Source organism: Acetivibrio cellulolyticus CD2 (assembly GCF_000179595.2).
GTDB classification, from domain to species: domain Bacteria; phylum Bacillota; class Clostridia; order Acetivibrionales; family Acetivibrionaceae; genus Acetivibrio; species Acetivibrio cellulolyticus.
This window is the reverse complement of sequence record NZ_JH556653.1, coordinates 628,495-732,431: the sequence shown is the minus strand read 5'-3', so window position 1 is coordinate 732,431 and position 103,937 is coordinate 628,495. Positions and strand designations below refer to the sequence as shown.

Annotated in this window: 87 protein-coding genes, 4 pseudogenes and 1 riboswitch; of the genes and pseudogenes, 56 read left to right on the top strand and 35 right to left on the bottom strand. The window is 36.0% G+C overall.

Features of this window, described 5'->3' with window-relative positions; all coding sequences use genetic code 11:
- The coding region (tnpB, locus tag ACECE_RS26695; RefSeq protein WP_026073830.1) for an IS66 family insertion sequence element accessory protein TnpB at positions 1-356 on the bottom strand (356 nt) is incomplete at its 3' end.
- On the bottom strand, positions 350-652 hold the full coding sequence (gene tnpA / locus ACECE_RS0205530; protein WP_010245199.1) for an IS66 family insertion sequence element accessory protein TnpA: 303 nt from the start codon (positions 650-652) through the stop codon (positions 350-352). The genes tnpB (ACECE_RS26695) and tnpA (ACECE_RS0205530), both read right to left, overlap by 7 nt.
- A 43-nt stretch (positions 653-695) precedes the next feature.
- Between tnpA (ACECE_RS0205530) and ACECE_RS0205525 the strand changes: the two genes are divergently transcribed.
- On the top strand, positions 696-1,808 hold the full coding sequence (locus ACECE_RS0205525) for a pre-peptidase C-terminal domain-containing protein (protein ID WP_162862490.1): 1,113 nt from the start codon (positions 696-698) through the stop codon (positions 1,806-1,808).
- Positions 1,809-2,019: 211 nt separating this feature from the next.
- Here the strand turns inward: ACECE_RS0205525 and ACECE_RS32070 are convergent, their stop codons facing one another.
- Genes ACECE_RS32070 through ACECE_RS0205505 form a run of 3 tightly spaced genes read right to left on the bottom strand, consistent with a single transcriptional unit; the run spans position 2,020 to position 4,725 of the window.
- Positions 2,020-2,151, bottom strand: a complete 132-nt coding sequence (locus ACECE_RS32070) for a hypothetical protein (protein ID WP_268871008.1) — start codon at positions 2,149-2,151, stop codon at positions 2,020-2,022.
- A 22-nt stretch (positions 2,152-2,173) separates the two neighbouring features.
- Complete coding sequence (locus ACECE_RS0205510) at positions 2,174-2,377, bottom strand: hypothetical protein (protein ID WP_010245191.1); 204 nt, start codon at positions 2,375-2,377, stop codon at positions 2,174-2,176.
- A 23-nt stretch (positions 2,378-2,400) separates the two neighbouring features.
- Positions 2,401-4,725: a PEP/pyruvate-binding domain-containing protein gene (locus ACECE_RS0205505; protein ID WP_010245188.1), complete on the bottom strand. Its 2,325-nt coding sequence runs from the start codon at positions 4,723-4,725 to the stop codon at positions 2,401-2,403.
- A 692-nt stretch (positions 4,726-5,417) separates the two neighbouring features.
- On the opposite strand from ACECE_RS0205505, the gene ACECE_RS26690 reads away from it, so the two are divergent.
- Positions 5,418-7,106, top strand: coding sequence for a copper amine oxidase N-terminal domain-containing protein (locus ACECE_RS26690; RefSeq protein ID WP_010245185.1), 1,689 nt, complete (start codon positions 5,418-5,420; stop codon positions 7,104-7,106).
- Between the two features lie 169 nt (positions 7,107-7,275).
- Here the strand turns inward: ACECE_RS26690 and ACECE_RS30460 are convergent, their stop codons facing one another.
- On the bottom strand, positions 7,276-8,865 hold the full coding sequence (locus ACECE_RS30460; RefSeq protein ID WP_162862489.1) for a copper amine oxidase N-terminal domain-containing protein: 1,590 nt from the start codon (positions 8,863-8,865) through the stop codon (positions 7,276-7,278).
- 278 nt (positions 8,866-9,143) lie between these two features.
- On the opposite strand from ACECE_RS30460, the gene ACECE_RS29080 reads away from it, so the two are divergent.
- From ACECE_RS29080 to ACECE_RS26675, 3 genes are all read left to right on the top strand, one after another.
- Positions 9,144-10,238 (top strand): helix-turn-helix domain-containing protein, encoded by a 1,095-nt coding sequence (locus ACECE_RS29080; RefSeq protein WP_010245178.1) that lies wholly within the window; start codon positions 9,144-9,146, stop codon positions 10,236-10,238.
- A gap of 358 nt (positions 10,239-10,596) precedes the next feature.
- Positions 10,597-12,933: a pectate lyase family protein gene (locus tag ACECE_RS0205480; protein WP_010245176.1), complete on the top strand. Its 2,337-nt coding sequence runs from the start codon at positions 10,597-10,599 to the stop codon at positions 12,931-12,933.
- A 248-nt stretch (positions 12,934-13,181) separates the two neighbouring features.
- Positions 13,182-13,682: a hypothetical protein gene (locus ACECE_RS26675; RefSeq protein WP_010245173.1), complete on the top strand. Its 501-nt coding sequence runs from the start codon at positions 13,182-13,184 to the stop codon at positions 13,680-13,682.
- On the opposite strand, the gene ACECE_RS0205470 is transcribed toward ACECE_RS26675, so the two are convergent.
- From ACECE_RS0205470 to ACECE_RS0205460, 3 genes are read right to left on the bottom strand one after another with little or no spacing between them, the layout of a single operon-like run.
- A complete protein-coding gene (locus ACECE_RS0205470; RefSeq protein ID WP_010245170.1) occupies positions 13,669-14,508 on the bottom strand; it encodes a MerR family transcriptional regulator in 840 nt (279 codons plus the stop codon). The genes ACECE_RS26675 and ACECE_RS0205470 overlap by 14 nt on opposite strands.
- 58 nt (positions 14,509-14,566) lie before the next feature.
- Entirely contained in the window at positions 14,567-15,178 is a 612-nt protein-coding gene (locus tag ACECE_RS0205465; RefSeq protein ID WP_010245166.1) for a response regulator transcription factor, read from the bottom strand.
- A 3-nt stretch (positions 15,179-15,181) separates the two neighbouring features.
- A complete protein-coding gene (locus ACECE_RS0205460) occupies positions 15,182-16,591 on the bottom strand; it encodes a sensor histidine kinase (RefSeq protein WP_010245163.1) in 1,410 nt (469 codons plus the stop codon).
- A 311-nt stretch (positions 16,592-16,902) separates the two neighbouring features.
- Here ACECE_RS0205460 and ACECE_RS0205455 point away from each other — a divergent pair, with 311 nt between their 5' ends.
- The 6 genes from ACECE_RS0205455 to ACECE_RS0205430 all read left to right on the top strand — a co-directional run bounded on the left by ACECE_RS0205455 (position 16,903) and on the right by ACECE_RS0205430 (position 29,147).
- Entirely contained in the window at positions 16,903-19,812 is a 2,910-nt protein-coding gene (locus ACECE_RS0205455; protein ID WP_010245160.1) for a LamG-like jellyroll fold domain-containing protein, read from the top strand.
- A gap of 12 nt (positions 19,813-19,824) precedes the next feature.
- Positions 19,825-23,691, top strand: a complete 3,867-nt coding sequence (locus ACECE_RS0205450; RefSeq protein ID WP_010245157.1) for a LamG-like jellyroll fold domain-containing protein — start codon at positions 19,825-19,827, stop codon at positions 23,689-23,691.
- A gap of 253 nt (positions 23,692-23,944) precedes the next feature.
- Entirely contained in the window at positions 23,945-27,097 is a 3,153-nt protein-coding gene (locus tag ACECE_RS0205445) for a family 16 glycoside hydrolase (RefSeq protein ID WP_010245154.1), read from the top strand.
- 251 nt (positions 27,098-27,348) lie between these two features.
- Positions 27,349-27,831: a transposase gene (locus ACECE_RS0205440; protein WP_010245151.1), complete on the top strand. Its 483-nt coding sequence runs from the start codon at positions 27,349-27,351 to the stop codon at positions 27,829-27,831.
- Positions 27,832-27,838: 7 nt separating this feature from the next.
- The gene (locus ACECE_RS26670; RefSeq protein WP_010245149.1) at positions 27,839-28,066 is read left to right on the top strand and encodes a sigma-70 RNA polymerase sigma factor region 4 domain-containing protein; all 228 of its coding nucleotides are present in this window, start codon (positions 27,839-27,841) and stop codon (positions 28,064-28,066) included.
- The gene (locus ACECE_RS0205430; protein WP_162862488.1) at positions 28,029-29,147 is read left to right on the top strand and encodes a DUF4179 domain-containing protein; all 1,119 of its coding nucleotides are present in this window, start codon (positions 28,029-28,031) and stop codon (positions 29,145-29,147) included. Before ACECE_RS26670 ends, ACECE_RS0205430 begins: the two co-directional genes overlap by 38 nt.
- Before the next feature lie 122 nt (positions 29,148-29,269).
- Here ACECE_RS0205430 and ACECE_RS32300 read toward each other — a convergent pair.
- The 3 genes and pseudogenes from ACECE_RS32300 to ACECE_RS0205420 form a co-directional block, all read right to left on the bottom strand.
- Positions 29,270-29,539 (bottom strand): annotated as a pseudogene (locus ACECE_RS32300) (hypothetical protein); the annotation flags it as partial.
- Between the two features lie 15 nt (positions 29,540-29,554).
- Complete coding sequence (locus tag ACECE_RS0205425) at positions 29,555-29,743, bottom strand: hypothetical protein (protein WP_162862487.1); 189 nt, start codon at positions 29,741-29,743, stop codon at positions 29,555-29,557.
- A 64-nt stretch (positions 29,744-29,807) separates the two neighbouring features.
- Entirely contained in the window at positions 29,808-31,178 is a 1,371-nt protein-coding gene (locus tag ACECE_RS0205420; protein ID WP_010245144.1) for an ABC transporter substrate-binding protein, read from the bottom strand.
- 528 nt (positions 31,179-31,706) lie between these two features.
- On the opposite strand from ACECE_RS0205420, the gene ACECE_RS0205415 reads away from it, so the two are divergent.
- Positions 31,707-33,854: a methyl-accepting chemotaxis protein gene (locus ACECE_RS0205415; protein WP_162862486.1), complete on the top strand. Its 2,148-nt coding sequence runs from the start codon at positions 31,707-31,709 to the stop codon at positions 33,852-33,854.
- A 161-nt stretch (positions 33,855-34,015) separates the two neighbouring features.
- Positions 34,016-34,198: an RCC1 domain-containing protein gene (locus ACECE_RS32295; RefSeq protein WP_162862485.1), complete on the top strand. Its 183-nt coding sequence runs from the start codon at positions 34,016-34,018 to the stop codon at positions 34,196-34,198.
- Between the two features lie 70 nt (positions 34,199-34,268).
- Here the strand turns inward: ACECE_RS32295 and ACECE_RS0205410 are convergent, their stop codons facing one another.
- The gene (locus tag ACECE_RS0205410; protein WP_010245137.1) at positions 34,269-35,063 is read right to left on the bottom strand and encodes a cysteine--tRNA ligase; all 795 of its coding nucleotides are present in this window, start codon (positions 35,061-35,063) and stop codon (positions 34,269-34,271) included.
- Between the two features lie 345 nt (positions 35,064-35,408).
- Here ACECE_RS0205410 and ACECE_RS0205405 point away from each other — a divergent pair, with 345 nt between their 5' ends.
- Both ACECE_RS0205405 and ACECE_RS0205400 read left to right on the top strand, forming a co-directional pair.
- The gene (locus tag ACECE_RS0205405) at positions 35,409-36,134 is read left to right on the top strand and encodes an AzlC family ABC transporter permease (RefSeq protein ID WP_010245134.1); all 726 of its coding nucleotides are present in this window, start codon (positions 35,409-35,411) and stop codon (positions 36,132-36,134) included.
- Positions 36,131-36,433, top strand: coding sequence for an AzlD domain-containing protein (locus ACECE_RS0205400; RefSeq protein ID WP_010245131.1), 303 nt, complete (start codon positions 36,131-36,133; stop codon positions 36,431-36,433). Before ACECE_RS0205405 ends, ACECE_RS0205400 begins: the two co-directional genes overlap by 4 nt.
- A 145-nt stretch (positions 36,434-36,578) precedes the next feature.
- Here the strand turns inward: ACECE_RS0205400 and ACECE_RS32290 are convergent.
- Positions 36,579-36,671: pseudogene (locus ACECE_RS32290) on the bottom strand (ABC transporter ATP-binding protein); the annotation flags it as partial.
- Between ACECE_RS32290 and ACECE_RS32540 the strand changes: the two are divergent.
- Positions 36,648-36,737: pseudogene (locus ACECE_RS32540) on the top strand (hypothetical protein); the annotation flags it as partial. The pseudogenes ACECE_RS32290 and ACECE_RS32540 overlap by 24 nt on opposite strands.
- 3 nt (positions 36,738-36,740) lie before the next feature.
- Complete coding sequence (locus tag ACECE_RS32535; protein WP_456048992.1) at positions 36,741-36,887, top strand: hypothetical protein; 147 nt, start codon at positions 36,741-36,743, stop codon at positions 36,885-36,887.
- 69 nt (positions 36,888-36,956) lie between these two features.
- Here ACECE_RS32535 and ACECE_RS0205385 read toward each other — a convergent pair whose 3' ends face one another.
- Positions 36,957-38,915: a glycoside hydrolase family 9 protein gene (locus tag ACECE_RS0205385; protein ID WP_010245125.1), complete on the bottom strand. Its 1,959-nt coding sequence runs from the start codon at positions 38,913-38,915 to the stop codon at positions 36,957-36,959.
- 282 nt (positions 38,916-39,197) lie between these two features.
- Between ACECE_RS0205385 and ACECE_RS0205380 the strand changes: the two genes are divergently transcribed.
- On the top strand, positions 39,198-39,452 hold the full coding sequence (locus ACECE_RS0205380) for an arginine decarboxylase (protein WP_010245122.1): 255 nt from the start codon (positions 39,198-39,200) through the stop codon (positions 39,450-39,452).
- A 276-nt stretch (positions 39,453-39,728) separates the two neighbouring features.
- On the opposite strand, the gene ACECE_RS0205375 is transcribed toward ACECE_RS0205380, so the two are convergent.
- From ACECE_RS0205375 to ACECE_RS0205360, 4 genes are read right to left on the bottom strand one after another with little or no spacing between them, the layout of a single operon-like run.
- A complete protein-coding gene (locus ACECE_RS0205375; protein WP_010245119.1) occupies positions 39,729-40,481 on the bottom strand; it encodes an ABC transporter ATP-binding protein in 753 nt (250 codons plus the stop codon).
- Positions 40,482-40,505: 24 nt separating this feature from the next.
- Positions 40,506-41,549, bottom strand: coding sequence for an ABC transporter substrate-binding protein (locus ACECE_RS0205370; RefSeq protein ID WP_117385776.1), 1,044 nt, complete (start codon positions 41,547-41,549; stop codon positions 40,506-40,508).
- Entirely contained in the window at positions 41,546-42,307 is a 762-nt protein-coding gene (locus ACECE_RS0205365) for an ABC transporter permease (protein ID WP_010245113.1), read from the bottom strand. Before ACECE_RS0205365 ends, ACECE_RS0205370 begins: the two co-directional genes overlap by 4 nt.
- A complete protein-coding gene (locus ACECE_RS0205360; RefSeq protein WP_010245110.1) occupies positions 42,282-42,569 on the bottom strand; it encodes a thiamine-binding protein in 288 nt (95 codons plus the stop codon). Before ACECE_RS0205360 ends, ACECE_RS0205365 begins: the two co-directional genes overlap by 26 nt.
- Before the next feature lie 59 nt (positions 42,570-42,628).
- Positions 42,629-42,736: riboswitch (TPP riboswitch) on the bottom strand.
- 297 nt (positions 42,737-43,033) lie between these two features.
- On the opposite strand from ACECE_RS0205360, the gene ACECE_RS0205355 reads away from it, so the two are divergent.
- From ACECE_RS0205355 to ACECE_RS0205310, 11 genes are all read left to right on the top strand, one after another.
- The gene (locus ACECE_RS0205355; protein ID WP_010245107.1) at positions 43,034-44,323 is read left to right on the top strand and encodes an extracellular solute-binding protein; all 1,290 of its coding nucleotides are present in this window, start codon (positions 43,034-43,036) and stop codon (positions 44,321-44,323) included.
- A gap of 234 nt (positions 44,324-44,557) precedes the next feature.
- Positions 44,558-44,842, top strand: coding sequence for a hypothetical protein (locus ACECE_RS32285; protein ID WP_456048991.1), 285 nt, complete (start codon positions 44,558-44,560; stop codon positions 44,840-44,842).
- 25 nt (positions 44,843-44,867) lie between these two features.
- Entirely contained in the window at positions 44,868-45,347 is a 480-nt protein-coding gene (locus tag ACECE_RS32280) for a carbohydrate ABC transporter permease (protein WP_407636644.1), read from the top strand.
- A gap of 34 nt (positions 45,348-45,381) precedes the next feature.
- Positions 45,382-46,239, top strand: coding sequence for a carbohydrate ABC transporter permease (locus ACECE_RS0205345; RefSeq protein WP_026073706.1), 858 nt, complete (start codon positions 45,382-45,384; stop codon positions 46,237-46,239).
- Positions 46,240-46,252: 13 nt separating this feature from the next.
- A complete protein-coding gene (locus ACECE_RS0205340; RefSeq protein WP_010245101.1) occupies positions 46,253-48,370 on the top strand; it encodes a glycoside hydrolase family 3 C-terminal domain-containing protein in 2,118 nt (705 codons plus the stop codon).
- The gene (locus tag ACECE_RS29075; protein ID WP_010245098.1) at positions 48,351-50,171 is read left to right on the top strand and encodes a histidine kinase; all 1,821 of its coding nucleotides are present in this window, start codon (positions 48,351-48,353) and stop codon (positions 50,169-50,171) included. The genes ACECE_RS0205340 and ACECE_RS29075 overlap by 20 nt, the downstream gene beginning before the upstream one ends.
- A gap of 15 nt (positions 50,172-50,186) precedes the next feature.
- Entirely contained in the window at positions 50,187-50,924 is a 738-nt protein-coding gene (locus tag ACECE_RS0205330; RefSeq protein ID WP_010245095.1) for a response regulator transcription factor, read from the top strand.
- A gap of 23 nt (positions 50,925-50,947) precedes the next feature.
- Positions 50,948-52,474 (top strand): xylulokinase, encoded by a 1,527-nt coding sequence (gene xylB, locus ACECE_RS0205325; protein ID WP_010245092.1) that lies wholly within the window; start codon positions 50,948-50,950, stop codon positions 52,472-52,474.
- Between the two features lie 107 nt (positions 52,475-52,581).
- Complete coding sequence (gene xylA, locus ACECE_RS0205320; protein WP_010245089.1) at positions 52,582-53,901, top strand: xylose isomerase; 1,320 nt, start codon at positions 52,582-52,584, stop codon at positions 53,899-53,901.
- Between the two features lie 177 nt (positions 53,902-54,078).
- The gene (locus ACECE_RS0205315; RefSeq protein WP_010245086.1) at positions 54,079-55,137 is read left to right on the top strand and encodes an aldose epimerase family protein; all 1,059 of its coding nucleotides are present in this window, start codon (positions 54,079-54,081) and stop codon (positions 55,135-55,137) included.
- 685 nt (positions 55,138-55,822) lie between these two features.
- Positions 55,823-57,193 (top strand): TrpB-like pyridoxal phosphate-dependent enzyme, encoded by a 1,371-nt coding sequence (locus ACECE_RS0205310; protein WP_010245084.1) that lies wholly within the window; start codon positions 55,823-55,825, stop codon positions 57,191-57,193.
- A gap of 250 nt (positions 57,194-57,443) precedes the next feature.
- Here ACECE_RS0205310 and ACECE_RS31640 read toward each other — a convergent pair.
- Positions 57,444-57,680, bottom strand: a pseudogene (locus ACECE_RS31640) (hypothetical protein); the annotation flags it as partial.
- 118 nt (positions 57,681-57,798) lie between these two features.
- Here ACECE_RS31640 and ACECE_RS0205305 point away from each other — a divergent pair.
- From ACECE_RS0205305 to ACECE_RS0205265, 9 genes are all read left to right on the top strand, one after another.
- A complete protein-coding gene (locus ACECE_RS0205305; protein WP_010245081.1) occupies positions 57,799-59,835 on the top strand; it encodes a chemotaxis protein CheA in 2,037 nt (678 codons plus the stop codon).
- A 12-nt stretch (positions 59,836-59,847) separates the two neighbouring features.
- A complete protein-coding gene (locus ACECE_RS0205300; RefSeq protein ID WP_010245079.1) occupies positions 59,848-60,450 on the top strand; it encodes a CheR family methyltransferase in 603 nt (200 codons plus the stop codon).
- Positions 60,451-60,468: 18 nt separating this feature from the next.
- Positions 60,469-60,804 (top strand): MBL fold metallo-hydrolase, encoded by a 336-nt coding sequence (locus ACECE_RS26655; RefSeq protein WP_010245076.1) that lies wholly within the window; start codon positions 60,469-60,471, stop codon positions 60,802-60,804.
- 138 nt (positions 60,805-60,942) lie between these two features.
- Positions 60,943-63,750, top strand: coding sequence for a methyl-accepting chemotaxis protein (locus ACECE_RS29070; protein WP_010245075.1), 2,808 nt, complete (start codon positions 60,943-60,945; stop codon positions 63,748-63,750).
- Between the two features lie 216 nt (positions 63,751-63,966).
- Positions 63,967-64,164 carry a PAS domain-containing protein gene (locus ACECE_RS0205285; RefSeq protein WP_010245073.1) on the top strand — a complete coding sequence of 66 codons (198 nt, stop codon included), beginning with the start codon at positions 63,967-63,969 and terminating at the stop codon, positions 64,162-64,164.
- 20 nt (positions 64,165-64,184) lie between these two features.
- Positions 64,185-66,653: a PAS domain-containing hybrid sensor histidine kinase/response regulator gene (locus ACECE_RS29065; protein ID WP_010245071.1), complete on the top strand. Its 2,469-nt coding sequence runs from the start codon at positions 64,185-64,187 to the stop codon at positions 66,651-66,653.
- A gap of 69 nt (positions 66,654-66,722) precedes the next feature.
- Positions 66,723-67,115 carry a response regulator gene (locus ACECE_RS0205275; RefSeq protein ID WP_010245068.1) on the top strand — a complete coding sequence of 131 codons (393 nt, stop codon included), beginning with the start codon at positions 66,723-66,725 and terminating at the stop codon, positions 67,113-67,115.
- 162 nt (positions 67,116-67,277) lie between these two features.
- A complete protein-coding gene (gene dcd / locus ACECE_RS0205270) occupies positions 67,278-67,805 on the top strand; it encodes a dCTP deaminase (protein ID WP_010245066.1) in 528 nt (175 codons plus the stop codon).
- A 2-nt stretch (positions 67,806-67,807) separates the two neighbouring features.
- Positions 67,808-68,458, top strand: coding sequence for an HAD family hydrolase (locus ACECE_RS0205265; RefSeq protein ID WP_010245064.1), 651 nt, complete (start codon positions 67,808-67,810; stop codon positions 68,456-68,458).
- A gap of 22 nt (positions 68,459-68,480) precedes the next feature.
- On the opposite strand, the gene ACECE_RS0205260 is transcribed toward ACECE_RS0205265, so the two are convergent.
- The 3 genes from ACECE_RS0205260 to ACECE_RS0205250 all read right to left on the bottom strand — a co-directional run bounded on the left by ACECE_RS0205260 (position 68,481) and on the right by ACECE_RS0205250 (position 70,320).
- Positions 68,481-69,380, bottom strand: coding sequence for a hydrogenase small subunit (locus tag ACECE_RS0205260; protein WP_010245061.1), 900 nt, complete (start codon positions 69,378-69,380; stop codon positions 68,481-68,483).
- Positions 69,377-69,943 (bottom strand): cytochrome b5 domain-containing protein, encoded by a 567-nt coding sequence (locus tag ACECE_RS31635; protein ID WP_010245059.1) that lies wholly within the window; start codon positions 69,941-69,943, stop codon positions 69,377-69,379. Before ACECE_RS31635 ends, ACECE_RS0205260 begins: the two co-directional genes overlap by 4 nt.
- A gap of 83 nt (positions 69,944-70,026) precedes the next feature.
- A complete protein-coding gene (locus ACECE_RS0205250; protein ID WP_162862484.1) occupies positions 70,027-70,320 on the bottom strand; it encodes a hypothetical protein in 294 nt (97 codons plus the stop codon).
- Between the two features lie 626 nt (positions 70,321-70,946).
- Between ACECE_RS0205250 and ACECE_RS0205240 the strand changes: the two genes are divergently transcribed.
- From ACECE_RS0205240 to ACECE_RS0205225, 4 genes are all read left to right on the top strand, one after another.
- On the top strand, positions 70,947-71,426 hold the full coding sequence (locus ACECE_RS0205240; protein ID WP_010245054.1) for an NADAR family protein: 480 nt from the start codon (positions 70,947-70,949) through the stop codon (positions 71,424-71,426).
- Between the two features lie 22 nt (positions 71,427-71,448).
- Positions 71,449-72,309, top strand: coding sequence for a TIGR02452 family protein (locus ACECE_RS0205235; protein ID WP_010245052.1), 861 nt, complete (start codon positions 71,449-71,451; stop codon positions 72,307-72,309).
- A gap of 109 nt (positions 72,310-72,418) precedes the next feature.
- Entirely contained in the window at positions 72,419-72,958 is a 540-nt protein-coding gene (locus ACECE_RS0205230; protein WP_010245051.1) for an RNA 2'-phosphotransferase, read from the top strand.
- 155 nt (positions 72,959-73,113) lie between these two features.
- On the top strand, positions 73,114-73,344 hold the full coding sequence (locus tag ACECE_RS0205225; RefSeq protein ID WP_010245050.1) for a glutaredoxin family protein: 231 nt from the start codon (positions 73,114-73,116) through the stop codon (positions 73,342-73,344).
- Between the two features lie 52 nt (positions 73,345-73,396).
- Here the strand turns inward: ACECE_RS0205225 and ACECE_RS0205220 are convergent, their stop codons facing one another.
- Both ACECE_RS0205220 and ACECE_RS0205215 read right to left on the bottom strand, forming a co-directional pair.
- On the bottom strand, positions 73,397-74,863 hold the full coding sequence (locus tag ACECE_RS0205220; protein WP_010245048.1) for a sensor histidine kinase: 1,467 nt from the start codon (positions 74,861-74,863) through the stop codon (positions 73,397-73,399).
- A complete protein-coding gene (locus tag ACECE_RS0205215) occupies positions 74,856-75,590 on the bottom strand; it encodes a response regulator transcription factor (RefSeq protein WP_026073704.1) in 735 nt (244 codons plus the stop codon). The genes ACECE_RS0205220 and ACECE_RS0205215 overlap by 8 nt, the downstream gene beginning before the upstream one ends.
- A 199-nt stretch (positions 75,591-75,789) precedes the next feature.
- On the opposite strand from ACECE_RS0205215, the gene ACECE_RS0205210 reads away from it, so the two are divergent.
- Entirely contained in the window at positions 75,790-76,263 is a 474-nt protein-coding gene (locus ACECE_RS0205210) for a DUF2680 domain-containing protein (RefSeq protein WP_010245044.1), read from the top strand.
- 125 nt (positions 76,264-76,388) lie between these two features.
- Positions 76,389-77,756 (top strand): 4Fe-4S binding protein, encoded by a 1,368-nt coding sequence (locus ACECE_RS0205205; RefSeq protein ID WP_010245042.1) that lies wholly within the window; start codon positions 76,389-76,391, stop codon positions 77,754-77,756.
- Positions 77,757-78,158: 402 nt separating this feature from the next.
- On the opposite strand, the gene ACECE_RS0205200 is transcribed toward ACECE_RS0205205, so the two are convergent.
- Positions 78,159-79,343 (bottom strand): putative glycoside hydrolase, encoded by a 1,185-nt coding sequence (locus ACECE_RS0205200; protein WP_010245040.1) that lies wholly within the window; start codon positions 79,341-79,343, stop codon positions 78,159-78,161.
- A 455-nt stretch (positions 79,344-79,798) separates the two neighbouring features.
- Positions 79,799-81,247: a glycosyl hydrolase family 8 gene (locus tag ACECE_RS0205195; RefSeq protein WP_010245038.1), complete on the bottom strand. Its 1,449-nt coding sequence runs from the start codon at positions 81,245-81,247 to the stop codon at positions 79,799-79,801.
- A gap of 294 nt (positions 81,248-81,541) precedes the next feature.
- Between ACECE_RS0205195 and ACECE_RS0205190 the strand changes: the two genes are divergently transcribed.
- The 3 genes from ACECE_RS0205190 to ACECE_RS0205180 all read left to right on the top strand — a co-directional run bounded on the left by ACECE_RS0205190 (position 81,542) and on the right by ACECE_RS0205180 (position 83,718).
- Positions 81,542-81,910 carry a DUF134 domain-containing protein gene (locus ACECE_RS0205190; RefSeq protein ID WP_010245036.1) on the top strand — a complete coding sequence of 123 codons (369 nt, stop codon included), beginning with the start codon at positions 81,542-81,544 and terminating at the stop codon, positions 81,908-81,910.
- A 21-nt stretch (positions 81,911-81,931) separates the two neighbouring features.
- On the top strand, positions 81,932-83,185 hold the full coding sequence (locus ACECE_RS0205185) for an iron-sulfur cluster carrier protein MrpORP (protein WP_010245034.1): 1,254 nt from the start codon (positions 81,932-81,934) through the stop codon (positions 83,183-83,185).
- Positions 83,186-83,253: 68 nt separating this feature from the next.
- A complete protein-coding gene (locus ACECE_RS0205180) occupies positions 83,254-83,718 on the top strand; it encodes a C-GCAxxG-C-C family protein (protein ID WP_010245032.1) in 465 nt (154 codons plus the stop codon).
- 112 nt (positions 83,719-83,830) lie between these two features.
- On the opposite strand, the gene ACECE_RS30970 is transcribed toward ACECE_RS0205180, so the two are convergent.
- Positions 83,831-83,977, bottom strand: a complete 147-nt coding sequence (locus tag ACECE_RS30970; RefSeq protein WP_162862483.1) for a hypothetical protein — start codon at positions 83,975-83,977, stop codon at positions 83,831-83,833.
- A 139-nt stretch (positions 83,978-84,116) separates the two neighbouring features.
- Between ACECE_RS30970 and ACECE_RS0205170 the strand changes: the two genes are divergently transcribed.
- The gene (locus tag ACECE_RS0205170; protein ID WP_010245031.1) at positions 84,117-85,127 is read left to right on the top strand and encodes a YeiH family protein; all 1,011 of its coding nucleotides are present in this window, start codon (positions 84,117-84,119) and stop codon (positions 85,125-85,127) included.
- Between the two features lie 227 nt (positions 85,128-85,354).
- Here ACECE_RS0205170 and trxB read toward each other — a convergent pair whose 3' ends face one another.
- The 3 genes from trxB to ACECE_RS0205155 all read right to left on the bottom strand — a co-directional run bounded on the left by trxB (position 85,355) and on the right by ACECE_RS0205155 (position 89,070).
- Complete coding sequence (gene trxB, locus ACECE_RS26640; RefSeq protein ID WP_010245029.1) at positions 85,355-86,641, bottom strand: thioredoxin-disulfide reductase; 1,287 nt, start codon at positions 86,639-86,641, stop codon at positions 85,355-85,357.
- Between the two features lie 330 nt (positions 86,642-86,971).
- Complete coding sequence (locus ACECE_RS0205160; protein ID WP_010245026.1) at positions 86,972-87,622, bottom strand: methyltransferase domain-containing protein; 651 nt, start codon at positions 87,620-87,622, stop codon at positions 86,972-86,974.
- Positions 87,622-89,070 (bottom strand): radical SAM/SPASM domain-containing protein, encoded by a 1,449-nt coding sequence (locus ACECE_RS0205155; protein WP_010245023.1) that lies wholly within the window; start codon positions 89,068-89,070, stop codon positions 87,622-87,624. The genes ACECE_RS0205160 and ACECE_RS0205155 overlap by 1 nt, the downstream gene beginning before the upstream one ends.
- 459 nt (positions 89,071-89,529) lie before the next feature.
- On the opposite strand from ACECE_RS0205155, the gene ACECE_RS0205150 reads away from it, so the two are divergent.
- The gene (locus ACECE_RS0205150) at positions 89,530-90,186 is read left to right on the top strand and encodes a 4Fe-4S binding protein (protein WP_010245021.1); all 657 of its coding nucleotides are present in this window, start codon (positions 89,530-89,532) and stop codon (positions 90,184-90,186) included.
- A gap of 71 nt (positions 90,187-90,257) precedes the next feature.
- The gene (locus ACECE_RS0205145) at positions 90,258-90,440 is read left to right on the top strand and encodes a 4Fe-4S binding protein (protein ID WP_010245018.1); all 183 of its coding nucleotides are present in this window, start codon (positions 90,258-90,260) and stop codon (positions 90,438-90,440) included.
- A gap of 87 nt (positions 90,441-90,527) precedes the next feature.
- Here the strand turns inward: ACECE_RS0205145 and ACECE_RS0205140 are convergent, their stop codons facing one another.
- Positions 90,528-92,507, bottom strand: coding sequence for a cohesin domain-containing protein (locus ACECE_RS0205140; RefSeq protein WP_010245015.1), 1,980 nt, complete (start codon positions 92,505-92,507; stop codon positions 90,528-90,530).
- Positions 92,508-93,010: 503 nt separating this feature from the next.
- Here ACECE_RS0205140 and ACECE_RS0205135 point away from each other — a divergent pair.
- On the top strand, positions 93,011-95,518 hold the full coding sequence (locus tag ACECE_RS0205135) for a stalk domain-containing protein (RefSeq protein ID WP_010245013.1): 2,508 nt from the start codon (positions 93,011-93,013) through the stop codon (positions 95,516-95,518).
- A 208-nt stretch (positions 95,519-95,726) separates the two neighbouring features.
- On the opposite strand, the gene ACECE_RS0205130 is transcribed toward ACECE_RS0205135, so the two are convergent.
- The 3 genes from ACECE_RS0205130 to ACECE_RS0205120 are packed head-to-tail and all read right to left on the bottom strand — an operon-like array spanning position 95,727 to position 99,072.
- On the bottom strand, positions 95,727-97,007 hold the full coding sequence (locus ACECE_RS0205130) for a hypothetical protein (protein WP_010245011.1): 1,281 nt from the start codon (positions 97,005-97,007) through the stop codon (positions 95,727-95,729).
- Positions 96,988-98,106, bottom strand: coding sequence for a DUF58 domain-containing protein (locus ACECE_RS26635; RefSeq protein ID WP_010245007.1), 1,119 nt, complete (start codon positions 98,104-98,106; stop codon positions 96,988-96,990). The genes ACECE_RS0205130 and ACECE_RS26635 overlap by 20 nt, the downstream gene beginning before the upstream one ends.
- 15 nt (positions 98,107-98,121) lie before the next feature.
- Positions 98,122-99,072, bottom strand: coding sequence for an AAA family ATPase (locus ACECE_RS0205120; RefSeq protein WP_010245004.1), 951 nt, complete (start codon positions 99,070-99,072; stop codon positions 98,122-98,124).
- A gap of 271 nt (positions 99,073-99,343) precedes the next feature.
- Between ACECE_RS0205120 and ACECE_RS0205115 the strand changes: the two genes are divergently transcribed.
- The 5 genes from ACECE_RS0205115 to tnpB (ACECE_RS32275) all read left to right on the top strand — a co-directional run.
- Complete coding sequence (locus ACECE_RS0205115) at positions 99,344-100,036, top strand: response regulator transcription factor (RefSeq protein ID WP_010245001.1); 693 nt, start codon at positions 99,344-99,346, stop codon at positions 100,034-100,036.
- Positions 100,033-101,430, top strand: a complete 1,398-nt coding sequence (locus tag ACECE_RS0205110) for a HAMP domain-containing sensor histidine kinase (RefSeq protein WP_010244998.1) — start codon at positions 100,033-100,035, stop codon at positions 101,428-101,430. Before ACECE_RS0205115 ends, ACECE_RS0205110 begins: the two co-directional genes overlap by 4 nt.
- Position 101,431: 1 nt before the next feature.
- Positions 101,432-103,186, top strand: a complete 1,755-nt coding sequence (locus ACECE_RS0205105) for an NADase-type glycan-binding domain-containing protein (protein ID WP_010244995.1) — start codon at positions 101,432-101,434, stop codon at positions 103,184-103,186.
- A 177-nt stretch (positions 103,187-103,363) separates the two neighbouring features.
- The gene (gene tnpA / locus ACECE_RS26630; RefSeq protein ID WP_010243263.1) at positions 103,364-103,684 is read left to right on the top strand and encodes an IS66 family insertion sequence element accessory protein TnpA; all 321 of its coding nucleotides are present in this window, start codon (positions 103,364-103,366) and stop codon (positions 103,682-103,684) included.
- Positions 103,678-103,937, top strand: a 260-nt coding sequence (gene tnpB / locus ACECE_RS32275) for an IS66 family insertion sequence element accessory protein TnpB (RefSeq protein WP_010244991.1), incomplete at its 3' end; no start/stop codon positions are given. The genes tnpA (ACECE_RS26630) and tnpB (ACECE_RS32275), both read left to right, overlap by 7 nt.

The window sequence follows — 103,937 nt, the reverse complement described above, 5'->3', positions numbered from 1 at the left end:
TATATCACCACGTTTGAAGCTGCTTTCCGGTGTGCTTGTTTTTGCTCAATTGAAAGTCCAGTTAATAACCAATAGAGTTCCCTAGTACCCACCTGAATTGTCTCTTTAGAGTTATCTGAAGGCCATTTAAACGTTCCCTTTTCAAGTCGTCGGAAGTATAGCCAAAATCCGTTATGATCCCAATGTAATATTTTTATCATTGTCCTGTTTTTATTGCAAAACACAAAAAGATTCGATGAAAATGGGTCGAGAGAAAAACATTGCTGAACTATTGCTGCCAAACCGTCGATAGAGCGTCTCATATCAGTACTTCCAATAGCAAGATATACTTTTTCTGTTCCACTTATGCTCAACATATTGCCTCCAAGGATTTAACTATAGTTTGCAAAAGTCTTTCGTCATATCCGTTCTCAATTTCAATTATAGCTTTACCTATTCTTATGTTGAGTTTTGATGTCATCATTGGTTCAAACTGAATTGGCATCCAGTTTGTTTTGTTAATTTCTTCCTTGTTTTGATTATCTCTTCTATATTTTCTATATTGGAAATTGAATGCTTTGATTTTCAACCCCTTTTCCCTACACCACTGAGCCTGGGTTTTTCCGCTTTTTTCGAATTCTCTAATTAACTTTTCCCATTCTTTATATAACATAAGACGCCTCCTGGTTTTTGGTGTATTATCTCATGCTAACAAATTGATTAACAGATGGGTTGTATTGTACGCTTACACATATATAACCCAGGGGTGGCTCAGGGATTATTACAATAATACAGGTGGAAGTAAAGACAATAAAGTTTCCAATTTAGGTTTTGCCTTTTGTACTGATGAGTTACGGGTTGACGCCAAGTGTTTCTGTTCGGCAGAAAACACTACACATCCTCCGCGCCTTGAAATAACATATTCTACATCCTTCCCAATCAATAATATGAGTTTTACTTACGATCCAAGCAGGTTTAACGATGAAAACGGCTTAAGATTCCGCACGAATTGCTACGCTTATGCCATGAGGATAATAGCAGAGAATACCGGCAGCGAGAACTCCTATGGCTTACAACCAGGTGAGCTTTCAAACACTCCACTGAGTACACCTTACACATTAAATGGAATCTACCAGGCAGTGTCTGCCGATCTTGCAGCATTAGGATTTCAAATCCAGCAGACCACAGCTTCTGCCTCTGTGCCAAGCGGATGGAGGAAAATCGCTATTGCTATTGATGCAGATTCGGATTTCCATTTTTATGTACGTCACAGTGATGGCACATGGTCCCATAAAATGGGCAGCGATGTAGCAAGAAATCTTGATGCAAACGGAGTTATCATATACGATTCAAACATTGAAACCATCAGCAATAATTATTCCAAATATGAAAACTATTCAGATGGCACCATGTATGTTTTGATTAATAAAGGTGCGATTTTGGACTTTGTCAATACTACATCTTCCAGTCCTTCAATAAAGACAAGCGAGAGGGCCGGCGACACATTTATACATTCCAAACCAGTCAGTGTTGGAAGTACAACCAGTGCAAAGTTTGACTATGGAATTGAAAACTTCCAGGACGTGGATTTCTATAAAATCGTAATCTCAACCGCCGGTAATTACTCTTTCTATACTACCGGCGATACCGATACAGTAGGACAGCTTTTCAGCAGCACCGGCACAAGACTGGCCTATAATGACGATAACTATGATGTGAATTGCAGAATTGATTATAACAATCTTGCTGCAGGGACATATTTTGTAAAAATTCACCCATATCATCTGTCAAATTACGGCTCCTACAGCTTTGTTGTGACTAAAAATTAAGTTGTAAAATAAGGAATCAATATAAAAGAACCCATGTTGAGGCTATTGCCATTCATGGGTTCTTTACATAACGAACTAAATGTATCCTGTTTTATAAATTTCAAACGAATTTGGTTTTTCATAGCTTAACCTCAAAATAATCTGTATTTTTTAATTGTGATTGTAGCATAAAACTTTTTTCAGGGATAGATTAAGTAGTATCAAAAAATAGCTATAAAGTATCAATGAATTTAAAATACCTAATGTCTGCTTCAATCAAAGCATCAACTTTAATGCAACCGATATCAACAATTTTTCCACTATCAGGCTTAATTTCTGTGTCAATAAAAGTTCTAGTTCTCATGATCATTCCCCGTTTACTCAGACTAAAAAAACCTCTTAATAATAAATGGACATATAGCAAAAATTATTCCAAGTACCAGCGATAAAACTGTATCTCTTACTAGATATGGATAAATCATCAGAACAACGCCAAAAATTAAAAAGCTAAATTCAGTACTTTTCTTGCCATAAACAAAATACCCTAAACCAATAATACCCATAAACAAGCCTACAAGAATAGATCCCATAACCTTCACCCCTTAATGCTTTATTAAACCTTTTTTACAATTCCTCTTCCACCGTCAACGCGCACCCGGTCGCCAGTCTTGAGCCTTAATGTAGCATCACGGCATCCAACAACCGCAGGAATACCAAATTCTCTTGCCACAATAACTGCATGGGACAATGGTGCACCGATGTCGGTTATAATAGCGGAAGCCCTCGGAAAAAGTGGAGTCCAGCCTATATTTGTAGCAACTGTTACAAGAATTTCTCCATTCATAAATTCACTTGACTTCGAAAAATCATTGAGCACACGAACAGTGCCTTCCACTATTCCAGCAGCCCCGGCATAACCTGTAATGATTTCGCTTTCGGAATTTTCGGCATAACTATTCTCTTCGCCAAAGCCATAGTAATCAATCCTTCTATTCTCACATTTTGCCAATTCAAAAGGATCAAAACGTCCTCTGATTGTCGTAGGAAGTGTCGGCAAAGTCTTGTATCGCTCATAATTTCTTCGTCTTTCAGTAATATGAGGCAAAGCCGATCTATCTCCTTGCAAAAGGTTTACAGCTTCATTAAAATACAAGAAGAAAACACCATCTCCAATTCCATTTATGCTTCCGCATTTGAGCAAAAACTCACGGAATATGCAAAACAACCTGACACCTTTACTGCGAAGCTCCTCACGGGTATGCATAGAATTTGCCAAATTGCTAAGCTTGTTTTCCAGCCATTTTTTCCGTTTTGGAAACATACGGAGGAACTCTTCCTTTGCCTTGATAAACTTTTCCTGCTGCTTCTTCCGAAGCATAGACGCACTAATCCCACTTTTGCAGTATTCCTCAATCAATTTATCTATATAAGCTTCATCCTCGTAAGGATATGGCATTGAAAGCTCCATTTCATTGGGTGAACGATGACCATACCGCCTGGCATATTCTGCCTTTGTCATCTCACCTTTTACCACTTTTTCAAGACAAACAAGGGGCTGCATACTTTCTAAAACTCTATCCCCACCGCAATTGGAACATAAAGCATTGGCAATTTCCTCACCTGCCATTTTAACAAGCTTTTCCCTCGTGTCAAACAAACCATTAAGTGTCACAACTCCAAAGAACGCAGACAGAGCTTTGGCAACGTACGGATTAGCCTCTTCATTCCAAAGCTTCAAAAGACTTTCATTATTATCTGTGCTACGGATTAAATCAATCAATTTAAAAGCATAACGATCTCCATTTTCAATAAAATCCTTCATTCCCATTTTAGAGTATTTATTTTTTGGTCTTTTAAACATTTTGAGAACTGCTTTTATAAATGACCGCCTGCTAATTGGGAAAACCGGGATTTCAACATCCTTAGGTATGTTGCCTGTAACATCACCCAAAATGCTAACAGCTTTCCGCTTTTTTATTCCAAAAGACACCAACAATGAATAGATTACACTAAGATTTGCATAAGGGTGACCACAGATATTATCAATAAATACAGGAAGTCCAAAAGCCTCGCCAACGAATTCTGCAATAGAAAATGTCACAGGAGTGATTACTTTTGGAAATGCTTCTCCCACATTTGTGTTTGAAAATAAAAATTCACCACTCATTGAGCCGTTGACTTCATAGGTTTCATAATTTATACGCCGTATTGTAGTAATAGGCCTTGCCTGCAAAATATGTACTTTTCCGCCTTCAATTGCCCATTCAATATCCTGGGCACATCCATACAACTTACGAATTTTTCTGGCAATATGAAACAGATCTTTGGCATAAGGTTTAAGAAGGTCACTTCCGCAATAAGCATATTTAATCGAGGAAAAAGTAAATTCCTCCGCGTTCCCATCTCCTGAAACTAATAGTTCTCCAACTCCGCGCACAAAATTGCCTACCATTTTTGTACTGCTTCCCGATATAGGGTCAGCAGTAAATAGGACACCTGCAAAATCAGGTTTAACAAATTCCTGAATGACCACTGCAATCTGATTTTGAAATTCCATACCCATGTTTTCGCTGTAGGTTTTTACACGTTCAGCCTTTGAAGACGCTATAACCTTTTCGACTGCTTTAGGAATATTGTTTTTCGCTACATCCAATACTGTTTCAAAACCTCCTGCAAAGGAAGCCTTTTCCCCATCCTCACTCAGACCGGAAGACCTTACGGCATAAGTCTTCTGCTCACATAATCCTGTAATGAGCACAGATAATTCTTCACTTGCCTCCTGCCTCAATACACCATTTTCAAATGCACAAGCTAATATTATAAAACCCTCAGGGATATTCAAATCAGCCTTAGCCATTTTTGAAAGAGACGCACCCTTACCGCCTGCAAAGGCAATCTGTTCTGATGTGATTTGCGAAAAGGAACAAATATACTTCATTTATGAAACTCCTCCTGAACGTGAATATGTTTCTTTAAATATCACACATACACTATTTTCTTTTGCAGATGTATAAACAATTTTCACAATTCTGACTTGCATTTTATATTTCGATTCTATCACATATAATTATAGATTTATATTGAAAATTACAAAATTATCAAATGTTTTACAAATACATAACCCGTTTTAGTGTCAAATGATGTAATTGCTTGACTTGAGCATTAAAATCAGTGGCCGAAAGATTGATAATTTGAAGCAAAAATGCCACGGATGGCATTTTTAGCGTCTCGGGACAGGATGTCCCATAGACGCGGCGAAAAATTATCAAGCCAAGGCCTACTGATTTTTTGCGAAGGTCACGCAATGGAGTCGTTTGACACTAAAACAATAGGCACTACCTTCAAATCAGCTCCACAATATCACGCTTTCCTAATTATAAAACCATAACCCGAAAAACACTATTTTCGCTATATCTAATACTGTTTCAAAGCCTCCCGCAAAGATGAGAAAAAAATTATTATTGTTAAAGACAAATTGATAGTTTATCTATACAGCGGGATATCCAATTATAGGTGCTTTTGGAATTTTACACGAAGGCAAATTACTGTTATAATAGTGCTTAACTGTTAAGCTATATCTTTTACTTACATAATTATCAAGATAAAGTGGAAATGAGAGGTTGAAAAGAAATGTCAGGTTTAATTGCGAAAAATGGACAAAAGATCTTAATAAAAAGTAAATGCAGGACTATGTTTGTGTGGATGTATTTGATTGCTTTTATCTTTACGATATTATTTTCAGTTCAGGTTCATGCTCTAAATGGAGGGGACAAAGCTGCCGGAACTATTCCAGGAGCATTACCTTCAAAATTGATGGTTGGGCTTTTTGAAGGTAATGATAGTTCATGGATGAAAAACAGTGGTGTACCTTGGAATTCAAGATACATTTACTTAACAAAGGGTTGGGCTAATAACTGGGGTTGGGGAGATCGTGATGGAACTTACGCACTCAATTTCATGAAAAGCTGTGATCAGATGAATGCCGTGCCATATATACAATATTATTGTATGAATGAAATGCCCGGAGGTGGCGAGGCACAATTCTATACAAAAACAAAAAATAGTGCAACAATGAAAGAGTATTTCTCTGATTTCATTTTATTAATGAAAAAAGTTAAAGAGTTTGGGAAACCGGTAGTAATTCTAGTAGAAGCTGATGGGTTTGGATTTATGCAGAAGCAGACTAAATCTACCAGTGATTATTGTGCAATAAAGGATACAGGACTATCGGAACTTAAGGACCTTCCTAATAGTGTTTCCGGTTGGGGGATGGCATTTTTGGAAATACGCAGGAAAGTTGTTGCGAAAAATGCGTTGCTGGGCATTCATGTATCAGGATGGGCCAGCGGGAAAGATATAGTCTACTTCTCAACATCAGATAAACTTCAACCTGAAGTTGACAAAGTGTATTCGTTTTTATCCCCAATGGGACTGGGCTCCAATCAAACCGGTGAAATGTATGATTTGCTGGTTGGTGATCCTTTGGACAGAGATCCTGAGTTTTATAAAATAAACAATAACCAGGATAGATGGCTTGATACAAATGATAATGCCTCTACAAACTCCAAGAGTTTTAATCGTTATGCGGAATGGCTTAGACTGTGGAATGTAAAAAGTCAAAAACGCTGGATATTATGGCAAATTCCTCTGGGAAATTCAAATCACAAGAATGTATACAATAATGGTGGAGATAGAGAAGGTTATAAAGGTAATTTTCCTGAATACTTTTTTGGGAACGGAATGGAAAATCACCTGGCTAAATATGCAAACTCAGGGGTTATAGCATTGCTGTTTGGTGCAGGTACTAAAGGACAGGCCTCCTTTCAAAATGACATTTATACTGATGGACAGCCCTTTATGAAAAAACATGTAGGAGATTTCTTCAAGTCAGGTGGAATGACTCTTGGAAAAAACATTACTCTTCCTAAAAATGTATCGCAGATTTCAATGAAAATTGGAGATGCATATATGCTGGCAGATGGGATATCTGCAGAAATAGATCCTGGAAGAGGTACAAAGCCCTTGATCATAAACAATAGAACTATGTTACCTATACGAGCAACTATTGAAGCATTAGGAGGAAGCGTAACCTGGGAAGGTTCGTCAAAAAAAGTTTCAATCCAATTAAACGGTAAGAACGTCAATCTATGGATTGGTAGTAGTTCTATACAAGTAAACGGACAGAATATAAATAGCGATTGTGCTCCTGCCATAATAAATGATAGGACATATGTTCCTTTAAGAGCTGTATTAGAAAACCTGGGGTGTAATGTACAATGGGTTGAATCTACCAAATCAATTATTATAAGGAAAGGTTAATACTTAATTTCTTAGAATATTATTATTTGGAAAAAGGTGTATTAAGATATTCGGGGGCTATTATACAAGCAGTACAAATTTATTTAACTGCTTGTGTGATAGCCAGTATTTTCAAAGAATTTGAATTGATCTTATTTGCAGGAATACTTATGACTTAAGCTCTCACAACTCATTTCATAATTATATTTATAATATTGGTGTTAGATTTATCCCATTGAACATCAAATCCCATAGTTTCAGAAAGAAACCTGAGTGGAATAAACGATCTTTGATTTATTACTTGAGCTGTAACATCCATATAAATTTTATTATTATTGATAGTAACCTCATTGCTTCCTAGTGTAAATACTATATTTTTATCCTTATACGTTATTTTAACTTGTTGCTTTGTAGCATCCCACAAAACGGTTCCTCCAAGTTCTTCAACAAAAGCCCTTACCGGAAGCAGCGTCCTTGAATCTTTTATTATCGGCACTATTTTACTATCTTGATCTATGTTCTTTCGTACTCTGTTGTTAATGGTCATTTTAGGGTTGCCAATTTCAAAAATAATATTGCTAATGTCTGTTACTTTGCTATTATCCAATTTAAATGGTTTTGTTGATGTATAATATGTATTGTCCTTCTTTCCTAGAATTATTATATTCTTTTTATCACATCCAACTGAACTTATCGAAAATTCGCCGGTGCTTGATATATAGCTTGCATACTGTTCAGTGTGGAGCTGAATTATATTTTCTGGAGTTTTTTCATCAGGATACATGTAGAGCTCGTAATTATCAACAGCAGAATCTTTGTTACATTTAATAGTGAATTGGTGTTCATCAGCGTCATAATATGTCTTTCTAATTAGAGGAATAGCCTCAGGTATACTGCTCAATAGAGGATTATAAATTAGCTCTTCCCTTTCATAATTTGTGCCATCAGCAGATAGAATGACTTTTACCTTGTATTTTGTTCCAGGCTCAAAATTATAGTCAAAAGCATAATTTTTAATATATTTATATGGAATATTTCCGACATTGCCATTGTATTCCATTTTGTCAAATTTGGTCATGTATTCCCTAGTTACATAGTTGCCTTCAGAAACAAACCCATAGTCATGCACAGACTGTAAAGAGTTTTCAGAAACTTTAAAATCTTCAATTTTCTTTAACTCATTTCCATTACTATCACAAATATTTATAGAAAGATTTGGATTTGCTTTCTGAAAAAAATCATTATCTTTGAAGGCAATCTTAATATTATTACATCCCATGGATATAGCTGATGAATCAATATAAAAGTCCTTCTCAAATTCTGAATTAGAACTGTCTTCAGGGATAGTTAGTTGAAAGGTTCTATTAAGTTTGCTAAATTCCCATGTAAAGTCAGATAAGAATACAGTTGATGCCGATAATTCGTATTTTCCGGGCAAAAGCTCACCAAGTCTTAATCTAAAACCTGAATAAGCACTACATGTAGCACCACCCGCTTCTCCTACAAAGCCGGAAAGGGCAAAATTTAATTTTTTGCTGTTTTTATTATAATATAAATCCAAATTTTCAGAATAAGATACAGAAGAATGTTCCGGTCCCGCTGGATGGTTATAACCAACATAAACATCATAGCCTTCATTTGAATGATGAATAAAGATCCCCATGTCCTCATTTTCTACAGGAGAAACCGCCCACCCCTGAGCATTTGATGTCACCTGAAATAAGCATAAAGATAATAGAGTAAACACCAGTACTACGCATAATTTTGAGCGTAAATTCATTGGTTGTAAACTGCTTTTTTTTATCACAAAACTCACTCCCCAAAATATTATTATCTGAATTAGTTCTCCAAATTCAATTATAATAAGGAATGCAATAAATATCCAATTAAGTTTTTGTAAACTTAAAGGAAGTACAGAATTGCGTTTGAATAGGACAATTTTTTATGCTCGCTTAAGACCTTGGGTCTGTACTAGTATTATAAAATTTGATATACTATAACCATTAAAATTTTAAAATCAAGTTAGATTCACTATGATTTTTGGGGAAGGTAATTATTGTGAGAAAGAAACAAATCATTACAATTATCTCTGTTGAGTTACTCGTGCTTGCTGTAATCTCTTTACTACTACTTCCAAAAACCTCTTTGAACACAAAAATCGATGCTGTAAATATGGCTCTTACAAATTACAAATTTGACTATTATGTAGGTACGAATGTGGTTAAAACTGGAGACGTTGGAACAGCAAAGTATACTTTTGACGGTATACCAGCTTTCTACGATCTTATAATAGCATATGTTGATGAAGATGACGGCAACTGCACTTATTCTGTTAATCTTGACGGCACAGAGATCGCTGGCTGGACGGCAGACAAAAATCCCAAAAAGGATTGTCTTTTTACTAAAAAGATTGAGAACATAAAGTTATCTGACAAAACAGAAATAGAAATTCTGGGGACTAGAAACAAAGGAGAGTCAGCAAGGCTTGCACACATCGAAATAGTATACAGCCATGGAATGAATCCTCTTTTTCTCATTAAATATGGTTATGAGCATTTTGCTCAAAACATTTATACCGCAAACGTTTTCTTACTCATAGCAACATTGCTTGCCTTTTTGGTGCTAAATATTACAGCTTTTACTTTACTAAAGCCAAGAAAACGTTTCCAACTTTCAAAAGATCCTATTGAAAATTTGACAGATACCTTGAAGAACGATGCTAAAAACAGTTTTATGCCAGATGTTGTTCCAAATTCTATACAGCAAAATGTGATTTTAGAAACTATACAGAATATTGATATAAATACTAATGAAACCCAAAGTGTTATACCACTAATTGAGAAAATGATGGAATACATAGAAATCAGTTATTCTGACAGCAATTTTTCGGTTCAACAAATGGCAGACCATTTCAATTTGTCTTTGAATTATCTGAGCAGCTTTTTCAAAGAGCAAACCGGTCAAAATATTGTTTATTACCTCACAAATTTGAGGATTGAGAAAGCTAAAGAGCTTCTTAGCACAAGCGACATGCAGATTAAAAATATTGCAGAAAATTCGGGGTATTACAATGCCTCTAGTTTTATTCGAAGGTTTAAACAAGTAACTGGGTTTACTCCGGGTGAGTACAGGCTAAATAAAAATATAGAATAAGATTGTATGAAAAATATCAAAGTGCTCTGCTTAAGAATTCTCACTTAAGTAGAGCACTTTATTATATAGTATGGGATTTTGTATTAAGATTAGCTCGCCCCAAAGTGCTGAAATAAGCACTCTAAAAATTGCACATTAAAAAATGTATATGTAAAACAGAATAGTGTAAATTGACTTTATAAGCTATATGGAAATAAGATTATATTAAATTATATGGAATATTTCATAAATAGATTTTCTACAAAAACTTATATTTAGGAGGTGAATGGCTGTAAAGTATAGTTGTTTATCGGTATGACAATTTAAGCTACAATGAAAGAAGCGCAGGGAGATCTAAAATTAATTGGGAGGATGTTTTATGACAAAGAGAGTTTCAGTACATATGTCGTTTTTGATTATACTGTCAATGATTTTGACTACGTTTGCTGCTACATCAACAACTGCTAAAGCAGAAGATATGTTTGCGATGGTGGGATTTGCAACATTAAATGGAGGAACTACCGGTGGTACCGGAGGTACGGAAGTAATAGCAACCAGTTTATCTCAGGTTAATACTCTTTTGAGTACAAGGAAAAAAAATAGTGATACTTCTCCGCTAATAATAAAGTTTACCGGCAAGATTACGGGATCAGAAGTAATCGCTGTAAAAGAAGTTAAGAATATCACATTCCTTGGTGTTGGAACAAGTGGGGAATTGGAAGGTGTAGGAATTAATATTGTTAAATCAAGCAATATTATCGTACGAAACATGAAAATTCATCATACCAGAGCTCCAATGGATGGTATTGGTATTGAAAATTCGACCAATGTTTGGGTAGACCACTGTGAAATATACAATATGATTGGTGACTGTAACGGAGATGGAAAAATAGATACTAAAGGAGATATAAGCGGCGGAGACGTTGACTGGTATGACGGGCTTTTAGATGCCAAGGGATCAAGTGCATATATCACAGTCTCCTGGACTTATTTCCATGATGCTTTTAAAACGAGCCTTGTTGGTTCGTCTGATAGTGATACCTCTGATAGAAAAATAACTTTCCACCACAATATATATTCACACACAAAATCCCGTTTGCCAAGCTACAGAGGCGGAACAGGACATATGTTCAACAACTACTATGTAGATGCTGAGGGTTCGGCGATTAATTCAAGAATGGGAGCAAAATTAAGAATAGAGAATAATGTTTTCGAGAATGTTGGAAGTGGATCTTTGGATGATGCTTTAGGATTTGCAGAGGGACCGATTGGTGCATACTATAGTGACGAACCTGGATTTTGGGATGTAAGTAATAACGTTTTTACAAATTGTAAAGGTAATCAGCCTACAACATCAACATGCAGTTTTACTCCTCCTTATACTTATTCAAGTGTATTGACTTCTGTTGATCAGGTAAAATCTATTGTTACACAATATGCAGGGGTAGGAAAAATTAATGGTTCATCAACACCAATAGTAATACCAACATCATCAACAACTCCAACACAAACTCAAGCGCAAACGCCAACACCAACTCATGCTTCGGGGATAGTATATGGTGATTTGAATGGAGATTACAGTGCAAATTCAATTGACTTTGCAACATTAAGAATGTACATACTTGGATCTGTACAATTGTCAGGCAACCAATACAGTGCTGCAGATTTGAATCTTGATGGCAGTGTAAATTCACTTGACTTTGGTTTCTTTAGACAATATTTATTGGGTATGATTACTAAACTTCCAGTTGGTTCTAACCAAAATACAACTGCAACACCAACTAAAACTACAACAGCAACACCAACTAAAACTACAACATCAACTCCTGCACAGACAAGTCAGCCAGTAGATGGTGACATTATACTTGAGCCAAATGGATCAATGACTTTGCAGCAAGCAATAAATTCAATAAAACCAGGAAACACTATTTATTTGAAATCAGGATCTTATAAATATTCTACAACGATCACTGTAGCTGAAGGTAATAACGGTAATTCAGGTGCAATGAAGAAGATAGCAGCTTATGGCACGGACAAACCTATTATTGATTTCTCAGCAATGGATGAAAAATCATCCAACAGAGGAGTAGTTCTTGCCGCTAATTATTGGCACTTTAAAAATGTTGCAATAAATGGTGCAGGAGATAATGGAATGTTGCTTGCAGGAAGCAATAACATAATTGAAGGTTGTATATTTAAGTATAATCACGATAGTGGGCTTCAGTTGTCAAGATATAACACATCGTATAGTTCAATTGACAAATGGCCTAGCAACAACCTTGTTTTGGACTGTTATTCTTCAGAGAACATGGATTCAACTATTGAAAATGCAGACGGATTTGCAGCTAAACTTACATGTGGAAAAGGCAATATATTTAGGAATTGCAAAGCGGAGTTCAACTGCGATGACGGTTGGGATCTATATACCAAATCAGAAACAGGTCCTATAGGTGAAGTTACATTGGAAAACTGTGAAGCGAGCAGCAATGGTAAATTACCTTCAGGTAAGGTGACAGGCGGAGACGGTAACGGATTCAAATTAGGTGACGATACTGCATCAGTTGCTCATATTCTAAAAAGCTGTGTTGCTAACAATAATGCTAAACATGGATTCACAGGCAATGGTAATCCAGCAGCGATTATTATGGAGAATTGTACAGGTACAGGTAATGCGGAAAAGCTTTTTGACAGGCTTACCAATGCTATATTTAAGTAATTGCTGAGGTAATCAAAATCTGCTTGGTGGGTTGATAAAATTATTGTTTAATCAAATATTTAAGCTATCATACTTATCAATTTAATACTAAAAAATATTTTACAAGAAGAGAAGGGGATTGTTCTATAAATGGAGCAATTGCCTTCTTTTAAATGTGCTTGTTTTATTGTGATTAAAAAATTCTTGACTCTCCTGTTGCTGGAGACATTATAGTCTATATACAAACAAATAATATGGAGGTGTCTGTAATGAAAAAGATTGGAATTATTTTGGCAAGTATACTTTTGGTTCTTACAATTAATAGCATGTACTTCTTTTTTGGAATGACAAAAGTGAGTTTTATTGAGTGGTTGGTTTTTAATGCCTGTGGACCGACAAATATAGCTTATATTGTAGGTTTTGTAGTGTATATGGTTACAAAAAACAGAACTGCTCTTCATGTATCCATACTTCCGCTATTTTTCTTCGGAGGTCTTGGTATATACTTTTTTCCCTGGAGTGGAAATAACATAATAGCCCAGATATGTCATATATTTATGGTTCTGAATATGCTATGGGTTTTAGTTGAAACCTTCTCAAAAGCTGATTTCAAAGCTGCTACAATAGGATTACTTATTGGAGTATTTGTATTTTCACCATTCATAACATTTCAACAGACATATACAATTTCTCACCCGGAAGCTTTTAAAAGAATACAAGGGTTTAGTATAGAGGATTTTCAAAATAAGTTGAATATTAATATTGAATAGAATGCTGGAATTCATCGTTTATATACATTTGAACTTCTGTAATGAACTTACTTGAATTACGGGGAAGAATAACACCAGGTCCTTTTAAATAAACTTCTCTGGTTGGAAGTAATAAATGTATATTACGTTGGTTTACATGGTCAATAAGCGTCTTGTATACTCTTCCTATAGACTCATATGGTCCTTTGTGTAGAATTGTAAGAGCTTTGCCACCATTAATAACTCTGCTTTTTATTCCTTCTGCTTCAACAGCAACCTTGACAGGAACACAAGTTTCAATATCTGCATCATCTTCTTTGAAATCATAATCATAGTATAAGGAAAAGGGGCTTCCAATACAATGCTTTCCACAATGTTTGTACAATTTTTCCAGATAATATTCAATTTCCTGATACTTACCTTTAAATCTAATACTTGCTACTAATGTATTTTCGATAACTTTTTCAGTAATTTCGTTGTTTAAACTTGTCATAAAAACCTCTTCTCCCTGTCGAGTTTGCCTTATTAGTAATTCAAGATTTTTGTACATATTTTCATATTCTACAATTTTATTGTAAATTTCTTCTTGTTTATTTATCAAAGATTCCAATAATTCTGTATCGTCGTTGTAATTATGGAGTATTTTTTTTATTTCCTTTAGAGGAAAACCCAGTTCTTTCAGTTTATTAATAATATTAACCTTTTGAAGGCTTACTTCATTATAATATCTGTATCCTGAGTCATCATCTATATAAGTTGGGTGGAGTAAATCACATTCATGGTAATAACGAAGAGTTTTTATGCTTAGTCGGGAGATTCTGGAAAAATCCCCAATTTGATATTGCACTTTTATTCACCTCTTATTTCTTTTTTTATATAATAGTCATCAACGCACTCGTGAAAGCCTATGGCTTCATTTTCTCCAGTGCTTCCTTCAAACTTTTTACATTAAGTTTTTTTAAGATCATTCCCACTTGATTTTTTAATGTTCTCTCAGATTTATTCAGTTTAATCATGATATCTTTTAGGGTGTAACCCTGACTTTTTAGCTCAAAAATTTCTCTTTCGGCTCTTGACAACTCTTTAATAATCGTATTTTCCCGCTTTAGTTTTGCATGCTCTTTTTGTAGAACTTCCACGGGTGTTCTATTTCTATTGACTGATCTAATTATATGAGGCAAAGCCTGGTAATCCATTTTCCTTAGATACTCCACTGCTCCTGCAGAAAAGGATTTAATAATGAGTTCATCCTCGTCAAAAGATGTCAGCATGATAATTTTTGCGTTTTTTGTTTTTAGAATTTCAGATGCAGCATCAATTCCATCATAATCGGTTTCATTTAAGTTAATATCCATGATAATTACATTAAAATCATGGATTGCAGCTTTTTCGACAGCCTCCTGCTTGTTTGCAGCAGTCAGTGCAATCCTTATATCTGGCTCGAATTCCAAAAAGTCTACCAATAGGCTTACCCAATCAGGATCATCTTCCACAAGAAATACTTTTATAGTGTCCATACATCAACCTACTCTTCCCATGTTTTTACGATATCTGTCCTTTCCAGCAAGAGGGACTTTTATAGTCACAGAAGTTCCGCAACCCTCTTTGCTGGAGATTTCTATATCACCACCGTGACTTTTCACAACATTGTAGCTATAAGAGAGGCCAAGTCCAAAATTACCATCCTTTCTTTTGGTAGAAAAGAAAGGATCAAATACTTTTGACGCAATATCTGAAGGCATTCCGATTCCGTTATCATTAATTGTAATAAAAACATTTCTTTTTACTACAGTGACGGAAATAGCAATAAGTCCATCCTCAATTATGGACTCTGCAGCATTCCTTAAAATATTGATGAAAGTCTCTTTTATATGAATAGCATCGCATACCAGGATGATATCATGATTACAATCTTTTCGAATAATTAGTTTTTTTGACCCGTAGGAAGGTCTTATGATTTCTATCGCATGATCCAAAAGGCTGTTTAGGTTTTCTTGTTTAGTGTTCAGTTGTATATCCCGCATGTTTTCCTGTATTTTTGTGACAAGATCTTTCAGGTAATTTACTGAGGATTGGATAATAGCTAGATTTTTATCGGCTGAAGTAGAATTTTTATCCGGACTTTTCCTTATGTTATCCGTACAAAGTGCAATCTTGGAAATCTCATTTTTAAAAGCATGGTTTATAATGGATGTACCGGAAGAGGTGGCTTTCATTGTGCTGTCCAACCTTATTTTTTCAAACTTTAGCTTGAATCCCATGATTCCATACCTGTAAGCAACATATGAATATGTAACAAATAAGCTAATAACTGCCCATCTATTGTATTTCCATGCACTTCTTAAGTTAAAAGCAGGAAGAACATAGCTTGTCGTTATTCCCAATATGGTGAGTGGTATAAAAACCAAACAAGCCATCAACCGCTGCTCTCTAACTGTTTTGCTTATTTCAACCCAATATGAATATAGTAGAAAAGCACATCCTAAGAAAGCATACGGCACCGCGAAAACACAAAGAATCTTATAATCGATATACAAAGGATATTGGTAAATATTTAAAGGAAAAATTATAAACATTGCAACTACAGGGAGCAGCAAAAGATGAACAATTAACTTCACGTAAGACTTTTTCACTTTTTCAAAAATTCCCGAATAGCTCATGGTGAAATTGATAATAAAGTAGGGTGCAGAAAAAAGTGCAAGGCATGACATACCCACTCCTATGGTTTTGATAAAAATCAATAGTCTGGGGAAGCCAATCAGATCATCTCCCAAATAGTATAAGACCACTTCATCAACCAAAGGTTTACTGCAGCTGCAACCTAAAATAAAAAAAATTAACGCAAACCAGCGGATCGTTTTATTTTCGTAATTGCATAAAAGAGATATTCCTCCGATCATCCATAGGAGAATAACTACCAATAATATCATAAACAACTCCTGCGTTATAAAGAATGACAATATATACCTATCTGCCCTTTAGAAACTCCCTATGAAAATTATACAGTAATTTAAACGTAGATTCAATGCTAGGGGTACCAATAAGTTGGTACTTATATATTTTAATTAAAGTGCTATTATTATTTATTACTGATGATCTTTATAACTGATGATCTTTATAAAAGAATATTTAAAGTTGGAAGGATATAAATGCATGTTATCTCTTTTTAAAAAGTATTATAACAGCTTATTCTATGCTGTGAGAATTCAACAAAAATAATTCTTAAGGAGGAAATTTTCAAATGATTGAGGGAAAAAAAGAGCAGCACAAAAACAAGCGAAGAAATTATGCAAAGTACAACTTAATGGCACTGGTGATTATTATGGTGTCGATGTTTCTCGCTTCTACGGTACAAGCGAGGGAAAATAACTGGATTCTGCAGGGAGAGTTAAAAAACAGCCCGGTTATAAAAGTGGCAAGTGGTTCAGCGACGCCCCAGTTATGTTATTATTTCAACACTGGAGGGAATTTGGTTGCCTATGCATATATACCTGTCAACAACGCACCTTCTGTACCTTTTACCGAGATAATCAGCTGGGGTTCAGCATTCGAGGGAGGAGCCGAATACAAGCTTGTATGGAAGGCAAGGTCGGTAACCGGCACAGCATCCATAGACGGGCATGCTTTACCGTTGGGTACATGGAGCGATGAGTATGAAACAAAAGGAAGAACTCTTGTCTGGACAGGAGCTACAAGCAATACGATTGAATTTGAATATGTAAAGCTTTATGCGCGGGATAGTTTTTTCAGTGAATATGAAGTTACCGCCCAATGGGATTTTAAGGGCGGACTGGCCAATGATACAACGGGAAACGGTAATAACGGAACTTATGTTGGAAATGTACAACCAAATATTCCGGGTAAAACAGGTCAGGGATTGGGTCTTGAAGCAAACAGTTATATGACTGTTCCGGCCAGCAGTAGTCTATATTTTGGTGATCAGGACTTTTCCATAAGCTTTTGGTACAAGATGGCCACATCTTCCACTGGAATGTATACTTTGATTAATAATACAAATACAGTAGATGGAAAAACTTCTGGATATGAGATGGTAGCAAATGGGAGTACGCTCATTGCCTGCTTGTATGTAGATGGAAAAGCAGGAACTGTATATGGTTCGGATGTCATGAAATATGATGGTAATTGGCACCATCTCACTCTTGTTTACGATAAAGCCGTAACGTATAATTTGATTATTTACAGCGATGGGAAAATTATTGAATACGCAAAGTTAAATGCTAATGCAAATTCAACTTCATTAAATCCTGGACCTTTATGTTTGGGTAACAATGGCTTTACAGGCGTTGTAGATGATGTAACAATATACAAAAAAGCACTTTCTTACAGTGATATTATAAGTATTTCGGAGGCAAGCCCAGATGTAACTGCCAATGAACTTAAAAAAGTTAATGTACTGGACATTAACGCCAACGGAAACCTCCTTGATTACAGTGACAACTATAATCATGCCATACAAATGGATGGTATCGTGCCTGCATTTGTAACGTCAAAAACCGAGCCTCAAGGTAAAGCAATCCAGTTTAACGGTCAGAACTATCTGCAGGTAGCTAATTCTCCATCAATCAACTTGGGCGCTGGAGATTTTTCAATTTCCTGCTGGTTTAAAACCACAAATACAGCAAATATAAACACAATTCTGGATAAACGAATTAACGTAGGTTCGGGATGGCAAGGTTATCATTTGTGTGTGTATGGCGGAACCGATATTTTATTGCAAATGGCAGATGATGTAAGAGGCTGGTGCAATTACCGCGGACCCTCTGGGACTAAACTTAACGACGGTAACTGGCATTTTGCAACAGTTACAGTTGACCGGGACAATACCCAAGGCGTTAAATTTTATATTGATGGTCAGTTAAAATACAGTGACAATGCTACATACAGAACGGGAAGTCTGGATACATCAGCAAATCTTCTAATAGGCAAACACATTGATGATCCAGCCAATAATTTCATTGGTGCAATAGACGGAGTCAAGATTTATAAAAAGTCTTTGACGGCGGCAGAAGTTCAAAAGGTCTATGGGAAAAAGAAATGGAACATGCTTCTTTTCCTTAATGGTGACAATAATCTGGAAAGCCAGCAGCTCGTAAAATTGAATGACTGTGAAATAACCGGATCTACTGATGATGTCAATTTCCTTGTAGTGCTGGACAGAATTGAAGGCGAGGATACTCAACCAAACGAAAAAGACTGGACAGGCACCAGACTGTATTATGTTACAAAAGACCCTGATTCGTCTTATTTCACTTGTTCTCAATTGTTGAAAGACTATGGAGAATTGGATATGTCCAATCCGAATAATTTAGAAAATTTCATCACATATTGTCAGACAAACTACCCTGCTGAGAAAACTCTTGTTTCAATAGCCAACCATGGGGACGGTCTTAGAGGAATAAGTCAGGATGAGACTTCAAAGGGCTACGTAATGACTATAGCTGAGGCAAAGCAGGCTCTCACAAATGCCCGTTTAAAGACAAAACAAAAGATTGATATTCTGTATTTTGATGCATGTCTTATGCAAATGGCTGAAATTGCATATCAGTTCAGAAACGAGGCTGATTACATAGTAGGCACGGAAGAAATGGCTTTTGGCTGGACCTTAGAAGAAAAAGATTTCTATGCCGAGTTTGTAAAGAACGCGTCTAAAAGCCCTGAGGATATTACAAAGCTGTTTTCACAATTTTCTGGAGAATGGACTTTTTCAGCAATCAAAACAAAAGACGGAGCAATGACAAACTTTGTTACCGCACTGAATAATTTTTCAACACTTTTGGCAGCAAAAACTGATTTAACAGACATAAAAGCTGCATATGCCAGCACCATAAATATGGCTGGGAATAACTGTTACATTGATTTAATCAATTTTGCTGATAATGTTGCCGCCAAAACAACGGATACAAATCTTAAGAACTCTGCTGCAGCATTAAAAACGGCTTTTAACAGTTGTGTGGTTTTTAATAAGACATATGGAAGCTATCTTGGGAAAGCAAACGGTTTGACAATATTCTTTCCAACAAGTAAGAATACTCTTAGCTTCTATGAACAGTATTTCGGTTACACGGATACAGGTTATGATCTGCTTTCAAGCACCAAATGGAATGAGTTTTTACATGTATACTACCCGTAAGGAGGGATTTTGATGAATAATTTAAAAAGTATTAAGATATATGGATGTATACTGGCTGCATTAACTGTAATTCTACTTATGGGAGTCAGTAGTTTCGCTGCGGAATCATGGGAGGATATGGGCACACTCACACAGGCAACCAACCCGCTTAACAACCAGTATGAAAAATTTTACTGGGATTCTGCCAGTCAGTGTTATAAACTGTATTATTACCCACCTACATCATCGTATTATTTTCAGAAGACCGTTTCGTTTGCCCAGACGGCACAACCGGGATATGAATACAAACTGGAGTGGACAGCCAGATGCACTGCAGGCACTACCTTTGTAGACGGGAGAAGTCTTCCTGCTGACGGAAGCTACAGCCAGCCTTATGAGACATATGGACTGACCCTGACATGGGATGGGATGTCAAATGCCAGTATTGAGCTTAAAAATGTAAAGCTTTACCGTAAAAAAGTTCACAGTGACTGGGTGTACCAGGGTGAAATTCGTTATAACACAAATCCTGTGGACAGTCAATATGAAAAAATCAAGTGGGACAATACATTCCAGGATTTCTACTTGATTTATGACCCGCCGATTACTGGCAGCAATAGTTTTGACAAGGAACTTTCATTTACCGGTCTTCAGGAAGAAGGGTACGAGTATAAACTGGTGTGGAGGGCGCAAAAAGGTGTCACTGGGGCTACTACTCTGGATAACCGTAATTTGCCTTACGTCAGTGGAAACTGGAGCCCGCAGTATGAGACACGTGGTCTGAAACTTTCATGGTCAGGTATCTGGCATTTGTCTGTAAGAGTGGATTATGTGAAGCTGTATGTCCGCAAAATCAATCCGCACGCCAACGCAGCTGCATATTGGGAATTCACCAACGGAAGCGGAGATGACTGTTCCGGGAATAACAGCCACGGAACTTTTCTGAAACCCGTAAGTACGATGGCTCCCGGTATATCTGGCCAGGCTCTGCAGCTTGACGGAACCAATGCTATGATTGTTCCCGACAAACCAAGCCTGCATCTGGGAAACGAAGTCAGTATTAATTTCTGGATGAAAACATCGGCTATGCCCTCTGGTGTTACACAGCAGGTCGTAATGCGTAAAATCAAGGAGGACTCCGGCAAAAAGAACGGCTTTGAGATATTACGAATACCTACATGCCTTCATCTCCAATCCTATTACAATGACACCAAGGTAAGTCACACGTTGGACATGCCAATACCGCAGGACGGCAACTGGCACATGTATACATATAATTTTTATAAGGCTGCTACAAGTGAAATTTACTATTTTAGATGTTACTGTGATGGGATGGAGGTTTCCGCTTCATTTGAGACGGTAAATTTCCTGAGCAGCTGTATGAATACCGCTGCCGACCTTATGCTGGGAGGCACCAAGGATTCATTGTACGGATTTACTGGTATGTTGGATGAGGTGAGTCTTTACAATCGTTCTATCATTCATGGTGAAATATATTCTTTATACAAAACCTCAGGCAAATATTCACCTTCCTATGAAGCAGATACGGTTCTAAAGCTGCCTTTTAACAAGAGCTTGATCGACTCAAGCGGCAAGGGTAATTCGGTAAGTACTTCAAACGGAGCCATCCTTAATTACAGCGATCACAATGATTATTACAGGAGCGGTGCAGACTTTGACGGTCAGAACTGCGCCAAAATAAGCAATTCCTCTAATCTAAACTTTGGTACAGGAGACTTTTCGGTATCCTGCTGGTTTAAATCCACCAGTACGACAGGTATCAAAAGTATCCTGGACAAAAGGATCTTGGGCAAAATTACCGACAACGGCTATTCTCCTCTAGGATACCATCTCTGCCTGTACTACGGCACATCATTGGTTATTCAATTGGCTGATTCTACCAGCGGTTGGTACAATTATCAGTGTAAACCTTCAGGCATAACATTGAACGACGGAAAATGGCATTTTGTGTCAGTGACAGTAGACAGGGACAATCCTCAGGGAATATGCTTCTACGTTGACGGAGCACTTAAAGGAACTTTTAACCCGACAAACAGAATGGGCAGCCTGGATAACACTGCTGATCTTCTGGTAGGCGGACATGCTCTTGATTCCGGCAACAATTTTAACGGTTCCCTGGACGAAGTGGCACTATATAAAAGGAGTCTGACATTAGCGGAAGTATCAGAAATTTACGGGAAAAAGAAGTGGAATTTGCTGCTGTATATGGATGGCGACAATAATCTGGAAAAAACTATGTTATCTAATATTGTGCAAATTGAAAAGGATATGATAGGCACTGATATCAATGTCATGGTACTGATGGATAGGTTACCCGGTTACGATGGCGACTTAGCAGCAAGCAATGATTGGACTGGAGCAAAGCTTTTCAAACTTGAGAAAGGGCTTCAGGACGGATACAATTTCTTTGATTTTTATTCTAGGTGTATTAAGGACTATGGGGAAGTCAACATGGGGGATCCCAAAACTCTGGAGGATTTCATTGTTTACTGTCAGACCAACTACCCGGCAGAACACACCCTGCTTATGCCATCCAATCATGGTACCGGCCTTTACGGGATGTGTATTGATGATACCAACAACTGTGATACGCTAGAGCTGCCTGAAGTAAAGGGAGCCATGGAGGCTGCCAGACAAAAAACAGGACAAAAGGTGGATATTCTTAGCATGTATGACTGTCTCATGCAGATGATGGAAACCCTGTACCAACTGAGGAATGAAGCTGACTATATTCAGGGATCCGAAGAAACTGCAGGTGTGTTTGATATAAACCAGTTTGTTCAAAAACTTGAGCAGCAGCCGGATGCCCCGGTAGAAACGGTTGCAGGCATGCTTGATGAATTGTTATACACCCCGGCTGGCTCCTGTATCAGGATGGGCAGCTCATTTGAAAGTTTCGCCAATGATTTTAAAGCCTTTGCAATGCTTTTAAATGCAAAAACGGATTTTTCAGATATTAAAAGCAGTGTAGACAATGTATTCCGCCTAAGTGTAGATTCCTACGCTGACCTTATCGATTTTGCAAAGCGTGTAGCAGCAAATACAAGTGATACCACACTTAAGGCATATGCAAACAAGCTGATTACAGACTATCAGAAGTGCTTGGTGTGGAGCGATACAGGAAGAGGTCTATACGGAAAAGCAGCCTACAATGGTACCCTTCCCTACCTTGGAAATACCAATGGTCTTTCCATCTGTTTGGCTTCCAACCAACTTTTTAGATACTATTTTTATCCTCAATACAACAAAAGTATTCTGACAACATCACCATTAGCTTTGACTCAGGACAGTCTTTGGGATGAGTTCCTTACAAAATACTACACCTACATAAAGAGCATTACGGATGGTTTGGAATCGCAGCAAGTCGGTCAGTCTCCCTCAGGCTACACCGTATCAGGCAGCACAGTAGTAGTGGATAACCAGAATTACTACCTCGGATCAAAAGCACTTAAGTTGGAGGACACATCCACCAGCCAGGAAGTTCTGGCAGGAAAAACAGGCACTTCCACTACAAGTAAAACATTGGAATGTATGCTATATGCAAAAAACATAACAAACGGTATTGTAATTTCGCTGTGCAGCGGAGGAAATGCAAACAAGGTGTTCAGTATCAAATTTCTGGCTGATGGCAGCATACAATATTACAACGGCAGTCAATGGACAGCACTTGCAGCAGCCAATAAAGTTCCGTTAAGCAAGTGGACACGTATCGAGCTCAAGGCGGAAAGTACAACATCTGCAAATCTTTTTGTAGATGACAAATGTGTCGGCACACTTACTAACTGCGGAAGCTATGCGACAATGGACCGTTTTGTATTTTCAACGGATTCGATTTCAGGTACAGGTGATCTGTACTATATTGATGATGTCGTATTTTAAAGTGCAGTGATTATCAAACCCGTAAAGTCATATTTTTTGACTTTACGGGTTCTTACATAAAGAGATTTTTTGTTTTGTGCAGGAGATTCAGTACTTAAGGATAATATTATTTTATGATTTTTTATTTAAAATAAAGTGCATGGGTATTTTTAGGGATAATTTGAATTTTTAGTATTGAAAAGCAGGGTTTGATATGGTATTGTAAAAAAACCAAGTACCTATCTATCAAAAAAGCTTATAAGGAGAAATGTTTATGAAAAAGTTTATATTGTTAACTTTAGTTGTTTCATTACTGTTAACTAGCTTTTGTTTAACTATTGACGCAAATGCTGCGTCTAACGAAAAGTTCCTGATAATTGTGAGCAACCCTTTATTAAAGGCAAGCAATGGAACTCAGTTACAACAGGCACTTGATCAGTATAAAGCTGATTTGATTAATGAAGGTTGGCTTCCAGCTCAAGTAAATGTCAACAATGTCGCAGATGGGTCCGCGCAAAAAATATGCAGTACACCAGATCAGTTAAAAGAAATGATAAGAGGTTATTATGGAAATGGCTATACCGGCTTTATAATGATTGGCTCACATCCTGCAATACAAACTGCATGGTTTAGAAATAAAAATAATACCATTATAGATCCTAATGACGGTTATTATGCAGATCCTTGTGATATTTATTATGCAGACATGAATATGGGATGGACTGTTAATAGCGGTTTTGTCAGTCCTCCTTTGGATTCCTCCGGTAATTATAATTTCAGCAACATTGCTCCAGAAATGTTTTTCGGGAGAATTTACATAAAAGGTAGTATCGTTAGACAATCGGACAATTCTTACGATACTATTGATAACGATTATAAAGAATGTCGTGAAGTAATTAAGTATTTAAACAAAGTGCATTCATACAGGATTGGCACAGGTGCAACTCTTACAAACGAAGAGGAAAGTAGATATTATTTATATGGGGAGTGTTCAAAGGATCATTTAAATAGTTACTTGGATTCACAATTCACAAGTGTAAAACTAAACTACGATCCAACTAGAAGTAATGATGAATACCTTTACGATACATTAAGCAGTCAGGGTTTTAAAGCAGTTTTTATTAATGGACATGGTTTTATCAATGCCCACAACTATGTTGACAGTACGCTTATAAACGGTACTTTCTATAACCCTAATCCTAATTTTCTAACCTCTGACAAATTGCGCAAAATAAACGTAAAATCAAGGGCGGTTCTTCTTGTTCCCTGTAGTAGTTCAAGATATATTTCCTACAAATTATCTACTAACGGCAATAACGAAGATTGTTTGGGCAAGGCTTATATTTACAACAGTGATTACGTATTAAATGTTTTTGGAGATCTTGCACCTTCGAATCTTTACTACCCTGGTTCCTACACAAATATATTCAACGATGCAACAAATATTTGTGCAGGAAAAGCAGCGCAGAATTTCCTTATAACAAACTATTGTTATTATACTATGCAGGCTACTTTTTATGGTGACCCGACAATAAAATATAAGAAAACTAAAACAACATCAACTTCAATGCCAGTCGTTACAAACTATTTCCGTAACGTTGAAGTAAAAGCCGGAAACACAGTTTCATTGCCTATTAGAATAAAGGATTCAGATAGTTCATCTGTAAATATGCAGATTGATGGGCTTCCAAACACTAGTACAATAACTGCAAGTGTTCCCATTACAAATTCAACTGGAACATATAATTTGAACTGGACTGTTCCAACGGATGCTGCAACTAAATACTTCAATGTTACTATCAAACTCAATGACAGCCAGGGTAATAAATATGAGGAAACATTCAAATTATATGTATCTGCCATAGAAAACGGAATGCTTTTAAATAAGGCTTCAGGTTGGACAATCAGCGGTTCCGGATATCAGCTGAACGATTCTACAATAACACCAATTACTATACCAAAAACCACATCTGATCCAAAACCATGTGAAATTAGCCTCACCAGCGGTTATGCAACTCTTTCACAAGAGTTGAACCTTGAACCTAACAGGGATTATAAACTCTTATACTACGGTGTAAATGGTTTGTCTGCACCTAATAATGCAAGTGTATCTATTGCAAATATAAGCAACAGCATACCTGCAAGTGAATTTGTAAATTTCCTCTATAAAGATATATCCTTTAACTCGGGTAATACAGGAAAAGTCAGTTTAAAGATATCATTAGGTTCACAAGCTTCACCTGTGAGTGGTAAAGCAACATTATCCGGATTCAGACTGGTGCCTTTTTACTGGAATATGTTTAATATGCCTGAATTTGCAGACACAAATACATGGCAGTTTGAGGAATCCTCAAAATGGGCTTATGAGAAAGGCGAATTGAGCAGTGAAGCTGGTGAAGGTATAAAAGCATTGCTAAAAAACCAAGCTTATAAAAATGTTACTGTTGAAAGTGATGTTACAGTATCAAACAGTACAACATACTCTGGGGCTGGTATAGTGTTAAGAGCTACAAATATAGGATCAGGGCCGGATGCTTTCAAAGGGTACACTGTTTCCATAGATGCCTTCAACAAGGCAGTAACACTTGCTAGATTCAATAACAACTGCACTATTGCAGCAAATCATCTCACAAATATATTGCCCAACAAGAAGTATCATCTAAAAGTAGACATGATAGAAAACGTAATTAAAGTATACTTGGATGACATGATAAACCCTGTTATTGTTTATAAAGATACCAATCCCGACAGAGATCAGTTACTTGCTGCCGGGCAGGTAGGCGTGAGAAATTACCGAACCCACGCACACTATGATAATTTCGAGGTAAACGGAGTGTCTGTTCCATTATTTGGGGATGATTTTGACACTGATACTACGGGCATAATTCCAACAAGACTGCGGACTGTTGCCGGAGAAAGCAGCACAAACTGGACAGTAAGTAATAAGAAATTAAAGGCCGTTGCCGGAGAAGGAATAAAAGCTGTAATCAAAAAAGTAAACAGTTCTGAATTTGATTCGTTTGGGAATTTTATACTTAGCACTAAAATAAATGTAGCAAACGAAACTACCTATTCCTCAGCAGGTATAATGTTTAGAGCAAGCAATATAAATGCAGGTGCAGATATGTTCACAGGCTATAATGTTACTGTTGATGCTTTTAATAATGCTATTATCCTTTGGAAATTAAAAAACAACTGCAGATGGTTAACTCAATATCCAATGAATGTCCAGGCAGGTGTTGATTATGATATTAAAATTGAAGCTACAGATAATAATATAAAAGTATATGTTAACAATGGCTCAACACCTGTAATAAACTATACAGATAATGAAGCCGATAAATCAGAATATCTCCAAGGAGCTATTGGTTTCAGAACTTACCGTACAGATGTCACTTATGATGATGCAATTATATACGGTAAGTAAAATAATTATTTAAATAACTTTGACATCTTTCATATAACGTAGAGGGGCTGTCGCACAAGCAGTAGAATAAATTGCTGTGCATGGCTCCTTTTCCTTAATTAAGATAGCTATAATTCTGTTTCATCCCGTTGTCCAGCTAACTTTTATAAAAAAATCGAGGGACGCTTGATCCAAAAAGCTTATAATGTCGCGCCCTTTGTGGGCGTGTGGATTGAAACTATTTAATAACCGAGTAAAAAACCAGATATTATATGTTACAAGTCAAAAGCGTTAAGAAGTCGGAATGGGAAGATGTTGATGGTTGTATAGATTTATTTGAACTTCCCACTACCGATGGCTTGTGGTATATCATAGTAAGAACCCTTACCAAAAAGGGAGATTTTGAATACACCATGCTAGTGTCTAACATGCCGCTAAATCAAATGTCTGCAGTGGGTATGTTCTATTTTTACAACCAAAGACAAACCATAGAAACTTTTTTTAAGACGTGCAAAAGTGTATACCATATCAAAAACCTTAGAACCAGGAAGTTTGACGGAATACATGCTTTCCTATGGTTTGTTTTCATTACAAATAACTTGTTATCGTGGTTTAAGTCCACAATGCTCTCAGAAACAAAGCTTGAAGATGTTGGCACAAAAACATTGGTAGATAAGCTGGGTTCTCTGGTAGCAGAAGTAAGAAGAACGGCAAATAAAGCTAAGAGAGCCAGATTCTTTTTACAGTTGGAGTAAGACTATTTTGGTGAATGTATGTAAGAATGGTTTAAGAAAAAGGAATGAGACGATCCTTATTGATTCTAATGAAGAAGAGGAATATTTTGAGGATTATCAAAGAGAAGAGACCAGACATGATGTATTTACATATTTAAAAAAGTTAAATATACATCAACAGGAAGCAATAAAGCTTAAATACTTTCTTGATATGGACTATGCTACAATATTATGGAAAGAAGTTTGTGGGATATGAAGATGTGATTTCTGGAAGCTTGAAGAAAATCAATGATGAAGGAAGAGGTCAGAAAATAAATAAGTCGTGTACATTTAGCAACGGTATTAAGGTTACTGTTGATGGAATAGTGTTTGATGATAATGTGATGGAGGTGTTTTGCAAATATGAAAATTTAAAAGAGGATTTGGATGTGTCATCATTATCTCTTGGTTTATCTGGAATAAAACCTTTTGGATATTTTTGTAATAGTAGTGGAGGTACGTTTATAGATGATAGGCGTAATTGTTTTTTTGTATATGATTTCGAACCTCCAAAGTTTTATGAAAAATGGATGAAGCTAAACGTAAGATATTTAAAAAATGGATTGATTGAAGAGAAGAGTATAAGGTTTACTTTAGACAGAAATAAAGCATTGAATAAGACTGTGGAGAAATCCTTGAAGAAAAAAGTCAAAGTTGGCGATTATGCTATAATGTTTGACAAAATTACTGCTTCATCAATGACGACATATGCTAAAGGGAGACTAGAAGGATTGTCAGATAGTGCAAAAGAAGTTCTTAAAGATAAGCCTCCGATTAATACTAATGGAGAACGTGTGAGGGAAATGCCAAGAGTGAATTTTGATATTTCAACAGATAAAGGTGAGAGTATTGAGATTTATGGAAGTGAGATGAGTAATAGATTTGGAAAAATCTCTTTTACAAATAGAGGGGATGCAATTCCTGAAAACTTTGAATCTCTTGAAATCAAAAATATAAGACTTGAAAGTATGTTGATTGTAGACAAGAGAGTAGATGTATCAATTGGAAAAAAAGAAATCAAAGTTAATGATGATCTAGTAATAAAGAATGTGTATTATGAAGGAGAAAATACCTGTGTGGTAGTATCAAGCAAAGGAATTGCTGTGATGGGGCTTATGGATGGTAACGAGTTTATGGATATGGTTGATCCGAATGCTTTTGATAGGGAAGCAGAAAGTCCGAATGCTGTTGACAGAATATACAGGTTTAAAGGGAAAGGCGAAAATATGAAGTTGGAAATTAAGTGTATAAATTATTCAACATATAGTGATGAAGTATTAGAAATTCCTTTGGATTAGAAATGTTCAAACTTTAGAGAATAGTTGTTTGCTAATAAGGATTGCAGAGAGTGTGAGTGTTGGATTTGCTGTGAAGCAAATCCAACATGTTCAGTCTATAGATGTTGTTTGAGATTGTGTTATCAGCCACTATGTTTGATAGATGAAATATAATCAAAGCGAATGGATATTATTTTGGATAATTTTTTGATTTTAGTAGCAGCTACAAAAGCGTTGTTAATCATGAGTAGCGGCCAACTGTCTTTTACTGCAACAATCAAAGGTTTAATTTTTTTCTCTTGTAAAACACAACATATATTTATAAATTCACTCCATGTTTCTGGTATCGTTAACTTATTTTCTGCGAATATCTTTTTATTATAAAATACAGTGTTCAGTGCAGATAAAGCAAAGGGAACAGCGTAAACTTATCCTTTAAGCATAGTAGACTCTTCCAAGACATTCTGTTTCCAATTCTTTAAGTTAGGCAAATCGGTTAAATCGGAGTAATAACCAATTTCTATTTCCTGTTGAAATTGAGGGGTAACAGCACCTTTAGCCCATTCAGCTACAAATGGATTCGTCTGGCAATTCAGAACAAGATCCACCTCTCCCAACAAAACACTTATTCACAAATACCTTAAGGCTTTTTCTGCCCTTAATCATAATTTGAATGAGGAATCATTTTTCAGCGGCAATACTGCCAAGTATTTCATCCCATTCTTTTTGAGCAGCATCTGCAAGATTTTTAGGAGTAGAATATGCCCCTCGAATAATTCTATACTGTACAAAAGATGAAAACCTCGCAAGTCTCACATCTGAATGTACAGGCATAACATGCTCCCATGCTACAGTAGGATTTTTCATGTAAGGAGCCAGAGAATTAATAAACTCATTATCCACATCAACATCAACTACTGGAATTACCTGAGACAATTCAACAAATTTTTTGTAGTTCTGCTTCTCGCACAAAAAATCAAGCCATTTCAACGCAGCGTCTCTCCTCGGAGACTTATCATTGACACTTATCATCATATCATATTTACCCGATATCTGAACAGGTTCATCGCCCTTTGTATCCCCAGGCAAAGTAAAGCAACCAAATTCCATCGACGGATTGTTATTCATAATGGTAAAACCTTGCCAGGATCCATCTACCAGCATTGCAGCTTCACCTTCAGCAAATCTACCCGCTACACTTGCATACTCAATCGAGTCATAACCACTTCCTAAACATGTTACAAAATCCAATCCCTTCTCCCATATTTTAAGAGATTTCTCATCATTAAATTTTCTCTCACCAGTCCAGAGTTGTTTTGCATAAGATGGCATATCAGATTCGGTTGCTGCAACAAAAGCATTTGAAATCATGAGCAAAGGCCAACTTTCTTTTGCACCGACAATCAATGGTCTAATTTTTTTCTTTTGTAAAACATTGCATATATTTATAAATTCACTCCACGTTTCCGGTATCACTAGTCCATTTTCTTCAAATATTTTTTTATTATAAAAGACAGTGTTCAATGCAGATAACGCAAATGGAACAGCGTAAACTCTTCCTTTTAGCATGGAAGACTCTTCTAATACATTCTGTTTCCAATTCTTCAAGTTAGGCATATCGGTTAAATCAGAGTAATAACCAATTTCTATTTCTTGTTGAAATTGGGATTTAACGGCACCTTTAGCCCATTCAGTTTCTAATGGATTTGTCTGAAAATTCAAAACAAGATCCACATCCCCCGACAATAACTTTTGTGCCTTAACCTGATTATACATTTCACTATCAACTAATAATATTTCAACCTTGATATCAGGGTTTTGGCTGGTAAATTCATTGCTTAAACTATCAAAAACATCCTTATATCCATGTAACATAAACTTCACTGTCGTCTTAGCATCATTTACTTTTTCAGGCTGCTTACCTTGGCTTGGCGTTGGATCCGGTCGCTCTCTCTCAACACTTCTACTGCATGCTGTAAAGAAAACAAACACTGCAAAAATTACCATTAATGTTATTAGTTTGTAGATTGACGTGCTTTTTATGAAATTCATAAATTTCCTCCTCATGCAAAACGCTTATTCACGCTTCCTTTAGACTTTCTCTGCCCTTAACCATGATAATATCATGCGTATAATCATTATCGGCTTTTTATAAATTCAAATTTATAGTAATTTTATAAAAAAATAAGTAAATTTTTACACTAAGTGTAAATTCATGTCGCAGCGGAAGCCGCAATCAAAGCAGTAAGTTCCGCTGCGATAAACAGTGGAACTATATCTTCTCAAAAAACAATCTTTTTGAGAAGACATAGTATAAAAAACTACATTTAAACCTATAATCTTATTTCAATATAATTCCGATATAAAAACTAAATAGTGTATCGCAGCGGAAGCTGCAATCAAAGTAGTAAGTTCGGCTGTGATATACATATGAACTATATTTTCTAAAAAAGTTTGCTACAAAAACAAACTTTTTAAAAGAATAGTGTAACGCGATCAATATAGAACCTCTATTTTTGCAGTACTAATTTTACAAAAATTTTTGAGGTGAGATAATTGGATATAAAGAAGAACATATTAATGCCACTAAAAAAAATTATTAAAACAATCTTTCATCCCAAACGGAAACTTTTTAGTTTTTTGACTGATTTTTATGAGTTCAATTTCAGAAGAATAAAAATCAATACAAGATTGATTATTTCATTTATTGTCATTTCAATTTTCCCTATAGTGTTGCTTGGAACTATGAGCTTTTATAAGTCAAGCTCTGCCATAAAATCGAAAATAGAAACATACTCGGTTCAGGTAGTCGATCAAGTAAGCCAAAATATTTCTTTGCAGATGAAAAAGTATGAGTCTATCTGTAATGAACTGATAACCTATAGTGATGCTGTTAAAGGCGTCAGCATTTACATGAATGTCGGCTCAGGTTTTGAAAGAACGACAGCTTATACGAAACAAATAGTACCTCCATTTATTGCCAATTTTGGCGACAATACTAACGTCATATCCATATTTCTAAAAATTCAGGATAGAAATGAACTCTTAAAGATACTTAACACAGATATCTCTACTCCCATGACCCTTGAAGACAGTGTCAATCTTGACAAATCATTTCCAAACTCCTCATCTTCAGGGCACTGGCTTAGTAAAAAACTTGAAAGTGGTAAGGATTCGATTATATATATAAAGAACTCTATTCCATACACTATTAAAGATAGCATACCTAACTATTATGGCTTTAGATTGTCATTATATACCGTTTATGATCAGAACTTTTTGTCTTCAATATATAACAATGTAGATTTAGGTAAAAACGTAGATATCTTTGTTATGGACTCTAAAGGCACGGTCATATCAAGCAGAGACCTCGAAAAAACACCCCCTAACAGCTTATACAGGGAAAAATCCATGATAAACAGGCTTTTAAGTACAAAAGATAAAAAGGACTTTTCCTTTACCACAAATATTAATAACAGCAAACACCTTGTAACCTTCTCTGCCATCAAAGATACAGATTGGTTTGTTGTGAGCACAATACCATACACATACCTTCAAAAAGAATCCAGTAGTATTTTATGGAGTATTCTCAGTATCGCTCTTGTGATTCTTAGCCTTGCACTGATCCTATCCTTCCTTATAACAAAGAGCATATCCATGCCTCTTAAAAGAATGTTGGTGCTTATGGACGAAGCAAGCATGGGAAACCTTTATGTAAATATTGAGGACAGGTACAGTGACGAAATTGCTGTGGTATTGCAAAAGTTTAACAGCATGGTCGAAAACATACGAGGTATTATTTCAACAGTTCAGACAAGTTCAGAATCCGTCTTGCAGGACGCCGAAGAGCTTGCAGCCTTTTCAAAGGTATCACAAATTGCATCCAGCCAAACAGCCATAGCTGTCCAACAGATATCTCAAGGTGCATCAGACCAGGTTAATGATACTACATTATGTGTTAAACATGTTAGCAGCCTGTCAGAAGACATAAATCAGGTTGTAGATAATATCACCCATGCATCCGATATTATTTTAGATACTAAAAAAATTAGCGATAGTACCCTCGAATCCATCAGATCACTTAACATAAAAGCACATGAAACCCATACAGTATCAGAAGAAATAACCATAACCATAAATTCTCTAAGCACTGAAATGAAGCAAATCAAAAAAATCATCAAGCTAATTGTAGAAATAGTTGAACAAACAAAGCTGCTATCTCTTAACGCCTCGATAGAAGCAGCGAGGTCAGGCGAAGCTGGGAAAGGATTTGCTGTGGTAGCTAAAAACATTAAGCTTCTTGCAGACAAATCAAAACGTTCTTTGACTGATATAAGCAATATAATAAACAATATTCAGGAAAAGACTGAAGAAACAGTACATTCAGTTGCTCATGCAGAGGAAATAGTCAATATTCAGCTTGAAGCAGTCTCTGAGGTAGATATGAGTTTCCGGACGATTTATAATGCTATGGAAGAAATAATAAATAATATGAACAGTTCTAAGGAATCTCTGAGTAAAGCTCTTGTATCAAAGGAATTCACACTTAAGTCCATAGCAAATATTCATATGCTGTCTTCAGATACCGCTTCAGCAACACAGGATGTGAGCATAACTGCCTTTGAACAGCAAACAGGTGCAGAACAATTATCTGGTCTTGCTTTAAAACTCAATGACATGGCCAGAGAACTCAATAAAATAGTTGATATATTCAGAATAAACGACTAATGAGATCAATTAAAGATATACAGGACAAAAATGTTAGATATTTAGGGATAATGAAAAAACTACTTTCTGTTTTCTTAACATAAAGTCTAATTTTTTCATTATCCAAAGCAGAAACGGGTGCGTTTCAAATAATATCAAAAACACCTGAGTATACTATTTACTTGCTTTCGGGTGTTAAGGCCATTTGCGCAAGTTATAGACATGTTCTTGCACTTAAGGATGATGGAGCAATAGTAAGCTTTGGATGCAATAACTATGGACAGTTAGGAAACGGTTCGTCTTCCATTTGCTACTTCTCAGCAAGCAATTTTAAACTGATTTTACAAATATACAATTATTTATAAAGTTAGGCAGTTGAAATTACTTGCTTAAGAAGGATTGTACAAAATCCGATAAACAAAAATTTATACTCCGTTAAAAAAATAGTTCTTTAATGTCCCATCCAGAGCCAAATTGTGAATCTTGAACAATAATGCCTTTTTGATCTAGTTTTGCTTTTAATTCATCTGCCAATTTGTAATTTTTCAGGGATTTTGCCTCTTGTCTAGTTTTAATTAGCTCTGCTACTTCTTTCATATCAATACTTCTTAACTTTATATATTTTTCCTTTATTCCTAAAATGAAGACTTCAGGATCTTCTAGTAAAATACCTAATAAATTTGCTGTTGTTAAAATATCTTTACATATCTTATTCAAGGTTGTAAGTTTATGAAGAGGATTCTCATTAGCATTATTTAACAAAGCATTTGAATACTTAAATACTTGTAGAAAATCTGAAATTGCTAAAGATGTATTGAAATTATCATTAAGAGCAGCAACGAAGGACACTTTAATGCCTTTTACTACATCTGGTTTGATAATTTTACCGTGAGGAGCAATAATTTCATTTAACTGGCTATTATCATTTGCAAATTTCTTTATGTTATTTAACGTTTGATAGAAATAGTAAAGTCTCTTTTCAGAAGCTATAAATTGAGCATCTGTCAGTTCTTTTAAACCTTGAGATTTATTTAAAAGAATACTAAGCTTTAGAACTTCAGGGTGATATTTTGACAACAATTCTTTTGATTCTAAAATATTTCCTAAGGATGCGCTTTCCTTTTGAAGATCAACAACAGTTCCGCAAGAATAAATTTTATATTTATATCCTTGTATTTCTACAAAATTTTGATTGTTATTAGTTGATGTGTTAGAATCTTTTAAATTCATTTATTAGTCTCCTTAAAAATTTTAATGATTGATTATAACATAACTCCATAGGGTTCGCATAGGGTCTAATAGCACACTTTAGATAGGTACAACAAGTCTTGACAAAGGTATTCTGCTTTTTCATGCTTAATGGACCCCAAAAAATGTAATGTTGGGTTATTATAAGCATCCCATAATTGGAGATAGCTTCAATTGAGTACCCATCAAATGATATTCATCAACACTAAAACTCTTACTTATTGCTGTACTCATATTTCGATTATTCTGTAAAACACTATAGATAATTTTATCAATTAATATTATAATGTTCTAAATGCGTATAACAGTACTTTAGGAGTCTTTATAATGAATAAGTATTTGCCTGATAAAAATGATTTTATATACGGATTTAAGAAAGGATTTCCAATCGCATTAGGATACATACCAGTTTCTTTTACTTTTGGATTGATGGCTGTAAGCGGAGGAATTACTCCTTTAATGGCGGTTTTTATTTCCCTGACCAATCTGACTAGTGCAGGGCAGTTTGCTGGCACAAATCTTATTATAGATAGTGCAGGGCTTATTGAAATAACATTAACAACTTTTGTTATCAATATCCGTTACATGCTTATGTCTCTTTCTCTATCTCAGAAAATAGACCCGGAGATATCATTAATTCAAAGGCTTATCTTTGGTTTTGGTATAACAGACGAAACCTTTACTATGGCTTCCATGGAAAAAGGAAGGCTTTCATATGCATATATGCTGGGACTGATTTCTGGACCAATTATCGGTTGGAGCCTAGGAACAACTTTTGGTGCATTTACATGTTCTGCATTGCCTGAATCTGTCAGCAGTGCAATGGGAATTGCACTATATGCCATGTTTATAGCTATAATTATACCTCCTGCAAAAAAATCCAAGTCTGTTTTAATGATTGTACTGATTTCAATTATTATAAATATTGTGCTTAAATATATCCCCTTCTTCAACTTTATATCAAGCGGCTTCCGGGTCATTACAGCTACAGTATTTGGTGCCGGAATTGGGGCTGCTATTTGGCCTTCAGAAGAGGAAGGAGTAGAAACATGACCTATACATTAACCGCAGTATTATTAATGGCTATTGTTACTTATTTACCAAGAGTATTGCCAATTGCGATTTTCAGGAAAGAAATAAAGTCTAAATATATAAAATCCTTCTTAAAGTACGTTCCCTATGCAGTTTTGGGGTCGCTTACATTTCCGGATATTATAACATCAACTGGCAACTATAAGACTGCCCTTTGTGGAACTGCCATTGCTTTAGCCCTTGCTTATAAGGGAAAAAGTTTGGTTTTAGTAGCACTTGGAGCAATACTGACAGTATATGTAACCGGAATGTTTTTCTGATTCGTAAAACGTAGATTATTTTACAGAAATGTGTTTGCAAGGCGCTTTGGAAATTAGAAAATCAGAAAATGTCGTCACATATCCGAGCATTTGGAATTGGTTAACCAAATCCTTAAGCCTAGTTCAATGAGCAAAGCTCTATTCCATCATTGTTCATCAAAAAAGTTCGAAGTAAACCGGCTCTCTGTTTCATTCCGCCGGATATTTCCGAAGGATAAAAGTTTTCAAAACCTTCAAGACGGTTCCTGGTGTTGTTATAGCTGTACAAACATTTGGAGATTTTTTTAACTTTAATCCTCATTTACATGTGATCGCAACAGATGGTTGTTTTAAAGGGGATGGAGATTTTATAAAATCAGTATTACCTCAAGGAAAAGATGTTGAGAAACAAGCAAAAACCCTCCATTTGATAGGAGTAAATTATCAAATGGAGGGTTTTGGTATTCAAGTCTAATATATGATTTTTGTTGTTGATCACGCTATTTTACACACTAACACTCTTCATCGATCTGCTGAAAATTGCTTACATACCAAGTAAATCCTGTCTCATTAATGCGAAGTCAATTGAGTTAATGCTTCCATTCCCATCCATATCAGCAGCTTTATCGCCGTTTGATGATGGGAACGTTTTTATCATTCCCAGAAGGAATTGTCTAACATAGGCAAAGTCAATTGAATTTAACGTTCCATTTCCATCAACATCACCCTTTACAACGTTGTTCGAAGGTGTTGGTCCAACTGTTACTGTTGGTGTTGGCACAGTAGTTGAACCAGTCTTAACAAATGCCGCAAGAGCATATATTAATGCACCATTCCAGTTAATAGCAATTTCATTTGTTTGATAACTGTCTTGAATGTCCACCCAGCCTTTAGCAGTGTGTCCACCACCAACAAGATATCCAGGCCATGGATCTCTTATATTATCCCCGCCTGAACGTCTGTCGTGAGGATTCATAGGAGGATTTACTCCAAGACCTGTAACATATGAACGTCCATAATAATTTCTACCCAATACATGCCCGACAGCATCAAGTGAAGAATTGATATACGCAGCTTTTGGCTCCAATTGGTTAGCCAGTTGAAGTATCATTGTCTGTCTTACTACAGTTCCGTTGCAACCCCAGTAATACATTTTCCCCATAGGTCTTCCATATCCGTGGCTGTTTGCTGTAGTTACCAATTCATTTGCAACTGAAAGAAGTTCCGTTTTGATTGAATTATATAAAGATTGGTTTTTGCCTGTTCTAGATGAACGAAGATAAGTAAACATTCCAAGGTTACCAACATCTGCCCAGTCAAAATCCGAATCAATCTTTATGCTTTTGGAATTTGCCCTTGTTTCAAAATCCTGTAGATAATCAGCATCTCCAAGTGTTTCCCACATTTCTGCAGCCGCCCAGAGTCTGTCATCCGGATCTGTAGTTGCATATTCCCCTGTTGAAAAACCTGACTGATTTGCAGCAGTATTACTAGGATTGTTTTTTAAGAAGTTGTAACTAACTTTGGCAGCGTCTATACATTTCTGAGCATATTCAGAATCATAAGGCTTGAATATTCTGCCTGCCATAGCCATCATAGCTACAAAATCAGCTGTTGCAGCACTGCTCCATGGAACAAAATATCTTGGCGTAGTTTCAAAATTTGGTAAAGAAAAATCACCGAATGACAAGGTACTTACCTTATGGCTTACTTTTCCGCTCCCATCCGGATATTGCATAGTTAACAACCAATCAGTTTCAAACTTCATTTCATCAAGAAAATCCGGCATTGAATTATTACTTTCATTTGACGGCAAAGTAAGCTGAAGGGATTTAATCTGATCCTCAAATTGTTCCCATGCCATAAACATAGCTCCTACAGTTATCCCTGCATTAACTACATACTTATTGTAATCTCCGGCATCGTGCCATCCTTTTGTACTGTCTTTTTTTACGTCCTGACCGTTTATATACTTTGTGCTTGCATCCTGAGTGTGGCATGCTGCATGGGAAAACGTATTCCCATTATATGTTGCAGATACTTCATTTCCACATCTCCACAAATACATACCCAACATGGAAGTTTTATATGCGTCATTATATACATTTGAAGATATCTTGAAAGTAACACTTTTTCCTACTCCAGGAACAATGAGAATATACGATCCTGTTTGCGTTACAGTCGAAAAATCTGCTATGTATACCTGCTCTCCGGTGTCTGAATCCTGCATTGAAGTTGGTGTTCCGGTAAAAACAACTTCACCGGCGGAAGTTACCAGTTGAAAACTGGTACAACTTGCAGCAATAGTTGCCTTTTTTGGTGCATCAGGAAAATAACCAATAGAATTTAGACAAATCTTGCTACTCACCTGGTAATTTTCCGTAGAAATGGTTTCAGCACTGACCACTACGCCATTTATGCTGGAGAACAAAGAACCGGGTGCTACTATATTTGCTAATAAAAACACAAATACAACAGCAACTACACAATTTTTAAATCTCATTTAGTTTTCCTCCTATGACTAATATTTATTATAATTTGCAAACTTCCACCCTTCTCTGGGCAGAAATTTATAAAAACCTTGAAAATTATTTGAAATATAATACGAAATCTATAGAATCAGATAGAAGTTAAATAGTGTTGGTACAACGATAAAAGATGCTTTGCTCAAATCAGCTAAAGGACTTGTCTTATCAGTAAAAATATCCTTTCCTATAAGAATATTTTATAACAAAATCTCTTTGTTTGCAATATCCTTTAAATAGCTAAGTAGATTACTCCTCCCTTGCTCCAGTCACCGCTCTTTGATGCGGTAAAAAATTATGTGGATGATAATGTGGCACAGTTTCACGTTCCTGGTCACAAAAAGGGAAATGGACTTAAAGAGTTCAGAGAGTACCTAGGTGAGCGTGTATTCCAGATTGATGCTAATGGTATGCAGGAACTGGACTTTGCAAATAACCCTACTGGAGTTATTTATGAATCTGAAAGGCTTTTAGCACAAGCTTACGGTGCTCAAAATGCATACTTTCATAGATAGGAATTTGTTTTTTCATACATCAGTTGCTAATACTCTAAAAAGCTGTGTTGCTAAGAAGTAAGGATGCACTTTCTGTATATTTTTTTGGTATGGATAAAAGTGACAATCAAAATATTTTAATAAGTTTCTCAACGGGTGAGAAACTTATTGTCAAGGGCTTTGCAGATCATATCTAAGTTGAAGTTCTATCCAAATTGTCCTAAAAGCTTACAAGTGCTAAAAAAATATAGATTAGGAATGCTGAAAATATAACCTTCGCTACGGTATGTTTTGCAATTAGCGAAGTGCTTTCAATATAATATCCTTGTATTTGAGAAATTCATTGGTTGAAAGCATTTCCCTTGTTCTTGGCCTTGGAAATTCTATATCTACAGTTTTTAAAACAGAGGCAGGTCTATCGGACAGTACATACACTCTATCGGATAGAAAGATTGCTTCTTCAATGTCATGTGTTATGAAGAGTACGCTTTTTTTATGCTCGCTTAAGACCTTGAGCAGCCATTCCTGCATATTCATACGAGTAATTTCATCCAAGGCTCCAAAGGGCTCATCAAGAAGCATTATATCATTGTTCATCAAAAAAGTTCGAAGTAAACCGGCTCTCTGTTTCATTCCGCCGGATATTTCCGAAGGATAAAAGTTTTCAAAACCTTCAAGACCGAATTCCTTTATCAGGCTTGTAACTCCAAGGCTTTCAGCTCTATCAAGTTTCCTGTTTATTTCGAGAGGGAGAATGATGTTTTTATATACTGTTCGCCATGGCATAAGAAGATCCTTTTGAGGCATATAGCAAAATTGGCTGGAAGAATTACTTAGGTTCTGACCATTTAAAAGTATATCTCCGCAAAAATTATCTTCCAGACCTGCCAGAATTCTAAGTAAAGTACTTTTACCACAGCCGCTTGGGCCTATCAGCGATACAAACTGATTTTCAAAGAGAACCAGGTTTATATCGCTTAAGACCTCAAGTGTTTCTTTATTTCGTATAAATGATTTTTTTAAGTTTTTAATTTCAATTTTAGTGTTCATTTTTCACCCGCTGCAAATAGCTTATTATTTTCCTGTTTGCAAAAAGTCATTTGTAAATGCTTTTTCAACATCAATTGCAGAATCGATAAATTTGTTTTCAAAAAGCCAATTCATATATTTTTCCCAAACTTCTTTCTTTTGCATTCCCCAGTAAGGCGCATCGTCCTGATATTTTGAAGCAAGATATTTCTGGCTTTTGGTAACAAGCTCTCTATCGAGCTCAGGTGCTAGTTGAAGCAAGCATTCTGCAGCTTCATCAGGATTTGAAATAGTAAATTGATAGCCTTTTTGAACAGCTCTCATGAATTTCTCAACAAGCTCGCGATTGTTATTGATGTTGTCTTCATTTGTAACTATTACAGGAGTATAGTAGTCAAAAACGTCGGAAAGTTCCCTGAGGGGAATATAGTTAAGTTCTGCTCCTTTATTTGAGGCATTGATATAATCCCATCCCTCAAATATCCAAGCAAAATCAATTTGCCCCAATTCACTTGCCTGAAGGAAATCTGATGTACCAGTTGTAAGGATTTCAACCTTTTCAGGATTTCCGCCTGCAGCTTTGACAACTTGTTTTACCATTGCAGCTTCAACTTCAGAACCCCAGCCACCATATTTTTTACCTTCGAAATCCTTTGGAGATACGATTCCTTTGCTTTTCAGGGAACCAAATCCCGATGTGTTATGCTGTATTACAGCAGCAAGTGATACTAAAGGTATACCTGCAGCTCGGGCAAAGGTAACACCTTCCTGGTAGCTTATTCCGAATTGTGCAGTGTTGGCAGCTACAAGCTGATCGGCAGAAGATTCGCCAGGCTGAATTATAGAGACATCCAAACCTTCATCTGCAAAAAAGCCTTTTACTTTGGAAACATAAATTCCTGTATGATTTGTATTTGGGGTCCAATCAAGTACAAAGCTAACCTTCTGAAGTTCAGAACTGCCTTTAGATGCCGGAAAAGTTTCACTTGGGGCTTCAATTCTTTTGTTTGTACTGCAGCCGGAAGCAGTAATAGTAAAAATAAATGTCAAGCAAAGTAATATAAGTATGTTTTTTTTCACAATATTCATCCTTTCAAATTCCATTTAATAGTTTTTTTCTCTAGTATGCTTATAAATATAAATAATAAAATGCTAAAAGCTGAAATAAGTACAATGTCTGCGAACATTGCAGCTGTATTGAAAGATTTCATGGAACGGGTAAGAAAAATACCAAGTCCGCTTTCAGCACCTGTCCACTCAGACATTACAGCTCCCATAACAGCGTAGGCAGCTGCGATTTTAAGTCCTGAAAAGAAGTAAACCAGTGCTGAGGGAAGTTTTAATTTTGTGAATATCTGGAGTTTGCTAGCGTTCATACATTTAAGCAAATCCTCCAGATCTTTGTCATATGAGTTCAGCCCTTCGGTTAAATTAAGTGTTACCGGAAAAAATACTACCAGAACACAAATAATTAATTTTGATACAATCCCTATTCCAAACCATATTGTAATGATTGGAGCAATTGCAATAATAGGTACTGTTTGGGAAAGAACCATAAAAGGGTAAAAAATATTACGGAAAATCTTCAGGCTGCTCATGATCACTGAAAGTAAAACCGCCAGTATTATACCCAATATAAAGCCTAAGACGGTTTCTGTTATTGTCGTCAATGAATGATAAAGCAATAGATCGCCGGATTTTGTAAACTCATTCAGGATAGCTGAAGGAGATGGGAGTATGTATTCTTTTATGTTATTTGCTTTTGTTACTATTTCCCATATTACAATGAAAACAATAAAGGCTATTGATGGATAAAAAGGATTATCTGTATTTCGAAATCTTTTCATCCATGGTCACGCCTTCCTCTTTGTAATCAATTTTAACTACAGAACAAACTCTGCTTGCGCCTTCAGACACACATATTCCTTGTGCTTTCTTGACAATTTCCATAAGGAGGTCGAGTTCACCCTCCATTGTGGTTTCCATTGGTCCAACTTCATACTTGACACCGCTTTTAGCTATCATATCAATGACTTTATCCACAACAGGATAAATCTGACTTTCAGGCACATTTGGAATAACTTGCAGTGACACATTAACAATTGCCATAACTTAATCATCCTTTCATAATCCTTAAAAACAACAAAAACCGCCCAACATAGGCGGTAATACATTATATACTCATTCCCTACGCTGGCATTACCCAGATCAGGTTATGGGTTGAAGGGAAAAACCCTTACTCTCAGCCGGCAGAACCAGCACCCCTATGCATTAATATATTTAGAATGTTTGAAATAATAGGATACCTGAAAAATTCGAAGTAATATTTCAGCCATTCCTTAATTGCATTAATAATAGCATATCAGTAATTGAAATACAAGTATGTAAGAGATGATAAGTGTAGATATTTCATGAAGGACAGAAAGTTTAATCCTATACTATTTTGACGATTTATAAATACAACACTAATAAAGTAAAAATTTTACACATTACAAGTAAAAATAGTCCGTTCTTCTGTTGTGCGATATTTAATATAATTAAATCACAAATAATGTATAAGGGGGAGACAAACAATGGTAAAAAGGCTGTTAAGCACAGTATTGTCTGTTGTAATGATTGCATCTCTTATGAGTGGGTGTGCATCAAGCAAAAAGGAAACATCAACGTCAGATAATAATCCGCCAAAAACTGAAACAACACTGACACTCTGGAGCATTGCAACAGAAAGTGATGCATTTAGTAAGGCGTTTACTAAGGCTATAAAAGACTTCGAGGCAGCAAATCCTGGAGTGAAAATTGTTCATGAAACATTTGAAAACGAAGCTTACAAGACAAAAATTAAAACAGCTGTGTCTGCAAATAACCTTCCTGACCTTTTCTATACATGGGGCGGTGGATTTTCCAAACCATTTGTAGAATCCGGAAAAGTACTGGCTATTGACAAATATTATACAGGTGAATATAAGGAACAGTTGTCAGAAGCGGCATTAACATATGCAACATATAACGGAAAAATTTACGGATCTACATACACAACCCCTATTTCAGCGCTATTCTACAATAAAAAAATCTTTGATGAAAATGGGCTTAAAGCGCCGACCACATTCGATGAACTGGTACAAGTTTGTGATAAGCTTATACAAAAAGGTATTACCCCCATCGGTATCAGTGCAAAGGATATTTGGGTGCTGGCTATGACCCACGATGCTTTGACATTAAAATGTGCAGGCCCAGAAAAGGTAAAGGCAGCGCTTAAAAAAGAAGGGCAGAGTTACGATGATCCAGACTTTCTGGCGTCTGCCAAGAAATTCAAACAACTCGTTGAAATGGGGGCTTTTCATAAAGGCGCAACCGGATTATCAAACGATGAAGCAAGTGCATTGTTCTACAGCGGTAAGGTTGCAATGTATACAACAGGTAGCTGGATGGCAGGTTCCATTCAAACAGACACTGAAAACCCTGCGGATTACGATGTAATTCCATTTCCTCTGGCAGGTGGTAAGGCAAAAGCAACAGACTTTATGGGCGGTGCAGTTGATACTATTATGGTAAGTGCATCAACTAAGAATCCTGATCTTGCAGGTAAGGCTGCATTTGAACTCACTAGAAGTATTTCGAAATATTCATATCTTGACGGAGCAGGTCTTGCAGTTTGGAAAAAGGATTATGATGATAGTAAAGTAAATCCAATAACTAAAAAATTAGCTGATTATGCAGCAAATGCAACATCATTTACACTGTGGTTTGATACCACCATGGAAGCTGAAGATGCAGGTGAATACCTGACACTATTACAGGAAATGTTTGTTGGTAATATAACTCCTGAAGATTTTGTTAAGTCAATGAAGAAGAACCTCGAATAAGTAAATCGAACCTTTCAAACATGAATATGGCAGTGGTATCCAGAAATGAATCGCTGCCATATTCAAAGAATAGAAGAATAGTGAACTATTTAATGTTTGGAAGGTTTGATTATTTAAACAAAATATGAATGGGGGGTTATGATGGAATCTGTAAGGCAAAATAAATTGGCCATAATATTATTTATATTCCCAGCGTTGTTATTATTTGCAGTAATCATTATTATGCCGATTTTTATGTCAGGCTATTATAGCCTTTTAAGATGGGACGGGATTAATCAGCCAAGCTTTATAGGATTAGAAAACTATATAGAATTATTTACAAGTCCGGTAGCGGGATTCCCAAAAACCTTACTAAATGCTTTACTTCTTGCAGTTTTGTCGGTATTCATTCAGCTTCCTATATCCCTTGGTTTGGCTTTACTACTTGCAAAAGGAGTAAAAGGAGAAAAGTTTTTTGTAGCAATTTTTTTTTCTGCCTGTATTAATATCTACTGTAGTTATAGGACAATTATGGCTTAAGATTTACAACCCAGAATATGGTATAGTGAATGTGGGACTTCATGCTATAGGACTTGGAAAGTATGCGAAGACCTGGCTTGGAGACCAAAAGACTGCACTGATTGCAGTGTTTATACCTATTATATGGCAGTATGTGGGATATCATATGCTTCTCATGTATGCCGGGATTAAATCCATTTCACCTGAACTTAGAGAGGCTGCTAAGGTTGAGGGTGCAACAGAAGGACAGATTGCAAGGTATATTATTATTCCAATGATAAAGCCTATTATAAAAGTTTGCGTAATTTTTGCAGTAACGGGTTCTTTAAAGGCATTTGATTTAATATACGTATTAACAAATGGTGGACCTGCTAAAGCCAGTGAAGTTCCAAGCACCTTGATGGTATCTATGATTTTTAACAGGAATCGGTATGGGTTTGGAAGTGCAATTGCAATTTTGATAATTGCGTTATGTTTCTTGTTTGCAGCAGTCATTAAAAAAGCTTTTAGGACGGAGGAGGATTAAATTGGATACAGATATTAAAGTAACACCAGGTGGGATTCAAACCTCCTTTAAAGTAAAAACAAGAAAAAAAGCAACTGTAGGTGGAATTCTGACATATACAGTTTTAGGTTTATGGGCATTAATTAATATTTTTCCACTGTACTGGATGTTTACATTTTCACTTAAAAGTAATAAGGAGATTTTTGGTGACAATATTATAGGGCTGCCGAAGAAATGGTTATGGGAAAACTATCTAAACGCTTTAACTAAAGGTAATATGGCTCTTTATTTTCTAAACAGTGTTATTGTATCAAGTATTACTATTATATTAACTCTGGTAATTGCTCTAATGGCTACATATGCGTTAACAAGGCTTGTATGGAAAGGAAGAAAGACAGTTAACAATATTATTATGCTTGGTCTTACCGTTCCAATACATGCAGCAATTTTGCCCGTATTTCTAATACTGGATAAGTTAAAAATGACAGATTCCTATCAGGCATTGATAATACCTTATACCGCTTTTGGACTTTCCATGTCAATTATGATATGCAGTGGTTTTATTGTAAATATTCCCAAAGAACTGGAAGAGGCAGCATGTATTGACGGGTGCAGTGTATACGGAATCTTTTTCAGGATTATTCTGCCTCTTATGAAGCCTGCACTTTCTACAGTTGCTATTTTTACATTTTTATCAGCCTGGAATGAGCTTATGTTTGCCAATATCTTTATTGATGATGCCAAATTCAGAACATTATCTGTAGGTATTCAAACATTATCCGGTGCACATACCACCAAGTGGGGACCTATTGGAGCTGCGCTGGTTATTGCAACATTTCCAACTTTGATGCTATACTCATTTATGAGTACAAAAATACAAAAAAGTTTGACTGCCGGTGCAGTTAAAGGCTAAGGGAGAAATGCACATGAAACCAAATACTTTCTATAAAAAAAAGGCTGAAGAGTTAGTAGCGCAAATGACACTGGAGGAGAAGGCAAGCCAGCTTACCTACAATTCTCCGGCTATTGAACGGCTCGGAATTCCTGCATATAACTGGTGGAATGAGGCTTTACACGGAGTTGCACGTGCCGGGACTGCCACTGTTTTTCCACAGGCAATTGGTCTCGCCGCAATGTTTGATGATGAATTCCTGATGAAAATTGCAAATGCAATTGCCATAGAAGCCAGAGCAAAATATAACGAAAGTTCAAAGCATGGAGATAGGGATATTTATAAAGGGCTTACCATATGGTCCCCTAATATAAACATATTCAGGGATCCCAGATGGGGAAGAGGTCATGAGACATATGGAGAAGATCCGTTTCTTTCCGGCAAATTGGGGGTTGCCTTTATAAAAGGGCTGCAGGGAGATAAAGATGTGATGATGACAGCAGCCTGTGTAAAGCATTTTGCGGCTTACAGCGGTCCTGAGGATTTACGCCATGGGTTTAATGCAGAAGTAACAAAGAAGGATTTGTGGGAAACCTATTTGCCTGCATTTGAAACATGTGTAAAAGATGCTAAAGTTGAAGCAGTTATGGGGGGATATAATAGAACAAACGGAGAGCCTTGCTGCGGAAGCTATACTCTGCTCCGTGATATTTTAAGGGAGAAGTGGGGATTTGAGGGCCATGTAGTATCCGACTGCTGGGCCATAAAAGATTTTCACACGGACCATATGGTGACAAAAACTCCCGAAGAGTCTGTAGCGTTGGCTATTGATGCAGGGTGTGATCTAAATTGCGGCAACATGTATTTAATGCTGCTTATAGCGCTGCAAGAAGGGTTAATAACAGAAGAGCATATTACAAGAGCTGCTGTGAGAATATTTACAACAAGATTTAAGCTGGGATTATTTGAAGGTAGTGAGTTTGATAATATTCCTTACGAGGTTGTTGAGTGTAGTGAGCACAAGGAAATGGCAATTGAGGCTGCCAGAAAAAGTGCGGTACTGCTTAAAAATGATGGGATTTTACCTATTAACAAGGGTGCTATAAAAACGATTGGGGTAATTGGACCAAACGCAAACAGCAGAATTGCGCTAAAAGGAAATTATCATGGAACATCCTCCAGATACATTACTTTGCTCGAAGGTATTCAGGATGAAGTTGGAGATGAAGTAAGAGTACTATATTCAAATGGGTGTGAGTTGGTTAAAGACAGAACTGAAGTATTGGCATATGCAAATGACCGTCTTGCGGAGGCTGTTACTGTAGCAGAACATAGTGATCTGGTAGTTTTATGTCTGGGACTTGATGAAACCATTGAAGGAGAGCAATCGGATGAAGGTAATAATGGTGGCTCCGGAGATAAAAAAGATTTGGATTTGCCTGAAGTACAAAAAAGTCTTCTGGAGAAAATAGTCGCTACTGGAAAGCCAACAGTACTTTGCCTTATGGCAGGGAGCGCAATAAACCTGAGCTATGCACATGAACACTGTAATGGTATTTTACTGACCTGGTATCCAGGTGCAAGAGGAGGAAAAGCTGTAGCAGATATCCTATTTGGAAATGCTTCACCATCTGGAAAATTACCTGTTACTTTTTATAGATCCCTGGATAATTTACCGCCAATTACAGATTACTCAATGAAAAACAGGACCTACCGCTATATAGAGGAAGCTCCGTTGTATCCCTTCGGATACGGCTTGACCTATGGTGATGTAGAATTAAAACACGTGGAGATAAAGGGAACTGTAGAGATTGAAAAGGATATTTACATAACTGTAACCCTTCAAAACAGAGGAAGCGTTGCTGTAGAAGAGGTAGTACAGGCCTATATTAAAGACGAGCAGTCCATGTATGCTGTTACAAATACAAGTCTGTGCGCGTTTATGAGAGTTGGTCTGGGAGCTAATGAAGAAAAACAGGTTTCTATGAGGATTCCGTTTGATTCTTTAAAAGTAGTAAACCTGGATGGAGAAAAAGTATTGGATAGTAAAAAGTTTACATTGTTTGCAGGCTTGTGTGGACCTGATAAACGAAGTGTAGAACTAACAGGAAAAGAACCCATTAGTATTCTAATTGAATTGGAATTTAATTAAAGATGCGGACATAAATAATATAGGTTTAAATGTATATTGTGAGGATAGTGATCCAAAGGGAGTCATGAAGAAAAAAATAGAAAGAATTACTCGGTGGTTTTATAACAGAAAACTAAAAGATAAAATAAGATTCTTATTTTTGGTTCTCATAATCACGTATATTGTTTCGCTCTTCTTTATCTATAATTTTTTGGTTAAAAAGAACATGATGGATTATGTTCTGGAGAGCAACTATAACACTATGATTTCTATTGGAAACAATCTTAATGTTGAATTCGAAGCTGTAAGTACAATGAGTCAGCTTATTATGACCAATAGTAATATAATTGAGTACTTGAGAGATAGGGGAGATGGTAAAACCAGAATTAATCATAATGCAATTATGGCTATGTATGATATTAGCAATAAATTTAGCTACGTGTCTTCCATATATGTTTTTAAAGATTATAAAGATTATATTAATATATCAAGACAAGTTACAAATGTTGATACCAATCTTGTATATAATCCTTTATGGAAGAAGGAAATACTTGAAAAGCGTGGATCTTACGTGATTAGAGTTAATGGAGACGGTGCATTTCGAAGGAAATCAGGGGATACAGTAATATCCGTTATAAGGATTATTAACGATCTGGATACCCAAACACCTATTGGAATTATTGCTGTAAACCTGAATATTGATATGCTTAAGAATTCATTTAAAGATATGACAAGTGATGACAGACAGTTTGGCTACTTTATAGAAAATAGAAATATTTTTGACTTTAATGAAAAGTTTGAAGATTTCCAAAGGATGGATATCGGCAAAAAAGAATTTGAGCAAAACATTAAACAAGGGTTTGGTGTTACGAGAGTATTATCATACTACCATGTTCCTAATACCCCTTTTGTTTTAGGTGAAATTGAAACTGTACCTTTTTTTAGATACATTTCAGCTCAAGCAATTGCCATAATTGTTATGATAATGATTTTATCCATCTTATGTCTTATTATTATTGGCATTTTTATATTCGTTTTTATTGCAAATCCAATTGAGAGGCTTATGCAGTTTATGAACGTTGAAAGACTTGGTTTTGGTAAAGATGAAATTGAAAATAAATATATGTTAAAAAGTAAAGAAAATGACTTGAAGATGAAAAACAGCCGTCTTATTGAAATCAATCAAATTATCAGGGAACTATTGTATAAGGAAAAAACAATGCGTAAAGCTGAGCTGGAGGTACTGCAGGAGCAAATAAATCCACATTTCCTTTATAACACTTTAGGTACCATTGCAGACCTTGCACTGGAGATATCTGCAGATGAGATATATGATGCTGTTGAAACTTTAGGTAACTTTTACAGGAGATTTTTAAGTAAGGGAAGCAAGGAAATCGCTATACGGGAAGAAGTTGCAATTGTCAAGGATTACTTGAAACTACAAAAATTAAGGTACCAGGATGTTTTTGAGGATGAATATGAGCTGCAGGAAGATCTTCTTGATATTAAGGTACCAAAATTAATCCTTCAGCCTTTAGTGGAAAATAGCATATATCATGGTGTCAGGCCAAAAGGAGAAAAAGGAATTATAAAAATATCCGTCTATGCTGAGGCTGGAATATTGCATATTGGTGTATATGATACAGGAGTTGGCATGACCTTGGAACAAATAAATTCAATAATGAATGAAGATAATAAAAAAAGCTTTGGCTTTAAAGGTACGATAGACAGGATTAGATATTATTATGATGAGGAAGATGTGTTTGAAATCAAAAGTGAAGAAGGCGAATACTGTTTAGTTGACATTAAGATCCCGTTATAAGGGGGGGCTTGGTAAATGTATAGGGTAATGATTATTGATGACGAAAAACCGATCAGAAACCTGCTGAAAAATATTTTAATAAGGGAAGATCTGAAGATTGAAGTAGCAGGAGAAGCGGAAAGTGGTATTGAAGCTATCAATACTATGGAAGAAGTATTACCCGATATTGCGTTTGTAGATATTAAAATGCCTTTTATGGATGGGATTGAATTTTCAAAACTGGCAATTAGCCGCTATCCAAACTTAAAAATTATTATATTAACTGCTTTCAGTGATTTTGAATATGCAAGACAATGTATCGGAATTGGCGTATGTGATTATTTGTTGAAACCTATTGTACGTGCAGATATTAGAGAAGTTTTATTGAAGATCATAAAGGATCTCGATTCAAAGCCAAAAAAGGCTGAGATAGAAGAACCTATTGTTTATAAGAAAGATACTGTTAATAAAATAAAGTCATATATAATGGAAAACTATATCCAGTCAGATCTGGATTTAACATTTATTGCTCATACCTTCGGGTTTAATTCAAGCTATTTGAGCAGGCTGTTTAAAGCTGAAACAGGGGTTAATATTATTGATTATCTTATAGAATGCAGAATGGAAAAAGCTATAGACTACGCAAAAAAAGGAACTATGATGTATGTAACTGCAAAAATGGTAGGTATCCCGGATCCCAATTATTTTGGCAAGTGTTTTAAGAAATATACCGATCAAAATTATTCTGAGGTTTTGAAGAAATATAAAAAATAGAAGAAAATATGGGGGGATTCAGCTTGTCATATTTATTAGGAGTAGATATAGGAACATCAGGAACAAAGACGATTTTATATGATGAATTGGGAAATACCATAGCAAGCAGCCTTGAGGAATATCCATTATACCAACCTTATATTGGATGGGCGGAACAGGACCCCGAAGATTGGTGGAATGCAACACGTTTATCAATCAAACATGTAATTTCAAAAAGCGGAATTGATGCTTCCTCCATTAAGGGAATCGGACTGTCAGGTCAAATGCACGGGGCTGTTCTTCTGGATAAAGATCACAAAGTACTTAGGAATGCAATTATATGGTGCGATCAGAGAAGTTTTGCCGAGTGTGATCAGATTACTTCAATAGTAGGGAAGGAACGGCTGATAGAGATAACAGCCAACCCAGCACTAACTGGGTTTACAGCATCAAAGATTATGTGGGTTAAAAACAATGAACCCGAAATCTTTGAAAAGATTTATAAAATACTTCTTCCTAAAGATTACATAAGATATAAATTAACAGGAGAATTTGCTACAGAGGTATCCGATGCAAGTGGAATGCAGTTTATGGATATACCGGGGAGAAAGTGGAGTGATGAAGTCTTAAGTAAGCTAGGGCTTAATCAAAGCATGCTGGGAAGTCTTTATGAGTCCCAGGAAGTTAGTGGAAAAGTGGATAAGCATGCTGCTTCATTAACTGGGCTAAAGGAAGGAACTCCTGTAGTAGGTGGAGCAGGAGATCAGGCAGCAGGGGCTATTGGTAATGGAATTGTAAGACCCGGGGTTGTGTCATCAACTATAGGAACCTCAGGTGTAGTATTTGCATTCTCTGAAAAGGTTACTATTGATCCAAAAGGCAGAGTTCATACTTTTTGTCATGCTGTACCGAATACCTGGCACATTATGGGTGTTACACAAGGCGCCGGACTTTCACTTAAGTGGTTCCGCGACAATTTTTGCATAGAAGAAAAAAGGACTGCAGAGCTAATGAAAATAGATCCATACATTATTATGGATAAGGAAGCTGAAAAAGTGACTCCGGGCTGCAGTGGTCTCATCTATTTACCTTATCTGATGGGAGAAAGAACACCACATCTTGATCCTAATGCAAAGGGTGTATTTTTCGGACTAACGGCAAAGCATGAAAAACAGGACGTTTTAAGGTCAGTTATGGAAGGCGTTGTATATAGTCTTAAAGATTGCCTTGAAATTATAAAAGAAATGGGAGTTAACGTTTCTGAAGTAAGAGCATCCGGTGGTGGCGGAAAGAGTGAATTGTGGAGAAAAATGCAGGCAGATATATTTGGGACTGATATTATCACCATAAATTCAAGTGAAGGCCCGGCACTAGGAGTAGCACTCTTGGCAGGAGTAGGAACAGGCATATACAGCAGCATTAATGAAGCGTGTGATGCAGTAATAAAAGAAAATACAAGGCAGGTTGCGGATATGGAGCTTAATGCCAGATACTCGAAGTTTTATAATATTTACAAACGTTTATATGACTCTTTGAAAAAGGATTTTTCGGACATTTCGGATATACTGTAAAGATACTTTCTTAATAATAGAAGCGACATCAAATATCGTTTATATTCTAAACCCTCAAAAGATAATTTTAGAATTTATATATTAATAAAAATAAGGAGGCAATATGCATGGCGGAATATTTTAATAATGTATCGAAAATCAAATATGAAGGGAAGGATTCCGACAATCCTTTAGCCTTCAAATATTATAATCCGGATGAAGTTATTGGCGGAAAAACAATGAAGGAACACCTAAGATTTGCTGTTGCATATTGGCATACATTTCAGGGAACAGGCTCAGACCCATTTGGAGTGGGTACTGCTGTAAGACCATGGGATAACATATCAGACCCAATGGAACTTGCAAAGGCTAAAGTGGCTGCTAACTTTGAACTGTGTGAAAAATTGGGTGTACCATTTTTCTGTTTTCATGACAGGGATATTGCACCTGAAGCTCCAACGCTTAGGGAGACCAACAAAAGGCTTGATGAGATCGTTGCACTTATTAAAGAATATATGAAAACAAGCAGTGTAAAACTTCTCTGGGGTACAACAAATGCCTTTGGTAACCCAAGATTTGTTCATGGCGCCTCCACTTCTCCTAATGCAGATGTATTTGCATTTGCAGCAGCTCAGGTAAAAAAGGCTATGGAAATTACCCTTGAACTTGGAGGCCAGAACTATGTATTCTGGGGTGGAAGAGAAGGCTATGAAACCTTACTCAATACTGACATGAAGCTGGAGCTTGACAATATGGGAAGGTTCCTTGGAATGGCAGTTGATTATGCCAAAGAGATAGGCTTTAAAGGACAATTTCTAATTGAACCAAAGCCAAAGGAACCTACAAAGCACCAGTATGACTTTGATACAGCTACCGTTATAGGATTCTTGAGGACCTATGGTCTGGAGAACCACTTCAAAATGAATATAGAAGCAAATCATGCTACACTTGCAGCTCATACCTTCCAGCATGAACTCAGGGTTTCAAGAATTAACGGTGTGCTTGGAAGTATTGATGCAAACCAGGGTGATCTTCTTTTAGGATGGGACACTGATCAATTCCCAACTAATATTTACGATACTACCCTTGCTATGTATGAAGTACTTAAGGCCGGCGGATTTACAACCGGAGGGCTTAATTTTGATGCTAAAGTCAGAAGAGGATCTTTTGAAGCTATTGACCTGTTCTATGCACATATTGCCGGGATGGATGCTTTTGCAAAAGGGCTTAAAATAGCATATAAAATGGTTTCCGATGCTAAGTTTGACAAGTTTGTTGATGAAAGGTACGAGAGCTATAAGAGCGGTATTGGAAGTGATATTGTAAATGGAAAAGTAGGTTTTAAAGAGCTTGAAAAATATGCTTTAGAGCTTGATGGTATTAAGAATGTATCAGGAAGACAGGAAGTTCTCGAAGGTATGCTAAACAAGTATATTCTTGAAGATTAAAGTACTACAACCTAATGTTAAGAACACCGGAGTCATTGAACGCACAATTCTCAAAGTAAATTTTTTGAATGCTTTTGTGCGTTCAATATATTTTTGAGCCTCTTTCCAACGAAGTGAAAGAGGCAAAAACGGAGGAACTCGATGTCCCGGAGTTTTTATTTGTGGAGGAAAGGTTTTATGGGCATTTTAAAAGAAAAGTTTATTGATGGATATGATTACAAGGATATAGACATCTTTATCCTGTCGAACAGTAATGGAATGGTAGCTAAAATTACAAATTTCGGTGGAATAGTTATTTCTCTAATTGTGCCAGATAGAAATGGAAAATATGAGGATGTTGTTCTGGGATATGATAGGCTTGAAGATTATTTTGAAAATAGATTTTATTTCGGTGGTATTATAGGAAGACATGCAAATAGAATTGAAAATTCAAAACTTGAAATTAAGGATATAGAGTATAATCTGAAGAATAATGAAGGAAGACATCATTTGCATGGGGGGGATAAGGGATTTCATAAAGTAATTTGGGATGCTGAGACGGTTATTATAAATAATAGAGAGTGTTTGCAGCTAACCTACTTGAGTAGGGACGGTGAAGAAAACTATCCCGGCAATCTAAAAACTACTGTAACTTATTCTTTGGGTGATGACAATTCTTTGAGAATTGATTACTTTGCAGTTTCAGATAAAGACACCGTAATAAACCTTACCAATCATTCATATTTTAATCTTTCATGGCATGGAGCCGGTGATATTACCAATCATCAATTGAAGATTTATTCTGACAAATTTACACCTATTAATGAAGAGGGAATACCTACAGGAGAAATCCTGGAAGTAACCGGAACCCAATTAGACTTTACCTCAATGAAACCTGTTGGAACAGGACTATTAAGTGATGATATTCATATAAAAAAAGGTAATGGATTTGACCATAATTGGGTGCTCAAAGTTTCAGGAACACACCCTGAGAAAGCGGCTGAATTATATGACCCTGAAAGCGGCAGATTTATGGAAGTCTATACAACAAAACCGGGAATCCAGTTTTTCTCCGGCAACAATCTAAGCAGTGATAAGGAAGCGAAAGATAAGATACGATACAGTAAGTGGGGCGGACTATGTTTGGAAACCCAATACTTCCCAAACTCTTTAAAGCACAAGCATTTTCCATCGCCTATATTTAGTGCAGGTAAGGAGTATAGGCATACTACTATTTATAGGTTTATGACACGATAAAGGTGGCAGGTAAGAGTACGGGTATTTATGCAGGCTTCTTAACCAAATTACTGCAAAAGAATTAACTAATATTTGTGGCATCCAAAGAGGTACTTTCTATAATTACTTCCAGTATCGTCGGAATGTAACCATCAGAGACAAGGATAGGATTATATTTAAAAAATCCCTGTTGACAAAAATTTTTGCAAAAGTTAATATATTCATATAACGAGAAAATTGAATAAAATTAAATATTAACCCCTTTGATTGAGGATAGTAGCATAAATCACTTTATCAAAAGAGAGTTGCAGATGGTGAAATTGCAATGTTAAAGCTTATAGTGAATGGGCTCATGAGGGCGACGCAGAAATTTTTAATTAATGAAAGAGTATGCCGACCGGGAACTTCTCCCGTTATCCATGAAGCATGTATAGAATTTTAGTATTTTGTACATGAAAGAAGCGTTGTGTTTTTAACGCAATTTAGGTGGTATAACAGAGACTGAAGCCTTTGTCCTATGTTAGGATAAAGGCTTTTATTATATAAAAATTTATCTAGCCAAACGATATTAAATACAATTAATCATTTACATTTATCTATCGCAAAATTCCGTTAAAGCGTTCGGTATTTTTCTCTGCTAAATGTAAGATTAGTAATGTATTTAGTATAGTCAAATCAATAAAACGAAAAGGAAGGGAAGAAGATTATGGGAAATATACCTTACAAAATCATCTTATCTGAAGATGAAATACCAAAATACTGGTACAACATGAAGGCTGTTATGAAAGAAAAGCCTGATCCATTTTTACATCCAGGTACTTTAAAACCATGTACAGCTGATGATTTAAAACCAGTATTCTGTTCTGACCTTGTTGATCAAGAACTGAACCAAACTGATGAACATATAGAAATTCCTGAAGAGGTAAGGGGCTTCTATAAAATGTACCGTCCGTCTCCACTTGTAAGAGCTTATTGTCTCGAAAAGGCTTTGGGTACACCGGCTGAAATATATTACAAATTTGAAGGAACCAATACTTCCGGTTCACACAAATTAAATTCTGCAGCTGCTCAAGTCTATTATGCAAAAAAGCAGGGCTTGACTTCCTTAACCACTGAAACTGGGGCTGGCCAATGGGGCACTGCACTTTCTATGGCATGTGCATATTATAATATTCCACTGACTGTTTACATGGTTAAGATATCTTCAGAACAGAAACCCTACAGAAAAGCAGTTATAGAAACATATGGAGGTAAAGTTATTCCTTCTCCTTCTACCACAACAGAAATCGGCAAGAAAATTTTAGCTGAGAATCCTGGTACAGGTGGTTCCTTAGGCTGTGCTATTTCAGAAGCTATAGAAGTTGCATTGAAAACTGATAATTGTCGTTATGTGTTAGGTAGTGTATTAGATCATGTTTTATTACATCAAAGTGTTATCGGTATTGAAACAAAAGTTGCTTGTGAAAAATATGATATAAACCCTGACATAATTATCGGGTGTGTCGGTGGTGGTTCCAACTTTGGAGGTCTTATTGCACCTTTCATGGGAGATAAGATAAAAGGTAAAAACAATATACGTTTTATTGGAGTAGAACCAGCATCTTGCCCTTCACTAACACGCGGAAAATATGCATATGATTTCGGTGATACAGGAAAAACAACACCATTAATGAGAATGTATACATTGGGATCTGGTTTTATGCCTTCTCCTAATCATGCCGGAGGATTAAGATACCACGGTGCAAGTGCAGTCGTATCTAAGCTGTATCACGATGGTTATTTTGAAGCATGTTCAGTTGAGCAATCCAAGGTATTTGAAGCAGCTACGCTTTTTGCACGATGTGAGGGAACTCTCCCAGCTCCTGAATCTTCTCATGCAATTAGAACTGCTATAGATGAAGCTCTCAAATGTAAGGAATCTGGAGAGAAAAAGACTATCCTGTTTGGCTTAACCGGAACAGGTTACTTCGACATGTCTGCTTATATGAGCTATAATAGCGGAACCATGACAGATTATATCCCAACGGATGAAGATCTGGAAAAAGGTTTTTCAACAATTCCTAATATTTCATTATAAGCGTATTGTTGAATACCTTATTGGATTAGAGTTTAAATTTTTATTGTGTTTATTTTATGATGAACTTATATGAAAAGAATTAGAAAGGGGCTGTTGCATTATCGATTAAAAATCGTAGTGCAATGCCCCTTTCTATTAGAAAGCAATATATTTCATCTTTAAAAATTACTTTCCATTTCCTGCTCTTGAAAAAAGTGTACACTAAATAAACGACACACACTTCGCTACTTTTACCATAGACCTCTTTATTATAACTAATAAAAGGTTCCATTCTATCTGGAAAACCAAATTGTGAGCAGCCTATACATGGAGTGTCATCCTTGATAGGCCAGTTTACATATTTATTTCACTGCCTTATAGGGCATTCTGACCTTGTCACTGGTCCACGGCAGCCTAATTTGAACATACAGGTTTGATCAATAACTTCAAAAACCTGCTGATAGCACTCCGATTTCTGGAGCTTAGTGTAAATTCCGAAGTTCTCCAAAAAAAAGTGATAAAAAAAATGCGATAGTTGCCGATATACAATTTACATTAGTATTGAAAAAATATCTATAAAATAGAAGGCTAGATTTATTGACAAAAAGACCTATGGGGTGATCAATGTGGCAGATAATGTGGGCAGGGAACCGATGCTGGACTTATTTATATTTGAAACAGGTCAGCATCTGGAACAACTTGAACTGATAATAATAGAAAGTGAGAAGGAAGGGGGGATTTCTTCCGATTCTATAAACGAAATATTCAGGTTAATGCATACAATAAAAGGTGCTTCAGCAATGATGTTATACAACGGTATTTCGAATTTAACGCACTCAATGGAGGATGTTTTTTACTTTTTAAGAGAGCAAAAAGTGGAAAACGTTGATTATGGTAGGCTTTTTGAACTTGTTTTAAAAGTGGTTGATTTCATCAAAAGTGAAATTGTGAAAATCGAAGAAGACGCTTCTGTTAATAACAATCCAGAATTTATTGTAAAGGAAATAGTCGAATTTCTATCTTTTTTGAAAAGCGATTCCGATGTATCACATGCAACTAAACCCATTAAGGAAGATATAACGGCAAAAAAACAGAAGTTCTATATAGGTGCTGCCAATAAGGTTTTCACTAATGATAGAAAACTTTATAAAGCCATTATTAAATTTGAAAAAGGGTGTGAGATGGAAAATATCCGTGCCTTTTCGGTAATCCATAATTTGAAGGAAGTTGCAGATGTTGTTGGATATGACCCTGAAAACATTGTCGAAAACGAAGAAAGTGTTGAAATAATTCGAAAGGATGGCTTTGTCGTTGTCTTTGCTACAGATTTGTCACTTGATCAAGCAAAAGAGTTTTTAAATAAAACAGCATTTTTAAATGAACTTGAAATAGGTCAAGTAATTGAAAATGAAAGGCCAAATCAGAAAGCGGCACTATTGGAAGAGGCTTGTTCGGGTAAGCAGCATGAAGAATTGAAAAATGATAACTCAGCGGCTCAGAAGCATAGCTACATTAGTGTAAATGTACAAAAGCTGGATAAGCTGATGGATATGGTCGGTGAGATTGTTATTTCTGAATCAATGGTTACAATGAATCCTGAAGTCACAATGCTGAATATAGAGAGCTTTCAGAAAGCCTCTCAGCATCTTCGCAAGATGATTTCTGACCTTCAGGATATGGTGATGTCCGTTAGGATGGTTCCGTTATCAGCAACTTTTCAAAAAATGAATAGAATTGTTAGGGATATGAGTAAAAAACTAGATAAAGAAGTGCAGTTGGAGATGATTGGAGAAGACACCGAGGTTGACAAAAATATAATTGAGAATATATCAGATCCATTGATGCATCTGATCAGAAATTCTATTGATCATGGTCTTGAGACCCCCGAAGAAAGAAGAAATAAAGGTAAGAGTGAGACTGGGAAAGTAGTACTTGAGGCAAGAAATGCAGGTGGAGAGGTAATTATAAGTGTGAGAGATGATGGAAAGGGCCTTGATAAGTCTAAAATATATGAAAAAGCTTATTCTAATAAGCTGACTAATAAAAGTGAGTCTGAATTATCTGAAAAAGAAATATTTTCATTTATATACCAACCGGGGTTTTCAATGAAAGAGAATATAACTGAATTCTCTGGGCGTGGAGTCGGAATGGATGTGGTTTCGAAAAATATTGAAAAGATTGGCGGAATTGTGGAAACCGAAAGCAAAAAAGATGTAGGAACAACAATTAATCTTAAGATTCCACTGACACTTGCAATAATGGATGGAATGATTGTGACGGTTGGATACTCAAGCTATATAATTCCGACTATTGCGATTAAGGAATCTTTTAAACCTAAGGAAAATGAGGTTATTACTGATCCAGAAGGAAATGAAATAATTCTGATTCGGGGTAAATGCTATCCGGTGATAAGGCTGCATAGAAAATTTGGAACACAGACAAATATTACCTCAATGCCAGAAGGAATTATAATTATGGTTGAAGATGAGAATGTGAGTGCGTGCTTATTTGCAGATGTTTTGGTTGGAGAGCAGCAGGTGGTAGTTAAACCTTTGCCTAACTACTTAAAAAAGGTAAATGGTTTAGCAGGGTGTACATTATTGGGTGATGGCAGTATAAGTCTGATTATTGACATTGCAGCTCTAGCCAGTAATAGAAAATAGGGGGTAACTTATATGGCGTTCACTTACTTTTTCAGGGATTTACAAACGCTTGATATGATATGTGAACATGCTTTACCGAGTCTGAAGTCACGAAGATATATCAATATATGGGATGCCGGCTGTGCGATGGGGCCGGAGCCATATAGTCTTGCCATTGTTATAAGGGAAAGAACAGGCTACATGTACTTTAGAAATATAAAAATACATGCTACGGACTTAGATGGTAGTGATCTTTTTGGAGACATAATATCAAACGCATCATATCCATGGGAACAGGTAGAGAGAATTCCTAAAGATATTTTTGAAAGGTATTTTGTAGCAGATGAAAAAGAAAAACACTACCGTTTAGTGCAGGAAATAAGAAATGCCGTTGATTTCAAGAAACATGATCTGCTTTCAATGAAAAGTCCGGGTTCTGATTTTGGACTGGTATTGTGTAAAAACGTTCTTTTGCACTTTAGTGAGCATCAGCGCATAGAAGTTATAAAAATGTTTCACTCATCACTGAGTGAAGGCGGATTTTTAGCAATGGAGCAGACTCAAAAACTTCCGGAAGCCGTTTCACATCTATTTGAACCGATAGTTTCCCATGCACAGTTGTATAAAAAAATATGAAAACTCGGAGGTGGCTCCTTGAAGGTTTTATGCCTTACTAGCGAAAGCCAAATATATACATCAAATGCTTTTTTAATTACTGATAGAGTTTTTAAGGTTATTCATACGCCTGGACACAGCAATGACTCTATTTGTCTGTATAACAGTGAAGAGAAAGTACTTTTTTCAGGGGATACACCTCTTGTTATAAGGTCGAAGGATAACACCTATGAACAAAACTTTATAGAAGCACTAAAATATCTTAGTACAAAAAAAGTTGAAACCATATATTTTGGGCATGGCCCACCTCTTAATCACGATTGTATGGAGATGATTTCTAATATTATAAATAACATATCAATAAAAGGTAATTAGGATATTTAATTTTTTTGATATGTATTTTATGTAAAGAGTAATGAATTTAGATAACAAACATATAGCACTTAAACGTTATCTATAGTGTTTGTAAAGCAGTTTATTGGACTAAATAATGATAACAAGGAGGTTATTAGTATGAAGTGGTTTTATAATATGAAAATCGGAGCGAAGTTGTTGTTGGGATTTATAATTGTATCGTTGTTGACAGGAGTTATAGGTGTTGTTGGAATTTGGAATATTAAATCCCTCAGTGATTCGGACAGTAAATTGTATAGCAACATGACAGTTCCAATATCTCAATTATCGGGTATTTCAACTGCATTTCAAAGGATGCGTGTTAATGCGAGGGATATGATAATTGCATCAAGCGATAGCGATATTCAACAAAATATTGACAAAATCAATGAAAGAATAGCAGAAATTGATGAACTTTCATCTGAATATGAGGCTTTGATACTTTCAGACAGAATGAGAGAAGAATTCAACAAATTTGTAGATTCCAGAAAAGCATACAGAACTGAGATTGATAAAGTAATAAAGTTAGCTAAAGAAAATAAGGATGCTGAAGCGTATGAAATACTAGGTGAAACAGGAAGTGCAGGAATTGCTTCAAGAGCAGAACAGGATGCAATAGAAAAATTGGTTGAACTAAAAGTTGAGGATGCTAAACAACAAGAAGAAAAAAATACTAATCAAGCCAATAGCACAATGCTGATAATGCTATTAGTCGTTTTTGTAACATTATGCCTATCAATCCTTCTAGGTGTGTTTATATCAAGAATTATTACCAAGCCTATCAAGAAAGCTGCAAATATGCTGCAGGAGATGGGAAAAGGTCATCTTGGAACTCGGCTAAATATGGATACAAAAGATGAGATCGGACAGATGGCAAGGGACATGGATGAATTTGCAGATGATTTGCAGAATAATGTTGTAGGTGTAATGAAGAAAATTTCTGATGGTGACGTGAGCATGATTATACAGCCTAAAGATTCACAGGATGAAATTTCTCCGGCTTTAAATAAAACAGTAGATACAGTTAGAGGATTGATTGCGGATACAGGCAACCTTATTAAAGCTACACAAGAAGGAAAACTTGACACCAGATGTAATGCAAACTCCTACTCAGGTAGTTGGAAGGAAATGGTGATAGGAATAAATAATTTAATAGATGCCTTTGTAGGTCCAATCAATGTTACTGCTGAGTATATTGACAGGGTAAGTAATGGAGACATTCCACCTAAAATAACAGATACTTATTATGGTGATTTCAATGAAATTAAGAACAATTTGAACAAATTAATTGATACATTGAATTTATTTATCACTGATATGGATTACATGGCAAAGCAGCATGATTTGGGCGATATTGATGTTGTTGTACCAGAAGAAAAATTCAATGGTTCATACAGGGCGATGGCAAAAGGCGTAAATGATATGGTAAAAGGGCACATTACCGTTAAGAAAAAAGCAATGGCATGTGTGGCCGAATTTTCGAAAGGTAACTTTGAGGCAGAGCTTGAAAAATTTCCAGGTAAGAAGGCATTTATTAATGAAAATATAGAATCATTAAGAAAGAATTTGAAGGATGTAAATAATGAAATTAATAAGCTCATTGAAGCATCTGAAGAAGGAAAATTGAGTGAAAGAGGAAATGACAAAGCCTTCCAGGGTGATTGGGCCGTTATGATTAAAGGGCTTAATGGACTTATAGAAAAAATTGTTGAACCGGTTATGGAAGCAGCAACAGTTTTAGATGAGATGGCAAAGGGTAATTTGCAAACTGCAGTTATCGGTAATTACAAGGGTGACCACGCTCGAATCAAGGAAGCGCTCAACTTTACAATTAAGACAATTTCAAGTTATATAAATGAAATATCTTATATACTTACGGAAATGGCCAATGGAAATCTTGGTGTAGGAATTACTGTTGATTATTTAGGAGACTTTATTGAAATCAAAAATTCAATAAATATGATTGTTAAATCCTTCAATGAAGTTCTAGGAGATATGAATTTGGCAGCGGAACAGGTTGCAGCTGGTTCAAGGCAGGTTTCTGATTCAAGCCAGGCACTATCACAGGGGTCGACAGAACAGGCAAGTTCCATAGAAGAATTGACAGCTTCCATGAATGAAATAGCAGAACAGACTAAAAAGAATGCAGTAAATGCAAATCTTGCAAATGAGCTTGCCTTAACAGCAAAAAACAATGCAGCTCAAGGAAATGATCAAATGAAAGAAATGCTAAAGGCAATGGAGGAGATCAATCTGTCATCCTCCAACATTTCAAAGATAATTAAAGTTATTGATGATATTGCATTCCAGACTAACATACTTGCATTAAATGCTGCTGTGGAAGCTGCAAGGGCTGGCCAACACGGAAAAGGTTTTGCAGTTGTAGCTGAAGAAGTACGAAACTTAGCAGCAAGAAGTGCGAATGCAGCTAAAGAAACAACATCTATGATAGAAGGTTCTATTAAGAAGGTTGAAGAAGGTACCAAGATTGCAAATGAAACTGCAGATGCATTGAACAATATAGTTGAAGGAGTAGCAAAGGCTGCGGATATTGTTGGCAATATAGCATCTGCATCAAATGAACAGGCAACAGGAATATCACAGGTTAATCAGGGAATATCACAGGTTTCACAGGTGATCCAAACGAATTCGGCAACAGCGGAGGAAGGTTCTGCAGCAAGTGAAGAACTTTCAGGTCAGGCAGATCTTCTAAAAGAAATGGTTGCTAAATTCAAGTTAAAGAATGCAGAATCCTTTGGAAATATAAATGACCTGAGCCCTGATGTGCTTAAAGCGTTGCAATGCATGATGGATGAGAAAAAAGCACCTAAAGGAGCAGGATTAAAGAAAGCTGGTAACGGATTTACAGTTGGAAAAGCATCTAAATCAAGGATTTCATTAAACGATATTGATTTTGACAAGTATTAAATCCGTGTTGTACAAAAGCAGGTAAGTTTTTCTGAACTAAAGAGATTAATAAATAGAAATAAAGGGGCATAGGCCTTAAACTGCCTATGCTCCTTAGAAATTATTGAATTGTAGCTTAAATTTTTAAAAGCGCGCTGTGGACAAAAATATGTATGCTTTTAGTTACTGATAAATGTAAAAAATAACTTGAAATATCGTGAACTTGGAGGACATAAGATGGAAGTAAACAGCTATAATAGTCAAAAAATATTGGAATACATTGGTGAGGGATTATTATATGCGGACAATGAGGGTAAAATTCTATTTATAAATAAAGCTGCAGAAAACTTAACTGGATGGAATAGAGACGAATGCATTGGAAAAAAATTGAGTATGTTTTCCGTATTAAAAACATATCTTCTGAAGGTTATTTAGATGGTTATTGCTATAATATTATGAAATCCGGGGAAGAAAAAGGTCTTATTAAAGATACTGTACTTGTAAAGAAAGATTTGTCAATATTTTTTATATCGGCAAAAATATCACCTGTAAAAAATGAAGAAAATATAATATGTGGTATGGTAATAGTATTCAGGGACATATCCAGGCTTAGAAGCATTGAGGATAAATTGAGCTTTGAAGAAAAAAAGTTTAAAACAATTTATGAAACCGCTCCTGTGGGAATGCTTGTAGTAGACGAAAAACTTATTATCAGAGATATAAATAAGTCAATGCTTAATATTATTGAAAAAGAAATTGATGAATGTATAGGCAGAAGATTCGGCGATGGCATTGGATGTATAAACAGCTTCATAGCCAATGGCTGTGGTAAAAGCGAAAAATGTTTTGAATGTTTAACAGCAGAAACACTTACGGATTTTTTTAGGAATAGGACGGAATTTGTAGACTTTGAAGTCGAAGCTGAAATTCTTCTTAATGGCAAACCTGTTTTAAAGTGGTTTAAAATATATGTGACAAATACAGATATAGTTGGATTAAATGACTGTCTTCTTGTCATTGATGACATTACAGAGAAAAAGCTTATGGAAGATGCTATTATACGTTCACGTGATTATTATATTTCACTTTTTGATAATTTTCCGGCTCTTATTTGGCGAACTGGAGTAGGCTCCAAGTGTGATTATTTCAACAACAACTGGCTGGCATTTACAGGCAGGTCTATTGAGCAGGAGCTTGGTGCAGGATGGACAGAAGGAATACATCATGATGATTTGAAAAAATGCAAAGATGTTTTTTGGGATTCATTCAATAAGAGAGGAGCCCTCCAAGTTGAATTTAGATTAAGGTACAATGATGGGAGCTACCATTGGGTAAGGAATATTGGACATCCCATATATGATTTAAAAGGAGAGTTTGCAGGATATATAGGTGCGGTTTTTGATATATCGGAACATAAGAGCATGATGGAGGAGTTGAATAAATCCAAAGAAGAGGCTGAGGCTGCTAACAAAGCAAAAAGCCAGTTTCTAGCCAATATGAGTCATGAAATAAGAACACCCTTAAATGGAATGGTGGGAATGATTGACTTAACACTTATGAGTGACTTGAATAATGAACAAAGAGATAATCTTGAGACAGCAAAATCATGCGTTGATTCTCTCCTAAAGTTAATAAACGAAATACTTGATTTTTCTAAAATTGAGGCCGGGAAACTGGAACTTGTGAACTCAAGTTTCAGATTGGAAGATTTATTGGAGCAAACGGTAAAACCATATAAAATCAAAGCTAAGGAACATAATGTAATGGTCGACTATTCAATAAGCTCTGACCTACCTGAATATATAATTGGAGACCAACTCAGAATAAAGCAGGTTTTAAACAACTTACTCAGTAATGCTTTGAAGTTCACTGAAGCTGGCAGTATAAATTTAAAGGTGGATATAAACACAATCGATAATGATGAATTTATACTTTTTGAGGTTTCAGATACGGGTGTTGGAATTGCTGATGAGGATATGGAAAAACTCTTTAAAAGCTTTTCCCAGGTGGATAACTCTTATACAAGGAAATACAACGGAACAGGATTAGGGTTAGCAATTTCGAAAAGGCTTATAGAGAAGATGGGCGGAAGTATATGGATTAAAAGTGAAAAAGGTATAGGTAGCACATTTTCTTTTACAATAAAACTTGAACGCGGTATAGTACAGAGTGTAAATCAATTTAAAGGTATCAGTAATTATAAAGCATCTAAAGAACTGGATATTTTGGTAGTTGATGATGACAAAATAAACCAGACAGTTATTGAAGGGATGCTTCGTGGTTTTGGGCATAGGGTTAAGATTGCCAATAATGGTTTTGAAGCAATAAACTGTGTTTCAGAGAAGAATTTTGATTTGGTTTTAATGGACATACAGATGCCTGAGATGGATGGGGTTACAGCGACCAAATATATCAGGGAGAGTGAGTTAAAAAAGAATAATTATATTAGCAAGGAAGAATTAACTTCGGAGGAACATAATTTTAGATTACCGATTGTAGCATTGACAGCCCATGCTTTACAAGGTGACAAAGAGAAGTTTTTGGCTTTTGGTATGGATGCATATATTTCAAAGCCTGTAATCATTTCTGAACTTTTTAATACAATTGAGCAAATCATAAAAGGTAAGGATGATAAGGAACTTGAAAACTTACTTGAAAATTCTAAAAAGTTTGTAGAACCAAAAGAAAATATTGATAAAAGTTTTCTAGAGGGTTTAGTTTTCAAAATGAAGCAGGCATTAAATGATGAAAATACCAGCTTGCTAGAAAATTACTCACATTCAATTAAGGAATATATTCAAAGGTTTGATGTAGAGCAGATATATGAGAATGCCTTAAGAATTGAATTGAGTGCAAGGAAGGAAAAAATTCCGGGAATAGGAAATTATATAGAAAAAATTGAAAAATGTATTTTAGAATTGTGAGTTATTGGCAATGAACTTTTGCAGTTCGATCTCTTTAATAAAAAACTGTGTACAAAGGAGATGATTTATATGAGAATTTTAATTGTTGAAGATGATAATGTCAGTGGGAAATTTTTATTCAAATTTTTGTCAAGCTATGGTGAATGTGATATTTGTGTAGATGGAATGGAAGCTCTAGATACTTTTTTGATGGCAATAAAAGATGGTGAACCATATGATTTGGTTTGCCTTGATGTTATGATGCCAAAGCTCGATGGTATTAAGACACTGAAAGCTATAAGGTATATAGAAAAAAGAGAGGGTATTGAGGAAGCGAAAAAGTGTAAGATAATTATGACTACAGCTTTAAATGATACTGGAACAATTATGCAGACTTATAATAATGATTGCGAAGCATTTGCAGTTAAGCCTATAAATACACAAAAATTTATAGAGGTTATGAAAAGCTTGAATCTTATTTAGAACTACTATCAGATAATAGTAGGGGTGGTAGATTGCTGCTCCCTATTATTTAAGCTAATTTTTTAACAGTACCTACGGTAGATATAATAAGATTGTTAATGTATAATGGATGGTACATGGATAGCTTTTCTGTGTGCCATTTTTATTATGGGGGTTATTTGAATGATACTTTCAGGTCTTGAAATAAAAAATCGGATTGGCAATGAGATAATAATTGAACCTTTTGAGGAGAAATACGTTAATCCTAACAGCTATAACCTGCGTTTGCATAATGAGTTATTAGTATATGAGGATAATATTCTGGATATGAAAAAGCCTAATAAGACTAGAAGCATTATTATTCCAGAAGAAGGACTTGTACTTGAACCTGGTAGATTATACTTGGGAAGGACGCTTGAATACACAAAGACCGAAAATTATGTTCCAATGCTGGAAGGACGATCTTCCATTGGCAGACTAGGGCTATATATTCATGTAACTGCTGGGTTTGGTGATGTTGGCTTCAGTGGATACTGGACGCTGGAGATTCAATGCGTTCATCCAATAAAGATATATCCAGGAGTTGAGATTTGCCAGATATATTATCATTCTATTGAGGGCGAATATGAAAAATACTGCAGCGGAAAGTACCAGAACAATACTGGAATACAGCCAAGTTTGCTTTACAAGGACTTTGAAAAGGGTGATTAATCTTGGATAGATATAACTGTATCATTTGGGACTGGAATGGTACATTGTTTGATGATTTGGACGTCTGCGTAAATGTAATGAATAGAATACTACGTAATCGCAATTTGCCATTGTTAGATACCAAAAGGTATAAAGAAATATTTGGCTTCCCGGTAAAACACTATTACAATAAGCTTGGATTTGATTTTGTAATAGAGCCATTTGAGAAAATATCCATGGAATTTATTACAGAATATCAAAAAGAGAGCTTATCAGCGAGACTAAACGAAAATTGTATACCTGTATTGGAGTATATTCGAAATGAAGGCATTAACCAGGTAATATTGTCTGCTTCACAGATAGGAAATCTAGAGGCACAGGTAAGGCATTTTGAGATTATTGATTATTTTGATAGGCTGCTTGGGCTTGATCATTGCCATGCTACAAGCAAGGTGGATACCGGAAAAATGTGGCTTGAGGAATCAGGATTTGATAAAAAAGAAGTTTTGCTTGTAGGTGATACATTGCACGATTATGAAACAGCCTGTGAGATAGGTTGTGATTGTATATTGTTAACCAGCGGGCATCAAAGCAAAGAAAGAGTATCATGCCTTGGTGTGCCGGTTATTGAATCTTTGTTGGAAGTAAAGCAGTATTTAATAACAGGGAGTTAAAGAGTCAGGTTTTGTGAGACATTTATTCATCTTCTCTTGTAGTATTATAACTAATAAAAGGTTCCATTCTATCTGGAAAACCAAATTGTGAGCAGCCTATACATGGAGTGTCATCCTTGATAGGCCAGTTTACATATTTATTCCACTGCCTTATAGGGCAGTCTGACCTTGTCACTGGTCCACGGCAGCCTAATTTGAACATACAGGTCTGTTCGCCAAGTTTTGTGGCAAATATACCCTGATCAAAATATGACCTTCTAGGGCATCTGTCATGGATGCGGGTACTATAGAATAGCAAGGGTCTATCAAGGTTATCCAGTTCCGGCTCGCCATAAAGAATTATATGTGCCAGTGTGCCTAAAAACCAGTCTGGATGGCAGGGACAGCCTGGAAGTTTGATAACTTTACGTTTTAATAAGGACTGTACACTTACGCTTTCCGAAGGATTAGGAGTTGCTGCAGAAACGCCTCCATGGGTGGCGCATGCACCGACGGCAATCACATGGGAGGCTTTTTCTCCTAAAAGCCTTATAGCATCCAAGGCTGTGAAAGGTTTTCCCTGCCACCTTCCAATGATGTTGTAAAGCCCATTGTTTTTCGTCGCAACAGCACCTTCAACAGCTAGAATAAAGTCTGTACCTACAGCACTCATAAGCTTTGCTATGGCACTTTCTCCCCAGTCCGACATGAGACTGTTGTTGTAAAGGAGGTTTACCATATTGGTGATTAAATATTCAAATTCAGGGTGGTAGCCATCCAGCAGCGATATAATGTTGCCAGAGCACCCGGTAAGCTCAAGCCATATTAAATTTCTCTTTTTTAATGTGCGATCAGATATTTTTTCACTGACCTCATCCAAAAGCGTATTTGAAGTGCCGTGCCTGCTTTCGTATTCTGGACAAAGATTTTGGTTATCAGTCATTGTATCAACCGTCCTACTGTTTTTAATTTTGATAATATATTCTGGCCTGCGTGGCAGGAGGCAAATTCTCCAGTTAAATCTCTTCCTGCTACAAGCCCGAAGTGAGTTGCGGCAGCCCATGCGGCATTATTTGTAACATCATAAACTATACCGTTTACTGCTACATAAGCTGGATTCCCATTTTTTCCGTTGTACTTTGATAATTCCTGTACGGTAAAGGTTACTTGGCTTCCTTCACTATTCTGCGAAGTTGGACTGTTCAAGTTTTGAAGCTCACTTGGAGCAATGCCCTGTATTATTTTTTCAATGCCGCTTTTTGTACTGCTGCTTGGGATTGTGCTGGAAATACTACCTTTGGGAATTACAGGTAAGTTGGCGGTAGTACCTGTTTCACTGCCTGAAAGTTCAAGTAAAAAATTAATCGTTGCTAACCTGTCTCTTATCAGGTTTAGAATCATGTTGCGTGTATATGTGCAGGATAGGACATATAAAAGGTTTGTATAGTAATTGACTTCATGGATTATTGTCCTTATTTGTTCTTGAAGCCGCTCGTTATAAGGCATGCGTTTTCCTCCTTAATCATATTCATCAACAGTCGATGATATTCGGAAATAAATTATTGTTTATATGTTGGGAGGGGTGCTTTTTATAGCGGTTTTGCCAGTTCAAATTCAGCTAACCATCTATGGTATTCGCCAATGCTTAGTATTGAATCGTAAAAAATAGTATTCGGGATACATTTAACGATTCGTACCATAGTTCCAATTGGAACATGAGGTGGTTTGCCATGTCCCGCCGATTCTATTACTGTAGCATAACTACCTGGGGCGAGAGGAGTTCCTGAATAAGGGTTCTGGGGTCTTAATTCGAACCAAGCAAACCAACGATGAATTTCACCGTTCGGTAATTGAACAGCACATAGGTTCCCATACCATGGCATAACTATATTAACAGGTGTACCTGGGTGAATTTCAGGGGGGTGGCTAACTATTGATATAGCGTTTTCGCCGGGAGCAAATTGAGGGGAAGCTAAAAAGTTGTTTATCATGTTAAAACCCTTCCTTTATGGTTATGTTATATAGTATGATAATAAATAAGTAAAAGTGTTGAATGAAAATGGAAAAGATACATTTTAGATAGGAGTGATAAGTGATGGCTCTGGTTTTTATTCTTGTTACAGCCGCAATTGCAGGTATAATCTATGGAATAGTAAAGAAAAACAAAACATTGTTAGTTGCATCTATAATTTTCTTGATTATCATTGCAATGCTATTACTAATTTATTCTTACCTATATTCAAAAAATCCTTATTAGAGCTTTTATTTTTGGAAGGGATATACAAGTTTGCTTCAGAAAACAATTCAAAAGGTATCTGTATTATTTTAGCCCAATGTATGGGCTTTTTTGTTTTCGTAATACTTTATTTAATAATTAATTAATGTTGACATGGAAATAGAATACTAATATAATGATATTAACAACGAGTTAAGAACAATGTGTTAATAAATAGTTATCAGGTTTAACTATAGCTCGATAAAGCTATAGTAAGAAAGTGAGGGATATTAAATGGAGAAATTTACTTTTTTCTGGCGATCGCATTCACCTTTTTCACAATGGTACATAGCAAAATTTATTATTAACGGAATAGAATTTAATTGTGCTGAACAATACATGATGTATATGAAAGCTGTACTATTTAAAGATGAGGAGATATCACAAAAAATTCTTGAAGCTAAAATGCCTTCACAGCATAAGTCTCTTGGCCGTAAGGTAAAACACTTTAATCAAGAAGTGTGGGAAAGTAACTGCAAAAAGATTGTATATGACGGCAACTATGCTAAGTTTACACAAAATCCTGAACTTAAGCAAAAACTCCTTGAAACAAAAGGGACTATTGTGGAAGCTAGTCCAGTGGATAGTATTTGGGGTGTAGGTCTTTCTGAAGATGACCCAAGAATTCAAGACAGAAAGACTTGGAGAGGAAAGAACTGGTTGGGTGAAGTGCTAACACAGCTAAGGGACGATCTTCTCAAAAATGAGAACTAGTGGTTCGTTGGAGGTATTAACTATGAATAATTCACAAAATAGAGATATCAGGGTAAAAGTTGCTCTTGAAACATTAAAGATATTAGAAGCAGGTTTATATACAAATCATCAAGGGACAACAGTAGATATAAAAGAAGACCTGAAAATTGCGATAGACAATACTATACTGTACAAGCCCGATAGTTTTGAAAATATCGAAAATGAAATTGAAAAAATCAGAAATGAAAAAGAATCTAAAAAACCTATAGTTGAGATAACTGACGAGACAACAATAAGTGCAGCAAGAAGACTTGTTGTTGATGAAGGGTTTGATAAAGCTGTCTGTTTAAATTTTGCATCTGCTAAAAACCCAGGCGGTGGTTTTTTAAGTGGTAGTCAAGCTCAGGAAGAAAGTCTTGCAAGATCATCAGGTCTGTACCCTTGTATTTCTCAAATGAAAGAAATGTATGACTATAATAGGGGTATTAAGACTTGCCTTTATTCCGATTACATGATTTACTCACCTAAAGTGCCGGTCTTCAGGGATGACAATAACAGATTGCTTAAGGAGGCATTCCTTATATCATTTATCACAGCTCCTGCGGTAAATGCGGGAGTTGTACGGGAACGCGAAAAAGGAAACATAGAAAAAATTCATAGCGTAATGATTAGCAGAATTAAAAAGATTTTGTTAATTGCTGCCTTGAATAACAATAGAGCTATAGTTTTAGGTGCATATGGCTGTGGGGTTTTTAAGAACAAAACGGAGGATGTTGCAGAATACTTTAGAAAAGTACTGCACGAAGATGGATATAAACTGCTTTTTGATAGAATTACGTTTGCAATATATGATAGCTCTGTTGATAAAGCAAAAATAAGAGAATTTGAGCGGGCGTTGCTTTGAAGTTAAATATTGTGAGCTTAGAGGTAGGGAAAAGGTATATCCTTTAGTAGATAAGCTGCTTGAACATATTGGATGAAAATGATGTTTTTATGAGGAAGGTTGATGGCAAATGGATTATATAAGGTTAAGTAAGGCGATGTCTTATGCATTAAGGCATGCACCATGGGAATATGAACTGGAGATTGATGAACATGGATGGGTAAATATTGAGCATTTACTATACTCGTTTCATGAGGAAAAGAAATGGTCTGAGCTAGAAATCAAAGATATTATTTACGTGGTAGAAAACTGTGATAAGAAGAGATTTGAAGTAGACGACAAAAGAATAAGAGCCTTGTACGGGCATTCAGTTCCACAGAAAATAATAAAGGAACCGATGCAGCCGCCTGAGATACTATACCATGGAACTGCAAAACGATTCTTATCAATGATTAAGGAAAAGGGTTTGATTCCTAAAGGAAGGCAATATGTTCATCTGGCTGTTGACTCAGATATGGCGCTACAAGTTGGCAAAAGGAGAGATGACCATCCAGCTTTACTTATTATAAATTCAAGGGATGCATGGAATGAAGGAATTAAGTTTTATAAGGGGAACGAAAAAGTGTGGCTTGCCGATTTTATAGACTCCCAATATATAGAAATTGGATAGTAAAGATAAATTCTTATTAATAGTAAATAATAAAAGCAGCTATGTAAATTAACCAATAAGAGTTTGCCTGTAAGATTTAAATTATTTTGTTTAAGTATACCTGTAAGGGGTATATATTAAACAATAAATCATACTATCTGAAGGAGGTAGTCTTTATGACAATAAAAGTATATTCTACTCCAACATGTCCTTGGTGTACGGTGGCAAAGAAATATTTAACATCAAAAAATGTTCCTTTTGAAGATGTTGATGTTTCAAGAGATAGGGAAGCCGCGATGGAAATGGTGAATAAATCAGGTCAAAGAGGTGTTCCCGTAATTGACATTAATGGCAATATAATTGTAGGCTTTGATCAGTCTGAAATTGATCGGCTAATCAGCGTATAATAAAGAGAGGTTATAAAGTGGATGCATGAAGCATTCACTTTATTTTTTTAAACTATTGCTCATCAACGTTTTGTACCGGAAGCTGTATTTCTATAGTAGTACCTTTGCCAGCCGCACTTTTTAATTCTACACTTCCTCCATTAAGTTTTATAAGATGCTTTGCAATGGCAAGTCCAAGACCTGTACCACTACTTTTTCTTGACTTGTCAGTTTTATAGAAACGGTCCCAAACATAGGGAAGCTCTTCCACGGCTATACCATATCCCTGATCCTGAATTAATATTTCTAGTGAGTCTTTAACATGTGTAGTTACAGTTACAATTGTTTTATCGGGAGAATATTTTATGGCGTTATCTATAAAAATTACAAAAAGTTGTCTAAGTCTGTCATAATCTCCTAGAACAGGTGGTACATTATCGTCTGTAATAAAATCGATTTGTATTTCTTTCTTATCTGCTATTGTTTGCATACTCTTTATAATGTCAGAAAGAAGGCTTGGGATGTGGACATGTTCCTTATGGATTGTAATTTTACCTGACTGAAGACGCGAGAGTTCTAAAAGGTCGCTTACAAGTCTTTCCAGGCCTCTGGTTTCAGAAAGCATTCTCTGATAGAAACGTTTAATATCTTCCGTATCTTCGATTGTACCATCGGAAAGTGCTTCAAGGGAGCCTCTGATAACAGTGAGGGGTGTCCTGAATTCATGGGATACATTTGCAACAAAATCTCTTCTTACCTGTTCCAGTTTGTTAATTTCTTCAGTGGCCTCAGAAAGTTCAGATGCCAACAAATCAAGTGAGTCTCCAAGCTGTCCTATTTCATCCTGGCGATTAATGCCTGTTCGTGCATTATAATTTCCGCGAGCCATTTCCAATGCCGTGCGATTCATTGTTTTTAAAGGGCGTGTGAAAATAATTGAGTAGAAAATACCTAGCCCTACTGCAATAAGAAGAGCAATTAAAAGGCTAACGGATAATATACTGATTGTCTTGTTTAGAGCGCCTGTTATTCCTGTTATGGGAGCATGTAGAAGGACGGAGCCAATTACATTTTTATCAGAATCCAAAATTGGAACTCCTATTGTCAAGGTGGCTTCATTGTACACATTACTGAAGCTTTCACTTACTGATTCCTTTCCTGAAAGGACATCCTGAATGACATTCTCTGCGGCTTCAGGCAGCGGTCCCGGAGACAAAGTGTGCGCCATACCTGTGCCCATACCCATTCCGCTTAGGGCAACAGGATTGCCTTGTCTGTCAATAATCCATACTTTTGCTTCAGCCATTGTATCAAGGAAACGCATAAATCCGCCAAATCCTCGCATTTGTCCATTGCTTTGCAAATTCTCTGAAAGAACCTCGGATATGTTATGTGCTCTTTCAAGCATGATTTTCTGACGACTGTCAAAGGCATATTGACGAAATATATTGATAAAAACCAAGCCAATAGTGAGCATTGAAATTAGTACAATTACAACGAAGCCCAGGGTTAGTTTAAAAGCAATCCTCTTTTTAAACATTTTTCACCTCAAATTTATATCCTACTCCCCATATGGTTTTTATATCCCAAATAAAGGACTCAGGCTGGTTGGTTGATTTTGATTCACTGCTTGCCATGCTACCTGGTATATCGACTTTTGCCCTGAGTCTTTTTATATGTGTATCAACAGTACGGGCGTCACCAAAATACTCATATCCCCAAACACTGTTTAAAAGATTATCTCGCGAGAAAACCTTACCAGGGTTCGAGGCTAAAAGCCAGAATATTTCTATTTCTTTCTTGGTAAGGTTGACCTCTTGCCCATTAATTTTTACCTCATAATCGGAAATATTGATCTCAAGTCCAGGAAAACGGATTATATCCTTCTTATCCTCCTCCGAAATATCAATACGCCTTAATACAGCACGTATCCGTGCCATAACCTCTCCGGGGCTGAAGGGTTTTACGATATAGTCGTCAGCTCCAATGTCCAGTCCCATTATACGGTCTGCGTCTTCACCCTTTGCGGTAACCATGATAATAGGAACGTTGGATGTTTTACGTATTTCTTGGCAAACCTCAAAGCCATCTTTTTTTGGCATCATGACATCCAACAGAATTAAGAGCGGGGAGTACTCATTAAACATATTAACAGCGCTTTCGCCATCGTAAGCAATAATTGGGGTAAACCCTTCCTTAGACACATAGGTCTTCAATATATCAACAATTCCATCATTATCGTCTGCTATCAAAATATGCTTGTTTATAATGAACCCTCCAATCTTTTATTCCTTTTCTTAGATTATACCATTTTAATAGTAATTATTTGTTACAAAATTATGGCGTATTAAGAAAACTAAATGTCAAATTTGTTTCGAACTTTTGTCAAACTTTTGCCACATTTATTTTTTAGAATGAAAACATAAATTAAATTTATTAAAACCAAATAAAAAGGAGTGTTGAAGGTTGAAAAATATGAAAAAGCTTATTGTATTAGTTGTTGCTATAGGTGCAATAGGGGTAGCAGGAGTAGCTTATGCAGCCGATATAAAAACACCGGCAGATATTACAGCAGCGTTGACAGGCAAAAGTGTTGCAGATGTAGCTAATGAGCGTGCTGAAGGTAAAACTTACGGAACAATAGCTAAGGAAGCTGGAAAACTTGATGAATTCAAGGCACAAATACTCGAACAGAAAAAAGCGGTGCTTGACCAAAGGGTAAAAGATGGTACTCTTACACAGCAGCAAGCGGACGAAATCTATAATCAAATTAAAACAAACCAAGCAACTTGTGATGGTACTGGTAATGCTGGAATTGGCAAAAAGTATGGAGCAGGTTTTGGGCAAGGAAAAGGAATGGGCAGAGGAATGGGCTGTGGAGCAGGAATGAGGAATGGCAGTTGTGGTGGAGCAGGTTGCGGTATGGGAAATAATAAATAATACTAACAGGTAGAGAACCCCTCTACAAGGTGTATAGTTATCGGAGGGCTCGCGAAAGCTACCCTCTGATAATTATACGGTTGTATAGGGGAGGTTGCAAAACTTTAGGTAGAGGGGTGTCTTATATGAATTGGAATAAAGTCACAAAATGGTTAAGGCTTTTTGTGATAGTGGGATTGCTTGTATGGGTTACTTATGAGTCCTATATGCATCAGGTTCTAGGGGGAGGTAAAGCTCCGTCTATACATGCGCTATGTCCTTTTGGTGCACTTGAAAGCCTGTTTACTTTGCTTTTTATGGGTAGCTTTATTAAAAAAATATACTCAGGTACAGTAGTTTTACTGGTTCTAACAATAGCCATTGCAGTTCTGTTCAGAAGAAGTTTTTGTGGATTGCTTTGTCCTTTTGGAGCGCTGCAAGAGGTGTTTGCAAGAATAGGACAAAAGATATTTAAAAGAAGATTTGTAATATCACCGAAAATTGATAGACCATTAAGATATTTAAAGTACCTTATTTTGCTTCTTACTGTAGGAATGGCATGGTACCTGGGTTCTCTATGGATGTCAGCATATGATCCATATTCAGCATATGCTCATCTGTCAGCAGTTGCAGATACTATTGAGGAAGATCCAGCCGCCATAGTTGGGTTTATACTTTTGGCAATTACATTGATAGCATCATTACTCTATGACAGGTTCTTTTGTAAATACCTGTGCCCTGTTGGGGCGTTCTATGGAATTATTGGTAAAATAAGCCCTACAAAAGTTGAACGAAATAATAACGTTTGTATTCATTGCAAGGCATGTAACAAAGCTTGTCCTATGAATATTGATGTGGAGAAAGCAGCTAAAGTTACTAGTGCAGAATGCATAAACTGTAATGAATGTGTTTTGGCCTGCCCGAAAAATGGAGCACTTGAGATTAAGACTGCAAAAAAGACTATTCATCCTTTTGTAATGATAATTATAGTTGTTGGTTTATTCTTTGGAACAATATTGGTTGCCCAAGTGACTGGGAATTTTGAAATATTGCCTTCAGCTTTGAAAGAAGGACAAACTATATCGATTTCGGAAGTCAAAGGATATTATTCTATAGAGGAGGCAGCAATGGCAACAGGCATGTCTATTGAAGAAGTGTATGATAAACTTGGCATACCGGAAAGTGTATCAAAGGGGACCAAATTAAAAGAAATCTCAAAAGAGGTTCCAAGTTATGATTTTGATGCTGCTAAAGAAAAAGCTGGTGGGACAGATATTTCGGTAAAAGAACCAGAAACATCCAAAGCAGAAAATGATTCAAACAAGGTTGATATTAGTGGTATAAAAGGCTCTATGACTATCAGGGAGGCAGCTCAATCTTTAAATATGGAGATTGGAGAATTCTACAAGTTGTTTAAAATTCCTGAAGATGTACCGGCCCAAACTCAAATGAAAGGCATATCAACTGTTTCGCCGGGATATGAGTTTGAAAAAGTAAAAGAATCGCTAAGGTAAGCATAAAAGTTTAATAAACTAGGGGCTGATGCACTAAGAAATGATGGGCTCCCTTATGGGTAGACAAGTGAAGTAATAAAACTTGTCACTTAGAAGGGAGCATATTTTATGCCCAAAAGAAAGGTATCTGGCAATGAAAAGTTAACTGGAGAACGAATAAAGCTATCGAGCTTCCACCCTATATAGGTCGGCTGTGGATAGTTATTCTCGTCCTTGCCTGGATATCGAAATTTATTATTGGGCCTAAGTATTGGTGAAAGTGGCAGTTTGATACTGCAAAAAATAAATGAATTTATTTAATATGGCTTTGTAAACAATGATTCAGATTTAATTTATCAATCTGAATCATTGTTTTACTATTTTAATTAGGGACAATTTAAAATTGTCAAGTCCAAACCTAAATTACTCTTTTTCCAGCGCATCTTCAGAATACTTAACAGTTGAATTCCATAAAATCCATTCATCATAACCGGCATCGTAAACTGCTTTGATTTGCTGTCTTACATCATCGGCACCGTATTTTTTGTAGTTACCTGAACCAAGCCATGTAGCAGTGAAGTCTTGCAAATATGGTCTCACTTTTGCTCTGTAATCTGAGACCTTTGAAATTCTAGATTTTGCTTTTACTAACGTATTATACACAACGTTATAAGGGTCCATGTCAGGTTTTGGGAATACCACCTTATTTATTGTCTGTCCTGCATAATAGTGTGATGGATATACCATCGGGCATATATAATCAACGTCTTTTCCTACGTACTCAAGATATTGGCCTATTTTTTCCGTATCATTAGGGCTCTCGCATATTATTCCAAATACATCTGCAGATATAGTACTATCGGGCATTTCACTTCTAGCGTATGCAAGAAATTCATCGATTCCTTCATAGAGTTTTTTATCGCCTGAACCTGGAAATACCATTTTAGACTTGTTTCCGTCAGGAAAGCGGACATAGTCGAACTGTATTTCATCTACTCCCTTTGACAGTGCTTCCTTAGCTATATCAACATTATATTTCCATGCATCTTTATTATACGCATTAACCCAGGTCATACCATTATGGATTAGAAGACCCCCTGATGTGTTTTTAACTGCCCATTCCGGCATCTTTTTTGATATAACCGGATCTTTAAAACATACAATCCTTCCAATGACATGGATTTCATTATCCTTAAATTCCTTAACTACTTCTTCTATTTTGAATCTTTTTTGATAAGTCTTTTTCTCTTTAACAAGTGGTACTTCCGACGGGTAACTGACATAGCCTGTGTCATCCTTTATATCAATAACATAGGAATTTATTTCTGTTGTTTTTGCCAGATTTACAAAATGATCAACAGTACTTTTATTGCTTAGGGGCCATGAAGACAGAAACAGAGCCTTAGCCTTAAAAGGTTCAGGTGATGGCTCCGGCTGCGCAGATGCCATTTGGGATGGCTGCGGAACTGGTGAGGTAGTAGCTGCAACTTTGTTACCATTATCGGTATCAGAATTCTTTATAACCTTTTTACAACCTACAAAAACAATCGATGCTGTAATACACATAATCACTATAAATAGGACCTTGGAATTTAGTTTGTTTTTCATATTTTCCCCCAATTGTTTTTTATTCTGGTTATGCCCGTGAACAATAGCATCACTTCCATAAAGAGCACTTTTTTGAGATATCAACTTTGTAGATAGAATTTTTCAGACTTTTAATATTACCTTTATAAGAAAAAGGCAACTATTAATCTTTGACAACATAAAAAAATTGTATATGTTCAATTTAACAAAGATTTTAAAAATAAACAATACAATTTAATTACTTTTGAAGAGGTAATTTTCACCACATGTCACATATAAAGGGGCATAAATTGGTTTTATGCCCCTTAAAACTTTATGATTCCCTGAGCCCAATACTTTGAAGTATCCTTAAAAGTCTCTTCAAAAGGTCGTTGAGCCCAAGCTTTTATTTGAACTCTTTAGAAAGAAATGAAAGAGTTTTTGTTAACTATATAAACTTTTAGCACTAAAAAAGCCTAAAATTTATAATTTAAAAATCACGAAGGCATACCAAGAAGAATTTGCCTCAGAAGAGCAAAATCTATTGAATTAACGCTTCCATCTTTATTCATGTCTGCTGCAAGAAGATTGTTTCCTGTAAGTATGCTCATACCGAGAAGGTGTTTTCTTAAAAGAGCAAAATCAATTGAGTTAACAGCTTTGTCAACGTTAATATCACCACATAGAATTTCTCCGCTATCAGGTTTCCATATTTTGAAGTTGCCACTGCAATGAAGTAATCCCATCATATAAAGCATACCATCATAATATCTCCATTTACCGCTTGGTATACTAACCTTCCACAATTCTTCAACAAATTCATTGGATTTGTTTGTAGACGCCAAAGAAGCAACAGCATTCATAGCAACTAGTCCTGGTGAATGATCGCTTGAAAGTTTTGAACCACTTACGGTGAATTGATTTCCGTATGAGCTAATGCCCTCTTTATAGAAGAAACCCTGTATTCTATCCGCGAATGTTACTTGCCATGAATCTTTTCCCCACCATGCATAATCAACAGCAATATTTGAAGCTACGCGCCAAGCATCGAATCTGAAATCTGCATGTCCGCTTGACCAGCTTACATCTTTAGGAGAGCCGTCAAAATTTGCATAATCGGGTGCTAATCCGGTAGTTGAGTTGGTTGCTTTCTGAAAAAACTGTCTGCTTGCACTTGCAGCATCGCTCCAGAAAGAATTGTCTTTTTCACCCCAAAGAGCCCACAATTCATAAAATGCAGGAAGATGATAGGATGGATCACTAAATGCGTCTGCTCCCGATGTAGGACAGAAAACAACCTTTTTTTCTGTTTTGTTGAACATGTTTACACCGACGCCATCATCAGACTGGTGAAGCATTGCATCGAGAAGAGCCTTAGCTTCTGCACTATAATTATAGATCCCGGTTCCATCGCCCCAACGGTTTGACGCAAAAAGTAAAGAAGTAGCGAAATATTCCTCGCCATCCGATGCCGGTGTATTATCCATTTTACTTCCTGAAGTACTGCACTGCCATGCAAAAAAGCCTTTAAACTGGCCATCTGCGTGATACATGTATTCTTTAGCCCATTTCCATAACATATCAAATTCTTTCTTCTTGTCCATTTGTACACAAATCATCATTCCATATGACATACCTTCACTGCGGACATCATTGTCACCTACATCCATAATGTAGGCTTTATCTGTTCCTACAGGGTAAAATAATCTCTGTGTTGAATCATCCCCATAAAACATCTGATCAAAAGCCTTTTGCAATTTTGCATCAATTTCCGATTGGCTTTTACCTATTTCTGCAAAAAGATTACGATATGTATTGGTTTCATATGCCCCCCCCGATGCTGCTTTTACACTGTTTTTTCCAATTGGGAATGACAGCGCTGTCAAAACCAGTGAGATAGTAAGTAAGTAAAGAATACATCTTTTCATTGAACGTGATCTTAACATATTTCTCCTCCTCATAATATATTTATATTTACGACAAAAAGATGGGCTTTTTGTCATTATAAACTTCATTATTATAATTCGATTAGAATTTAGTTTTTGTCTGCTTTTTAGCCTTAAGATTATAATTATTTTCAAGCTTAGTTTTTAATTTAATTAAATATATAAGTTAAAGATATTGACGTGACTTTTAAACAGGAGTAATATTATTGTGTGCATATGCACATAATAAAAATATATTGCTGCGAAGCTTAATAGTGTTCGATATATTGCTCCGCAAAAATCGTAGGTGATCAAATGCCAAGGCCGAGGAAATGCAGGACGATTGGTTTTGTACCTGGCAATTCTTGTTTTCATCCGCAATTACACAATCAGGATGAAGTAGTTTTAACCATTGATGAAGTTGAAGCCATCAGGCTTTCAGACTATCTTGAAATGGAGCAGGATAGTGCCGCAGAAAGTATGAATGTATCAAGAGGTACTTTTCAGCGGATTATAAATAGCGCAAGGAAAAAAATAGCAGATGCGCTTGTCCATGGGAAGATCATTCGAATTGATGGGGGAAAATATGAACTGTCAGAACCTAAAGCCTGTTGTAGAAGGCATAATAATGAGTGCAAGCGGTATGATTGCGAAAAATGCGAAGAATGTGAAAAAAATAAATAAACAGTAATGAGGTGGAATAAAATGAATGACAATGGTTGTAATTGTGAAAGCACAGATTGTGGCAGCTCTTGCTCATCTGGGAGCTGCGGAAGTAAACAGACGAGCTTTATTGAAAAAACTCATGAGCTTAACTCTATAAAAAAGGTAATAGGAGTTGTAAGCGGTAAGGGTGGTGTTGGGAAGTCACTTGTAACATCCACTTTGGCAGTAATGATGCGTAGGAAGGGTTATAAGGTTGGTATATTAGATGCTGATATTACCGGACCATCCATACCTAAAATGTTTGGTATAACAAAAAAAGCTGAAGGCAGCGAGTTTGGAATCTATCCTCAAAAAACACATAATGATATCAATGTAATGTCGGTAAATCTTCTCCTTGAGAAAGACGATTCGCCGGTTATTTGGAGAGGACCTGTTATTGCAGGAACAGTAAAACAATTCTGGACAGATGTTATATGGGGAGATATTGATTATTTATTCCTGGATATGCCGCCGGGCACAGGGGATGTTCCGCTTACGGTATTTCAATCTATACCGCTGGATGGAATTGTTATTGTTACATCTCCTCAAGATTTGGTTTCATTGATCGTAAAGAAAGCCTATAATATGGCTAAAGCCATGAATATTCCTATTTTAGGTGTTGTAGAAAATATGAGCTATTTAAAATGCCCTGATTGTGGGACGGAAATAAAGCTCTTTGGTGAAAGTAAAATTGATGCTATAGCAGATAATTTAGGTGTTAAGGTGCTTGGAAAGATGCCGATTGACCCGGCTGTTGCAGAATTAAGTGATAAAGGTGAAATTGAGAAGTTAAATAATGAGTATTTAGCTGAGGCTGCTAGTTTTATTGAGAAGAGCATGAATTTAAAGCGAGAGGAGAATAAGTCTATGAAAATTGCAATTGCTACAGAGGGATCTAATGTATCCGGGCATTTTGGGAAGTGCGAGAATTTTACAATAGCTGAAATTGAAAATTCGATTATAAAAAGCAAAGTTGTTGTAAATACTCAGGGAAATCAACATGGCCTCCTGCCGGGTTTTCTTGCATCTCATAATGTAAATGTGGTTATTGCTGGAGGCATGGGTGAAGGGGCAAGGCAAAATCTTGTTTCTAACGGTATTGAAATTATATCTGGGGTAAGTGGAAATATTGATGAGGCAATTGAGGCATTTTTGGATGGAAGTTTGAAATCAAATGATGTTGGCTGTTCGGGACATGAACATTCGCATGGACAAAACAATGGGGAAAGCGGCTGTAATTGTGGGCATCACTAGTCATTTGATTATTGTTTGGAGTATGTGAAAGGGTGTTCCCCTTTTCTGGTTTAAGGTGAGGTGTTATTTTGAATAGTCATACTGAATTTGCTATAAGCTTGTTTAAGGAAGGGTATAATTGTTCACAGGCAGTTTTAGGAGCATATTATAAGGAATTAGACATGGATTTTGAAACCGCCATTAAGCTTGCTTCATCATTCGGAGGAGGAATGGGGAGGTTAAGAGAGGTATGTGGAGCGGTTTCAGCCATGTTCATGATAGCAGGACTCAAATTTGGGTATACCGATCCTTTGGATAAATCAATAAAGCAAAAGCATTATGAGTTGATTCAAATGCTTTCACAAAGATTTAAAGAACAGAATGGTTCGATTGTATGCAGAGAGCTTTTGGGCTTGGATTTACAGCATGATAGCCCTGTACCGGAAGCAAGAACTAAAGAATATTATAAAAAACGTCCTTGCGTGGAATTTGTAAAATGTGCAACTGAATTAATGGATGATGTTTTAAAGAAAATGGAGATTGACTCATGCTAAAGATCAAGGTTTTATAAACAAAGCAATATTTTTATGTTGTTGGAGTTTAAAATGTAAAAAAGCCCTGTAAAGTAGTGAATTATACAATACTTTACAGGGTTTTTATCATGTTTTACGGAAGTCTATTTAGTACACCTTTAATGGCTGCGCAATCAGTACAACCATCTTCAGGGCCCCCATCCTTGCAGGTTTGGAGACAATGGTTTATAGATTTTTTTAAAAGATCGACTTCCTTTTCGTTAAGCGTAAGTGTAAACATTGTTTATCAACCTTCCTGTAGAAAATATTTACTATATATTCTTTCCAGTAATAATGGATTATATGACTAATAGGAATTTGTTTTTGGGGAATAAAAGTAATAAGATAGATTTATCAAGAATAACTTATGGAGGCTCATTATGAAAAGATTTAAAGAAATGCTACCTGGATTGTTTTTTGCAACAGCTTTAGCAATCGTAGCAACATTTCTTGGTAAGTTGGCACCTATTATCGGAGGTCCTGTTTTCGGAATTGTATTGGGAATCTTAATCAGTAGTATATGGGGAAAACCCAAAACCACAAAGCAGGGGCTGACATTTGCCTCCAAAAAGATACTGCAATGGTCTATTATTGCGTTAGGAGGAGGCTTAAGCCTTACACAGGTTTATAAGGTAGGGGTATCCTCACTTTATGTGATGATTTTCACACTAACTACAGCTTTTATTACGGCTTATGGGATTGGAAAACTCATGAGAATTCCTATAAAGCTTACAAGCTTGATCGGCATGGGAACAGCTATCTGCGGTGGATCAGCTATAGCGGCTATTTCACCAATTATTGAAGCAGAAGATGAGGAAATTGCTTACTCAATATCAACCGTGTTTATATTCAATGTCATTGCCGTACTTATATTCCCCCCGCTAGGACACTTACTGGGGTTAACGGATAATGCATTCGGACTTTTTGCCGGAACAGCTATCAATGATACTTCATCCGTTGTAGCAGCAGGCTATGCTTTCAGTAATGCAGCAGGTGCTTATGCTACCATTGTCAAACTGACAAGAACTACTATGATTATTCCTATTTCGTTGATATTCGCGGCAGTAGTGTCAATTCAGAAAAAAAGGGAAGCAAATAAGAGAGGCGGGGAAGTTAATTATAGCTTCAAAAAGATATTTCCATGGTTTATTGTGTGGTTTCTGGCAGCATCGCTTTTAAACACCGTTGGAGTTATAAATGGACAGATGGCTGGTTTTATCACAGAAGTCGGCAAATTTTTTATTGTTGTAGCATTAGCGGCTATAGGGCTTAATTCTGATTTGAAACAAATGCTCCGAACCGGCTTCAAACCAATGTTGTTGGGGTTGGTTGTATGGGCAAGTGTAACTATTGTAAGTCTTATTGTACAATTCTCTTCAGGGCAAATTTAAGGCGGCGGAGACTCAGGAACATCGAGTTCCTTCGTTTTAGCCTCTTTCATTCAATTCGAAAGAGGCTGAATAAAAACTCCGGGACATCGAGTCCCTCTGTTTTTGCCTCTTTCACTTCGTTCGAAAGAGGCGGAATAAAAACTATGGAGAAATTCTCCTGAAAGCAAGTATTTTTCCATAGTTAAGCAGTTTTGTATTCCTTTCAAGATGGGGTAGGTGCTTTTCGGTCATGATTTGTTGCTTACTACATATCTTTCGGCCATGATTCCTGCTATAGCTCCATCAGATGCTGCTGTGACCACCTGACGAATGAGTTTTGTCCTTATGTCACCTGCTGCAAATACTCCATCAATACTGGTTTTAGTATCTTCAGCGGCTACGATATAACCCCATTTGTCAATTTCCAACTGTCCTTCATACATTTTTGACATTGGTTCGGTTCCAATATATACAAAAGCTCCTTCGGTAGGTACTTCGGATAGTTCCTTTGTTTTCAGATTTTCTATAACTACACTGGTAAGTGCATGTCCCTGTCCATTTACTTTTCGTACCTCAGAATCCCAGATAATATCAATTTTCGGGTTCTTGAAAGCCTCTTCCTGGGCTGTTTTTGATGCCTGAAAATTGTCGAACTGGTGAATGATAGTGACATGGGAAGCAAACTTTGTAAGGAATACAGCTTCTTCAACCGCTGAATTTCCTCCCCCCACAACTACGATTTTTCTGTCCTGGTACATGGAACCGTCACATGTTGCGCAATAATGTACTCCGCGGCCTTTGAATTCATCAGCTTGCTCGGCAGGGAGAGCCCGTGGCTTTGCTCCGGAAGCAATTATTAAAGCTTTAGCATAATATTCGGTATCTTCTGTACGAACATATTTTATTTTATCATTTAGATTTACTTGGGCAATCTCTTTCAGATCGTCAATTCTTGCGCGGAAGGATTTTGCCTGTTCCCGCATATTATTGATAATTTCCTTTCCTCTTACGACGCCTGGCGTACCTGGATAATTTGCTACATGATAGGTTGAAGCTGTTTGCCCTCCGGGTACACTTTCGTCAATAATTACAGTATTCATATTTGCCCTTGAGGCATATATTGCGGCTGAAAGTCCGGCAGCACCTGCACCAAGAATAAGAACATCGCAGTCCACGCGTTTCATATCTTCCTTTGGAATAACATCGCCAAGAATTTCTTCAATTGCCTGTCGAACCTGGGGTTTGTTCATAAAGCCATTTAATCTTGTGCCAACTTCCTTACCGTTTTTGTAGAAAAGAACGGTTGGACTGCTTGAAACGTTAAGACTTTTAGCAAAATTGCGGTTTGCTTGACGCAGAATTTTTACAAACTTTATATGACCTCCATATTTTTCAGCCATTTTTTCATAAATAGGGGCTAATACTTCACATGGAGCGCAATCTTCCGAATAGAAGTCCACAATGACCGGAATGTCGCTTTTTGTAACTATACTTTCAAATTCATCCGAGTTAATATGCAGTATTTTTTCACTCATTAAAAACATCCTCTCATAGATTGTTTGTTGAATTTTACTGAATTTGATTACTTTCAATATTATTAACAATATGGATACTTTTAATAAGATTTATATATCCGTGCGGGTAAAAATAACGTGTACTAAGATAACATTTTTTAGAAGTGTTTTGTAATAGAGGCGGCTTTTACTGCCGCCTCCACAGACATAAATTCTAATCGTGGCAGCCGGCCACAACCTTTGAAGATTTGGAACAGCATTGAGCAGTTGTGAATTTTTTACAACAGCTATTGGAAGCGGATCTTTTGGTAACTTTTTTCACTTTTTCACCTCCAATCCGAGATAAATGTTTTAAAACCAACATTCAAAGCAGCTCTCAAAACCCTGCTTTGTAGCCATTATGGTTAAACTTATAAAATCATAACCGTTTTTAATGTATTCCCTGCGTTTTAAAATTTCAATATTCTTAAAACCTGAAGATGTAATACTGTCCAAGTATTCTATTTCGGTTACTGCTCCTCCGAAACATTGCGCCCAGGCTTCAGGATCATTCTTGATTTCAGAGGGAAGAGGATACTTTGTAACAGCATCGGAAATGACAAACCGTCCTCCTGTTTTTAATACTCTAAAAATTTCACTGTAAACCTTTATTTTACTTTTAGCATGATTTATAACACAATTACTTATAACAGCATCAAATATCCTTTCATCAAAGGGAAGATTTTCAATATCACCTTTTACAAACCAGATATTTGAAATTCCAATTCCTTCTGCATTAGACAGTGCAACATCAATCATTTCCTGTGTAATATCCAGGCCTATAGCTTTGCCATGGGGTCCTGTCTGTATAGCAGCTTGAATTGTTTCATTTCCTCTTCCACAGCCCAAGTCCAGAATATTTTCACCGGGTGATATTTTTAAAAAATCGAGATTATTTCCACAGCTTAAATTACAACTATTATCTCTTTCTTTTGAATATCGTGACTGAATCTCATTTAACATTACCAATTCCTCCCGTTGGTTAAATGCTTCCTATGAGTGTCTGTACAGCAGCTTACTTTTATTTTAGGTTCTTCTCTCTCATTTCCTATAGCCATTTTACGTATGTTATCAATATAATAGTTAATTCCTGTTTCCAAAAGCTCATAAATGGGGCGACAGTCAGGAGAATGAACATTTCCGTCGTTTTGATTAGCAGCAACTACTCCGCAGCCTCCTCCGCAAATAACATCATATTTGCAGTCACTGCATTTTGAGATGCTTTTTACATCTCTTGTCTGCCAGGTTTTTATTGCATCAATATTCAGTTCTATTTGAGGCCAGTAGGTTCCTAATAGATATTCTTCGCGTCCGCAGCTGGCAGTACATCCGTATATTTTGCCGTAAAGGTCAAATACCCACTCGGTTTTGCATGCAGGGCATGTATCAAAGCTTGACATATATAATTCGCCTGTATCTACCAGGTGACGTATACCCTTGAAATCAGGTCTGTGAAATTTGGCGAGGATAGGGTTGGACTTGCTTAAAGAAGCAAACTCCCCCCACAGTTGTATCTGTGTCATAAGATGCTGGGGTTTTGCATAACAGTCGAATAGCTCATAGTTTCTGCCTATCTGGGTTTTAAAAAGCTCAGGCGGCAGGTCCAGCCAGCCCTTTTTATCAAGAAATTCAGCAAGGTTTACGATATCTTTGATATTTTCCATATCCACAACGGAACGCAGGTTTACCGGTATTTTATTATTTACAGCGGCTTCAATTCCTTGAATTATTTTGTCGAAGGTTCCTTTTTTGTTGGCAGTTGCACGTCTGGTGTCATGAATTTCTTTGCTTCCGTCAAGTGTAAACTGAATTTCCTTAATCCTGACTTTTTTGAGAATATCGACATATTCCATGAAATCATATCCGTTTGTTACTGCCGCAAATTCATAACCTTCCGCAGCGGTTTTGTCAATGATATATTGAGTTATGCTCTTCTGTGCAGGGGAATTTACAAGAGGCTCACCACCGAATAAAGTTATAAAGGGCTTTACGGCTGCCTCTGAAAAATTTGCCTTTGCATATTCAAAAAAAGCATCTACAGTTTCCTTTGAGATTAATGAAGGTCCTTCTTTGAGGCCATGCTGAAAGCAATAGGTACAGGCAAGATTACAGCCATACGTTGGGACAAGCATCAGTTGAATATGGGATTGGCCAATCTCATTTTTGAATTCCTCATATGCCTTATCAATTGATGCATTCAGCTCATCCTTCTTTTTGAAAGCATACCCACGTTCTAGAAGGTAAGAGGAGAATTTATTATCTGGATTTCCACCTTCATTTATTTTTTGATAAAGGTTGTAATCATGTTGGTCCATGAGATCAAAATTGCCCGAAACAGGGTTTAAAATAGCATATTCTGGGGTTTTTGAATTTTGTATTTTAACAATAATATTGTTTTTGGCAAGAATCATAATAAGGCCTCCGTTACATTTATTATTATATACCTATCACTAGTATGCAATATAATTATGTTACAGAAATATCAAGATAAAAATTACAATTAACTAATAATATATATTGGGTATATATAAAAAATAGAAGTATAAGGGAGTGTCGCAAAACTATTTAAATAGTTTTACAACACTCCCTTATTCAAACTTTCGAGGCTATGCTACAAAGATTATTGTTTTGTTTATCTATGTCTATTATATAGACTGATATGTTATATTAGGATCCGGGTGTAGATTTTTGGTTCCATGGGATTACATATCCATAAACATCAGTTGGACGACCGCCCATAATGTATATATTTCCGTTACTTTAAAATATATTGCAATATTTGAATATAACGATTGACAAGACAGAAGGTCCCTTGATATAATATAAAAGTACCTGGCAGGGGTATATAAAGTGGTGAGAGGTGGACTTAAATGGAAAAGGTAATTAAGTTTTTTCATAACTGGGCATGGTTAATGCTCGTTATATATTGTGTTGTTGGAATGTTCTATCCGCTAATAGGAACAGCAGCTTTAATATGCATGCTGGCACCCTCCATTGTTGCAGTATTCAAAGGGAGGATGTGGTGTGGTAATTTCTGCCCAAGAGGGAGCTTTAATGATCGTATACTTTCAAAATTCAGTTTGAGAAATAAGGTGCCTGGGCTCTTAAAGGCAACATGGTTTAGGCTGACATTTCTTATATTGCTAATGGGAGCTTTTGCAATTCAAATAGTTTTTGCTTGGGGCAACATTTACGAAGTGTCATTTGTTTTTGTAAGAATGATTATTATAACTACTGTTATTACCATAATCCTAGGTGTTTCTTATAATCAAAGAACTTGGTGTATGATTTGCCCTATGGGCACTATGGCTCATTATATTGCGAAGTTAAAGCTTTTTGCCGGGAAATTCAGATACATTGCTTTTAACAAGGAAAAGTGTGTAAATTGCAAGGTCTGCACAAAGAATTGTCCAATTGGGATTGATGTTTTAAGCCATAAGAGTGAGGGTACAGTTAATGATGCGGACTGTTTAAAATGCAAGGTTTGTATAGAAAAGTGTCCGAAGAAATCATTGTATGTTGCTTGAGATTAGTGAATATAGTACTATGCTATATAGATTCGGAAAAATATAAATAGTTTGAGAAAGGAAGTATCTTTATGAAAATAACAGTTGATAAGAATTTATGTCCGCAAAATCATAAGTGTCCGTCAATTAAGGTTTGTCCCGTAGGAGCAATTCAACAAAGTGGCAATGGATTGCCAACAATTGATGAGGAAAAATGCATTAAATGCAAGAAATGTGTGATGTTCTGTCCAATGGGTGCTATTCAGGAAGAATAATAGGGTTGATGAGATAAATACAGCATAAAATTAATACCGGACTTGCAAAGGTTTGCAAGTCCGGTGGGCTTGTAAAAGCTGAAATAATTATTCTGATTTATAAATAGGCTGATTTGATGCTCTTAAGAAATATACTTCGTTATTAGATTTATCAATTATTCTTACAACTACATCAACGTTTATATCTGGCCCCCACTTTGGTCCTCCTATAATAATTCTTTCCTTCTTTTTAGTACCTTGCTCAAAAATAGATTTATCCTCATTTGAAAATTTAGATTCCCAAACTTTGTTGCCGTTTATAATCCATACCCTATCTAAATCAACTGTTTCCGGTAGTTCTATTTTTTCATCTCCAATTAGGTCAACTATACCAGTTAGAGGTTGACCATTAGGTGGACAAATTGGCATGAAATCTCTCCCTAAATAAGTGTCAATTGAATACATTACGCCATTTATATTAATTTGCTCAGGTTTAGCCAATAATTCATCTAACTCAATGCTACTTATATTTACGGAGTATTTTGGGAAATTAGCAATAATGCCAAGTAGATATTGCCTTAAATATGCAAAATCTATAGAATCAATTTGTTTGTCGTCATTTAAATCAGCACTGAAAAATCCTGATTCGACAGGGAGTCTATTAATTTGGCCTACTAAATATTTTTTCAGAATCATAAAATCAATAGAATTTACACTTTTGTTTCCATCCAGGTCACCAATTAAAGCGTTTCCGCTTTCTCTTCCTCTTAAATTACTGCAAAGTTCAAGCTCTCGGTTTCCTTTATAAGCTTTGATACTTGAACGGGCTACAATATCAGATGATTGCGTTAGTGGTACAACTCCTGTAAATTCTTCTATTCTATCAAATTCTCCCGGTGTATACGGCAAGTATTCACATTTAGAGGTATTACCGTTGTTTGTTATTTCAAGAGTAATGTTAGTTGCATCAGTCTTTGCCCTTAAATGAGTCTGAGCTTTAACAGAAATACCATCATTTTCGGTAACAAAGTCTGTCATATACCATTCATTATAAATATATGCATTAATGTTTTCCTGTTCGTCCATCTTATCGTATTCAGCCTTGAAAGAATCATAATAGTTTTTTCTGAACAAAGCAAAATCTATGGAGGATATAATACCATCATTATCTTGATCCAAAGCATCTTTAGCATTTATAAGAAAATCAGTTTTTAATTCACCTTTTCCAATTTTAACCCTTACAGTTTTATCTCCTTTTCGAGCGTTGACGTAGGCACTGAAGTTTATTGTATCAGATTCCCTAGAGTTAAAATCGGACAAAATTACTTCAACTTCTTTATCGAAATTGCCATTGCTGTCAATTTCTATTTCATCGGTTAACGAAGGGAAATTACCACTCTCAATGCTAAGACTTTCTGCATCTGTATTTCCGGTTATATGTACAACAGCATATACCTGAAGGTAAAGTATATCCGGTGGCACTAACATGTGCTGAAGGCTTAATTTAAGCATGGGCTGCCAATCGTCATTAAAATTTAAAACTATGTCCCCTGAAATATTTGTGTTGTATTCAGGCTCAGCAAAAACATTAACACTGCCGGGATAGATTGTTGTAGGCACAGGATTGATGCATCCATCTGCAATGAGGACGTCTTTCGCATTTACAGCAGCAGTTACGTTGGAAGAAGATACTACATTAAAAGTAAGGTTTGCAAACATTCCTTCCGCACGTATGTCATAGTCAGTGCAGCATGTATAGTTCATAAAAAATAATTCAATTTCTCCAGGAGACTTTAATTGTGTTCCAAAACTCGAAACAGGGGACGGAATAATTTCCCCGGGTGAAACGGATACATATTCCAACTGAGTTGGATCATAAGTGATTGTCATCTTAAGAGTTGAAATTCTTTCAGGACTTCCTTTAAAAGTTATTGGTATATTTACCTGATCTTTGTACTTTGCGTCAGAAGAACCTAAAATTACCTGCATGTTTGTATCGGTTTCAGTACTTGAAGCTGCAGATACTACTGTGGAAAACAGTGTGATGAGCATTGTAATTACCAAAAGCATACATAAAAATTTTTTCATAAAATCAAACCTCCCCATTAAATAAAAGATTTTATTAGTAGCATTTAGTTACTAAATCAAATATATTGAAAATCATTGCAGAAAAAATATTAGATAGATGTAGGATAGAGAATTGTATTAAGTATTGTAAATATTAACTCTTTTATAAAAAATTATAAACTTATTGTGGAATTTAGTCAATTATGCAGTTTATAAAACTTAAGTTTAGTCAGGTAAGAAGTAAGCTTTTCAGGATTATTTTCTAATTCCATCATACAGTTAAGTCAGGATGGAATTAGAAAATTTCTATCCATTGATTCCTGTGCAGCTTAGGGGAATCATTGGATTGTGAACTTTCTCAATTTGAATTATAATTATATACTATAGTAACTTGTATTGAAATATAACTTGGCGTTCCATCTGAAATATTAGATGAAGAAACGTGCACTAAATTGTACAGAATTCGTATTTTGCTTTATATTTTCAACACGAAAAGATAATATTAAAAAGGGGAGAACATAAAAATGTGGAAATTAAAATGTTTGTTTTTATGGACGATGGTATTGGGAATTGCGGCAGGATTAGCAATACTTCCAACTAGTGTCAGGGCTATTAATGAAGTTGGTCAGGTAAAAGCACAAAAGTGTGTAATTCTCTACATAGGAAGTTCAGATTCATATGTTAATGCTACAAAAACAGAAATCGATTCGGCTAATTCTAAAGTTGTTCCTATTGTCAAAAATGGGAGGACTCTTGTTCCGGTAAGATTTATATCAGAAAGCTTAAATGCTAATGTTGCCTGGGACGCAGCTACAGCAACTGTTACAATCACTTATAATGAAAGTACTGCAAAGTTAAACCCAGGGAATAAAATAATGCTGATAAATGATAAGGAGATAGAACTTGATGTACCTGCTGAAATCATTGAAGGAAGGACTTATTTGCCCCTTAGGAAACTGGTAGAGGATGTTTTAAAGAAGAACATATTTTATGACAGGAATCTTATTATTATAAGTGATAGTCTTAATAATTTCGATAAGTTTGCAGATAAGGAACTTGTTGACGATTTGATTTATATGTATTCAGATAATGTTACTACTCATATATCGGGAGGAATTTCTCATACAGCCGCAATAAAGGAAGATGGAACGGTTTGGGTATGGGGGAATTACGGAAAAAAAAGTATATCGATACCGGAAAAGGTTCCAAATTTAGAAAGGGTTGTTAAAGTGTCTGCAGGATACGATTACACGTTGGCATTAACTGATGATGGAACTGTTTGGGAATGGGGCAGGATCAACATGGGATTAAAGCAAGGCGAGTTTAATCAAATCCCGGTTCAAATTCAAGGCCTGAAAGATATAAAGGAAATTTCTGCAGGTAATGGTGGATATCATCTTGCATTGAAGACGGATGGAACTGTATGGATATGGGGGAATAGTTGGTACGATAATATGGAAACAACTAAAATAAAAAAAAGGTTAGAGCCTGTTAAAGTTCAAGGATTAAGTGATGTAGTAGATATTTCATGTGGTGATGATTTCTATTATGCACTTAAAAGGGACGGAACAGTTTGGCACTGGATGGATGATTATTTTGATATGTTGGAAAGAAAAGCAGATATTAAAGATATTATTGATATTTCAGCAGGGTCCAAACATGTATTAGCTTTAAAAAATGATGGGTCTGTATGGATATGGAATGCACTTTATGATAAAGAAGTTTATTCAGGACAACAAAATGAGGACTTGACTTTACCTGTGCAAGTTAAAGAAATAAGCAAAGCTGTTGCAATTTCAGCTATAGGAGGAAATTCTATAGTTCAAAATGAGAATGGAAGTGTTTATTTATGGGGTTTAGTTTATGATGGAAGGAGTACAGTTCCTAAATTACACGAGCTAAGTGATGTTATGGAAATCACATCAGGTGACGGATATTTTTTGGCACTTAAAAATGATGGTTCTCTTTTAGGCATTGGCAATAATGGCAGCGGACAAATCGGAAATGGTAATTTTATTACAAAAAAGGGTTTTGTAAAATCTGTATTTAGCCTAAATCCTCTTGAATTTGTAAATGTAAAAAGAGAAGACACTCCAGTATTTGAATTTGATAAGGAAACAACAAAAGAATTAGATATCCAAGCAAAAAATATAATGGAAACATACGGAAGCAACCAATACGAAAAATTCGTTCAAAAGGATAAAATGGATGTTGTAACTGTTGATAACCCGAAAGATTTACTTAATGCAATTAAGCCAAATCGTGAAATAGTTTTGAAGGCAGGGAAAACATACAACTTAGCAGAAGCATTGACTAAGGGGGAATACGGGTATTTATATGAAGGTGAAAATAGTGATTATGTAAGCGTTGAGGGAAATGATTTGATTTTTAGAAACCTTGAGAATCTCATAATAAGATCCGAATCAGATAAACAAACATATTTAAAAAGCCCTGGTATTAAGTATGCACTAAGGTTTGAAACCTCAAAAAACATAGTAATCGATGGAATAAATGCAGAACAGGAACTGGATTATGACGTACATTATGGTCCAGAAGTATTCTCATTTTATTTTTGCAAAGATATTTATATAAATAATTCAGCTTTAGTTGGAGGATATAGAGGATTATCACTTATTTTTGTGGATAATTTTGTTTTTGAAAATTCGCTTATAGAGGATTGCATTTATTTCCCAGTTTCAATTATGAATTCAAATTATGTTTTATTCAAGGAATCCAAATTAAGAAATAATAATAGTGATACTTTGGTTAGTGTTTCTGTTGGAGAATATATAATATTTTCTTGTTGTGATATAAGTAATAACGTTGCAGAATTTGGTTTCACCTTTATTGAAGTTAATTCTACAGATGAAAATTATTTAAGGAGGACAATTATTGTTAGTGATACTGTTATAGATAACAACCAATTTAAGTTCTTAAAGTTATATGTAGATGATGTATATTTTAAAAATACCTCATTTAAAAACAACCTTTATACAAAAGGGGCTTATGAGTACGATTTTCCACAAAAATAATTTTAATATATCAGCCATCAGCACGGAATTGACAAACCTGCCAAGAACATGCTGTCTAATATACCCAGAACCTTGGAACAAATCTAAAAACACACCTAAAAACACACCTAAAAACACACCTGCTATCACAATTGATTTCGTGCTAGCAGGTGTGTTACAAATTATCGTTAAATTTACTTTTTACTAACCCGGATTTTAATGCCTTCCTTCACTTCAGCATTTTATTATCAGCAAAGGATTCCCTAACTTTTTCAACATCCGCATCTTCGACGTCGCCATCTCCATACCGCACCACATTATATAACAATGCAAGTCTGCTTTTCTCAAAGAGTTTTTGCTGTTTCCAATCATCCAGATCCTTTACTGTTTCTGAAGGTGTTAAATGGGCTTTAAATAAATAGCCGGCTGATATGCTATTAAGTAGTATATGCTTGTATATATAGCGGATTCGCTCCTTGTTGCTTTTTAGATCCTTCCATTTTGGCTCGTTATGATATAGGTTTGAAAGTCGGGTTCTGACTTTTTTGTTGTAGCCTTTCTTAAGATTGTCTAAATTGATTAAACTTACCTCTTCATCTTCATAACCAAAATCAGTTTCCTTAATGTTGCGTCCTTGAAATAAGGAATTACGGAGATCTTTCGTTACTTCATATATAATCTTACAAATTACAATAAAGGCAAGGACTGCAAAAACTACTAAAACTACTTTGAGTATTGATGGGTTAAAACTTCCAGTGCTATGGGAAAGCGCATCATCAGAATAGTCTGTTTTTGAAAATCTTATATTACCCAGGCGGGTTAACCAATCAATTATCATTGTCAGTGTCTTTGACAGCATATACCAAATTGCCAGGATTACATTCTTTATTACAGGAACATTTGAAATAATAAAAATCGATAAAAAAGTGAAAACAATTGTAAGTCGATTATGCTTAACAATAGATGCAGGTATCAATTTTTTGTTAGTTGAATTAGTCATGGACTTAAGTTTTAGTTCATTTGATTGAAACAGATAAACTACTGTACTGATGACTGCCATCAAGGTAATAATGGGTGTATATGGCTTAAGTACGCCAACCATTATAAATATGAAATATGAAATTAAATATATTGCAAGCCAGCCCTGGGAAGCTGTGTGGGGTAAAGATTCAACTACTGGAGCCTTGGTAGATTGTATTCCAAGGTATAAGATGATAATGTAAATTGCAGAAGACAGAATTACCTTAGGACTTATTCCTAAAAAAGCATATGATAGAAAAGCAGAAGCCGATAAGTTAATTAGTATGCATAAGAGCTTTTTGTCGTTTTCCAATAAGTATCCTTCGAAGATTCCTATAAGAGTAAAGATAGCAAGACTGCCTATCCATAGCCATATGGAAGTGGCAGGGAATAATAATATTCCCGTTGCTAGAACAATAGGAAAGAAAAATACCATTTGTATAATACAATTAAACCATTTTGTGAGTATTTCATGAAACATGTTTTTCATAAATGTCATCACTCCCAACTAAGCCATCTTCAGCATCGAGCTTAAGAATCTCAACAGAATTTCCCATACCTCTAAGTTTATCAATCTGTTTTTCCATATCTTCATCCTCGTAACAGGTAATAAACAGGAAATCTCTGTTTTTTGTACCCATATCAATATCTTCTTCTATCAAAGTGCTGAATGCGGTAGTTTGTGCAATAACTATCTTTGCCATGGCCTCAAGTAATATTGCTAACTGGGCGGCACCTGCTCCGGGCAATATTCGTATTATCTGCTTGGGTTGGTCAATAGTGGATCCGTTTGAAGCAAAGCCGGTTTCAACTCCGTTTGACAGGGCATAATTAACAATAGATGCGGCGTATATGATTCCTTTTTCAATAATATCAGGTTTTGCAACGTAACCATTAGTATTATAACTATCTTCTACGTTTAGATAGATCATAAGGCTTGGGGAAGAAGTGTGGTCTAAATTGTGGACTTTTATATCACCGGAACGTGCAGTGGCCTTCCAGTTGATATGATTTAAAGGGTCTCCGTAATTATACTCCCTTATACCAAGGATCATAAAAGGGTCCTCCAAAATCCAACGCCTCACAATTATCTCACCAATCCAGCTACGTACAGGAAATGGAATTTCATCTACATTTATTGCATCAGGATATACAAGAAGATTTGAGGACAGATCTATGTTCTTGCAGGTTTCATTCAGGCCTAATGCATCTCCGCAAGTAATTACGGCAGAATTTAAGGAATAAAAACCCCTTTTTAAACATTTTACTTTGTGCCGACGGGTTATTTTTTTGTAGGGACTCAGGCTGAAAAAGCTTTTGTGGTATGCTCCATATTTAATATCAAGGTCCCCTTGGCTTTGAAACTTAAGACTCGGATCAATTCTTGATTCAAGGCGCAGCCATGGCAGAGGAAGAAGTTTTTTGTTTGAGATACATTCAACCATGTGTATTTCTTCTCCAACAAAGGCCGTATTTGTGGAAAAATATCTCTCATATTCAATATCTCTGAGGCCAAGTCTGGTATAAACTAAACGCTGAATATACAGCACAATAACTGTTGCTATAATAAACCAATGTACTCCCAACATATAGGTTCACCCTTTTTATAAATTTTCTTCAGTTGGAACAGCTACTTCGCATAAAATCTGGTCGATGATTTTTTCTGCATTTTCTTTTGAGAGCATTGTACCTTTTAACACCAGACGATGGCATAATACAGGTTTTGCAAGCGCCTTTATATCATCTGGAGTTACATAGCTTCGGTCTTTTAATATGGCATGTACCTGCACTGCTTTTAGTAAAGCCTGGCTTCCACGAGGACTTACACCTATGATAACTTCTTTATGGTTTCTGGTCTTTTCAACAATATTCACGATGTATTTTAAAACGTCATCGCTGACATGCACTTTTGAATAGCTGTTTTGAGCATCAATGATATCCTTTGTTGAAGCTATAGGTCGAATTCTGTCTAAAGGATTTTCTTCCTTGAATCTTTTTAATATCTCAACGCCCTCATCAGTTAAAGGATATCCCATTTTAATTTTTATAAGAAAACGGTCAAGTTGTGCTTCCGGAAGCGGAAACGTTCCCTGTGTGTCGATCGGGTTTTGAGTAGCTACAACCATAAACGGTTGCTTTAGCATTCTGGTCTCGCCATCTATAGAGACTTGTCTTTCTTCCATACACTCAAGAAGACTCGATTGAGTTCTTGGGGTAGCACGGTTAATCTCATCTGCAAGTAGAATGTTCGTAAAAATCGGGCCGGGTCGGAATTGGAAAATGCTTTCTTTCTGGTTGTAAAAATTTATACCGCTTAAGTCTGTTGGAAGTAGGTCTGGTGTGAATTGAATTCTTTTGAATGAAGTGTCCAGTGATTTGGCCATTGCTTTAGCGAGTAGTGTTTTACCTGTACCCGGAACATCTTCTAGCAGAACATGCCCGGAAGAAATTAGTGAAACCTGCAATAAATCGATGATATCATCTTTGCCCACTATTACCTGACTGATATTCTCTTTAACCTTTTGCATTAATCGCCTGATCTCAGTTAACTCCATGAATACCACTCCCCTATATTTTCTTTTATTAAATTATATCACTAAAGCTGTTTTGAAATGGTTACAAAACAGTAAATAAATCAAAAATGTATTAATGTTTGACAATTTGTTTTGGAATTTCCAATAAGTCCTTTGTACTCCTCAGCGTATTGATTATTTGATGCGTTTTTGTGGAATGTGGAAGAAATTTCGAGTATAATTATAAATGCAAAACTTGCTTCTCATACAGAAGTGGAGTATATATTTACAGATATTATAGTGAGGTGTAGAGTTGGGGACTAAAAAGATTTTGATTATTGATGATGAACTTTCAATATTGAATCTGGTATCAATGGTCCTGAAAAGGGAAGGGTATGAAGTAGAACAAGCCAGAGATGGAAACACCGGCCTCAGGTTTTTTGAATCATTCAGGCCAGACTTAATAATACTTGATATAATGCTGCCTGATATAAATGGAAATGAGGTTTGTAAAATGGTGAGAAGCAATAGTAGTATTCCTATAATGATGCTTACAGCCAAAAGTGATATTGTGGACAAAATAGTAGGATTAGAACTTGGAGCAGATGATTACTTAACAAAACCTTTTGATAATAGAGAACTTTTAGTGAGAGTAAAAGCACTACTCAGGCGTACTGGATTGAAAGATGTTAATCCTGATATTTTAAGCTATTCAGATATTGTCATTAACTTAAAGGAAAAAGTTTTACTTAAAAATAATAAGAGAATTTCTCTTACACCAATAGAATATCAACTGTTGGAGTTATTTATGAAAAATCCTTCAAGAGTATTTACAAGAGAAGACCTTCTTACAAGAGTATGGGGATATGACTATTATGGAGATAGCAGGACGGTAGATATTTCTATAACCAGACTCAGGAAAAAAATTGAAGATGACAGTAAAAATCCAAAATATATTGTTACAGCCTATGGTTTTGGGTATTGTTTTAAGGGGACATATGAATGAAACTTGGTACAAGGTTTATTACATATTATATTACTGCTACAGTTATTTCACTATTTTTAGTGGGACTTGTAGTGTTAAAAGGTGTGGAGCAAACGGGGATATCTGCCGTTGAAAACCAATTGACTCAAAAATGCCAGCTTGCCCAGACGTATATAAATCAATCAATTTATCTATATGGAGACTATAAACAAGTTTTAAGTCCTGAGTTGGCAAGAAATATATCCGGACATCTTAATGGAATTGCTGAAAATGTGAGAATATATGACCTGAACTTTCAACTTTTAAGTTCTACTTTAGATACCGAATACAGCATATTTAAAAATCAACATAAGCATTTACAGGTTCTAGAACCTGCTATGAAAGGTGACTATTCATATATAATTATTGATAACACAGTGTTTTTTGCTTCTCCTATTGAATTTGACAATAAGATAATAGGAGTTTTAGAGATTGTTTACCCACTAGACTTTCTGAATGGTATAATTACTGCAATTATCAAGCTTTTGATTTTGGGAGTTTCTTGTTTTATTCTATTGATAACCATATTGTCTATTTATATATCCGGGAGAGTTGTAAAGCCTATAAAAAAGCTTGCATTTTTTGTGGACAGATATTCTAAAGGAGATTTTAAGCCTGTATCTGTTGATAGTTCAGATGAAATAGGAAAGCTTTGTGAGGGGTTTAACTTAATGGGATTTAAACTTCAGGAATATATTGCTTCTCAGAAGAAATTTGTTTCAAATGTTTCTCACGAATTAAAAACACCTCTTACTGCTATAAAAGGATATTCAGAGTACATGATAGATGAAGTCAATGATAATCCTGATCTTAAGAGAGCTGTGGAGTATTTGAACATAGAAGCCACAAGACTTACAAACCTTGTGGACGAATTGCTTCTTTTATCCTGTATGGATTCATCTAAAGAAACATTCCAACTTTCCAGATTGAATATTTCAGAAACATTAATAGAGGCTATATCCAAAATGAAATTCAGGGAAGAAAGATATGATGTAAAGATTCAGTTGGAAGTTGAGGATGAACTATATGTATGTGGTGACAAAGAAAAGCTGTTGCAGGTTTTTATAAATATTCTTGATAACTCAATAAAATTCTCCCAAAAGGGAAGCTCTGTAAAGGTTAAATTGGAGAGGGAAGATAGTCTTGTCAAAATGATTGTATTTGACAAGGGGATTGGTATACCTCAAGAAGAGATCAGCAGAGTATTTGAAAGATTTTATAGGGCAGAAAATGTTTCAGGTATTGGAGGAACAGGACTAGGTCTTTCCATATCAAAGGAAATAGTTCAGGTTCTAAATGGCAAATTAAATATAGAAAGTCATTTTGGACAGGGAACAAAAGTTTATATTGAGTTGCCTTTATGGAAGGAGGGGTAGTGTGAAGAAGACAATAAAAAGAATTTTACACATTATTTTATTTTTTACCCTATTTGTGGGCGTTATTAGCTTTACTGGGTGTAGTTTATGGAGCAGTGAGAACCAGGTGAAAATAATACCAAAACCAAAGGTTAATGATATTGGAATAGAAGGTATGACTTTTGTGCAAAAAGGTTCTGTATGTGATGTGTCTTCGGATGGTGAAAAATTACTCTTTTATAGTGAAGGTACTGCTAAATCTGATTCTGTAAAAGAGTTGTATGTGATGAATTTGACAGATGGATTTTGCAGCAAGATATGGTCAGAAGATGGCATTGTTGAGTATATAGCCAAGTTCTCTCCTGATGGGGAAAGAGTAGCCGTTTTGCCTTTTAGTGGAGTATGTACCCAAAAACAACTTCTTTTCCTTGTGAATCTTGAAGAAGGAGAGATAAAAGAGCCGGCATTCAAAACCTTTGGAAGTATAATACAAGGAACAGAAATAAGATGGTCATCAGATGGTGAATCTTTATTAGCAACAGGTTGGAATGGCAAGAATGATAAAATATTTATTTTCGATAAGGAAGGCCAAGAAAAATATTCTCTTGATAGTAAACAATACTCTGTTTTGAATACGTCAGGAGGAGACTTCTGCAAGACACAGAACATTCAGTTTTACGACAAATCGACAATTTTGTATGCTGAAGGTGACAATATTATTCTGAAGGAAATTAAGAATGATACCCTAGAAAAAATATGTTTTTCCGAAAGGAAAATTGTAAATGGATACAGCTTTGAAATTTCTCCTGATAAAAAGTATATAGCATATAGCCTTAAGGTTGATCAAACAAACTATGTTATTAAAGTAGATTTATTAGGTGAAGATTTTATGCCCCTCTATACAGTATCAGAACTTAAAATATCGTCACCAGAACCCGTATATGCATGGTCTTCCGATAGTAAGTATCTGACGTATTTCAATGATAATGCCATATGGAATATAAATTTAGGCACTAGGGAGAACAAAAAGATAATAACAAATATGGGTAGAGTCTGTAAAATCAGGTGGGCCCAGAATAAAGGATTCATATTTGAAGCACTTTTTGAAGAAGAAAAGATGGAGAACAAAATATATTATGTGAGTTTAGAAGGTTCAAATCAGGTGGATTTTAATATTACTCCTGAAGATTTATCAGTTGAAGAGAGTTTATCAAATAATACTCTAGTAAGTAACACTGATTATAAGAAAAAAGTATTTACAAGTGTGAGTGCTTCTACTTCTTTAGTTGGCTATAATGTAGTTAATCTGACGGATGGAAAATTAGATACTGCCTGGGGAGAAGGTGCACCTGATTGGGGAATGGGCCAGAGTATTGAATTTGAACTTGATAATGTTTCACTGAATATGATAGGAATAGCAAATGGATATAGAAAAAATCAGTACGTTTATTATGCAAATAATAGGGTTAAAAAGCTAAAAGTTGAGGTGGAAACTGTAATTAAAAACACTGATACAGGAGAACTTAAAGAAGGTACAAAGCTTGAAAAAATAGTCAATCTTGATGATAAAACTTATTATAAAAGCAACTATTTAGAATCGGTGGATTTGATTTTTCATCACAATGATTTAGAAGATGTTAAAGATAATGAGATACGACTTGCAAGGAAGATAAGGCTTGAGATACTTGATGTATACAGGGGAAATAAATATAATGACACCTGTATAAGTGAGGTTTTAATCTGGGGCAACTCTCCAAAGCGATTGTTACAAGATTGAAACAACTTTGAAGCTGCTGTGAAATAGATGGATTGTAAAATATAGCTAAGATAAATAACTCAAATTTCATACTAATAGAGTTTTGGTAAGTGCTTCAAAACATACCGTAGTGTAATTAACAACTACTTCTGTTATGCTTTCTGATATAAAACTCATGAAGTCAGGAGGCATTTTAAAATGGCACAAAGAAAATCCGAGACAATATGGAAGCAGACAATTTTAGATTGTAAAGCCAGTGGCTTATCTGCTAGGCAATGGTGTGAAAAAAATAATATAAAATTGTCAACCTACAAATATTGGCTTACAAGACTCAATAAGCAAAAGAACTCAGCAACAGATATATGCTGGGCAGAAATGAAAATTCCAGAAGAAGTGATAAGGCATCCGGGTTCTGCTTCCATCACAATACGGTATGACAATTTTGTATTGGATATACACGAAAAGACTGATCTTCAGTTGCTAGCAACAGTGTTAAAAACACTGCGTTCAATATGTTAGGCGGATTTACCCAGGGAGCTGAACATATCTACATAGCCTGTAATTCCACAGATTTTCGGAAGCAGATTGATGGATTGGTGGCGATTGTGAATCTACAGTTTAAACTCGATCCATTTTCAGACAGCTGCGCTTTCATCTTCTGCAATAAAAGAAAAACAGCTATTAAAGTCTTGAGATATGATAAAAATGGGTTTATCCTTGCCAGCAAGAAGCTTTTGGAAGGAATGAAGTTTCAATGGCCCAAGAGCCCGTC

Bases quoted from the DNA above. Each gene is read 5' to 3' on its own strand.
- ACECE_RS0205260 (WP_010245061.1), bottom strand. From the start codon at position 69,380: ATGACTGATAACCAAAATCTTTGTCCAGAATACGAAAGCAGGCACGGC.
- ACECE_RS29065 (WP_010245071.1), top strand. From the start codon at position 64,185: ATGAAATCCGGGGAAGAAAAAGGTCTTATTAAAGATACTGTACTTGTA.
- ACECE_RS30970 (WP_162862483.1), bottom strand. From the start codon at position 83,977: ATGTTTACACTTACGCTTAACGAAAAGGAAGTCGATCTTTTAAAAAAA.
- ACECE_RS0205400 (WP_010245131.1), top strand. From the start codon at position 36,131: ATGACCTATACATTAACCGCAGTATTATTAATGGCTATTGTTACTTAT.
- ACECE_RS0205430 (WP_162862488.1), top strand. From the start codon at position 28,029: ATGCTACAATATTATGGAAAGAAGTTTGTGGGATATGAAGATGTGATT.
- ACECE_RS0205195 (WP_010245038.1), bottom strand. From the start codon at position 81,247: ATGTTAAGATCACGTTCAATGAAAAGATGTATTCTTTACTTACTTACT.
- ACECE_RS0205135 (WP_010245013.1), top strand. From the start codon at position 93,011: ATGTGGAAATTAAAATGTTTGTTTTTATGGACGATGGTATTGGGAATT.
- ACECE_RS0205480 (WP_010245176.1), top strand. From the start codon at position 10,597: ATGACAAAGAGAGTTTCAGTACATATGTCGTTTTTGATTATACTGTCA.
- ACECE_RS32285 (WP_456048991.1), top strand. From the start codon at position 44,558: ATGTCAGGCTATTATAGCCTTTTAAGATGGGACGGGATTAATCAGCCA.
- ACECE_RS0205250 (WP_162862484.1), bottom strand. From the start codon at position 70,320: ATGCCATGGTATGGGAACCTATGTGCTGTTCAATTACCGAACGGTGAA.
- ACECE_RS0205315 (WP_010245086.1), top strand. From the start codon at position 54,079: ATGGGCATTTTAAAAGAAAAGTTTATTGATGGATATGATTACAAGGAT.
- ACECE_RS0205110 (WP_010244998.1), top strand. From the start codon at position 100,033: ATGAAACTTGGTACAAGGTTTATTACATATTATATTACTGCTACAGTT.
- tnpA (WP_010245199.1), bottom strand. From the start codon at position 652: ATGTTATATAAAGAATGGGAAAAGTTAATTAGAGAATTCGAAAAAAGC.
- ACECE_RS0205420 (WP_010245144.1), bottom strand. From the start codon at position 31,178: ATGAATTTCATAAAAAGCACGTCAATCTACAAACTAATAACATTAATG.
- ACECE_RS0205190 (WP_010245036.1), top strand. From the start codon at position 81,542: ATGCCAAGGCCGAGGAAATGCAGGACGATTGGTTTTGTACCTGGCAAT.
- ACECE_RS0205170 (WP_010245031.1), top strand. From the start codon at position 84,117: ATGAAAAGATTTAAAGAAATGCTACCTGGATTGTTTTTTGCAACAGCT.
- ACECE_RS0205505 (WP_010245188.1), bottom strand. From the start codon at position 4,725: ATGAAGTATATTTGTTCCTTTTCGCAAATCACATCAGAACAGATTGCC.
- ACECE_RS0205225 (WP_010245050.1), top strand. From the start codon at position 73,114: ATGACAATAAAAGTATATTCTACTCCAACATGTCCTTGGTGTACGGTG.
- ACECE_RS0205415 (WP_162862486.1), top strand. From the start codon at position 31,707: ATGCCACTAAAAAAAATTATTAAAACAATCTTTCATCCCAAACGGAAA.
- ACECE_RS0205460 (WP_010245163.1), bottom strand. From the start codon at position 16,591: ATGATATTATTGGTAGTTATTCTCCTATGGATGATCGGAGGAATATCT.
- tnpA (WP_010243263.1), top strand. From the start codon at position 103,364: ATGGCACAAAGAAAATCCGAGACAATATGGAAGCAGACAATTTTAGAT.
- ACECE_RS0205230 (WP_010245051.1), top strand. From the start codon at position 72,419: ATGGATTATATAAGGTTAAGTAAGGCGATGTCTTATGCATTAAGGCAT.
- trxB (WP_010245029.1), bottom strand. From the start codon at position 86,641: ATGAGTGAAAAAATACTGCATATTAACTCGGATGAATTTGAAAGTATA.
- ACECE_RS0205240 (WP_010245054.1), top strand. From the start codon at position 70,947: ATGGAGAAATTTACTTTTTTCTGGCGATCGCATTCACCTTTTTCACAA.
- ACECE_RS0205355 (WP_010245107.1), top strand. From the start codon at position 43,034: ATGGTAAAAAGGCTGTTAAGCACAGTATTGTCTGTTGTAATGATTGCA.
- ACECE_RS0205300 (WP_010245079.1), top strand. From the start codon at position 59,848: ATGGCGTTCACTTACTTTTTCAGGGATTTACAAACGCTTGATATGATA.
- ACECE_RS26675 (WP_010245173.1), top strand. From the start codon at position 13,182: ATGAAAAAGATTGGAATTATTTTGGCAAGTATACTTTTGGTTCTTACA.
- ACECE_RS0205410 (WP_010245137.1), bottom strand. From the start codon at position 35,063: ATGAATTTAAAAGATTCTAACACATCAACTAATAACAATCAAAATTTT.
- ACECE_RS32070 (WP_268871008.1), bottom strand. From the start codon at position 2,151: ATGAGAACTAGAACTTTTATTGACACAGAAATTAAGCCTGATAGTGGA.
- ACECE_RS0205445 (WP_010245154.1), top strand. From the start codon at position 23,945: ATGAAAAAGTTTATATTGTTAACTTTAGTTGTTTCATTACTGTTAACT.
- ACECE_RS0205510 (WP_010245191.1), bottom strand. From the start codon at position 2,377: ATGGGATCTATTCTTGTAGGCTTGTTTATGGGTATTATTGGTTTAGGG.
- ACECE_RS0205310 (WP_010245084.1), top strand. From the start codon at position 55,823: ATGGGAAATATACCTTACAAAATCATCTTATCTGAAGATGAAATACCA.
- ACECE_RS26635 (WP_010245007.1), bottom strand. From the start codon at position 98,106: ATGTTGGGAGTACATTGGTTTATTATAGCAACAGTTATTGTGCTGTAT.
- ACECE_RS0205130 (WP_010245011.1), bottom strand. From the start codon at position 97,007: ATGAAAAACATGTTTCATGAAATACTCACAAAATGGTTTAATTGTATT.
- ACECE_RS0205235 (WP_010245052.1), top strand. From the start codon at position 71,449: ATGAATAATTCACAAAATAGAGATATCAGGGTAAAAGTTGCTCTTGAA.
- ACECE_RS29070 (WP_010245075.1), top strand. From the start codon at position 60,943: ATGAAGTGGTTTTATAATATGAAAATCGGAGCGAAGTTGTTGTTGGGA.
- ACECE_RS0205150 (WP_010245021.1), top strand. From the start codon at position 89,530: ATGGAAAAGGTAATTAAGTTTTTTCATAACTGGGCATGGTTAATGCTC.
- ACECE_RS0205365 (WP_010245113.1), bottom strand. From the start codon at position 42,307: ATGAAAAGATTTCGAAATACAGATAATCCTTTTTATCCATCAATAGCC.
- ACECE_RS0205275 (WP_010245068.1), top strand. From the start codon at position 66,723: ATGAGAATTTTAATTGTTGAAGATGATAATGTCAGTGGGAAATTTTTA.
- ACECE_RS0205160 (WP_010245026.1), bottom strand. From the start codon at position 87,622: ATGTTAAATGAGATTCAGTCACGATATTCAAAAGAAAGAGATAATAGT.
- ACECE_RS0205285 (WP_010245073.1), top strand. From the start codon at position 63,967: ATGGAAGTAAACAGCTATAATAGTCAAAAAATATTGGAATACATTGGT.
- ACECE_RS31635 (WP_010245059.1), bottom strand. From the start codon at position 69,943: ATGCCTTATAACGAGCGGCTTCAAGAACAAATAAGGACAATAATCCAT.
- ACECE_RS0205340 (WP_010245101.1), top strand. From the start codon at position 46,253: ATGAAACCAAATACTTTCTATAAAAAAAAGGCTGAAGAGTTAGTAGCG.
- ACECE_RS26690 (WP_010245185.1), top strand. From the start codon at position 5,418: ATGTCAGGTTTAATTGCGAAAAATGGACAAAAGATCTTAATAAAAAGT.
- ACECE_RS0205205 (WP_010245042.1), top strand. From the start codon at position 76,389: ATGAATTGGAATAAAGTCACAAAATGGTTAAGGCTTTTTGTGATAGTG.
- ACECE_RS0205375 (WP_010245119.1), bottom strand. From the start codon at position 40,481: ATGAACACTAAAATTGAAATTAAAAACTTAAAAAAATCATTTATACGA.
- ACECE_RS0205220 (WP_010245048.1), bottom strand. From the start codon at position 74,863: ATGTTTAAAAAGAGGATTGCTTTTAAACTAACCCTGGGCTTCGTTGTA.
- ACECE_RS0205455 (WP_010245160.1), top strand. From the start codon at position 16,903: ATGATTGAGGGAAAAAAAGAGCAGCACAAAAACAAGCGAAGAAATTAT.
- ACECE_RS0205330 (WP_010245095.1), top strand. From the start codon at position 50,187: ATGTATAGGGTAATGATTATTGATGACGAAAAACCGATCAGAAACCTG.
- ACECE_RS30460 (WP_162862489.1), bottom strand. From the start codon at position 8,865: ATGAATTTACGCTCAAAATTATGCGTAGTACTGGTGTTTACTCTATTA.
- ACECE_RS0205405 (WP_010245134.1), top strand. From the start codon at position 35,409: ATGAATAAGTATTTGCCTGATAAAAATGATTTTATATACGGATTTAAG.
- ACECE_RS0205120 (WP_010245004.1), bottom strand. From the start codon at position 99,072: ATGGAGTTAACTGAGATCAGGCGATTAATGCAAAAGGTTAAAGAGAAT.
- ACECE_RS0205155 (WP_010245023.1), bottom strand. From the start codon at position 89,070: ATGATTCTTGCCAAAAACAATATTATTGTTAAAATACAAAATTCAAAA.
- ACECE_RS0205140 (WP_010245015.1), bottom strand. From the start codon at position 92,507: ATGAAAAAATTTTTATGTATGCTTTTGGTAATTACAATGCTCATCACA.
- ACECE_RS0205385 (WP_010245125.1), bottom strand. From the start codon at position 38,915: ATGAGATTTAAAAATTGTGTAGTTGCTGTTGTATTTGTGTTTTTATTA.
- ACECE_RS0205440 (WP_010245151.1), top strand. From the start codon at position 27,349: ATGTTACAAGTCAAAAGCGTTAAGAAGTCGGAATGGGAAGATGTTGAT.
- ACECE_RS0205185 (WP_010245034.1), top strand. From the start codon at position 81,932: ATGAATGACAATGGTTGTAATTGTGAAAGCACAGATTGTGGCAGCTCT.
- xylA (WP_010245089.1), top strand. From the start codon at position 52,582: ATGGCGGAATATTTTAATAATGTATCGAAAATCAAATATGAAGGGAAG.
- dcd (WP_010245066.1), top strand. From the start codon at position 67,278: ATGATACTTTCAGGTCTTGAAATAAAAAATCGGATTGGCAATGAGATA.
- ACECE_RS0205370 (WP_117385776.1), bottom strand. From the start codon at position 41,549: ATGAATATTGTGAAAAAAAACATACTTATATTACTTTGCTTGACATTT.
- ACECE_RS0205145 (WP_010245018.1), top strand. From the start codon at position 90,258: ATGAAAATAACAGTTGATAAGAATTTATGTCCGCAAAATCATAAGTGT.
- ACECE_RS0205360 (WP_010245110.1), bottom strand. From the start codon at position 42,569: ATGGCAATTGTTAATGTGTCACTGCAAGTTATTCCAAATGTGCCTGAA.
- ACECE_RS0205450 (WP_010245157.1), top strand. From the start codon at position 19,825: ATGAATAATTTAAAAAGTATTAAGATATATGGATGTATACTGGCTGCA.
- ACECE_RS0205465 (WP_010245166.1), bottom strand. From the start codon at position 15,178: ATGGACACTATAAAAGTATTTCTTGTGGAAGATGATCCTGATTGGGTA.
- ACECE_RS0205200 (WP_010245040.1), bottom strand. From the start codon at position 79,343: ATGAAAAACAAACTAAATTCCAAGGTCCTATTTATAGTGATTATGTGT.